Source organism: Streptosporangium sp. NPDC051022, assembly GCF_040683035.1.
Taxonomy (GTDB): Bacteria; Actinomycetota; Actinomycetes; order Streptosporangiales; family Streptosporangiaceae; genus Streptosporangium.
In genome coordinates, this window is the sequence record NZ_JBFBCF010000004.1 from 1 (window position 1) to 114,324 (window position 114,324).

The following is a 114,324-nucleotide window of genomic DNA, read 5'->3' on the forward strand; positions in this document are numbered from 1 at the left end:
ATCTCCGACCACACCGGCACCCACGCCACCCCCCAGCAACTCACCTCCCCCACCTACTGGACCAACCACCTCCGCCACCCCGTCCGCTTCCACGAGGCCATCCACACCGCCACCCAAACCGGCACCACCACCTTCCTCGAACTCGGCCCCGACCCCACCCTCACCACCTTCGCCACCGAAACGACACAGGCGACCCACCCCGACCGCGACATCCAGGCCATCGCCCTCCTACGCCGCGACCGGCCCGAGACCGTCACCGCGCTCACCGCCGCCGCCCGCCTCCACGTCCACGGCACCGACGTCAACTGGCCCGCCACCCTCCCCACCGGCCACCACAAGACCGTCGACCTGCCCACCTACGCCTTCCAACGTGAACGGCTGTGGGCGCGGCCACCGGCGGGTGTGGTGGGTGACGTGTCAGATCTGGGACTCGGCGTGACGCGCCATCCTTTGCTGGGCGCGGCGGTCCCGCTCGCGGACGGCGAGGGCGTCGTCCTGACCGGCCGCCTGTCCCTGGCCACCCACCCCTGGCTCGCCGACCACACCGTCTTCGACACGGTCGTCGTCCCCGGCCCCGCCTTCCTCGAACTGGCCGTCCACGCGGCCGACGTGACCGGCCTCGACACGATCGAGGAGCTCGTCCTGCACACTCCGCTGATCCTCACCTCCCGCGATGCCGCCCATCTGCAGGTCATCGTCACCGGCCCCGGGAACCTCTCGGGGACCCGCACCGTCGAGGTCTACTCCCGTCCCGAGAACGGCTCCGCCGGCTGGACCCGCCACGCCAGTGCGACCCTGGTCGAAGGCGCGACGGAGGTGACGGGCGTCTCGGGGCCGGAAGACGATCTGGCGGTGTGGCCGCCGGTCGGCGCCGACCCGATCGAGGTGGAGACGGTCTATCCGGCCCTGGAGGAGGCGGGCCTGCGGTACGGCCCCGCCTTCCGGGGACTGCGCGCCGCCTGGCAGCGCGGCGAGGAACTCTTCGCCGAGGTCGCCCTGCCGGAGGAGTACGAGGAGGACGCCGCCGGATTCCGGGTGCATCCCGCGCTGCTCGACGCGGCGGTGCATCTGCCCGCACTACGCGGGCCGGCCGATGTTCCCGAGGGGCGGAACCGGTTGCCGTTCGCCTGGAACGGCGTGCGGTTGCACGCCTCGGGCGCCACGACGCTGCGGGTGCGCGCGACGGTCTCCGACTCCGGTTCCCTGACCCTGCACGCGGCCGACACCACCGGCGCGCCGGTCGTCTCGATCGACTCGCTCGTGACCCGGCTCGTCTCGGCCGGTCAGTTGCGGGAGGCGGGGCCGGTCGGGGAGAACGGACTGTTCCACGTGGAGTGGTCCCCGCTCGCCCCCGGGACGGCCGGGCGCGAGGCGTGGGCGGTACTGGGAGAGCGGTCGCTGTACGAAGGGCTTCGTGAGGCCGGGGTGACCACCTCGCTGTTCGCCGACCTCGGCGCCCTCGCCGACGCCGTGGACGCCGGGGAACCCATCCCCGCCCTCGTGGTGCTCCCCGTCACCGGCCGGAGCACCCCGGTGACCGGCGCCCGCCGTAACGTCGAGCACGTACTGGCCGTCCTCCAGCGATGGCTTGGCGACGACCGCTGGCACGACACCCGCCTGCTGGTGCTGACCCGCGACGCCGTCACCACCGGCGACGAGCCCTCCGACCTGACCACCGCCCCCGTCTGGGGCCTCACGCGCTCGGCCCAGACGGAGAACCCCGGCCGCGTCCTGCTGGCCGACCTGGACGGCGCCCCGGGATCGCTGAAGGATTTGCCCTCCGCCGTCGCCTCGGCCCTGGCCGCCGGCGAACCGCAGTTCGCCCTGCGCGAGAGATCGGCGCTCGTCCCCCGCCTGGCTCCCCTTCCCACCTCCGGCGTCCGGGCGGACGAGGGTACCCGGGCGGACGAGGAGACGAACGCCCGGGCAGGCACGGAAGCGGGCACGACATCGGACGGCGGGACCGGCTCCCCGGACGAAGGACGCCGGTGGGACCCCGACGGCACCGTTCTGATCACCGGTGAACTCGGCACCCTGGGCGCGACCCTGGCCCGCCACCTCGTCACCGCCCACGGCGTCCGCAACCTCGTCCTCACCGACGGACTCGGCGCCGAAACACCGGGCGCCGACGACCTGCGCGCCGAACTCACCGCGCTCGGCGCAACCGTCACCGTCACCGCGGCCGACGGCACCGACTCCGCCGCGCTGACCGCGCTGCTGGAGGCCGTTCCCGCCGACCGTCCGCTCACCGCCGTCGTCCATACGTCGGGCGTCACCGACGACGCTCCTCTGGCGTCCCTCACTCCTGAGCGCCTCCACTCCGTCCTGGCTCAGAGAACCGACAGCGCGTGGCTCCTGCACCACCTCACCCGCGACCGCTCCCCCGCTCCCGCCGTCGTCCTGTTCTCCTCCGTGTCCGGACTCCTCGGCGGAGCCGCCCAAGCCGCACACGCCGCCGCCGACACCTACCTCGACGCCCTCGCCACCCGGCACCCCAGGACCGTCTCCCTCGCCTGGGGACCCTGGGAGCAAGCGAGCGGCATCACCGCCCGGCCGGCCTCGGCCGGCCAGGCGCGCATCGCGCACACCGGTCTGCGCCCGCTGTCGACGGAGCGGGCGCTGGCCCTGTTCGACGCCGTGGTTTTCGGGCGGACACCGGGTTCGGTCGTGGTCCCCACCCTCCTGGCGGCCGACGTGGACACGGCGCCCGCGCCACTGCTGCGCGGTCTCGTCAGGGTCTCCCGGCCCGCGGCCCGCGCCGGTGCGGGCAGCGGGGCGGCCTCGCTGACCCGTCGGCTGGCCGGACTCGACCGCGAGGGACGCGCGGAGGTTCTGCTGGAGCTGGTGCGCGGCGAGGTCGGAACGGTGCTCGACCATCCGGCCCCCGACGCCATCGCCGGTGACCGTGCGCTCATCGAACTGGGCCTGGACTCGCTGACCTCCGTCGAACTGCGCAACCGTCTCAGCACCGCCAGCGGCCTGCATCTGCCCACGACCCTCACCTTCGACCACCCGACCCCCCAGGCCATCGCCGCCTTTCTGGACCGGGAGATCGGGGAGACCGCGCGGGAGGCGGGCGGACGGCCTGACCGTACCGGCGCGCAGCAGGCGACGGGCGGACTGGCCGCGATCTACCGGCAGATGCACGACGCGGGCAAGGACGTTGAGGCGGCGGAGCTGCTGCTGGCGGCCTCGCACGTGCGCGGCCGGTTCGACGCGTCCGCGCGCGACCGGCACGCGCCGGCCCCGATCAAGCTGGCCACCGGGCCAGGCCGGGTGTCCCTGGTGTGCTTCCCCGCGCTCAGCGCGATCTCGGGGCCACACGAGTACTCGCGGTTCGGGCAGGCCTTCCGGGACGAGCGGGACGTGTACGTGGTGCCCTCTCCCGGGTTCACCGGCGGGGAGGACCAGGCGCTGCCCGACTCGCTGGAGACGTTCATCCAGATGAACGTGGAAGGCCTGCGGTCCTGTGTCGGCGAGGACGAGCCGTTCGTGATCGTCGGCCGCTCGATGGGCGGCTGCGTCGCGCACGCGGTCGCCGTCGCGCTGGAGGACCAGGGCCTGGTACCCGCCGGGCTCGCGCTGATCGACAGCTATCCGATCGACGCCGCCGATCAGGAGGGCCTGGAGTGGTGGCTGGGCAGCATGATCGGCGGGATGCTGGAGCGGATCGACCGTTTCGACATGACGCTGCACGACGGCAGGCTGACCAGGATGGGCGCGTACAACCGGCTCTTCGTCGGGTGGCAGCCGAAGCCGGTCGAGACACCGACCCTGCTGCTGCGCGCGGCCGAGCCGCTACGCGGCACCGTCGTCGGCCCGGAGGGCCGTCTGGACTGGCGGGCGTACTGGCCGGTCGCGCACGAGTCCGTCGACATCCCCGGTGACCACTTCACCATCCTGGAGGAGCATTCGGACACCACCGCCCGGGCGATCAGTTCGTGGATCGACCGGTCGGCGGTTTGATCAGGCGGTCGATGACCGTGACCGGGCCCGGGATCGGGCGCGCACGGAGCTGTTCACCGGGCGCGGATATGCGGATACGACGTGGTGCCCCCTCCCGCATGGGAGGGGGCCGGGATGCCGGGATACGCCGGGAACGGGTGTCACCGGAACGCGCCCGGCAGGGGGAGCACCCCCAGGCTGGCGTCGAGACCGCCGTCCACGACCAGCGTCGTCCCGGTGATGTAGGAGGCGGCGGGCGAGGTCAGGAACCAGATGGCCTCCGCCTGCTCGCGAGGCTCCGCGAATCGCTGCAGCGGGACGCGCCGCTCGATCTCCGCCGTGAGGACCGGGTCCTGACGTACCTCGGCGTTGATCCGGGTCCGGGTCAGCCCGGGGGCCAGGGCGTTCACCCGGATTCCCTGCGTGGCGTAGTCGATGGCGGCGGCCCGCACCAGGTTGATCAACGCTCCCTTCGAAGCGTTGTAGGCCCAGTTGCCGGGATCTGCGCGCAGCCCGGCGACCGAGGCGGTCACCACGACGGACCCGCCGCCTCCGGCGCGCAGCAGAGGGTTCGCTCGTCGTGGTCGACGGCGACGACGCCCACTCCCCGTTCGGCGAACAGTTCGACGGTGGCTCTGCCGATTCCCGAGGCCGCGCCCGTCACGACGACGCCCCGGGGCACCCAGGTCTCGCCGAGGTACGCGCCGCGCCGACCGGGTTCAGGGATGGTCGAGGTCATGTGGAACCCTTCGAGTCCGTGGCGGAGGTGTTTTCCGAGGCGCGGGCGGAGCTCGGCACGGCGGGGGTCGGCCCGGCGAAGCTCACGTCGATCAGGCCGTAACCGCCGTCGATCGGGTACTCGCCCGCGCGGGTCCCGGTGTCGTCGGCAGGTCGGCCGATCCTGATCCCATGAGCCCGGCCTGTGCCTGTTCCCCTCGCCGGGAGGTCACGCCGCCCCTTGTTCCCCTCCGCCCAGAAGGGCCAGGTCGGGGTGAGCCGCCTGCCGTCCTTCACGCGACAGCCGCCCTTGCCGGTCTGGGTCCGGCCCCTCCCGTCCAGCGGTTTCCTCACCGCCCGGAAGGTCGGCGAGATACGCGCGGGAGTGCGGCACCGCGGAGAAGAAATTGCGCAAGGTGTCGCCCGCGTACGTCGCGACGGCGGGGTTCAGGCCCTGCCTGCTGAGCAGGCGCAGCCCCAGGGTGCCCTGCGGGGGCAGTTGGTGGAGCTCCTTCAGCCCCTGTGGGACGCCGCACGCGGTCGGCAGCAGGGCGATCCCGAGCCTCGCCTTGGTCGCGGTGAGGACGCCGTCCAGGTTGGTCGCCTCCGTGGTGATCCGTACGATCCAGCCGAGCCTCTCCAGGGCGCGCACGGCCTGCTGGCGCAGCCCGCACGGTTCCTGGAAGGCGACCAGCGGCAGCGGTGCGCCCGGGGCGGGCGGGACCCAGCCCGGCGCGGCCAGCCAGCGCAGCGGCAGGGAACCGACCTCCGTCCCTCCCACGTTGGCCACCGCGCCGAGGATCAGCGCCATGTCCAGCGTCCCGCGCAGCGTCGCCTCCGCCAGGACCGTGCTGCGATCCAGCCGGAAGACCACGTCGTGCCCCGGCAGAGCGGCCATCAGCACAGTGAGCAGATCGGGCAGCACCGGGGAGGCGGCGTGCTCGATGGCTCCGACGGTCAGTGTGGGGGGCCGTTCGGCCCCAAGCCTGCACATCGCCTCGTCGTGCGCGGCGAGGAGCCGTCGTGCCTCGGCGAGCAGCGCCTCCCCCGTCGCGGTGAACCTGGTCAGCCGGCCCGCTCTCTCGACCAGAGGCTGCCCGACGACGCGTTCCAGGGACCGCACGTGCTGGCTCACCGTGGGCTGGCTCGTCCGCAGCGCGGACGCCGCCCGGCCGAAGCCGCCACACTCCGCGATGGCAACAAAAGTACGTAGCTGCACGAGATCGAGCAATGCTCCCATGCTCACATGATAGACCGAAAACCCACTTTATCTACCTAGAATGTTGGTTGTTGGAATCCGAGACTCCCGCGAGGCCGGAAAGGCGGCCCCTCCACCCTCGCGAGCAGCACGAACACCCCGCGAGAGGAGAGGCGGGAGGGCGGCCCCGGCCCGCCGACACCGAGCATCGTGTCGACTTGAGCCGTATCGCCGCACCGGTCCCACCACCCCGGCAGGCACCGGCGGCACAGGATGGGCGTTCAGGCTCCCGAGCGCATCCGCGCACCGCACGAGGAGCAGGAAGAGACCCACCCCGCGAAAGGGCACCGCCTCCGCCCTCGCCGAGCTCCGCGATCTCGCCGACGACAGGGCCACCCACAAGCCCCAGGCCCGGATCGGCAGCCTCCCGAGGATCGAAAGAAATGCGTTTACATTCGGTTAACAAAGGGCTCGAAATAACGCCGGGCACTTCTACCACCCGGTCACAGAGTCCCCTCGCCCCACACTCCCGGGTAATTCCATTCGGTTCGAAAACACCCTAAATCGCCGCCATGTGATGTAGATCACACAACCTTTCTTCTCCGCTCAAATCTCGATTAGGATCTGAATTCAGTTGCCGATCCGGCCGATTAATCATGCGAGCTCAGTACGCCACAACGGCGTTACGCCGCGAAACCCACTCCCCGGCATCACGTCGAAAGGGCCTGACATGTCCGAACTGACCGGCAAAGTAGCCTTGATAACCGGTGGGGGCCGGGGAATCGGCGCCGAGATCGCTCGCCGCCTGGCCTCCCGTGGGGCGGACGTCGCGGTGACCTACGTCCAGGACGAGAAGCGCGCGAACAACGTCGCCGAGGAGATCGGCGCCCTGGGGAGGCGTGGCCTGGCCATCCGGGCGGACGCCGCCGACCCCGAGGCCGCGGTGGCGGCCGTGGAACGGACCGCCGCCGAATTCGGCAGGCTCGACATCCTCGTCAACAACGTCGGCATATGGATCGGGGGGCCTTTCCAGGAATTGTCCCTGGAAGACTTCGACCGCATCATCGCGGTGAACGTGCGGGCGGTGTTCGCCACCACCCAGGCGGCGACCCGGCATCTGCGCGAAGGCGGACGGATCATCAATGTGGGCAGCTGTCAGGGCGAACGGGTTTCCATGGTGGGCCAGAGCCTGTACTCGCTGACCAAGTCCGCGCTGACGGGATTCACCAAGGCCGTGGCGTTCGAGCTCGGCCCCCGGGGCGTCACGGTCAACCTGATCGCGCCGGGCCCCGTCGCCACCGAGATGATCCCCGAGAACCCCGAGCTCATCGAGCACCTACGGGGGATCACCGCCGTCGGCCGCTTCGGAACCACCGCGGAGATCGCCGCGTTGGTCGCCTACCTGGCAGGTCCCGAATCCGGATTCACCACGGGCACCACATTCACCATCGACGGCGGCGCCAACATCTGACGACGGGCGCCGCAGCCCCCTCCTGCACATAACGGAGAAAGGCTTGGCCGGGCCGAGTGAACCCGTGAAATCCCACGGTGAGCCTTTTCCGACCTGAAATCTCAGGTCATGGGCGGGGTGCGGCGCGCGGCACCCCGCCCACAGTCCCTCCTTATCCGGCGCTTCCCGACCGGCCCACCTTTTCCTGCCGAGGCGCCGAGAACATGCCGGATCGAAAAGTTCGACGGCGGCATCCCGGGCGGAAAGAAGGACGTCCCCTAAGCGGAGCCGGCACATCGCCCCGGAGCCGGTACCCGGAGGACATGCCCGCCTTCCGGGCGATGCGGGAGGGGCTGGATCGCCCTCGTACGGCGAGCGCCCCCCGAAGCCGCTCCGGGCGGGGCGGCCCCGCGGCTCGACACGACCTTGAAGGCGGGAAATCCGTCAGCTAGGCTGACTATCACTAGAACTGACGGATTGGAATCCCCATGTCCTCGGCCTCCCGCGGTGAGACCGTGGTCCGCGCCGCCTTCACGGTGACGGGTCTGATCACCACGCTCCCCGTTCTCGCCCTGGTCAACGCCTCCATGCTGGCGATGAACTACGGGGTGTCCGATCCCGACCCCATGGTCCTGGCGCTGCTGCAGCACCGCGGCGTACTCCAGTTGCTGCTGGGCGCCGCGCTGATCTGGGCCGCCTTCTCTCCGCCCATCCGGCTGGCCACCGCCCTGGGTGCCATCCTCGCCAAGTCCTTCTTCCTCGGGCTCATCCTCTCCAACGCCACGGCCCGCCCCGACCTTTCGCCGTTGAGCATCGTGTTCGACCTGAGCTGCATCGTCGTGCTCGCGGCCGTCACCGTGCGCGAAGTGGTCACGCGGCGCGCCCGGCCCGTGGCCCACACGGCCGCCTGACTCCCGTCCTTCTCTCCCCCTCTCCCCGCGACCTCACTCGTACGCGGCCCTCCCGGCTCCCCGGTCCTCTCGGTCACGCGGCCCTCTCGGCTTCCCGGTTCTTCCGGTTACGCGATCCAGAACCGCGCTGTTTTTCCCTCGATATGGGCATAGGCTCGCTTTTGAACGCGTTCAGCGCTCCGCGTCGGCTCTGTCCCACACACCGAGGGAAGCCTGATGAAGATAGTGATGCCCGGAGGAACCGGTCAGGTAGGGGCGATCCTGAATCGCGCGCTGACCGCCGCGGGCCATGAAGTCGTGGTCCTGACCAGACGGCCGGTGCGCGACCGTGAAGTCCGCTGGGACGGTGAAACCCTGGGGGCGTGGGCGGAGGAGATCGACGGCAGCGACATCGTGGTCAACCTGGCCGGACGCAGCGTCAACTGCCGCTACACCGTGGCCAACCTGCGGGCCATGATGGATTCGCGCGTGCGCTCCGCCCGCGTCGTGGGTGAGGCGATCGCGGCCGCCGCACGACCTCCCCGCGTCTGGTTGCAGATGAGCACCGCCACCGTCTACGCCCACCGCTTCGACGCGCCCAACGACGAGGCGACCGGCGTGCTCGGCGGTACCGAACCCGGTGTCCCGGGCTACTGGGGCTACAGCGTGAAGATCGCAGAAGCGTGGGAGCGGGCGCAGGAGCGAGCCGAGACCCCGCACACGCGCAAGGTCAGCATGCGCTCCGCCATGGTGATGAGCCCCGATCGCGGCGGCGTCTTCGACGTCCTGCTGCGGCTGACGCGGCTCGGTCTCGGCGGCCCGGTCGCGGGCGGCGCGCAGTACGTGTCCTGGATCCACGACCGCGACTTCGTCCGCGCCGTCGAGTTTCTGGCCGGCCGGGACGATCTCACCGGGCCGGTGAACCTCGCCGCTCCCGTTCCCCTGCCGCAGCGCGCGTTCATGCACACGCTGCGCGCCGCGTGGGGGGTTCCGGTCGGCCTGCCCGCCACGAGGTGGATGGCCGAGCTCGGCGCGTTCGCGCTGCGTTCGGACACCGAACTCCTGCTGAAAAGCCGCCGGGTCGTCCCCGGCCGCCTGCTCGAAACGGGCTTCGCCTTCGAGCACGCCCGGTGGCCGGAGGCCGCCGACGACCTCGTACGGCGCGTGCGTGGCGGCCCCGGCCTCACCGGGTAAGGCGGTCGTCCTGAAGGGCGAGGAGCGGGATCGCCTCTTCGCCCGCGCGGCGGAGGCCGATCCGGGCTGGGCCGCCTACCGGTCCAGGACGCGCCGGATCCTTCCGATGGTCACCCTGACCCCGTCGAACGGAGCCCGGGACGCTCCTGACCGAGGTCGACCGGCTCACGGCCGAGCTCGAAGCCCACCTCGGCCACGAGGAGGAGCAGCTCGTCCTGATCTTGAATACGATGACCCGGTAGATCCCCTCGGAAACCCCGGAGACATGGCAGCGGAAGCCCTTCCGGAAGGCTCCCGCGTCCAGGTGAACCGGTCGGCCCGCGCCGACGTCCTTGTGCGGGAGGCCACAACGGGCTCCCGCACGAGAAGGAGTGGCAATGCGTGGATCGAAGGCCGCCGCCGTACTGGTCGCCGCGAGTGCGCTGATGTTTCCCGCGCAGGCGCAGGCCGAGACCGGTACGGCGGCGCAGCCCGCCGGCGCTGTGCGGGAGGGGGTGCGGAGCGCGGCGGCGCGGCCGTCCGACGTGGCGAACAGGCTGTTCAAGGCGTGGCTGAAGGCCGACCGTGACGCGGCGTCCGCCGTCGCCTCGCCCGCCGCGGTGAACACCCTGTTCGGCTACCCCTACAAGGCGCCCGACCGGTTCGCCGGCTGTACCGGCAACGCGTGCCGGTTCGTCCACACCAGCGTCCGCGTGCCCGGCGGCCTCAACGGGATCCTGATGATCGTGTCGGGGACGAAGGTGGCCAAGGTCTACGAGTCGCGCCACGTGACCTCCGCGGAGGGGGCCGCGAAGTACCTCTTCGGAGCGTGGAAGGCGGGCGACAGGAACCGGGGCCTGGAGATCGCCTCCGCCAAGGCGGTGAACACGCTGTTCCGGGCGAAGTTCGGCGGGGTCGGCTACATCTTCCAGGGATGCGAGTCCGAGCGCGGCGGCAAGAGCTGCGCCTACTCCTACGAGGGCGGCGCCATGTTCATGCACACGCGCAGGCTCTCGCCGGGCGCGGGCTACTGGGTCGAGTCGATCGGTTACATCGCGGACTGATCCGGAGACCGGAGCGGCCGGGCGGGACAACCACCCGGCCGCTCCTACGCGATCCCGGCACAGCACACTCTCAGCACGGCGCGATCTCCGCGTGAGGCGATCCCCGCGTGAGGCGATCCCCGCGTGAGGCGATCTCCGTACGGCGCGATCAGCCCGCCAGTTCTCGCACGCCCTTGAGCAGCCGGTCCACGTCGGACTCGTCGGTGTAGGGCGCGATCCCGGCGCGGATCGCGCCGCCGTCGCCGAGTCCCAGCCTGCGCGAGCACTCCAGCGCGTAGAAGGCGCTCGCGGGCGCGTTGACCCCGCGCTCGGCCAGGAGTCGGTAGGCGTCGGCGGACGCGACGCCGTTGAGGGAGAACAGCGTGGTGGGGGTGCGGCTGCGTCCCGGCGCGCCGTACGAGACCACCCCGGCGATCTCGGCCAGGCCCGCCTCCAGCCGTTCGTGCATGGCCCGCTCGTGCCGTTCCAGCGCGGCCATCGAGACGGTCAGACGCTCACGCCTGCTCCCTTCGCCCGGCACGAGACCGGCGAGGAAGTCGACCGCCGCCGTGGTGCCCGCGAGGAGCTCGTAGGGCAGCGTGCCCAGCTCGAACCGCTCGGGCACCGCGTCGCTCGAGGGCAGCAGCTTGTCCGGGTGGACGGTCTCCAGGAGCGCGGGGTCGGCGGCGAGCACGCCCAGGTGCGGGCCGAGGAACTTGTACGGCGAGCACGCGTAGAAGTCGGCGCCGAAGGATCCGACGTCGACCAGGCCGTGCGGTGTCAGGTGCACCCCGTCGACGTAGACGAGCGCCCCGGCCGCGTGCGCCCGCTCGGCGATCGCCGGGAGGTCGGGGCGGGTGCCCAGCAGGTTCGACGCGGCCGTGACGGCGACGAGCCTGGTGCGTTCGGTGAGCAGGTCCGCGACCGCGTCGACGTCCAGCTCGCCGCGGTCGGGGTCGAAGTCGGCGCGGCGCACGGTGACGCCGCGCGCCTGCGCGGCCTGCACCCACGGCCGGATGTTCGCGTCGTGGTCCAGCGTGGTGACCACGACCTCGTCGCCCGGTCCCCACTCCTTGGCCAGCGCGCGGGCCATGTCGTAGGTCAGCTGCGTCATGCTCCGGCCGAACACGATGCCGGCCGGCGTGCCCGCGAGAAGGTCGGCCATCGCCTGCCGCGCCCCGAGCACGACCTCGTCGGCGCGGCGCTCGGCGGCCGTCATGACGCCCCGGTTGGCGACGGCCGCGCGCAGGGTGCCCGCCACGGCGTCGGCGACCACGTCGGGTACCTGCGAGCCGCCCGGCCCGTCGAAGTGCGCCGCGCCCTCGTCCAGCGCGGGAAAGTGCGCCCGTACGGCCGCCACGTCGTATGCCACGGAACCTCCTGATCGTTTCCCGGGACAACCGGTTCCCCGAACAACCACTTCCCCGGTCCTCCGGCCCCGACTCCTCGTCCCGGCTCCCCGCCGCCCTCTCACTACGGCCCGCACCGTACCGCCTCGCCGCGGACCGGCCCTCACCGCCCCCTCGGCCTCCCTCCGCCCCGGACGGACGACGGGCCCGCTCCCCTCCGCGCGGGTGATAACGGTTTCCACATCATCGGGAAAGAAAGTTTGCTGTGATCAACATGGGCGTGATCGACTACGGTCGTCACCATTGGCGCGCTTACCGCACGAACGGAACACGCCCCATGAACTCCTCCTTCGAGCCCGACCGGCTCCCCGTGGACATCGGTGCCGAGCGGCCGCACTCGGCCCGCATCTGGAACTACTGGCTGGGCGGCAAGGACAACTATCCCGCCGACCGGGACGCCGGGGACATGGTCGAACAGCTCATTCCGGGCATCGTCGACTCCGCCCGCGCCGACCGGGCCTTCCTGGGCCGCTGCGTCCGCCACATGGTCGCCGAGGCCGGGATCCGCCAGTTCCTCGACATCGGCACGGGCCTGCCGACCGTCGACAACACCCACGAGGTCGCGCAGCGGATCGCGCCCGAGTCCCGGATCGTCTACGTCGACAACGATCCGCTGGTGCTGGCGCACGCCCGCGCCCTGCTCGTCGGCACCCCCGAGGGCGCCACCACCTACATCGACGCCGACCTGCGCGACCCCCTCGCCATCCTGCGGACCGCCGCCGAGACGCTCGACTTCACCAGGCCGGTCGCGCTGATGCTGCTGGGCATCATGCACCACATCGTCGACGACGCGGAGGCCGAGCGGATCGTGCGGGACCTGGTCGACGCCGTACCGCCCGGCAGCTACCTGGCGATCGCGCACGCCACCGCCGAGGTCCACGGCGAGGCCATGCGCGAGGCGATGCGGCGGTTCATGGAGCGGGGCGGCACCCCCATCGTGGCCCGCGGCCGCGAGCACATCGCCAGGTTCTTCGACGGCCTGGAGCTGCTGGAGCCCGGCGTGGTCTCCTGCTCGAGGTGGCGTCACGAGAACAGTCCGTGGGGCGAACCCGCCGAGGTCTCCCAGTTCTGCGGGGTCGCCCGCAAGGTGTGACGCGCGGCCGGCGGCGGCCCGGCCCGAGCCCCCTGGCCCCACGGGGGCTCGGGAGATTCACGGGACGGGCACCCCCTCGGGGGGATCCACACGGCGGATCTCGTGGATCCGGTGGATCAGACGGGCCGCCCCGGCCGGGTCACCGGTCGTGTGGCGGCGCCATCTGTGCACGTCGCCGAGCCATCGGAACCACTTCGCGTCCACCCGTACGACCAGTCCCGGGGCGAGGCTGAGCGTCGGATCGCCGGAGCGCATCCAGAACACGTCGTGTTCCTCGGTCTCCGTCCCGAGCGCGTGGAGTTCCCGGCGCAAGTCGGCCAGTGCCCGCTCCGCCGTCGCCGGGACGCCGCCGCCGTGCGCCTGGGAACCGTACGTCCCGGAGAGGATTCCCCCGCTCCAGGCGGCCTGTCCCGTGCGTTCGCCGCGAAAGGGACGCTCTCCCGGTCGGGCCACCCGCCGTACTGCGGCGCCTGCCCCGCCGTCTCCTTCGCTCCCGCCTCCTTCGACGCCGCCCGCCGCGCGGCGAGACGCTCCATGTGCCGGACCGTGCTCTCCAGTTCCTGCGGGGTCTCGGCCTCGACGTACGGTACGACGGACAGGTGGTCGCCCCTGGGGACGGCCCAGAAGCTCCGGGTGCGCTCGCCGTACCAGACCGCCCAGTACGGCAGCCGCCGGGCCAGCTCCCGCGCCACCGTCACGTTGCCCGCCGTTCGCCCGTCCACCGTGCGTGTCCCTTCCGCCGCCGAACCCGTCAACGTCACCGAACCCGTCAACGTCACTGAAAAGGTCGCGCGACCGGGCGCTCCGGGTGGCAGCGGCCACGGGAGGACGAACGGGCCGCCCGCCCCGTCCCGCTCCTGACCAGGCCGTTTCCGCGAACGGACGTCGCGCCTGTCCGCTTCCGGCCACGGAACCCTGCGATGGGAGGCCCGATGCCCGGCGCGGGAGAGCCGTGGGGACGGGGAACGCGCCGGGGGCTCGGGGTCCCCGTGTCAGGCGCGAAGTTCGGGGAACTGGTCGTCGCGCCACTCGGAGAGGGCCGCGCCCTCGGCGGCGGCCTGTTCCTCGCGGCCTCGCAGCTCGACCCGGCGGATCTTGCCGGAGACCGTCTTCGGCAGCCCGGCGAACTCCAGGCGCCGCACCCGCTGGTACGGCGCGAGCCTCTCGCGCGCGTGGCGCAGGATCGCCAGCGCGGTCTCCCGGTCCGCCGCCCAACCGGCCGCCAGCGTGACGTAGGCCTTCGGCACGGCCAGGCGGAGCTCGTCCGGCGAGGGCACCACGGCGGCCTCGGCCACGGCGGGGTGTTCGATGAGCACGCTCTCCAGCTCGAAGGGGGAGATCTTGTAGTCGGAGGCCTTGAACACGTCGTCGGTGCGCCCGACGTAGAAGATGTAGCCGTCGGCGTCGCGGGTGGCCACGTCGCCGGTGTGGTAGTAACCGTCGGTCATCGCCTCGGCGTTGCGCCGTTCGTCGCCCCGGTAGCCGGTCATCAGCGAGACGGGCCGGTCGCTCAGGTCGAGGCAGATCTCCCCCTCGTCGGCCCGCTCTCCGGTGACGGGGTCGACCAGCACGACCGGCACGCCGGGCATGGGCAGGCCCATCGAGCCCGGCTTGACCGGCATACCCGGCACGTTGCCGACCGACAGCGTGGTCTCGGTCTGGCCGAAGCCGTCACGGATCGTCACCCCCCACTGGTCGCGGACCTGCTCGATCACCTCCGGGTTGAGCGGCTCTCCGGCGGAGACCACCTCCCGCAACCGTCCGGGCCCACCCGACAAATCCGCCTTTATCAGCATTCGCCACACTGTGGGCGGCGCACAGAACGTGGTCACCTCCGCCCGGCGGATCTGTTCCAGCAGGGCACCGGGATCGAACCTGCCGTAGTTGTAGACGAAGATCGTCGCCTCGGCGATCCAGGGCGCGAAGAAACAGCTCCAGGCGTGCTTCGCCCAGCCCGGGGAGCTGATGTTCAGGTGCACGTCTCCCGGCCGGACCCCGATCCAGTAGGCCGTCGACAGGTGACCCACCGGGTAGGACACCTGGGTGTGCTCGACCAGCTTGGGCATGCTCGTGGTGCCCGAGGTGAAGTACAGCAGCAGCGGATCGCCGGGCGCGGTCCCCGGGTGCGGCGCGGGGGACGCCTCTGCGGCGTAGGCGTCGCGGTAGGAGACCCAGCCCGCCGGGGCGCCGTCCACGCAGATCCGGGTGTAGTCCCCCGGCACCTCGCCGAACTTCTCGGTGTCTGCGGCGTTGGCGATGACATGCCGGACGCCGCCGCGGTCGACGCGGTCCCGCAGGTCCGCGGGCCCCAGGGCGGTGGTCGCCGGGAGGATCACCGCCCCCAGCTTCATCACCGCCAGCATCGACTCCCACAGCTCGACCTGGTTGTCGAGCATGAGCATCACCCGGTCGCCCCGGGAGACCCCGTGGGCCGCCAGGAACGCGGCGACCCGGTCCGACCGCCGGGCCATCTCGTCGAAGGTGTAGCGGGCCTCGGAACCGTCCTCCTCCACGATCCACAGCGCCGTCCTGTCGTTGCCGCGCGCGACGACGTCGAACCAGTCGGCGGCCCAGTTGAAGGGTCCGTCGAACCGCGGCCAGGCGAACCGCCCGACCGCCTCGGCGTGCTTCCCCCTCAGATCCAGCAGCAGGTCACGCGCCTCGCGGTAGATCTCGGTGTTGTCGCCGGTTCCCATCGCACGACTCCTCTCCACGGTGCCGCGAGTGGACGGCGGCCCCATCGACCCCAGCCTTCCAGGATTTTCTGGACAGGGGTACATCCGGCGACCGTACCGAGCCGGCACCCCGGTGTCCCCTCCCCCACCCCACCACCCCCATCTGCCCACCCTCGTCTCCCTCCAGTCCCGGCCGATCGCGCTCGCCCGGCCCGGCGTGCCCGGCCGGGCGTGATTCCCTCACGGGATCGCCGCATCGGCCGTCCCGGAAACGGCCCGTACCTCAGTACGTTCTAGGGGAGGACGTCACCGTCGAGGCGACCGGCCGTACCCGAGAAAGGCACTGCGCGCATGACCACCGAAGCGATCCACAACCGCGATGATCTTCCCGGCGCCGCTCCGGGGCAGACCGGTCCCGGCGGGGAGAACGATTCGGCCTGGCTGGTGGAGGAGGCGTCCCTGGTCCTGGTCGAGGTGACGCTCAACGCGGTCGCGGAGCTGGGCGACCTGTCGCTCACCCAGCTCCGGGTGCTGCTGGCGGTCGACCGGCACGGCCCGCTCAACCTCAGCACCCTCGCCGCCCACCTCACCATGTCGATCTCGGCCGCGGGCCGCATGGTCGACCGGCTCGAGGGCGCCGGGCTGCTGATCCGCTTCCCGGCCGCCCACAGCCGCCGCGAGATCAGCATCGAGACCACCGCGCAGGGCCGGGAGGCTCTCGGCCGCCTGCGTTCGGCCCGCCGCCGCCGTATCGGCGCGGCGCTGGGGCGGCTGACGCCCGAGACCCGGCAGACGCTGGCACGCGCCCTCCAGGAGTTCACCGCCGCCGCCCAGGCCGACGACGACAGCGATCTCGTCTCCTGACCCCGCACCGGGCACGCCCGGATGCGGTGACGAATCACCATTTTCAGGCCGGCGTTATCTGCCGGCCTGACCATTCCCCCAAATCCACTTTGACGTGGACGAAAACGGCAGAACCACTTCCGCCAGCGCCCCTTTCCGTCATTTCGGCGATCCGTCATTCATGTTTCGGGCACAGAAGAACCGGCGCGCTCGACCAATGGGCCCCTCGCGTACACCTTCGCATGATAGAAACACTTTCCTTGACGCAAGTGTTGCCCAGACGCTGACTCCGGGTTTTTACACACGGCGATGACGCCGCCGAAGCCGCCTCTGATGTGGGCAGCCGCATACAACCATGAATCAGAAGCAGCGCGGGCGTGATGTCGCACGTCCGCCGAGGAGGTCGTCATGGTTCCTCGGGTACCGCGAACCGGAGTCGGGCGGGCCACCGCCGCGGCCGCGGAAATGCTTTTACAGGCGGGCAACATGCTGCGCCGTTCGGAGACCACCCCCGACCTGCGGGCGGTCTTCCGCGGCGACCAGACCGTCAACGACTCCCCCTACCGGGAGCGCTGGGCGCACGACAAGGTGGTGCGTTCCACCCACGGGGTGAACTGCACCGGGTCGTGCTCCTGGAAGGTGTACGTGAAGGACGGCCTGATCACCTGGGAGACCCAGCAGACCGACTACCCCTCGGTCGGCCCCGACCGGCCCGAGTACGAACCCCGCGGCTGCCCGCGCGGAGCCGCCTTCTCCTGGTACACCTACTCGCCGACCAGGGTGCGCTATCCGCACGCCCGCGGCGTGCTCGTGCGGATGTACCGCGAGGCGAAGGCCAGGCTGGGCGACCCGGTCGCGGCCTGGGCGGAGATCACCGCCGATCCGGACAGGCGGCGGCGCTACCAGTCGGCGCGCGGCCAGGGCGGGCTGGTGCGGATCGACTGGGACGAGGCACTGGAGATCGCCGCCGCCGCGCACGTCCACACCATCATGACCTACGGCCCCGACCGGGTGGCCGGGTTCTCCCCCATCCCGGCCATGTCGATGGCCTCGCACGCGGTCGGCGCCCGGTTCATGTCGCTGATCGGGGCGCCGATGCTGTCGTTCTACGACTGGTACGCCGACCTGCCCATCGCCTCGCCCCAGGTGTTCGGGGACCAGACCGACGTGCCGGAGTCGGCGGACTGGTGGGACGCCGCCTACCTGATGCTGTGGGGCTCCAACGTGCCGGTCACCCGCACTCCCGACGCGCACTGGATGGCCGAGGCCCGTTACCGGGGCCAGAAGGTGATCTCGGTCTCGCCCGACTACTCGGACGCGACGAAGTTCGCCGACGAGTGGCTGCACCCGCACCCGGGCACCGACGGCGCGGTGGCCATGGCGATGGGGCACGTGATCCTGAACGAGTTCTTCGTCGAGCGCGAGGTGCCCTACTTCACCGACTACGTCAGGCGCTTCACCGACCTGCCCTTCCTGGTCACCCTGCGCGAACACGGGGTGGACGGGAAGGAGTACGTCCCGGGAAAGTTCGTCACGGCCGCCGACCTGGCGAGCCCGGCCGGAAACGGCGCGGAGAACGGCGCAGGGGACGGTACGGGGGACAGCGCGGGAGACCGTACGGCAGACGGCGCGGCGCGGTGGCGTCCGGTGCTGCTGGACGCGGTCACCGGCGAGGCGGTCGCGCCGAACGGCACCCTGGGCGACCGCTGGAGCCAGGAGGGCGCGGGCCGGTGGAACCTGGACCTGGGCGGGATCGAACCGCTGCTCAGCCTCTACCGTGACACCGGCCTGGAGACGGCCGAGGTCCTGCTGCCCCGCTTCGACGACGGCGGCGCGGGCACCGTGTCACGCGGGGTGCCGGTGACGCGGATCGGCGACCTCCTGGTGACCACCGTCTTCGACCTGCTGCTCGCCCAGTACGGCGTGCACAGGCCCGACCTGCCCGGACGGTGGCCGACCGGCTACGACGACGCCTCCACCCCCTGCACCCCCGCCTGGCAGGAGCAGATCACCTCCGTCCCCGGCGACCAGGTCGCGCGGATCGCCAGGGAGTTCGCCTCGACCGCGGAGAAGACCCGGGGCCGGTCGATGATCGTGATGGGCGCGGGCACCAACCACTGGTTCCACTCCGACACGATCTACCGCTCGTTCCTGTCGCTACTGCTGCTGACCGGCTGCCAGGGCGTCAACGGCGGCGGCTGGGCCCACTACGTCGGCCAGGAGAAGGTACGGCCGCTGGCCGGATGGCAGCAGCTGTCCACGGCGGCGGACTGGACTCGTCCCTCGCGGCAGATGGCGGGCACGCCGTACTGGTACGTCCACACCGGTCAGTGGCGCTACGAGCGCTTCTCAGCCGACACGCTGGCCGGCGCCACCGGCCAGGGGCTGTTCGCCGGAAGGCACACCGCCGACCTGGTCGCGCAGTCGGCCCGGCTGGGCTGGATGCCGTCGTATCCGACCTTCTCCGCCAACCCGCTGGAGCTGGGGGCCCGGGCACGGGCCAGCGGGAAGGATCCGTCGCTGTGGGCGGCGGAGGAGATCACGGCGGGCCGGATCGGCTTCGCGTGCGAGGACCCGGACGCGCCGGAGAACTGGCCGAGGGTGCTGACGGTGTGGCGGGCCAACCTGATCGGCTCCTCCGCCAAGGGCAACGAGTACTTCCTGCGCCACCTGCTCGGCGCGCCGGACAACGCGAGCGCCGAGGAGGCTCCCGCCGAGGACAGGCCGCGGGAGGTGACCTGGCGGGAGGCGCCGCGCGGCAAGCTCGACCTGCTGCTGGCGCTGGACTTCCGGATGACCTCGACCACGCTGTTCGCCGATCTGGTGTTGCCGGCCGCGACGTGGTACGAGAAGCACGACCTGTCCAGCACCGACATGCACCCGTACGTGCACGCCTTCTCCCCCGCGATCAGCCCCCCGTGGCAGACGCGCACCGACTTCGAGATCTTCCACGGCCTGGCACGCAGGTTCTCCGAACTGGCCGCCGGGCGGCTGGACACCGCCTGCGACCTGGTCGCCACCGCGCTGCAGCACGACTCTCCCGGTGAGACCGCCCAGCCGGGCGGCGTCGTCCCCGACTGGCGCACCGGCGGGCACCCGGCCGAGCCCGGCCGCAACCTGCCGGTCCTGTCCCTGGTCGAACGCGACTACACCGCCGTCGCCGCCAAGCTGGCCGCGCTCGGGCCGCTGCCCGAGCGGGCGGGCATGACGGTCAAGGGCGTCACCGTCCACGCCGGACCCGAGACGCGCTGGCTGGCCGCGCGCTGCGGACAGGCCGTGGACGGCCCGGTGACCGGCAGGCCGCTGCTGGACACCGACGTCAAGCTGTGCGAGGCGATCCTGGCCCTGTCGGGCACCACGAACGGGCGGATCGCCGCCGAGGGCTTCACCCGGCTCGGCGAGCGCTGCGGGCCCGGGTCCGGCCTGGCCGAACTGGGCGCCTCGGTCGCCGAGCGAAGGGTGGTCTTCTCCGACACCCAGGTACGGCCCGTGCAGGTCGGCGCGAGCTTCGAGTGGTCGGGCAAGGAGGCTCCCGACCGCCGCTACGCGCCGTTCACCGTCAACACCGAGCACGCCAAACCCTGGCACACCCTCACCGGACGCCAGCACTTCTTCCTCGACCACGACTGGATGGCCGAGCTCGGCGAGCAGCTGCCGGTCTACCGGCCGCCCCTGGACATGGCCGCCCTCGGCGAGGGCGGCCCCGGCCCGCACGGCGACGGCCGCGCGGTGACCGTCCGCTACATCACCCCGCACTCCAAGTGGTCCATCCACTCGGAGTACCAGGAGAACCTGCTGATGCAGACGCTGGCCAGGGGCGGGCCCGTCATCTGGATCAGCGTCCAGGACGCCGAGGCCGCCGGGATCGCCGACAACGACTGGATCGAGGCGGTCAACGCCAACGGCGTCGTCGTCGCGCGCGCCGTGGTCTCGCACCGGATGCCGCAGGGCACGGTGTTCATGTACCACGTGCAGGAACGCCTGGTGAACGTGCCCAGATCGCAGGCCACCGGGCGTCGCGGCGGCGTGCACAACTCCCTCACCAAGCTGCTGATCAAGCCCACCCACCTCGTCGGCGGGTACGGCCAGCTCTCCTTCGCCCCCAACTACTACGGGCCGACCGGCAACCAGCGCGACGCCGTGACCGTCATCCGCCGCCGTTCCCAGGAGGTGCAGTACTGATGCGCGTGATGGCCCAGATCGCCATGGTGATGAACCTGGACAAGTGCATCGGCTGTCACACCTGCTCGGTCACCTGCAAGCAGACCTGGACCAACCGGTCGGGCACCGAGTACGTGTGGTTCAACAACGTGGAGACCCGCCCCGGCCAGGGCTACCCCCGCGGCTATGAGGACCAGGACCGCTGGAAGGGCGGCTGGCGGCTCAAGAACGGCAGGCTGGTTCCGCGTTCCGGCGGCCGGGTGAGGCGGATCGCGCGCCTGTTCGCCAACCCGGAGCTGCCGCTGCTGGACGACTACTACCAGCCGTGGACCTACGACTACGAGAACCTCACCACCGCCCCGCTGGGCGACGACGTGCCCACGGCCGCGCCCCGCTCGCTCGTCGACGGCTCCCCCACCTCCATCACCTGGGGACCCAACTGGGACGACGACCTGGGCGGGGGCCCCGGGCACCTGGCGGGCGACCCCGTGCTGCGCAAGGTGAGCGAGGACGTGCGGCTGGAGTACGAACGGTCCTTCATGTTCTACCTGCCGCGCATCTGCGAACACTGCCTCAACCCCTCCTGCGTCGCGGTCTGTCCCTCCGGGGCGATGTACAAGCGGCTGGAGGACGGCATCGTCCTGGTCGACCAGGACAGGTGCCGCGGCTGGCGGATGTGCGTGACCGGCTGCCCGTACAAGAAGGTGTACTTCAACCACCACAGCGGCAAGGCCGAGAAGTGCACGATGTGCTACCCGCGGATCGAGGCCGGGGAGCCGACGGTCTGCTCGGAGACGTGCGTCGGCAGGCTGCGCTACCTCGGTGTGGTGCTCTACGACGCCGACCGGGTGGGCGAGGCGGCCGCCGTACCCCGGGAGGAGGACCTGTATCCCGCCCAGCTCGGCTGTTTCCTCTCGCCGTACGATCCGGCCGTCGTCGCCGCCGCCGAGGCGTCGGGGATCCCGCACGAGTGGGTGCTGGCGGCCAGGCGCTCCCCCGTGTACGCGCTCATCGCCCGCTACCGCGTCGCCCTGCCGCTCCACCCGGAGTACCGGACGATGCCGATGGTCTGGTACGTCCCGCCGCTGTCCCCCGTCGTGGACGCGCTGGCCGGGACCGGCCACGACGGTGAGGACGCGGGCAACCTGTTCGGCGCGATCGAGGCGCTGCGCATCCCGGTGAGCTATCTGGCCGGGCTGTTCACCGCGGGCGACACCGCGCCGGTCGAGGCGGCCCTGCGCAGGCTCGCGGCGATGCGTTCGCACATGCGCGCGCTCAACCTGGGCGACGAGCCGGATCCGGCGGTCGCGGACGGGGTCGGGATGCGGCCCTCGGAGATCGAGGAGATGTACCGGCTGCTCGCGCTGGCGAAGTACGACGAGCGGTACGTGATCCCCACCGCCTACGCCGTCGGCGCGGGACGGGCGGACGCGACGGGAGGGTGCAGCCTGGACGGGCCCGGCGGGCCCGGCATGACGGAGGACATGTTCGTGGGAATGAGCGCGGGCGCGGGCGTCGGTGCGGGACCGGCGGGCACGGGCGCCGGTCCGGGCGCGGCCGCGGAGGCCTTCCACGCCCCGCCGGTCTCCCGCGACGGCGACGACCGGCTGCGCGGACGGATCAACCTGTTCGGCTGGGACGGCAAGGGCCTGCCCGACGGGCTGTTCCCGCCCCGGCGCGGGGAGGCCTCGTGATCCGGCTCGTCGTCCGTCAGGCGGCCTCACTGCTCCTGACCTACCCCGGCCCCGGCTGGCCGGACCGGCTGGACCTCGTACGGGAGACCCTCGCCCGCGTTCCCGCTCCCGCGACGCGGCCGCTGCTGCGGTTCTGCGCGTACGCGGAGTCCGCCGACCCGCTCGACCTGGCCGACCGGTACGTCGCGACCTTCGACCGCACCGGCCGCCGCACCCTGCACATGACCTACTACACCGACGGCGACACCCGGCGGCGCGGCGTCTCCCTGGCCGCCGTCAAGGCACTCTACAGAAGCTGCGGCTGGCAGTCGGGCGACGCCGAACTGCCCGACTTCCTGCCGCTGATGCTGGAGTTCGCCGCCCGCTGCCCCGAACAGGGCGAGCGGCTCCTGCGCGACCACAGAGCCGGGCTCGACCTGCTGGCCGCCGCCCTGCGGAAGTATCACAGCCCCTACGCCGACGTGCTCGACGCCGTACGCGCGACCCTGCCCGACGCCACCGCGCGGGAGCGGCGGACCGTCCGCGCGATGGCCGAGGCGGGCCCGCCCGCCGAGAGCGTCGGCCTGGATCCCTATCCCACGGTCACTCAGCAACCCAGCCAGGGAGCCCGCCGATGAGACACCTGCAGATCGCCCTGTGGGGCGTCCTTCCCTATCTCGTTCTCGTCCTGTTCGTCGCGGGCAGCGCCTGGCGCTACCACTACGACCGCTTCGGCCTGACCACCCGCTCCAGCCAGCTGCACGAAAGCCGCCTGCTGCGCGTCGCGGGGCCGCTGTTCCACTACGGCCTGCTCTTCGTCATCGCCGGTCACGTCATCGGACTGCTCGTCCCCGAGCGCCTGACCGAGAACATGCACATCACCGAGTCCTTCTACCGGGCCAACGCCCTGATCGTCGGCGGCCTGGCCGGGATCGCCGCCGTCGCCGGGCTCACCGTCCTGCTGTGGCGCAGGCTCCGGGTCAGGGCCGTACGGCTGGCCTCGGTGCGCAGCGACCGTCTCACCTACCCGGTGCTGGCCGTCGCCCTGCTCGCGGGGCTGGCGGCCACCCTGCTCGGATCCACCACCGGCACCTACGACTACCGTCTCGGTGTCTCGGTGTGGTTCCGCAGCCTGTTCGAGCTGGAGCCCGACGTACCCGCCATGGCGGGCGCCCCCCTCCTCTTCCAGGTCCACACCCTGTTCGGCATGGCCCTGTTCGCGCTGTGGCCCTTCAGCAGGCTGGTCCACGCCTTCGCCGTCCCGCTGGGCTACCTCGCGCGTCCCTATGTCGTCTACCGCTCCCGATCCACCTTCGCGGGCCGCGGCGGGACACGCTGAGCCATGTCCGCCTCCCCCCTCACCGCCCCGGCCCCGGCCGTTCCCCTTCAGGGGGAGAGCCGGAGGCGCCGCGCCGCCGGAACTGCGATCCAGGCGGGCGTCTGCGTCGCCGTACCGGCCCTGATCGCCTGGCTGCTCGGCCAGCCGTTCGTCTTCCCCTCGCTGGGCCCCACCGTCTACCTGGCCCTGACCGCCGCCTCGACCCCCGCGGCCAGCCCGCGTAACACCCTGATCGGTCACCTGGTCAGCGCCGTCTCGGGATACGCCGCGCTGGCGGTCACCGGCCTGACCCGCGTCGCGCCCAACCTGTCCCACCCCGACGCGCGCCGGGTCGCCGCGGTCGCCATCGCCATCGCCCTGACCTCGGCCGGGATGCTGCTGACCGACGCCACCCACCCAGCGGGCGGCGCGACCACCCTCATCGTCGCCCTGGGCCTGCTGCGCACCCCCTGGCAACTCCTCGTCCTGATGGCCGCCGTGACCGTCACCGCCGCCATGCTCATCACCGTCAATCACCTGGCCAGACGCCCCTACCCGCTGTGGGCTCCCGCGCCCGCCCCCGCACCGCCACTTCCGCCGGCCGGGACGGTACCGCTCGCCGCCGGAAAGGCGGTCGGAAGAGCCTCCGCAGGAAAGGCCTCACGCCCGGGAAGGGCAGAACGGCGTCAGGTCCGGGAGACCGCGGCGCGCGAGGCCGCCGAGACCTTGGCCGCGACGATGCCCACCCCGCTGTGGCCGATGGCCAGGACGCGGATCGTCCGGTTGCTCGCGCGGGGGGACGCCGCGCGCGAGGCGGAGTTCCGCCGACGTCTGAACGCCTCGCGGACGGCCCTCGTGAGCGCGCCCGCCGCCGACGCGGAGGCCGCCCGCCGCGCGGTCGTCGACCAGTGGAGCCTCACGTTCACCACCGTCCCCCGGGCGGACCGGCACGCCCCCGCCCCGCTGCGCGCCTTCAGCGACACCTTCGCCCACCTGCTCACCACCGACCTCCGGCACCAAGCCCCCGAGCCCTCTCACGACACGACCGGAACGCGGCCTCCGACCGCGACCTTTCATCGTGACCTCGCCGAATGTCCACGGGTCCCCGACGAACTGCCGCCGCTCTTGTGGCCCCGTTCCGACTGACGGATGATCCGGCCATTGGGGCCGATCTCCACTCAAAACACGAAAAAAGAGCACGGAGTGCGGTTCCTCACCTCACCGCGATCAGAGAGGGCCTTTGATGATCCGCCGCGTGCTCCTCACCGCGCTTCTCGCCGTCACCGGCCTCGCCGTCGTCCCGGGCGCCCCCGCCCAAGCCTCGGTGTGCCCGATGAACCGCTACTGCGTCACCACGTACTACTCCGACGGCACCTACACCACAGCGGTCGGCGGCAAGGTCGAGGACTGCGGCGCCGACCCCTACTCCTGGGGCACCTGGGGCCCCTACGAGAAGTACTACGAGGGCGACTGCTGACCCGCGCAGCCCCGGCTCGACCGCGGGCGCGGCACACGCGCCCGCGGTACGGCCGAACGCACCGCGCGACCGATCCTCGGCGAAGGTGAAAGGTCCCCGGTCCCCGTCACCGCCGGCACCGGCAGGGGATAGGTCACCGGCCAGGTCATGACGGCCGCTGGATCGGTGCGGGAACGGGGAGCGGCCCTACTTCTGGGCGCAGAGCGCGGTGTCCAGTGCGGCGTTGACCCGCTCGGCGGCGGCTTGCCCGGTGGGCATCGCGGTCACGGCGATCGTGGCCGTCCGGCCGTCGTCGGTGACGCCGTTACGGACTTCGTAGCCCGGAATGTCGCCGCCGTGACCCCACGCGTAGCCGCCGCAGCTCAGCTCGAACCTCATCAGGCCGAGCCCGTAGGTCTCCCCGGCTGAGGATTCGGACATCTTGACCGTCTGCTTCATCTGTTCCAGCTGGGCCGGCTTGAGGAGCCTGCCGCCCAGCAGCGCGCCCAGGAAGCGGTTGACGTCCCGCGGAGTGCTGACGAGCTGCCCGGCCGCCCACGCCAGGGAGGGGTCCAGCTCCGTGACGTCCACCGGATCGCCACCCGGCCCCCCGGTCGAGGAGTGGTACCCCCTGGGGTGGGTGCCGCGGATGGCCTGCTCGCCGACGCCGGGCCAGTAGGCGTCGCGCAGCTCCAGCGGCGTGATGATCCGGTTGGTGATCTCCTCACCGATCGGCCGGCCCGTGACCTTCTGCACGAGCAGGCCGAGCAGGACGTAGCCGGTGTTGCTGTAGTGCCAGCCCTTACCGGGGGCGGATGTCGGCTCGTGCGCGAGGCCCATGTCGAGCAGTTCGCGGGGCTCGGTGTATCTGTGCCGGATCTCCAAGAACGACGGGAGGTGGTCCGTGTAGCTCGGCAGGCCCGCGGTGTGCTGGAGCAGCTGTCGGGTCGTGATCTCGCGGCCGTCGTTGCCGTTGCCGCGGACCAGCCCGGGAAGGTACCTCTCGACGGGCGCGTCCAGGTCGATCCTGCCCTCCCCTGCCAGCTGCAGTACGACCACGGCGGTGAAGGTCTTGGTGACACTGCCGATGCGCACCCGCCCGTTGGCGGGAACCCTCCCCCTCGTCGTCAGGTTTCCCACGCCGGCGGTGTAGTCGCGGGTACGTCCGTCGCGTCCCCGCACCGCGGCCAGGGCGCCTGGGAAGTCAGCACCGCGGACCAGATCGTTCAGGCTCGTCTGCACGGTGTCGGCGGGACCGGTCCGCCGGACGGCCGCGGCGCCGGCCGGGGCGGCGGTCAGGCCGAGGGTGCCCAGCGCGACGACGGCCGCGGTGGCCAGGGCCAGCCGGCGCCTGGCCGGCCGGGAGCGGACGATGGCGGGGTGCGACGGCGACATCGGGACCTCCTTGCAGGATGGCATGGTTGCGATACCGGCAAGCATGTCGGCGGGAGCACCTCATGATCGATACCGTCCACCGGAATCCGGGGGTGGGGCCGGCACCACCACCGCGCCGGGCCGGATCCCGGCGATGAAGGACGTCCGGCGCTCCACGGTTTTTCCGGGCCGCCGGAACGGTGGCGGATTCCGCGCCACCGAGAACGGATATGACACATATCACGCCTTCGACCACGCACCGCACGTGTTTTCAGTAATCAAGAACAACGTTTCAAAGAAGTCGAAACGGTAGGTCGCGGAGAGTCACAGCGGGCGCGGACCGCGGACCACCGGCACGGAGAATCAACCGCGACGATCGAGGATCGCCACAGGCAATCCACCCGATCCCCCTCTTGATGGAACGCTCTAAAACCAGTTGACAGAAAGAGAAAACTCAATATATCCGCAGCTCAAGCGGCATACCCCAACATCTTCCACCTTACCCAAGGAGCAAGTCCGACCAATTTTCGCTCGATAACGAAACGTCATCGGTGAAACAAAGGTGTTGCGGCGGTCAATCTCGGATGCTTCTCTCGAATACGCACCTGGATAGCTGATTTGTTCGCTACCGGTCCCTCCACGGGGGAGGTCTGAGCATTGCTCGCCATCAGTCGATTTCGTCGTGCCCGAATTCTGATTCCACTACTCGTTCCGACGCTTGTCGCGTCGTTTCTCACCGTGCCGGAGGTGGCTCCGGCGTCCGCGGCGCCACCGCCGGTGCCGCAGGTCAGAGCCGGTGCCGGGCCGGTCAACCGGCCCATGCCCAAGGGAATACGTCCCGACAGGGCCCTCAAACCCGGCGAACGGCCTCCCGTCGTGCCCCTGGGCGCGAAGGCGGAGGGCAAGCCGGTCAAGGTGGCGGAGACGCGGTGGTCGTCGCTCACCGCCAAATCCGCCCGCAAGGCCGCCGAGGACGGATTCACCGACCTGTCGCTGCGGCCGGGTTACGTGCTCGGCGACACCTCTCTGGTGACCTACTTCAACACCGGTCAGGCCGACCCGTCGTGGACGGCGGTGCGGGTGCGGCTGTACGACGCCGAGTCGCAGACCGAGCAGACCTCCACGCTGGTGACCCGCCCGGACCTGCAGCGGTCCTACTGCGGCGGCGCGGGCGACCTCTGCCGCTCCTTCGGCTCGGCCGACGGCTGGACGCTGGAGACGGGCAGGCCGTACTTCGTCACCGTCGCGGCGGTCTACGACGACGGCCACGAGGTCGTCTCGGCGCCGTCGGACCATTCGCAGGCGCGCCAGACCGTCGACCCGCCGCCGATCCCGAACGAGCAGGCGTCCGGCTGCGGCTGCGGCAACGCGCTGGCGCTGACCGCGGCCAACCAGGCCTCCCGGGCACTGGGCGTCAACACCGGCACCGGCGCCTACGTGCGCACCGAGCGAGACCTGGCGATGGCCTCCTACGGCCCGCAGTTCGTCACCGCGCGCACCTACTCGTCGATGAACCGGGGCGCCGGCCCGCTCGGGCCCGGCTGGGCCTGGTCCTACGACATGCGGGTCACCGTGGGCGAGGACGGTGTGGCCGTCGTGCGGGCCGAGGACGGCGCGCAGGCCCGCTACGCCCCGCTCGACGACGGCAAGTACAAGCGTCCGCCCGGGGTTCGCTCCACCCTGCGCAAGACCGACGGCGGCTGGGAGCTGACCACGCCCCGGCAGGTGCGCTACGGCTTCGACGGCCAGGGCCGCCTGGTCTCGATCCACAACGCGCGCGGGGTCGGGGTGAAGCTGGCCTACGAGGGCCTCGGCGTGAACATCACCGACGCCTCGGGCCGGGTGGCCTCGGTGCGGATCGAGGGTGGCCTGATCCGGGAGATCAAGCTGCCCGACGGCCGCAACGTGAACTACTTCTACACCGGCGGCCTGCTGTCGTCGGTGCTCGACGCCCGCGGCTTCACCTGGAAGTACATCTACCACGCCAACACCCTGCTGTCGCAGGTGGTCGACCCGCACCGGGTGACGATCGTCTCCAACGACTACGGCCCCGACGGGCGGGTGATCGCCCAGCGCGACGGCCTGGGCAAGCAGACCACCTTCGCCTGGGACGCCGCCAAGCAGGAGGCCACCACCACCGACCCCGACGGGGTGGTGGTCTGGGACGGCTACCGGGGCAACACGCTGGTGTACTCCCAGCGCGGCACCGGTGACTCCAACAACCACCGCTACGACCGGGAACTCAACCGCGACCTGGTGGTCAACGGCAACCAGCACCAGCACGAGGCGACCTTCGACGCCAACGGCAACCGGATCACGGCCACCGCGCCCAAGCCGCTCGGGTTCTCCGAGAAGACAAAGTTCGACGAGCGCAACAACCCCCTGGAGCACACCGACGCCAACGGCCAGGTGTGGAAGGACACCTACAACGAGTTCAACGAGCTGGTGCGCAGCGTCGACCCCGAGAGCCACGACATCACCCACACCTATGACTCCCGCGGCCTGCGCCTGACGACGACGGACCAGCGGGGCAAGGTGACCCGCTACGAGTACCTGCCCCAGGGCGACCCGAACGCGGGCCTGATCAAGGCCACGGTCTCCCCCGGCGGGCGGCGCAGCGAGGTCGTCTACGACGCCACCGGGCGCATGATCGCCTCGGTGGACCCGCGCGGCACCGTGACGGGCGGCAACCGGGCGGCCTACACCACCCGGTACGCCTACGACGCCCAGGACCGGGTGACCAGCACGCTGGAGCCGGGCAAGAACGGCGCCTGGCGCAGCGGGTTCGACGAGACCGGCCGCCTCATCAGGCGGCAGACCCCGACCGAGGCCACCACCGACTACGAGTACTTCGCCAACGGGTTGCTCAAAACGGTCGACGACTCGCGGCGCACTTCCACCTACACCTACACCGACGCCGGACGGCGGGCCTCGACGCAGGCGCTCCTGCGCACCCGTGCCCCGATCAAGACCACCTACGGCTACGACGGCAAGGGCCTGCTCAAGACGGTCACCTCGCCGCGCGGCAACGAGCCGGGCGCCAACCCCGCCGACTTCACCACCACCTACTTCTACGACGCCGACGACAACCCGATCCGGGTACGGCACCCCTACCCCGGCGGCGGGTTCACCGACCGCGACATCAAGGTCGACGCCCTGGACCGGACCACGAACAAGTCCGACGAGCTGGGCAAGCAGTCGGCGTTCGGTCGCGACAACAACGGCAACGTCACCTCCACCACCGACACGCTCGGCCGTAAGACCACCATGGGCTACGACCGCAGCGGGCGGCAGACCGAGATCAAGGACCCGGCGGGCAAGACCACCCGCACCGAGTACGACGCGGCGGGCAACCGGATCAAGGAGACCAACGCCGAGGGCGGCGTGACCACCTGGAAATACGACGACGACGGTCTGCTGGTCGGCGTCACCGAGCCGCGAGGCAACGTCGAGGGCGCCGACCCGGCGCGCTTCACCACCCGCTACGAGTACGACCAGGCGGGCAACCGCGTCAAGACGGTCGACCCGCTCGGCAACGCCGTCACCGCCGTCTACGACGTGAGCAACCGGATGACCTCGGTCACCGACGCCAAGGGCCGCACCACCCACCAGACCTACCGGGAGGACAACCTTCCGGCCACGATCCACACGCCGGAGACCCCCTACAACCCGAACGATCCCACCGCCCGCTCGACGGTGTACGCCTACAGCGCCGACGGGCTGGTGGAGTCGGTGCGCGACCCGCTGGGCCGCTACACCCGGATGACCTACGACGACGCGGGACGCCTGATCACCAAGGCCGATCCGCTGGCGCGGCGGGTGGAGGTCACCTACGACGCCGAGAGCAACCCGCTGAGCGCGATCACGATCAACGGCCCCGAGTGGGTGAGCCCGGAGCAGCGCGCCAAGCGGACCGTCGTCAACACCTACGACATCCTGAGCCGACGCACCAAGACCGCGCTGGGCTCCGACGGTCCGGCCTACACCTTCGGCTACGACGCCAAGGACCGCACCACCTCCTACGGCGACCCCACCGGGGTGCGGGAGGTCGGCTACGACGACGAGGACCAGATCCTCAAGGTCACCCGCAAGACCGCGGGCCAAGCCGACGAGACGTTCTCCTACGGCTACGACGAGCGCGGCAACATCACCTCCCGCGCCTATCCCGACGGCACCGCGGTCACTTCCGCCTACGACGGCGACGGCAGGCAGACCGAGCAGAAGGTGACCGGCGGCACCGCGGGTGTGGGCGCCGAGTGGCGCTTCGGCTACGACGTGGCCGGGCGGCGCACCAGCACCACCCTGCCCGGCGGTACCGGCCTGACCGAGAAGCGGGCCTACGACGACGCCGGGCGGCTGACCCGCATCGCCACCGCGAACGGCGACGCCAGTCCGGTCTCCGCGTTCGATCTCACCCTGGACCAGGTCGGCAACCCGACCAAGGTCGTCACCACGCGCGGCACCGCGAGCGAGTCGGTGGCCTACGCCTATGACACGGTCGACCGGGTCACCTCCGCCTGCTATTCCGCCACGAGCTGCGCCACCGGCTCGCAGACGGCCGGGCGGATCGACTACGCCTACGACCTGATGGGCAACCGGCTCAGCCAGAAACGCACCGGTACGGCGGGCAACGACACCACCGTCTACACCTACGACGAGGCCGACCAGCTGACCCGGGAGACCGTGACCCGGCCCGGCGGCAGCACCGCCCGCGACTTCGCCTACGACGTCAACGGCAACCAGATCCGCGCGGGCGCCGACCGGTTCGAGTACAACCTCGACAACAAGCTGGCCAAGGCGACCGTCAACGGCAACACCTCCACCTTCGCCTACGACGCCACCGGGCTGCGCCTGTCGGCGACCAGCGCGGGAGCGGGCGGTACCGTCTCGGCGATCCAGCGCTGGAGCTGGGACGTCAACGGCACCCTGCCGCAGATCGCCCTGGACACCACCGTCAACGCGGGCGGCGCCGTCGTCGAGAAGCAGGGCTTCACCTACGGCCCCGACGACGAGCCGCTCGCCCTGCTGACCGGCGGCGCGCACTCCTACACCCACGACTGGCTCGGCGGCGTCGCCAACATGGTCTCGCCGGCCGGACAGGTCGAGGCGGGCTACGACTACGACCCGTTCGGCAACCCCCGCACCGGAACCACCCTGACCGGCGGCGCGGCCGGGCAGAACGGTCCCGCCGAGGCTCCCGCCGGCGGCACCGGCAAGGCGGACCGGCCCGGCGGCGTCGCGGGTGACCTCACCGGGGCGGCCAAGGACGTCAAGGCAACGGTTCCGAACAACCCGTTGAGGTTCACCGGCGCCTACCAGGACGAGAGCACCGGCAGCGGCAACTACTACCTGCGGGCGCGCAACTACAATCCGGGCACGGGACGGTTCACCGGCACGGACCCCGTGTCCACCGGCGGTGCCGCCACCTCCGCCTACACCTACGCCTCCAACAACCCGCTCGTCTACACAGACCCCACCGGGACGATGCCCGACAACGGGCCCACCGGCGGCGGGACCGCGCCCGGCCAGGAGACCGTCTCGGGGCCCAGCGCGGAGGAGGTCGCCAAGGCGCAACAGCTCCAGAACAAGAGCGTGCTGGACGTCATCCTGGAGGCGGGCGGCCAGATCCTCATGGAGATCATGGGGATCAACGACATCATCAGCTGCCTCAACGGCGACATCGGCGCCTGCGTGATGACCGTGATCGGAGCGCTGCCCTGGGGCAAGATCTTCAAGGCCAAGAAGATCGCCGAGGCGATCTGGCGCGCGGGCAAGGCCGTACTCGCCTTCTTCGAGGAGCTCAAGTGGGCCAAGGCCATCCTGCGTGGCGCCGAACGCGCCGCCGAGGCGGCCAAGGCCGCAGCCGCGAAAGCCGCCAGGGCCGCAGCCGAGAAAGCGGCCGCCGCCAAAGCGGCCGCCGAAGCCTACGCCAAGAAGGTAGCCGCCGAGGCCGCGGAAAGAGCCAAGGCGGTCGCGGCCAAGGCAAAGGCCAAGACCAGACCCAACTCCTCACCACGGAGTTGCCCGCTCAAGAACAGCTTCGTCGCCGGCACCCCCGTACTCATGGCCGATGGCACCACCAAGCCCGTCGAGAAGGTCGATCTCGGTGAGCGGGTTGTCGCCACCGATCCGAACACCGGGGAAACCGCCGCCAAACCCGTCGTCGGACTGATCCTCGGCGACGGCGCCAAGACCCTGGTCCGCGTAACCGTCGACACCGACGGGGACAGGGGATCGGCCACCGGTCAGGTGGTGGCGACCGACGGCCACCCCTTCTGGGTCGAGAGCACGCGCACGTGGCTCACCGCCGACAAGCTCCAGCCCGGCATGTGGCTGCGCACCAGCAGCGGCACCCATGTCCAGGTCACCGCGACCAAGAAGTGGACCGCCCACGAACGGGTCCACAACTTCACCATCGCCGACGTCCACACCTACTACGTGCTGGCAGGACCGGCACCGGTTCTCGTCCACAACTGTGGCAACCGGAACGATCCTCAGGATCTACTCGAGCACACGCGCAAGGACGCGGCCGCGAGCGGCACGACGAACCACGCCTCCTCCGTCGCCCGGGACACTTACACCGGCCAGACCGCCTACGGAGAGAGTGGCGGGGTTCCGGGCAACGTGAGCCCGGAGCTCCTGCCAAGGCTGCGCCGCGCGGAGGAACTGGTCGGCACACCGGACGCGCCAGAGGAATGGCTCCCGGGTACCTGCGCGGAGTTCCACTCGTGCAACAACCTGCTCAACGGCCTTCCCGGGACCCGGCTGAGTGACCTCGAATACGCTACGACGGTCAAGGAGACCGGCGCGGTCAAACCGTCCTGCGGATGGTGCAGGATGATCCTTGGAGGTGAAGGTGGCGCACAAGAGCTGATGTCATAGCCCACCTGGTCAGCATGGTCAGTGACGAGCAGTTCGCGACCGTGTCCGGTTCCGCGGGATGGTTCCCGTCCCGCGGAGCCGACACACGCGCGGCGGCCGACATCTGGGCGCAGGTCGGCCACACGAGCTCACGGGCCGCCGAGGAGTTCGTGGCGGAGTTCGACGGCCTGAGCATCGCCTACCCGAGGCACCCCTCCGTGGGCGGGGAGGATCGGTGCGTCCTCGACGCCGTACTCGCCACGAGATCGATCCACCCCGCAACGGTCCGCTCCTACGAGCGACGGGTGTCCGAGACGCTGTGTCCGGTGGGAACCGCCGCCTCCTCCCACCTGACGCTCATGGTCACACCGTCCGGGCGGGTCTACGGCGGCTACGACGCCTTTCTCGCCCTCTACGGCGAGAGCGGCAGAGATGCCATCTGGAACATCTGCCACCGGATCAGAGGGGTTCCGGTGCCTGACTGACGGCCCCTCCGGATCGGCGTGATCGCGCCGTCCGGGCGAGCTCGCGATCGCCACGCACACTCCGCGCCGTTCCTCGTCACACCTCGTCGTTCCTCGTCACACCTCGTCGTGATCCGACTCTTGGCGAGCTGTTCTTGGCTCTCGGAGACGTGTCGGGGCCGGACGGCCCTGTCTCCTGGGGATCCCCGGCGCCCCTGGGAGAGGTTCCCGCTCGGCGGACGCGGCCGGTCGCGGAGGATCGCAACCGGCGACGGCGCAGGACACGACGGGCGCCCCGGCCGTTCGGGAACAACGGCTCGGGAGTGACGGCTCGGGAGTGACAGCCGCGCCCGGAACCGCCTCACGCGAGACCGGCTCCGAAAGACGCGTCGTGTCCGCCTGTCCGCCCCGCCTTCCTCGGGAGACCCGCAGGGCACGATCCCACCCGGGAAAGTCTGGAACCCGGGAAATTCCTTACCGAAATACACCTTTTGTACGAATCACTATGGATATTCTTTTCAATGCCCCAGTGATCGTCGGCGAAATCCATGAGATGCTGGCATTGTGTCTTCCGTACTGTCCGGCACCGGATGGGAATCAGCCACGGAAACAGACATGCGCCCACAAATCGCGCAGGCTTTTCATCGGCGCGCGGATGGTTATTCGCGCAGCGGATGGCACGCGGAGATCGCGGCCGACTTCGTCACCTGGGCCGGACTCGGAGAGGGCGATCGGGTTCTGGACGTCGGCGCGGGCACGGGATTCTCGACCTTCGCCGCCGCGAGATCGGTCGGCCCCGAAGGCGGGGTCCTCGGCCTGGACCTCTCCGAGGCCATGGTCCGCAAGGCCCGCACGTCGGCCTCACCGGAAGAGAAGAAGAACACCGCGTTCGTCATCGCGGACGCGCACGAGATCGGACTGAGAGACCACTCCGAGGTCGACGCGGTCATCTTCTCGATGTCCCTGCACTATTTGCAACCCGTGTCGGCCCTCCGCAGATTCGGCCGGATACTCCGTCCCGGAGGAATGCTCGCCTACGCCGCCCTTCAACCGCTGGAGCCCCGGCCTTTCAGGCTGTTCAAAGAGCTCGCGTACGGCTACGGCATATCGATACCGGACAGGAGTCATGATATCGGCCGAGCCGAATGGGCGGTTTCAACCCTTGAATCACAGGGATTCGGAGATGTCCGAACACACGTGAGCGTCATCGCCATCCCGGACAGAGACCTCGTCAACGCCTGGGACGTCCACGTGACGATGTTCCAGCCGCTCCTGAGAACGTTGGATCCCACGCAGCTCAGTGATTTCAACCGCGAATACGAAACCGAGCTTCTGGCCGCCCGGCAGGCCGCCGGGAAGGCCGGGGAAAGCGGTCTCGGCGCGGGAGTCCTCTACGTGTCCGGGCGGAGGAGACGGTGACGCGAGAGCGGGAGACCGTTCCCACCGGAGTCGGCGGAGCACCGAACCCCGGCCGGGCCGCATCCGGCCCGGCCACACCGAAGGGAGCCCATCCGGCATGACCAGGATCCAGTTCGCCCAGAAAGCGGTGATCACGGACGGCGACAAGGTGTTGCTGGTCCGCAAGTCGAGCGACGATCCGCACAACCCCTGCCGGTGGGAGCTCCCCGGCGGAAGGCTCAAGGACACCGAGGGTCTCGACGACCACGTGAAGCGCGAGGTGCTTGAGGAGACCGGGCTCTTCGTCCGCCCCGGACGGCTGATCCACATGTGGTCGTGGGAGATGTTATGGGACGGCGAGCCCGTCAGGGTGGTCGCCGTTTCGAGATACTGCGACCTGGAGAGCTGGGAAAGCATCGCACCCGCCAGGGAAAAGGACGACTTCATCGACGACCAGATGTGGGTCGCGCGTTCGGACCTGTTGTCCATGGACATCGTTCCCTCACAGATTTCGACCGTGGAGTTCGTCGCCTCCGACACGCTCTGAGCGAATGCCTCCCCCACACGTCGTTCTCGTCTCCGGATTCACCGCCGCGGGGAAAACGACCCACGCCCGCCTGCTGGCCCGGCGCCTGGGGTGGAGCTATCTCGGCATGGCGGAGGTGAGAAGAGCCCAATTGTCCGGCATTCTTCCTGAAAAGGGAGAATGGTCCCCCGAAGTCGACCGCCTTCGAAACGACCACTCGGCGCTCGACCTGGAAGCCGACCAGATCATGCGAGACCGAATTCACCGGCACACCTCCCCCTTGGTGGTGGACGCCTGGTTGCAGCCCTGGCTGTGCGACGTGGAAGACGCGACCAGGGTCTGGCTCAATTCCGACCTTCCTTCCCGGGTGGCGAAAGCCCAGGTCTCCCTGTTGAGGTCTGGACGCGAACCGACGCACGATGTAAAGATGGAGGTCGTTGAAAAAGACGAATTCTCCCTGAAGGTTTTCCGAGATCTGTACAGCATAGATTTCGGACCGGATACCGATTTGTTCGACCTTGTCGTTGACAACTCCGGATTCATCGCCGAGCCCAGCATCCAGGCCAGTGACCGTGGAATAGCCGGGTTCGAACCCGTTTTCCATTCTGCGGTCATGCGACTGGAGAAGATTAGAGCACATGCCAGTTGACGGGTGTTTTCTGTGTCTGACCGCGTCCGGCACCGCGGACATCTCCTGGACGGACAGGCCCCTGTGGCTCGATCCTCGCCGCGGTCTGTTGCTGCCGGGCCTGGGCGGGCTCACGGCGGGATACGTTCTTCTCTCTCCGATCAGTCATGACCCGAGTCTCCGGGCGAGCGTCATGCGCCCCGACGAAGGCCACGACTTCGCGGACTTCGCCGACGAGGTCCTGGAGTTCCTCGGCAAGCGGCTGGGCGACCTCACCTACTGGGAGCACGGCGCCGCAGACGTCCCGACGGGTCGCCAGTCGGCGTGCGTCGACCACGCCCATCTCCACATCGTGGCGGGCCACCTTCCCCTGTCCACTCCGCCGGAGCGTGTGGCCCACTCCGGTCTGAGGCAGGCCCTGACCTGGCTGGCCGACTCCGAGGGGTCGAACCCGTACCTTCTGATGGGCCACACGTCGGGCCCGTGTTTCACCGGCCACGACGTCGGGCTCTCCCAGTACTACCGGCGGGAGTGGGCTAAGATCGTCGGGCGTGACGACGAGTGGGACTATCTCCTCTCGAACACCCCGGACGTCACACGGCGGACCATCGAGTCGATCCTGCTCCAGAGGTGAAGAGTTAGATGCCGGCTGTTCGCCTGCCCGCTGACGTCTACTACGTCTCCGTCGAGCACGCCGTGCTCGGTGCCGCGATGGAGAGGATCGAGGAGCAGTTCCTCGACCTGCTGGAGAACGGCACCCAGGCCCAGGGGCTGCCCAACGGGTGTTACGCCGCGGGCCAGTACATGAACCCCTACAGCATCAACCACCGGGGCCTCCACGGGACCGCGGCCGCCCTCCTCGTGCTGTCGCGCAGCCCACCGAGCCAGGACAGGATCAAGCTCATCGAGGGCCTGATCAAGTACATCGGCGAACGGTCGGAGGTCGAGCACACGCTCACCGACTCCGACTCGGACCGCTCGATGCTGACCGCGCGCCTCGCCACCGAGTGGGACAACACCTTCAAGTGCGCCGACCTGCTCTACGCCCTCTCCGCCGCGCCCCCCGCGGTCTCCGGCAGGGAGAGCCTTCTGCGCGACCTCCTGGCCAGGATCCAGAAGGGCCACAGGCCCGACGGCGGCTGGGCCGTGCGCCTCGATCCGGCCGGGAGGGCCGACCCGCTGGCGACGGCGAGCGTCGTCCGGGCCCTGAACGCGGCTGGCGTCTCCCTCGCCCAGGCCGACGTCGATCTCCTTGAGGAGAGCGTCAACGACGTCCGCGGCGTCTCCGTCCATGTCCGCCTCTTCTGCTTCCTGGTGCTACTGGAGATCCCCGGGCGCGACCCGGAGCCGGACGAGCTCTGGAAGCGGATGGTGGACGAGCTGAGCCCACAGCTTCGGGAGCGCGCGGAGACGAACCACCAGTTCACGATCGGCAACCAGTACCAGTACGTCGGGATCCCGTGGCAGCTCCACCTGCTCTCGTGCACCGCCGTCCGGAGTCCCTTCCGTGCCTTCTTCGGCGGAGACACCCGCAGGGTGCTGCTGGACGCGATCGTCGCCGTCAACTCCCGGGAGGGATACGTGTACGGCTCCCAGGGGCACATGAGGTCGACCCGCACCTACGGCATCCTCATGGACACCCTCTGGAAACTCGACCAGGTCGTCGTCTCCTCCAGATATCTCTCCTCGCTGTCGACACTGGCCAACTGGGGCGTGCGAGTGGTGTACTCACGCGTCACCGCCGGACTGGCGCTGCTGGGCGCGCTCGCCCTCGGCGCCTTCACCCTGTGGTCCTGGATCGTGGACGAGAAGATCCCGATGGCGGCCGTGGGCTCCAACCTCTTCGCGTCGGGCCTGCTGGGGATCATCGCGCTCCTGCTGCGCCACATGAAACGACGGTAGAGCCCGTCGGCGTGGTCGCGGGAGGTGTCCACAGCTGCCGGCCGCCATCGGCGACGGTCAGACCGAACTCCTCGTGTCCCGGCCGCTTCGCTCGATCCACCACCGGTGGGCGGTCTCAAGCTCGTCCCAGTCGTCGACAATGACCGGCCAGGCGATGGCATTCTGGTGCCTGTAGTGCGTCCCCCACGGCATCACGATGACGGATGCCCGGCTTGGCCTGATCGGTCCACACGCGGGGCATCTCCCGCACGGAGGCGGTCACCCGGAGAGACTGGATTCCGGGCAGACCGAGATGGTGTCATAACGGGCTGAAGGTCTCGTGGAGCTGATTTCAGCTGCTCAGACGAAGCCTTCGGCGACGAGCCGCGCTTCGTGCTCGTCCACGACATGCCGCTGGCCCGAGCCTCCGACGACACGGCACCAGCTTTCCACGATCAGTTTCTCCTGCTCCAGCCGGTACTTGAAGCCGCCGTACATGCCGGGGACGGCGAACCAGCAGGAGGGGTTGCGCTGCTCGGTGAGGGGTTCCAACTCGGGAAGGCGTAGCCGCTGCTCGGTGACCAGGTCATGGGCACGTTCGTGGATGAGCAGGTGGAAACGGTGCTGGATCGACTTCAGGACCTCGGCGGGCAACGGGTGGTGGATGACCGGTGTGAGCGGCGCCAGCAGGTGATGGTGGCCCTTGCGGAGGACGATGTCCACGGCGCGCTCTCCCCGCGCCGTGCGCAGTGTGCGCCAGGCGCCCAGCGCGATCAGCCGGTGCACCTCCTCCGCTCGGACGCCGTGCCACGCGGCCTGGTGGAGCGGGGTGTAGGCGCTCCTGCCTCCGAGCCGGCCGCGGTTGACCTGGCCGCGGTCTTTTTCGAGCAGCTCGAAGACCGTGCTCCAGTCGTGGTCGCGCGCCGCGTCGGCCAGCCTGTCGCGCCTGTCGACCACCCAGTCCTTGTAGCTCGTCCGCAGGGTCACGCCGTCCCATGTCGAGGCGTCATCGCGTTCCATGTGCCCCAGCCTGTCCGATCATCCGGGATGTCGTGTCAGTGCGCCAGGACAGGACACGGTTCTCACGGGCGCCGCCCCCCGCTCACCGCGGCGCGGCGTCCGGGGACAGGGGGCGCGACCTGCCCGACCACTCCTCGCTGGTGCGCACGATCCGGCGCTGGGAGTCCGGCGCGACCACGATGCTGAGCGAGCGCTACCGGTTGCTGTACAGCCGGGCGATGGGCATCCCCGAGGCCATCCTGTTCGCACCGGCGGGAACATTGAGCCGCTACGACGGCACGGCGGACAATGATGGCCGAACGTCTGGAGACGAGGGAGAAGGTGATCCCACGAACCGCCGTGACGTGCTGAGGGTGGGGTTGGCCGCCGCCATGGGCCGGGTCCTGGGCGACGCCGCCGACGAGGCCATGGAGTTCACCCGCCGAGCCAGCCAGACCGCCGTCGGCCGCTCCACACTCGAACACCTTGAGGTTGCGATCACCGACATCGCCACGAACGTCAACCGAAGCTCGCCCGCCGACGTGTTCAGCGTGGCCCGCGCCTACCGGCAGCGCGTGGACCAGCTCATCCGCAGCCCGCACACCCTCAAAGAAGGCCGTGAGCTGTTTGTCTACGCCGGTTGGCTCTCACAGGAGCTCGCCTGGTTGGCTCACGAACTGGGCAACCCCTCCGCCGCCCGCGCCTACGCCATCGACGCCTTCGAGCATGCCGACCAGGCCGGGCACGACGAGCTGTACGCGCACGCGACCAACGCCCTGGCCTCCATCGCGATCCAGGACAAGCAGCCGGACCGCGCGCTGTCGGCCGCCCGGAAGGGCCTGGCCAGGGTGCCCAGCCGCCACATCCTCGCCGTACGGTTGAACACCCAGGCGGCCAGGGCGAACGCGCAGCTCAAGCAGCGCGCGGAGTGCGAGTCACTGCTTCACGCGGCCGAGGAGGCATACGAGCGGCTGCCGGGCAGTCTGCCCGGACGGTTCGGAACCGATGCGGGTGCTTCGGCGGCTGCTCAGACGATCCCCAGTTATTCCGCCCTGGCGTGGCTCTCCCTCGGTGACTTCGACCGGTCCCGGAGGCAGTCGGAGATCGCCATCGCGGCCTACGAGGCGAAGCCCGCCGAGAGCCGGGTCCCGAGCAGCGAAGCCCTCACCCGGCTCTACTTGGGCATCGCCCTGGCCCAGCTCGGCTCCCCGGAGGAGGCCATCGCGATGGGCACTCAGGGCCTGGAGTCACCACGCATGACCGCCCCCATCCGCTCCCGTGCGACACACCTCGACGAGATCCTCATGAAGCGCTACCCCGGCATGAGTGAAGCCGAGGACTTCCACCAGCGTCGCCTGACCCTGGCGACCTGAGCACGGGAACATCACGCGAAAAGGACAGCATCGCACCGCCGATCTGAACACAACCGAAACCCGGTGAGACCCGGTTCCGATGGCTGGCAGGCTCAGAAGCCGTCGGTGGACACCATGGGTCCGCCGTCGAGATAGTTCACCAGCGCTGCGCGTGTCGTGGGCACGAATTCCGATGGCACCTGCCCGGTGGGGAACCACGCCACCTGAGAGTGTTTGTGCGGCTCGGCGTTCACCAACTCACCGGTCCAGGTATGCGCCACGAAGACGATGGTCAAGAACCCGTTAGGGGCCTCGACACCCCACGCGCCGTGGATGATGCCTGCGACCATCAGCTCGGCCGGATCCACGACCAGGCCCGTCTCCTCCTTCAGCTCCCGGACGGCGGTCGCGGTGATGACCTCGCTTTTGTCTGCCTTGCCGACTGGCAGGTCCCAGTGCCGCGGAGCGAACTTGGCTTGGGGCCCACGCTGGATCAGCAGTACCCGACCCGCTTCCTTGTCGTGAACGATGACGGCGGCGACGAGCAGCGTGTGGGAGTCGAGTGCCGGGGGCAGGGCGGTGTCGGTCACGGATCGATCCTCTCAGACGGCTGTTTGCCGGATCCGGCGTTCCAGAAGCGCCGCGCCGGGAACACCACGGCGTCGGTAAACGGTAAGGGTATGCCGGATTGACGCCAACGCCGATCTACTTCGCACTGAGGTCACCCCCTCGGCCAGATCCAGTGCCCGGCTCCAGGCCGCTACCGCCTCATCGGCACGCGCCTGTACGGAGAGACAGTCTCCGAGGTCCATATGGGTGAGCAGGTGAACACGCGGAAAGGCGACCGGATCCCAGGAGGTGAAGGCTGCTCGGTGCCGCGTCTCGGTGCCGACGTGGTCTCCTATTTCAGTCAGTGTTCTGGCGGTGTGGGAGTCCACGGTTCCGGCGGCCGGTCCCATCAGCAGCGAATACGTAGGCTGCGGTTCGCAGTCTCGGCCGAGGGCGTCTTCGGCGGCCAGCAGCGCGCGTGCGGCCTGAGATTTCTCGCCAAGAGCCGCGTAGGCCCTGGCGTGCGTGATGTGCAGCAGCGCCTCCGTTGCGCTGTCCACGTAGCCCTTGGCACGCTCAAGCGCCCCCTGTACGAGGTCGAGGCTGTGGCGGGGCTGTTGCAGACTGAGGGCCTGGTGTGCGACGGCACGCATCATCCACGCGGCGTGTGCGTGCGGGTCCGCCTCGACCGCGAGTTGGAAGCCGAGCAGGTAGTACCGCTGAGCTGCGCCCTCCTGACCGAGATCGTGATGCTTCCAACCCAGCAGCCACGACAGTTCCGCGGCGGCGCCGAAGGCATCGCGTCGGGTCTTCTCGTCGGCGAAGCGGCCGGACAGCATGGGGGCGGCGGTATCGGCAAGGTAGGCCGCGGCCGTGGACAAGCCGTGCCCCCCACCGAGCACCTCATCGGCCACGCCGAAGACCTTGGTGATCTGACGGACCACCGCGACCTCCTCCGCTCCGACTCGTGCCTGTCCGGTACGTGCCCGCAGCAGCCTGGCCACCGGCTCATGGTCGTATTCCAGTGGCATCGTCACATCGGAGGCCGTGTACACGGCAGCGGCCAGAAAGCCACGGTGCTCGATGTCAGCCCGGCCGAGAAGAGCCGCCGTCTCGATGGGCTGCGTACCGGCCAGTTCAGGACCTGAGCCGGCGGCAAACCCGAGCTGTGTCGGCGCCACCGGCCGTCCGGCTCGCCTCGACAGCGCCTCAGCCAGGTAGACGGCGGTTCTCTCGCTGGGATCGACGCCCGCGACCCAATGCGCCACGGCTGATTTGTTGGTCCGCAGCGCTTCCCCGTTCTCCGCCGCGACGCGCACCACAGCGTGTGCCACGCCGTCATAGCTCATGCCGCACGCGGCGATCATCTCTCGCAGACGATGGTTGGGAGAGCGCTGATCAGGTGCCCTTGGCATCGGAACCCCACCTGGTTAAACCCATTAAACGCTCCGCAGCATCTCAGACCATGGTCGCCCACGGACCACCCGTCGTTCACTGATACCGAACGTAACCGCAGCACCAGGCTGCCGGTCTGAAATCCATGTCAAGGTTCTTCCGCACAGCATAGGAGCACAAGAGATGAGCACCCCGACCATCGAGCAGCAGACCGCCGTAGCCGGCGCGGACACCGCCGGTGCCGGCGCAGAGTTCGACCCGTTCGACCTCGACATCACCTTCATCGAGAACACCCCGGCGGCCGACACGGTGTTGATGTGCAGCACCGGCGACAACTGCGGGTCCTCCTGCCCGAGCGCCTGCACGACCTCGTAGACCCGGCTCGCGCCGGCCTCGCGGGCCCGGCCCCCGGCCTTCCCTGATGGCGTACAGGAACGGAGTGAGGGTGATGACGCGGACACGGATCAGGCTCTATCGACGCACCGGCGCCGGAATGCTGCGCGCCGCGGTGAACCTCAAGGCTCCCCCTCTTCCGGCATGGCCGAGGCCCGGGTCTCGCATCGAACAGTGGCGATCGTGGCTTGCCCCGGTATGGGCCGATGAGCCCTTCCGGCAGGCGGTCACGAACGCCAGCCCAGACCTCGCCCTCCAGGTAACGGCGATCCTGGACGGGCGGGTGGCTAGCCTCCGCCGAGCCCGCCGAGCCGCCCTCGCCGTTGCCCGGTACGCCCTGCGCTACGCGCACCGGTCCACACCGTTCGGCTTGTTCGCGGGCGTCGGCCTGGTCGAGTTCGGTGAGAGGTACCTCGTGCGCGTCGGGGACGGGCACGAGGTCGTCGCCCGGCCGGACCCTGCGGCGCTGGACGCGGCGATCAGCGCCTACGAGGCGGACGGCGAGCTACCGGCCGACCTCGAGGTGTGCGTCAACAACCTGGCCCGCGTGCGCGACGGCCGTGTCCACGTCCCCGCCGAGGGCGCGGCGCAGCTCTCACTGGCGCTGACTCCCGCGCTGTCGCTGGTGCTGGAGGCGACCAGGTCACCGATCCGGCACACCACCCTGCTCGGCAGGCTCGCCGCCGAATTCCCGCAGGTGGACTCGGAGCGCCGGGCAGCGCTGGCCGCCGAGTTGCTGCGGACAGGTCTGCTGCGGTCGGAGCTGCGGGCCGCCGCCACCGTCACGAACCCGGCCGAAGCACTGCTCCCCGCTGTCCTGGTCTCCGGCGCTCGAGCGGCGGTGGACGTACGGCTGGACGCCGAGGTTCTCCTGCCCGAGACGGTCGCGGTCGAGATGGAGACCGCGGCGACCGTGCTGGCCCGGCTCTCGTCCTGCCCTGCCGGAACCGCGGCGTGGCGGCGCTATGCCGAGCGGTTCGCCGACCGCTTCGGCGAGGGCGCCGAGGTCTCCCTGGAGCAGCTCACCGCCCCTGACACCGGTCTGGGCCTGCCGGACGGGTTCGGTATGCCGTCGGAGCCGCCAAGGCCGATGTCGCGTCGCGATCGGATGCTGCTGGAGTTCGCCGGGACCGCGGCGGTCGAGGGCAGGCGGGCGGTGATCCTGTCCGAGGCGATGGTCGAGGAACTGGAGGCCGTCACGGGCGAACCTGGTGCGATTCCCGCACCCCACTTCGAGCTGTGCGCACAGGTTCAGGCCCGCTCACTGCCTGCGCTCGACACGGGCGACTTTCGCCTGCGCGTCCACACCGTCTCCCGCGCGGCCGGCACCATGTCTGGACGGTTCTGGCACCTGTTGCCGGACCTCGCCGCCGAGTACGGCGCTCTTCCCACCGTCGCGCCCGGCGCGGAGCCGGCGCAGCTGTCGTTCCATCCCACCCGTGTCGAGGCCGATCTGCTCACGCGGGTCCCCAGGGTCCTGCCGAGGCTGGTCAGCGTCGGCGAGTTCAGGGGCAGCGGTGAGAAGGTGCTCCTCCCCTCCGATCTGGTCGTCGGCCTCCGCGACGGCCACCTCTACCTGGCCGTGGCCGCGACGGGGGAGCGCCTGGAGCTGCTGGCCCCCACCGCGATCAACTTCGTCTGGAACAACTTCACCCCGCCGCTGGTCAGGTTCCTGGCCGAGATCAGCCGTGCGGCCACGGCGCAGGTGACCTGGTTCGACTGGGGAGCCGCCTGGACACTGCCTTTCACACCTGCGGTGCACTACCGGCGCAGCATCCTGGTCGCCGCCCGCTGGCGGCTACGGGCCCGCACGTTGCCCGGCCGTACGGCACACCTGGACGAGTGGGCCGAGCAACTGCACGCCTGGCGCGGCCGGGCCGCGGTGCCTGACCGGGTGCTCCTGGCCATGGACGATCAGCACCTGCCGCTGAACCTCACGAGAGAGATGGACGTGGACCTTCTCCGCGCGCACCTGAGCGGCTCGCCGGTCGCGGCGCTGTACGAGGCGCCGCCGCCGGATGCCGATGGCTGGATCGGCGGGAGGGCGCACAGCATCGTCGTGTCACTGGAGTCGAGCCGATGAGCCTGCCCAGGACGCAGGCCCTGGCCGAGGGCACGCTCGGGGTGGCGCTGCTACACATCGAGCGCGGCGACCTCGCCGCCGCGCGCCCCCTGCTGGCCGAGGCGGTCGCCGGTGGGGTCAGCACCGGCGCCAACGCCTGCCTGTTCCACGGCTCTCCGGCGCTGGAGTTCGTCCTCGGTCGTGCCGGGCGCGTCGACCGCGACGTCCAGGCCGCCGTAGACCGGGTCGTGGCCGCGCGCCTGGACGCCGCCCGTCGGCGGCGGGAGTCGGCGCGACTGCCCAGGCTGGCGGAGTTCGACCTGATCCGGGGGCTCACCGGGCTGGGGATGTTACTGCTTGTCCGCCCCGGATCGTCGCCGCTGCTGGCGGAGGTGCTGGCCCATCTGGTGGCGCCGGCCCGCCAGGTCAACGCCTGCGGCCGGGCGCTGCCGGGATGGTGGTCGCCGGACAGCCCCACGCATGAGGAGATGGACGGTGGCCACGGCAACAACGGCGTGGCGCACGGCATCGCGGGCCCGTTGGCGCTGCTGTCCCTCGCCGCACGCCGCGACATCCAGGTGGCCGGCCAGACCGAAGCGATCGAGGTGTTCGCGGACTGGCTGGATCGGTTCGGCGCCTTCTACTGGATCACCCTCGACCACCTGAAGGCCGCCGAGCCGCCACCGGCGCCTCCCCTGCGGCCGTCCTGGTGCTACGGCGACCTCGGGATCGCTCGCGCTTTGCAGCTTGCCGCGCTCGCGCTCGGCGCCCCCGCCCGCAGGAAGGCGGCCGAGGAGACCGCCATGACCGCCCTCGCCGACCCGGCCCGTCTGGTCCAGGTCACCGACGCCTCCCTCTGCCACGGATGGGCGGGCCTGCTAACCGTCATCACCGCCATCGCCGCCGACAGCCCCGCCCCCGACCGGTTCACCGCGAGCATCCGGCAGATACACCGGCACCTGTCCGCAGGCATCGCCGCGCTGTCCAAGCCCGGATTCATGGAAGGCCGGGCGGGGGCGCAACTGGCGCTGGAAGGCTCCAACACCACCGGTTGGACCTGCGCCCTGTTAATCGGCTGACCCGCCGTACAGTCCACTCCCGATCGAACAGGAGCGAACCCCAGGACATGAACTCCAACGACGACAATCCGGCGCCTCCGGCCGAACGGGACTGGTGGCAGGCCACCGTCCGCTTTCCCGGCGATGCGGGGGTAAGCCCGAAGGCCGCAGTCTCGCTGTCGGACGCCCTGCACGGCCGGCGCTTTCACTTCCTGCGCAAGGAGGGAAAGCTCCGGCTGCGTACCGATCGGCCCGTGGCCGACCTGCTCGACCAGCTTGTCGCCGACGAGCTCGCGGCCGGCTGGGTCGGCGGCGTCTACGAGCCGGAGACCGATACCTTCGGCGGCCCGGAGGGCATGGCCATCGCCCATGAGGTGTTCTGCGCCGACAGCCCCGCGGCTTTGGCCCAGACCGGCAGCCCCCTCGCCAGAGAGCGGAGCATTCTGCTGATCTCCGCCATGAACCGCGCCGCCGGGCTTGACCTGTTCGAGATCGGCGACGTATGGGCGAGGGTCGAGAGCCTCCGCCCTGCCGTTGCCCCTCCCGCCGCGGCCCGCCGGGCGGCGGCGATCACCGCCATGCGGCGCCTCGTGAACGCCGACGCCGCTCGACGAGACCCCGCCGAGCCGGGCTGGACCGATCGCGTCGCCGCGTTCGAGGACGCTGGACGCCGCCTGGCCCGGCTCGCGACCGGTGGGGAGCTGAGGCGAGGTCTTCGCGCGGTCCTCGCCCACCACGTGATCTTCGCTTTCAACCGCGCCGCCGTACCCGTGGCCGAGCAGGCCGCGGTGGCCTGGCTGGGCCGGCACGCCGCCTTCGGAGATGACGAACCAGCCGCCGTGTTCACCGGCCGTTCCGCACCGGTGACCCCTACTTTCGAGAGGATGGAGAACACCATCACCGAGACCGTCGATCCCACCGAACTGCGCGAGGCCATGGTGGCCAGGTTCACCGACTCCGGCCACTTGCGCACCCCCGCGATCATCGACGCCTTCCGCGAGATCGAGCGCCACCGGTTCATCCCCGACGCCGACGTCAAGGCCGCATACGTCGACGACGCCGTGCCGGTGAAGCACGCCCCGGACGGCGAGATGATCTCCTGCATCTCCGCGCCGTCCATCGTCGCCATCCAGTTGGAGCAACTGGGCGTACAGCCCGGGCACAAGGTCCTGGAGGCCGGGGCCGCCACCGGCTACAACGCCGCGCTCCTCGGCCGCCTGACCGCTCCCCGCGGCCACGTGTGGACCGTGGACGTCGACTCCGACCTCGTCGACACCGCCAGAGAGCACCTGACGGCGGCCGGTGCCTCGAACGTGACCGTCGCGCTGGCCGACGGCGCGGCCGGGCTCCCCGAGCATGGCCCCTACGACCGGATCCAGTTCACCGTGGGTGCCGGCGACATCCCCCTCACGGTCCTGGACCAGCTCGCCCCTGGCGGGCGGCTGGTCATCCCGATGCGGATCCGCGGCAGCATCTCCCGTTCCTTCGCCTTCGAGCGCGACGGCGAGACCTGGAAGACGGTCTCCTGCGAGATGGCCACCTTCGTCCCGCTGCGCAAGGGCGTCTGCGACGACATCTACACTCGGGCCCCCATGGCCGGGGAGGGCGACGTCCGTCTGGAGACCTTCAGCGAGCAGCTCGTCGACCGCGAGGCGATGCGGACCGTCTTGGACACCCCCGCCCACAGGATCTACACCGGGGTGAGGTTCCGGCGGGGCTCGTCCTGGGAGTGGGTGTATCTGTGGCTGGCGTGCGTCCTTCCGAATGGCCTGGCCCGGATGCCGGGCCGGCGACCGGGGTTCACCCCGCACTTCGGGTGGGGGTCCATGGCGGCGCTCGACGGCGACACCCTGGCTTACCTGACCGTCCGCGAGGGTGAGGACACCGAGGGCAGGTTCTGGGAGGTCGGCGTCATCGGCCACGGCCCGAACGCCGCCGCCCTCGCCGAGCGGGTCGCGACCGCGATCGGAGAGTGGGAGCGCGACTACGGCAACGACGTCCCCGCCCCCGGCTTCCGCATGGCCACCGGCACCGCCCGGGATCTGCTGAAGGCCGCCGACCCGCGCTTCGTCATCGACAAGCCCAACAGCCGACTCGTCGTCGACTGGCCGTGAAAGGAACAGCGTGATGAACCCCGCGATCGTCGCTCGCATCCCGCTGGTCTGTCGGCCCAAACCTCCCGGGACCCCCTTGGCCACGCGCATCGCAGAGCTCACCGCGCTGTCCCTCGAACCGGCTGACGCGGGCCACCGGCAGTCGGTGGCCCGCGTCAGCGGAGCGCTCAACTTCGCCGCGCTCATCGCCTCCGACGTCGGCCTGCCCGACCTGGCCGCAATACGAGCCGAGGCGGACACGGTGAAACCCGCGGGTAAGGAAACCGCCACCCGTGAATCCGTCGGCCTCCTCCCCGTTTCTCTCCTTCCGGAGTGAAACGGTGAAGCCAGTGTGCCGGTGTGCGGGCGTAATGTCGTTGACGATTTACGCAGGATGTGTTGAGCATTTCTGCAGCGCCCGGCAGCCGAGGCGAGGCATGACCGCCTTCCGGTACGCGACCCGCCGTTTCCGTCTCCGCCGCACGAAGGGCCGGCGTCTCGCCGCAGGCCCGGGGATGTTCGCAACAGGCGGCCGCCCGGCGCCTGTGGGTCACCGGCCCCCGGCAGGCGCCGTCAGTACCCGTCCGCAGGCGGAGAGGAGGTCACGGGAGGTGTCCGTGTCCGCTCCCGGATAGTTGGGGCCCCGACCTCGAAAAGATCGAACACGATCGACTCCGGAGAGTGACAATCGGTGTGACGGATGTCCTTACGGGTTCGGAGGTGACGAAGGTGGTGATGTCCCCCAAAGACAGCGCGAAGCCCGGGTGGGCGGTGCGGGTGCGGGCCGAGCGCAAGACGCTGGGGTGGGACGTGCACACGAGGGCGCGACGGCTGCGCGCGGGTTGCCGTGCAGGCGCGTCATCGTGAGGAGGGGAGCGCCGAGGGAGGACCGGGAGGATCCGGCGAACCGGTCTGGTTGCTTTCTCGGGGGTGCCCAGGTCTGACGACGTGACCGGAAAACGATTCCCGAGCATGACTTTTCTCGGCGACCTTCTCAAAAACCGGCAGACTCCCCCAAAGGTGACTATTCACTTGTAAGGCCCGCCGGGATGACAGATGATCCGGTCACCGGAGTCGATCTTCCGTGTGGAGCGCGGCTCCCACGTCACCGCGATCAGGAAGGGCTTTTCATGATCCGTCGCGTGCTTCTCGCCGCGGTCCTCGCCGCCACCGGTCTCGTCGCCGTCACCTCCTCCCCCGCGCAGGCCCACGACGTGTGCTTCATCGACCGCTACTGCTCCACCACCTACTACTCCGACAGCGCCCTCACCGTCGCGGTCGGCGGCAAGCTGGAGGACTGCGGCCGGGGGCCCTTCTACTGGGGTGAGTGGGGCCCCTACGAGAGCTACTTCGAGGCCGGCTGCTGACCGTCGGCGCCCGGGGTGACGGGCGATCCCGGCACCTACGCTCCGGTCGTGCGCTGCCGTACCTGGTCGCCGGCGCCGGCCGGGACGTGGCCGTCGACGGGCAGGAGCCCCGCCTGGCGCAGGTGGTCACGGGCGGCGGCGATGGCCTGCGGAGTGGTGGCCAGGACGCGCCCGGCCTCGTCGAGGCGCGCGATGACGCCGAGCGCCCGCAGAGCCCGGTGGTGACCGTCACGGATGCCGGAGACATAGACGGTGATACCGCGGCGCTCCAACCGGGTGATGGCATCGCCCAGGACGAGCGCGCCGCTGGCGTCGAGGGCGGTGACCCGGGACATGCGCAGGATGACCGCTGAGACGTCGGCCACTTCCGACAGTTCCAGCAGGAAGCGGTGGGCGGCGGCGAAGAACAGAGGACCGTCCAGGCGGTAGGCGACGATGTGCTCGGCGAGCAGGGCGTGCTCCTGCTCGGTGTGGTCACCGGACAGGTCCGGGCGCAGCGGCATCACGTCCAGGCGGACGTTACGGGCGATGGCGCGCAAGGCCAGCGCCCCGGCGACGATCAGTCCGAGGATGACCGCGGCGACCAGGTCGAGGGCCACGGTGGCGACGGCGGTCAGCGCCAGCACGAGCGCGTCGCTGCGGGTGGAAGCGATCATGGCCTTGACCGAGCCGACCTCGACCATGCGCACCGACGTGGCCAGCAGCACACCGGCCAACGCGGCCAGCGGGATGCGGGCGACCAGGTCTGCGCCCAGGTAGACGATCACGGCCAGGATGCCCGCGTGGGCGAGTGCGGCCAGCCGGGAGTGGGCGCCGGAACGGACGTTGACCGCGGTGCGGGCGATGGCGCCGGTGGCCGGGACGCCGCCGAACAGCGGGGTGATGAGGTTGGCCAGGCCTTGGCCGAACAGTTCGCGGTCCGGGTCGTGGCGGTGGTTGACGCTCATGCCGTCGGCCACGGAGGCCGACAGCAGCGACTCCAGCGCCGCCAGGGCGGCGACCGCGACCGCGGGGGCGAGCAGCGAGTTCAGCGCGCTCAGGTCCAGGAAGGCCGGCGACGGGGCGGGCAACCCGGCGGGTAGCCGGCCGATCCGGGCCAGCGGCAGGCCGGCCACTTCGGCGGCCAGGGTGGCCGCCGCCACGGCGAGCAGGGAGAACGGAACGGTGGGCCGCCGGCGCGACCCCGCCAGCATCAGCACGGCCACCGCCAGCGCGACGGCGGGTGCCCACCAACCGGGGCCGGCGGCGAAGTCTTGAACGGCCTGCCAGGCCACGGCGATGACCTTGTCACCGTCGGGGGTCGGCACGCCCAGGGCGGCCGGGACCTGCTGCAGGCCGATCACGCAGGCGATACCGACGGTGAAGCCCTCCACCACCGGCGCCGGCACCAGAGCCATGTACTTGCCCGCCCGGCCCAGCGCCAGAGCGATCAGCATCAGCCCGGCCAGCACCCCGACCGTCAGCACTCCGGACGCGCCGTACTGGTGCATGATCGGCACCAGCACCACCGTCATCGCTCCGGTCGGCCCCGAGACCTGCAGACCCGAGCCGCCGAACAGCGCGGCCAGCGCCCCCGCGACGACCGCGGTGGCCAGACCGGCCTCGGCGCCCATCCCTGAGGAGATGCCGAACCCGAGCGCCAGCGGCAGGGCCACGATCGCCACCGTCAGCCCGGCCAGCAGGTCACGGCGGGGATGCCGGCCCATCGCGGCCAGTTCGCCGCGTTCGGGCAGCACCGACCGCACCCGGGACCACCCCGAGGAGACAAAGAAGTTCACGAGGCGCCGGTCTCCGCCTGCCGCAGTTCGCTCAGCAGCTCATTCTGCTCGGTGAGCATCTGCGTCAACAGGGTGCGGGCCGCGCGCAGCAGTTCGGCCACATTCCCACCGGCCAGAGCGTAGACAACGGTGGAACCCTCGCGATGAGCGTTGACCATCCCCGAACGACGCAAAACGGCCAGATGCTGCGACAGTCCGGTCGCCTCCACCTCGATGGCGGCGAGCAGATCCCGCACCGGCATCGGCCCGTCCTGCAACAGCTCCAGCACCCGGATCCGCACCGGATGGCCCAGCAGCCGAAACAACTCCGCCTTGGCCTCGTACAACGGCACCGACATCACGCGACCGGCCCTTCACCCGGCCCGGCCGAGCCGATCGGGACGCCATGCCTGCGGGCGGTGTGCCACGCCTCCTCCCATTCCGCTTCGGCCAGCATCACCTCCTCGGCATCGCCGCCGAGACGCGCCGCCGCCAATGCGGCGTCCGCCCGCCGAACACGATCTCGCACCGCGGCGGCAAAAGACCCACTCACAGCAAACCCCCACATCATGATCTATCCCGGCGATCCTTCATCAGGATGTACTAAATTGCGAATATTCGCAATTTCGTGATCGCGAACGACGAGCTGGATTCCATGGCGTGTGGAAATCCTCCGCCGACGCAGGCCGCAGCCAGGGCCCGCTCCGTCAGTGGCGGCGACATGCTCGAAGGCCGCGGCACGGGCCCCTACGCCCGGGGCGCGCGGAGCCTCTACGAGACCTCGTTCGAGGGTGACCGCTGATCGGCGGCGTCCGGGGTGCCCCTCGGGGTGGTGAAGATGCGCAGGCGCTGGTCGGAGGCGGGGGTGAGCAGTGTCTCCACGTCGAATTCGAGCGTTCCGGTCGTGGGGTGCCGCATCCTGATCCGGTAGTTGTGGCAGACGCCGACCTCGTGCAGGTCCCACAGCTCGGCGAACTCGTCGCTGCGCGCCCGCAGCCGCCGTACCAGGCGAGCCGAGGCCGTGTCGCCACCGCGCCTGGCGACGGCCGCGCGCAGGTCGGCGACCTGGTGGTGACTGCAGCGTCTCCACTCCTCCAGGGTGTACGGCTCCCGCAGCCGGGGGTTGGTGAACCAGGCCCACACGGTGTTGGGCTCCTCCCCCTCCACCCTGCACACGAGATCGAACAGCTCCTTCGCCTTCGCGTTCTGCGCCAGCAGGTATCCGATGTCGCTGACGACCTGGGCGGGGGTGTCCCGCAGCTGCTCCAGCAGGTAACGCACCCCGGGGGCGATCCTCTCGCCCGCGGTACGGGAGACGGGCGGAGGATGCCCGGAGAGCAGGTAGAGGTGGTCGCGCTCGTCGTCGCTGAGCCGCAGCGCCCGGGCGAGCGCGGCGAGCATCTGGGCCGACGGCTGCGGGCTGCGGGCCTGCTCGATGCGCATGTAGTAGTCGGAGGACATCCCGGACAGCTGCGCGACCTCCTCTCGCCGCAGGCCGGGAGTGCGGCGGCGGGGTCCCTCCGGCAGTCCCACGTCAGCGGGGCGCAGCCGCGCGCGGGAGCGGCGCAGGAAATCGGCGAGGTCGCTCCGGTTCATGTCGTTCATCACCACGCGGAACACCTCGCCCCACGCCGAGATTCCCGGTTTCCATACCGGGATTGGCGGTCCTAGGGAAAAGGCTCCGCTTCTCAGTGATCGCGCGAGATGGCACCGTCGTTCATGGGAGGCCGCGAAGGGCCGTCAAGGACCGTGAGAGGTACGGCCTGCCGCCCGCCCACCCGGTTCCAGAGCACGTCACCACCCCGAACCACCTCCGAGCGAAACCGAGGCGATCAACCATGTCCGACCCGACCGCTCACACCGACGTCCCGGCCGACGCCAGGTCGATCGTGTTCTCCTCCTACGGCGAGCCCGAGGAACTGCGGCTCACCGAAACGCCCGTCCCCCAGCCCGGCCCCGGCCAGGTGCTGCTGCGGGTGCGCGCTGCCGGAGTCAACCCGGTCGACTGGAAGATCCGCGCGGGCCTGCTGAAGGACTTCTTCTCGGTACCCCTGCCGCACGTCCCCGGCCTCGAGGGGGCCGGGGTGGTCGTGGCCCTCGGCGAGGGCGTCACCGCCCGGTCCGTCGGCGACGAGGTGTTCGGCCCGATCACGGGCGCGTACGCCGAGTACGCCCTGGCGGACGCCGACCGGCTCGCGGCCAAGCCCGCCGATCTGACCTGGGAGGCGGCCGCGGGGGTGTACACGTCCGCCGAGACGGCCGCCCGCGCGCTGGACCTCCTCAAGGTCGGCGCCGGGGAGACCCTGCTGGTCCACGGGGCGGCGGGCTCCGTCGGCGGCCTCGTCATCCAGTTCGCGGTCGCGGCGGGCGCCCGCGTGGTCGGTACGGCGAGCGAGGCCAACCACGACTACCTGCGCGAGCTGGGCGCGATCCCCGTCGTCTACGGCGACGGGGTGTTCGACCGGGTCCGCGAGGCCGCGCCCGAGGGTGTGAACGCCGTGCTGGACGCCGTCGGCGGCGCCGTGGCCGGTTCCGTCGAGCTGCTCGGCGGCCCCGAGCGGGTCGTCAGCATCGTCGCCCCCGCCGAGGCCGAGTCCGCCGGAGCGCGCTTCACCGGCGCCGGCGACGGCGAGGACCGCACCGAGCAGGCCCACGCCCAGACTCTCGCCCTGCACGCCGCCGGGACGCTGAACCTGCCGATCCGCGCGACCTTCCCGCTCGCCGAGGCCGCCGAGGCTCACCGGCTCAGCGCACAGGGTCACGGGCGCGGCAAGATCGTCCTGCTCCCCTGAGTTCCGCTCCCGTGGCCTGAGGCCCGAGGTCTTCCCCTCGGTCAGAGGCGTTCGATGATCGTGACGTCGGCCTGGCCGTACCGCCGAGCCCGGCGTTGTCGACCACCGCGTCGACGGGGCCGAGGCGGCCGGGCCGGCCCGCCCGCCGGTCCGGCCGTCTCAGCCGCCGATGGCGCTCATCGTCCGGGACGGCTGGACGAAGGAGGGGTCGTTGACGCCGTGCCCGGCGGGTTTGGCCGCCATCGTGCCGCGCCAGGCCGCGGCGATGTCCTCGTCGCGGGCGCCGCCGCGGAGCAGGGCGCGCAGGTCGTCCTCGGTCCGGGAGAACAGGCAGGAGCGGATCTGCCCGTCGGCGGTGAGGCGGGTGCGGTCGCAGTCACCGCAGAAGGGCCGCGTGACCGAGGCGATGACGCCGACGCGGGCGGGGCCGCCGTCGACGAGGAAGTGCTCGGCGGGAGACGCGCCGCGGCCGGGGAGAGGGGTGAGGGTGAAGCGGGACCGCAGCGAGGCCAGGACCTCCTCCGCGGTGACCATGTCGGCGCGGGACCAGCGGCGGTCGGCGTCGAGGGGCATCTGCTCGATGAACCGCAGCTCGTATCCCCGCTCCAGGCAGTACGACAGCAGGTCGCAGGCCTCGTCGTCGTTGACGCCGCGCATCGGCACGGCGTTGACCTTCACCCGGGTGAGACCGCTCGCGGCGGCGGCCTCAAGGCCGTCGAGCACGTCGGCGAGCCGGTCGCGGCGAGTGAGGGCGCGGAAGCGGTCGGGCCGCAGGGTGTCGAGGGAGACGTTGACGCGGTCCAGGCCGGCGGCGGCGAGCGCGCCGACGCGGCGGGCGAGGGTGAGGCCGTTGGTGGTCACGGCGATGCCGGGTCGGGGGGTCAGGGCGGCGACCCCGGCGACGAGTGCCGTCAGGCCGGGACGGACGAGGGGTTCGCCTCCGGTGAAGCGGACCTCGCGGATGCCGAGCAGTTCGACGCCGACGCGGACCAGCCGCACGATCTCGTCGTCGGTGAGCACCTCGTCCTTCGGCAGCCACGCCAGGCCCTCGGCGGGCATGCAGTAGGTGCAGCGCAGGTTGCACCGGTCGGTGACCGAGACCCGCAGGTCGGTGGCGACCCTGCCGTACCTGTCGACGAGCGCGCCGCCGTACGGCGGGCCCGCGGCGGAGGTGCCCGGCGGACCGACGGGGGTCACCGGTGGATCGACGGAGATCACCGGCGGGTCGACGGGGGTCACCGGTGGATCGCCGTGGTGGTCGTGGACAGGCGGACCCCGGTGCCGCCCCAGGTGAGGGCGATGATCTCGGCGGCGATCGCGACCGCGGTCTCCTCCGGCGTACGGGCGCACAGGTCGAGGCCTATCGGGGACGACAGCCGGGCCAGCTCGGCCTCGGTCACGCCCTCCGCGCGCAGCCTGGCCGTCCGGTCCTCGTGGGTGCGCCTGCTGCCCATCACGCCGATGTAGCGGGCGGGGGTGCGCACCGCGAGCTTGAGCAGGGGCACGTCGAACTTGGGGTCGTGGGTGAGCACGCAGATCACGGTCCGCTCGTCGACCTCGGCCTTCGGCAGGAACCGGTGCGGCCAGTCGACCACGACGTCGTCCGCCTCGGGAAAGCGTTTCCTCGTCGCGAAGACGGGACGGGCGTCGCAGAGGATGACGTGGTAGCCGAGGAACTTGCCGATCCGGGTGACGGCGGCGGCGAAGTCGATCGCCCCGAAGACGAGCATCCGGGGTGGCGGGGTGAAGGACTGGACGAACACGCTCAGGTCGTCCTCGCGCCGCCTGCCCTCCAGCCCGGTGTGGACGACGCCGGTCCGCCCCGAGGCGAGCATGCCGCGGGCCAGCTCGGCGACCGCAGCGTCACGCCGTTCGTGGCCGAGGGTGCCGGTCACCCCCGTGCCGGTGACGACGAGGTGCCCGCCGATCTCCGGCACGCCGCCGGTCACGGTCGCGACCGCGACCGGCTCGCCGCCGAGGACCGCCGTGACGACCTCGGCGAACTCGGGGTATGCCTGGTCGTCGACCGGCACCACGAGCACGTCGAGCATGCCGCCGCAGGTCAGCCCGACCCCGAAGGCGTCGTCGTCGCTGACGCCGTAGTGGGCGAGCCGCGGTCTCCCGCTGGTGAGGACCTCGATGGCGACCTCGTACAGCGCGCCCTCGACGCATCCGCCGGACACGCTGCCGACGACCTCGCCCGTCTCGGCGACCGCCATCGCCGCGCCCGGCTGTCTCGGCGCGGACTTCCAGGTCGCGACCACCGTCGCCAGCGCGAAGCGCACGCCGTCGCGCCGCCAGGCGGCGAGCGTCTCAGCGATCTCCTTCATCTGCGATCACCAGCTCCGGGACTCGGGAATCGGTTCGTGCGGGAATCGGGCCGCCCGCCCGTGCCGGGTACTCGCGCGGGACACGGGCCGCCCGCCCGTGCCGGGTACGGGCGGGCGAACCCGGCGGATCCGGCGAAGGGGCGGGCGAAGGGGCACGATCGCCGCGTTAACGGTTCGCCCACCAGATGACGACCCCGGCGACGACGACGACGCCGACCGCCACCGGGACGAGCCGCTTGACGAGGCTGCCCCGGGCGACGTCGAGCAGGTCGAGCGCCTCCGTCTCCCGCGGGGGCGCGCTCGGCGCCTGGGTCTCGCGCGCCGCGTCCGCCGTACCGGCCGCCGCCGTCACCGAACCGGCCAGCTCGGCCGCCGGGCCGACCGGCGCGGTCACCGGCTGCCGTTCCGACTCGGCGAGGCTCGCCGCGAGGTTAGCGGAGAACTGCCCGAGGACCTTGTTGCCGATCTCCAGCATCATGCCGCGGCCGAACTGCGCCGGCCGGCCGGTGACGTTGAGGTCGGTGACGATGGAGCAGGTCGTGCTCGCCTCTCCCGTGGCGTGCAGGGTGGCCGTGACCCGGGCGCTGGCGCTTCCGTTTCCCTTGGTGTCGGTACCGCGCGCGTCGATGGCCACCCGCCGGTTCTCGGCGTCGCGCTCCTCGAACCGGGCGACGCCGCTGTAGGTCAGCAGCACCGGGCCCAGCTTCACCTTGACCGAGCCGGTGAGGGTGTCGTCCTCGACGGAGGTCAGCGAGGCTCCGGGGAAGCAGGCGGCCACCCGCGTCACGTCGAGCAGCACCTCCCAGGCGCGACCTACCTCGACGGGGATGGTGAATTCCTGTTCGAGCTTCATGCCCACACTCCAGACGCTGTCACCAACTTGGCGGCAGGGCGGCCACCGTAGTCGTCCAACGGATAGCAAATCCACTCCGCGAATACAACAGTTGACCTCAGTGGCGGATCTGCCGTTGACACTGAACGATTCCTAAAGTTACCGTCCTCTGAGTGGATATCATGTCCGCCTAGCGGACACGAGTCAATAGGAGAGCAGTGGCCGGCAACCTGCGAGTCTCAGTGGACACCGGAGGCACATTCACCGACGTGATCGGCATCGACGGGGTGAGCGGTGCCGTCCACGTCGTCAAGACGCCGAGCGATCGAGAGGACCCGAGCCGGGCGCTGCTGACCGGCGTCGAGAAGGTCCTCGCCCTCGCGCAGGCCGACTTCGACAGCGTCGAGATGGTCGTGCACGGAACGACGACGGCGACGAACGCCGTCCTGGAACACGAGTTCGGCGGCATCGGACTGCTCGTGACGCAGGGCTTCCGCCACCTGCTCGAGATCGCGCGGCAGTCGGTTCCCGACGGGTACGGGAACTCGTTCTTCTGGGTGAAGCCGCCGCGGATCGTGCCGCTTCACCTGGTACGGGAGGTGCCCGAACGGCTCACGTTCGACGGCGCGGTCCATCGCGAACTCGACGAGGCCGCCGTGCTCGCCGCGGCGAAGGAGCTGGTGGAGGCCGGGGTGACCCGGCTCGGCGTGTGCCTGCTGCACTCCTACGCCAACCCGGACCACGAGCGGCGGGTCGGCGAACTGCTCGCCGAGGCGTTCCCCGAGCTGTTCGTGTCGCTGTCGAGCACGGTGCTGCCGGAGTACCGCGAGTACGAACGGGCCATGACGACGCTGCTCGACGTCATGGTCAAGCCCTACTGCCGCACCTATCTCGACCGCGCCCACCAGGAGCTGCGCGCCCGCTCCGGCGACCTGCCCTTCCTGATCATGCAGTCCAACGGCGGCGTGGTCAGCGCCAGGGCCGCCGGGGAGAAGCCGGTCACCATGCTGCTGTCCGGGCCCGCGGGCGGCGTGCTCGGCGCCATCGAGTCGGCGCGCGGCGCCGGGATCTCCGACATCATCACCCTGGACGTCGGCGGCACCTCGACCGACGTCGCCCTCATCGAGGACCTGACCATCCGGCTGACCAACGAGACGGTGATCGAGAACTACCCGGTCAAGGTCCCGATGATCGACATCGCCACCGTCGGCACCGGCGGCGGCTCCCTGGCCTGGGTCGGCCCGAACGGCGCGCTCAAGGTGGGCCCGAAGAGCGCGGGCGCGGTCCCCGGCCCGATCTGCTACCGCCGGGGCGGCACGCTGCCGACGGTCACCGACGCCGCGGCGGTCCTCGGCCGGTTCCCGGACTCGCTCGTCGGCGGAGACCTGGCGCTCGACCGCGAGTCCGCGCGGGCCGCGTTCGAGGAGTTCGGCGCCAACTGGGACCTGAGCGCGGAGGAGGCCGCGGCCGGGGTGCTGGAGGTCGCCGTCGCCGGGCAGGTCGCGGGCATCCGCCAGGTGTCCACGCTCAAGGGCCGCGACCCGGGCGCCTACACCCTGGTCGCCTTCGGCGGGGCGGGCCCGCTGCTCGCCGCCGAGGTGGCCGACTTCCTCGGCATGACCTCGGTGCTGGTGCCGCCCAACCCCGGCAACCTCTCGGCGTTCGGCCTCCAGGTGACCGACGTCAAACGCGACTACGTGCGGACCTTCGTCCGGCAGGTGTCCGGCGAGGGCGCCGGCGACGTGGCGGCCGACGTGACGTCGGTCTGGAACGAGCTGGAACGGCTCGGCCGGGAGGAGCTCGCCGAGGAGGGCGTCAACGCCGCACGGGTCGAGCTGGTCCGTGGGGCCGACCTGCGGTACGTGGGCGAGGGCTACGAGGTCACGGTCTCCGTCCCGCCCGGCACCCCCGACGAGGAGTCGATGGCCGCGGTGGCCGCGGCCTTCCACGACGAGCACGAACGCGTCTACGGGTTCTCCTACGCCGGCAAGCAGGACATCGAGATCGTCAACCTCCGGGTCCAGGCCATCGGGCGGCTGCACCGGCCCGGGCTCACCGCGGTCCCCCCGGCAGACACCGCCGAACCGGCCTCGCACCGCCCGGTCTACTGGCGCGGAGCGGGCTGGCTGGACTGCGCGATCTACCGCCGATCCGACCTCGGCGCGGGCGCGTCGATCGACGGCCCGTGCGTCGTCGAGGAGTACGGCGCAACGGTGGTCGTGCCCGAGGACTGGGCCGCGTCCACCGATTCCTTCGGCAACCTGATCATGAGGAGGCGGTCGGCATGACGACCACGCTCGGACCCATCGAACTCGAGGTCATCACCGGCACCATCCGCTCGGCCGAGGTCGAGATCGAGGCCGCCGTCGAGCGTGCGGCGCGCTCCCCCATGATCCGCGACCAGCACGACTACCGCGTGGGCCTGTACGACGCCAAGGGCCGCAAGCTCACCGGCCGCTCGTACGGCTCGCTCATCGAGCCGATCTTCGAGTTCTTCGGCGACGACATCAACCCCGGCGACGTCTTCTTCTGGAACGACCCGTACAACAGCGCGGGCTCGTGCGGCCACGTCCCCGACCTGTGCACCACCGTGCCGATCTTCCACGAGGACCGGCTGCTCGGCTTCGCCCAGGTCTTCGGCCACCACGACGACGTCGGCGGCTGCGTACCCGGCAGCCTGCCGGTCCAGGTCCGCGACCAGTGGGGCGAGGGCCTGGTGGTACCGCCCGCCAAGCTCTACGACAAGGGCGTGCTCAACGAGACCGCCTTCCGCATCATCGAGCGCAACTCGCGGCTCCCGGAGCACCTGCGCGGCGACATCGACTCCGAGATCGGCGCCTGCCAGCTCGGCTCCCGCAGGCTCATCGAGCTCGCCCAGCGGTACGGTGTCGAGACGCTCGAGAGCGCGTTCGACGCGATCATCGAGAACTGCGCGGCGACGATCCGGGCCGAGCTGCTGCCGAAGATCGCCGACGGCGTCTACACGTTCGAGGATTACATCGAGTCCGACGGCTTCACCCGCAAGCTGTACGCGATGCGGCTCACGATGACCAAGACCGCCGAGAAGATCGTCCTCGACTTCACCGGCACCGATCCGGAGGCCGAGGGGCCGATCAACTGGGCCATCGACTACTGCGAGGGGCGTTTCGTCCGCAAGTGGATGGGCCCGGTGCTGCGCTGCCTGGCCGACTCGCCGGAACGCGCCGCCGAGATCGACATCAACGAGGGCGTGCTCGACGTCATCGACGTGGTGTTCCCCGGGAAGGGAACCCTGGTCACACCGCACTTCGGCCGCCCGACGGGGCTGCGGTTCTTCATCCTGATCCGCTCCCTGGGCATCTTCGCGGGCGCGCTGGCCAAGGCCACCGAGGGGAGGATGCCCGCCGACCACGAGACAATCCGGATCTGGGGCCTGCACAGCCGGGACGAGGAGGGCAAACTGAGCCTCTTCCGGGAGGTGCTCGGCGGCGGCGGCCCCGGGCGGCCGTGGGCCGACGGCAGCGACGTGGTGCACATCGTGCCCAACTCCCGCAACCTGCCCGCCGAGTTCTCCGAGCAGCGCTATCCGGTGCTGGTGGAGAGCCTCGCCCTGCGCTCCGACTCGGCCGGAGCCGGCCGGCGGCGCGGCGGGTTCGGCTACGACAAGCGGGTACGGGCGCTGCGGGACTGCCTGCTGCTGTCCAACGCCGACCGTTCCGAGCTGGCCCCGTACGGCGTGAACGGCGGCCTGGCGGGCAGGCCGTACGGGGTGTCCGTAGAGGCGGGCGACGGCAGCGTGCGATCGCTGCCCGGCATGATTGACGACGTGCCGGTGCGGACCGGTGACCTGGTACGGCTGTGGACCTCCGGCGGCGGCGGCTGGGGTGATCCGCTGGAGCGGGAGGTCGAGCTGGTCCGCTACGACGTGCAGTGCGGCCTGGTCACCCGCGAGGCGGCCGAGGCGGAGTACGGCGTGATCTTCGGCGAGGACGAGGGCGAGGGCCCGACGGTGGACGAGGAGGCCACCGAGCGGCTGCGGGCCGAGCGCCGGGGCACGCGTGACGGCCTGCCCATGTTCGACCGCGGCGAGCACTTCAGGAAGGTGCAGAGCGCGGGCGGCCTGGTCTGGCCCGAGGGATGGGCCGATCCCGACGACTGGGCGGCGGTCACCACGTGAGCAAGGGCGGAGAAGATCGTCTGGAGCGATCGTTCTCCGCCCGTCCGGTCTCGCCGGTGCGTACAATCACAAGCGCCCCCGAACCGCGACGTCTCGCGTGGTCGGGCTCGTGCTCTGGGAAGGTGGGGGAAGAGTGGCGCGACGCACGGTGAAGGCGGAGGTTCCGTCCGAGCGTCCCAAGCCGACGCTCCAGGGAGTCTCCCGCGCGCTGCGTGTGCTCGAGCTGCTCGCCCGCCAGCCGATGCGGGCCTCGGAGGCCGCCGAGGCCCTGGGCATGTCCTGGGCGACGCTGCACCGCACGCTGTCGCAGCTGGAGGAGGACCAGTTCCTCGAGCGCGACAGCAACGGGATCTTCCGGATCGGCAGGCGTACCTGGCTGCTCGGCTCCACCTACCTGGTGGGGCACCGGCTGCTCGACCTCGCCATCCCGCTGCTGACCAGGGCATCGCAGGACACCCCGTTCGCGGTGTTCCAGCTGGTCGAGCGGAGCGAGGGCATCGCGGTCGTGCTCTACTCCCACGAGGCGCAGTCCGGCGAGATCATCACCAGGACGACGTACGGTCACCACTTCCCGCTGCACACCGGGTCCAAGGGGCATGTGCTGCTGGCATACGCCCCCCAGGACTTCATCGACCGATATCTGGCCGGTGACCTGGTCGGCCTGACCCCCGGCTCGATCACCGAGCCGGACCGGCTGCGCGAGGTGCTGACGACCGTCCGGCAGCAGGGCTTCGCGCGCACGGTCGGCGACGTGCAGACCTTCACCGGGTCGGTGTCGGCGCCGGTCTTCGACAGCACGGGCGAGGTGGTCGCCGCGATCTGCGCGGTGGTCTCCCGGACCCACCTCGACGGCGGCCAGCACGAGGCCGTCGTGATCGACGCGGTCCAGCGGCTGGGCCAGGCGCTGTCACTGGGCATCGGCTGGCAGCCGATGCGCAACCTCCGCCCCCAGATCTAGTGCCGTAGCCGGGGACGTTCACCGGGCCGGGCGCCGCTCACCGGCGCCGGTCCGCCCTGTGTGACCGCTCGCCGTACCGGCGCCCGTAAGCGGTGTCCAGTCTGGGGAACGGCGGTCGACTCGGGTTTCGGTCTGCCGTTTTTCGGGTCCGGCGTCTCTGGGGCACCGGGCTGCATCCGGCTGCCGAATATGGCTGCCGATGGTCACGCGTGGTGCTTCCGTGACCCCTGATCCTTCTGTTGGCCGGCGTCCCACTTATCACGGTTTGGAAGTTGCCCCTTGACACGGGTGACTTCCCAGCCAAGACTTCACATCACCGTCAGACGAACACCATATCCGCTAGGCGAATATTGAGGGACCATGCACGCCGTACTCGCCACGCTGGAATTGCGCAACGTCCAGAAATCCTTCCCCGGTGTGCGCGCGCTCAAAGACGTGTCACTCGCCGCACACCCCGGCCGCGTCCACGCGCTGCTGGGCGAGAACGGCGCCGGGAAGTCCACCCTCATCAAGGTCGCCTCAGGCGCGCTGCAGCCCGACGACGGTCAGATCCTGCTGAACGGTGAACCGGTCCGGCTCACCCCGCGCTCGGCCAAGGCCGCGGGCCTGCGGGTCCTGCACCAGGAACGCCAGATCGCACTGACCCGGTCGGTGGCCGAGAACGTGCTCCTCGACCTGCCGACGCGCGGCAGGTTCGGCCTGGTCACCGCGCGCGGCATGGCCCGCGAGGCCGCCGAGCGGCTCGCCCGGGTCGGAGCCGACCTCGACCCGTACGCACCCGCCTGGACGCTGACGGTCGCCCAGCTGCAGTTGCTCGAACTGGCCCGCGCGGTGTGCGCCGACGCCAGGTGCATCATCATGGACGAGCCCACGGCGAGCCTGCACCGGGCCGAGATCGAGCAGCTCTTCTCGGTGGTGCGCCAGGTCAGGGACAGCGGAATCGCCGTCGTGTACATCAGCCACCACCTGGACGAGGTGATGGAGCTCGCCGACGACTACACCGTGCTGCGCGACGGGTCGAAGGTCGCCGGCGGGCTCGTCTCGGACGTGACGACGGGACAGCTCGTCAGCCACATGTTCGGCGACGAGGTCTCGCTGCGCCGCGAGGACGTGCACGAGGGCGGCACCGTCGCCGGAGACGTCGCGATCGAGCTGGACCGGGTGAGCTTCGGCGGAGCCGTACGCTCGGTGAGCCTGAAGGCGCGCCGCGGTGAGGTCCTGGCCGTCACCGGGGCCGTCGGCTGCGGCAGCCGGGAGCTCGCCCACCTGATGGCCGGGGCGCTCAAGCCCACCTCCGGCACCGTCCGCATCCTCGGCGCGAGCCGCGCCAACCGCCGCGCCGCGGCCCGCGCGGGGGTGGGCTTCCTGCCCGCCGACCGCAAGCGCGAGGGACTGATGCTCGACCGGTCGATCGTCGACAACGCCCTGCTCGCCGAGAACGGCATCACCCGCGCGCCGCTGTTCGACCCGCTGTCGGCCGCGCGCCGGACGGCCGACGTCTGCGGACGGCTGTCGGTCAAGCTCTCCGACGTGCGCGCCCCGATCCGCGGGCTGAGCGGCGGCAACCAGCAGAAGGTGATCCTGGCCCGCTGGCTGCGGGTCGACAGCCAGGTACTGATCCTCGACGAACCGACGGCGGGCGTCGACATCCCGTCCAAGTCCGAGATCTACCGGCTGCTACGACAACACGCGGCCGAGGGCCGCGCGGTGGTGCTGTTCTCGACCGAGTACCAGGAGATCAGGTGCGTCGCCGACCGCGTCGTGGTCATGCGGGACGGGCGCGTCGCCGGGGAGATCGACGGCGAGGACGCCACCGAGCATCGGATTTTCGAGATGGAGCTGGGGGCCTGACATGCAGACCACCGAGATGACGAAGACGCACCGGCCGCGGCCGGCCGCACCGGGCCGGCGGCTCACCCCCGCCGTCCGCGAGCACCTCTACGTCTACCTGCCGCTGCTGGCCATCCTCGTCGGCCTGTCGGCCGTCGCCGCGGCCAACAACGGCGCGTTCCTGTCGGGCACCAACATCGAACGGATGCTGGTCGCCAGCTCGGTGCTGGGCGTCCTCGCGGTCGGCCAGACCTTCCTGCTGGTCGGCGGGCAGCTCGACCTCTCGGTCGGCAGCCTCGTCTCGCTCGGCAGCGTGATCACCGCCAAGCTGGTCATCGGGAACGTTCCAGACGTCGTCGCGGTGCTCGCCTCGATCGCGGTCGGGGCCGCCGCCGGAATCCTGTGGGGGCTGCTCGTCTCCCTGCTCCGGGTCCCGCCGTTCATCCTGACCCTCGGCGGGCTGGCGGTCTTCGCATCCGTCGCGCTGACCATGGCCAAGAGCACCCCGATCGCGCTGCCGACGGGGCTGGAGTGGCTGCAGAGCGGGAGCCTGCTCGGTCTGCGGACGCCGACCCTGATCTGGCTGCTCTGCCTGATCGCCGGCGGCGTGCTGCTGCACTTCACCCGGTTCGGCCGCAACGTCTACGCGCTCGGCGCCAACGAGGAGGCCGCGTTCCTGTCCGGCGTCGCGACCACCCGCACGAAGATCATGATCTACCTGATCAACGGCGCCCTGTCCGGGCTGGCCGCGGTGATCATCACCGGGCGGGTCAGCGCGGGTGACCCGAGGGCCGGTGTCGGCCTGGAGCTCATGGTGATCGCCGCGATCGTGCTCGGCGGCTCGTCCCTGGCGGGCGGGCGTGGCTCGATGCTCGGCAGCATGCTCGGCGTGCTCGTCCTGGGCGTCGTCACCAGCGCCCTGACCTTCCTGAACGTGCCGGACTCCTACGACCAGTTCGTCTTCGGCGCGATTCTGATCGCCGCGGTCTCGGTGACGGCCGTGGCGGAGGTCCGCCGCCGCCGCCGGGTCCGTCTCCGGACCTGAGCCGGCCCCCGTCCTCTCCCGGCCGGCGCCCCGTGGCTCCCGGCCCGACACCCCCTCCGCCCCTCCCCCGGCGACGCACTCCGATCGCCGTACCTCACCCCCCACACCAGCCGACGGCAACCCATTGGAGTCATCATGATCCAGAAAAACCCCGTACCCGGGGTTCCCGCGGCCATCAACCGCCGCTCACTGCTCACCGGCGCCGCCGCGCTCGGCGGCCTCGGCCTGCTCGTTCCCGTGCTGAGCGCGTGCGGCTCGTCGGAGGAACCGGCGGCCAAGCCCGGCTCCGGCGCCGCTTCCGGCGGCGCCGTCGGCGCGGGCAAGATCATCGGCGTCTCCCTCAACGGTCTCGTCGAGTACACCAAGTACGTCGCCGAGGGCATCGCCAAGGCGGTGGACGGCACCGGATACAGCCTGAAGATCGTGCAGGCCAACTTCGACGTCCAGACCGAGCTGAAGAACCTGGAGAGCCTGATCTCCCAGGGGGTCGCGGGACTGGTCGTGCTGCCCAACACCGTGGACACGGTACTGGCCGGGGTGAAGCAGGCGAAGGCCGCGGGCATACCGACCGGCATCGCGCTGTGGGCCGCGCCGGGCCCGCTGGACGAGCACGTGCAGGGCGTCTCCTTCGTCGACTCCATCGGGGGCGGCGGCATGATCGGCGACTGGCTGAAGAAGAACGGCAAGCCGGGCAAGGTCGTGGTCGTGCAGGGCGTGGTCGGCCAGGGGTTCTCCGAGCGGATCGACCAGGGACTCGACGCCTCCCTCGCCGGCAGCGGTTTCGACGTCGTGGTCAGGGAGCAGGGTTACTTCGACCGGAGCAAGGCCGTCGGGGTCGTCGAACGCGCCCTCCAGGCCCACCCGGACACCACCACCATCGTGTCCTACGCCGCCGCGATGGGCGACGGCATCGCCGCCTACCTGAAGCAGAACAACCTGACCGGCATCACGCACGTCACCAGCGACGCCGACGCCGAGATGCTGCAGTGGCTCGGCACCCCGTACCTGGCCGCCACGCGGTACTACTCGGCCGCCGAGACCGGGACGCTGGCCGCCAACGCGGTGCGCGCGGCGATCGAGGGCGGCACTCCGACCTTCAAGAACACGGTGTTCCAGGACATGATGACCAGCGAGAACAAGGACAAACTACTGGCCAGGGCACCGCTGAACCATCCTCAGTTCGAGAGCGTGCTGACCGGCCTGTGACCACGGTGAGCGACAAGACGGGCGACACGGCCCCGACCACCCGACCCTGCGAGGTGTGACCGGTGAAACCATCCAGTTTTAGATACGCGGTGCCGACGACGCTGCGGGCGGCCATCGACATCCGCGCGGGCGCCGAGGACTCGGTCATCCTCGCCGGCGGCCAGAGCCTCATCCCGACCATGAACTTCCGGCTGGCCAACCCCGAGGTCGTCATCGACCTGCGCAAGCTCGACGAGCTGAACTACCTGCGGGTGAGCGGCGGGATGGTGCGGATCGGCGCGATGACGCGGCAGCGGGTGGTCGAGGAGAACACCGAGGCACTGGCCGCCAACCCGCTGATCCGGGAGACGCTGACCAACGTCGCGCACCCGGCGATCCGCAACCGCGGCACGGTCGGCGGCAGCCTGGCCCACGCCGACCCCTCGGCGGAGCTGCCCACGCTGCTGACCACGATGCGCGGCGTGCTGACCGCGCAGGGCCCGTCCGGCCGCCGGTCGATTCCGGCGTCGGAGTTCTTCGAGTTCATCTTCACCACCTCGCTCGAACCCGACGAACTACTGGTCGAGGCGGCGGTACCGGTGCTGGAGCCGGGCGAGGGATGGGCCTTCACCGAGTTCGCGCGCCGGCACGGCGACTACGCGGTCGCCGGGGTCGCCGCGACGCTGCGGGTCGGGCCGGACGGCCTGATCTCGCACGCGCGGCTGGGGGCGTGCGGCATCTCCACGGTGCCCGCGCTGCTCACCGACTGCGAGGACCTGCTGACCGGGCAGGCGCCGACCGCCGAGCTGTTCGCGGCGGCGGGGCGGCTCGCGCGTGACGCGGTGACCGTCTCCGACGACAGCGCGACGACCAAGGCGTACCGGCAGCACGTGCTCGCCGGTCTGGTGGACCGGACTCTGAAGACGGCGATGACGAGGGTGGGTGTTCCGCGATGAGCGAGGCGACGGTGTTCGAACCGGATGAGCCGGTTGTCATCGAGGTCGAGGTGAACGGGCGGCCGGTCAAGGCCGAGGTGCCGACCCGGATGCTGCTCAGCGACTTCCTGCGGCAGCGGCTGGGGCTCACCGGCACCCACGTGGGCTGCGAGCACGGGGTCTGCGGCGCGTGCACCGTGCACATCGACGGCAGGCCCGCCAGGTCCTGCCTAACCCTGGTGGCCCAGGTCGACGGGCGGGCGGTCCGCACGGTCGAGGGGCTCGCCGACGCCGACGGAACCCTGCACCCGGTACAGCGGGCCTTCAAGGAGTGCCACGCCCTGCAGTGCGGGTTCTGCACGCCGGGCTTCATGATGGCGGTCGCCGGCCTGCTCGACGAGCGCGGCGACCTCCAGTCCGCCGACGACGAGACGATCCGCGAGGAGATCTCCGGAAACGTCTGCCGCTGCACCGGTTACCTCAACATCGTCTCCGCGGTCAAGCGCGCCGCGGAACTCACCAACGAGAAGGGGTGACGGCGGAATGTCCACCCGGCAGTTCGGCGCTCGTGTGCAGCGCAACGAGGACGACAGGCTCATCCGGGGCAAGGGCCGCTACGTCGACGACATCCCGCTGAGCGGCGCCCTGCACGGCGCGTTCGTGCGCAGCAGCGTCGCCCACGCCCGGATCACCGGCGTCGACGTCTCCAGGGCGGCGGCGCTGCCCGGCGTCGTGAAGATCTACACGCACGAGGACCTCGGCCCGCTGGACGTGCCGATGCCGCTGCTCATCCCGCACCCGTGCATCACCCATGGCCGTACCCAGTACCCGCTCGCCCGCGACGAGGTGTTCTACGTCGGCCAGGCGATCGCGTTCGTCGTGGCGGAGGACCGCTACATCGCCGAGGACGCGGCGATGCTCGTCGAGGTCGGCTACGAGACCCTGCCGGTCGAGGTCGACTTCGAGCGGGCCGCCCAGCCGGGCGCCCCGCTGGTCCACCAGGACGTCCCCGGCAACATCGCGGCCCACCTGGTCCAGGAGAGCGGCGACGTCGCCGCGGCCTTCGCGGCGGCCGACCACGTGACGTCGATCAAGGTGCGGGTGGACCGGAGCACGGCCGCCCCCATGGAGTGCCTGGCGACGGCGGCGCGCTGGGACGAGGTGACCGGCGAGCTGATCGTATGGGACGGCACGCAGGCGCCGATCGGCCTGCGCGGCGCGCTGGCGAGCCTGTTCGAGCTTGACGAGCACCGGGTGCGGGTGATCGCGCCGGACGTCGGCGGCGGTTTCGGCCCGAAGATCCACTTCCCGTACGCCAACGAGATCCTGGTGCCGCTGGCGGCCCGCGAGCTCAACCGCCCGGTCAAGTGGATCGAGGATCGCTCGGAGAACTTCGTGCACATGACGCACGAGCGCGGCCAGATCCACGAGATCGAGCTCGCGGCCACCAGCGACGGCACGGTCATCGGGCTGCGCAACACGTTCCTGCACGACACCGGGGCCTTCATCCCGTACGGCATCGCCGTCGCGCAGGTCGCGGCCTGCCAGATCGCCGGGCCGTACCGCATCCCGAACGTCCTGGTCGAGTTCTCCTGCGTCTACACGCCCACGGTCCCGGTCACGCCGTACCGGGGCTGCGGCAGGCCGCAGGCGAACTTCGCGATCGAGCGGGCGATGGACCAGCTCGCCGAGGAGCTCGGGCTCGACCGGTTCGAGGTGCGCAGGCGCAACTTCATCCAGCCGGAGGAGTTCCCCTACACCCGCCCGAACCTGATCTTCGCCGACGGCCTGGCGGTCACCCACGACTCCGGCGAGTACGAGCAGGCGCTCACCGCGCTGATGGACGCGCTGGACCTCGACGCCTTCAAGAAGGAGCAGCGGGCCGCCTGGGAGCAGGGCCGCTACCTGGGACTGGGACTGTCCTTCTACGTCGAGGGCACCGGGCTCGGCCCGTACGAGGGCGGGCACGTCCGGATCCACCCGATCACCGGGAAGATCTTCGTCAACACCGGCCTGACCACCCAGGGGCAGGGCCACGAGACCGTGTTCGCGCAGATCGTGGCCGACCAGCTCGGCGCGGCCGTCGAGGACGTCATCGTCGTCGAGGGCGACACCGGCGTCTACGACTGGGGCGTCGCCACCTTCGCCAGCCGCGCCGCCGTGGTCAGCGGCAGCGCCATCCACAAGGCCGCGGTGCTGGCCCGCAAGCAGGTGGTCAACGCCGCGGCGAACATGCTGGAGGCCAACCCCGACGACATCGAGCTGGCCGGCGGCCGGGCGTTCGTCATCGGCTCGGCGAGCGAGGGGGTGACCCTCGCGGAGATCGCGACCGCCAGCAACCCGCTCCGCTACGCCTTCAACAAGGCCTCCGAGCGGGCGACGCAGTTCGCCCCCGCCGCGCGCAACGACGGACCGGCGCTGGGCGCGGGCGCGCACCCGGGCATCGAGGCCACCGACTACTACGCGCCGCCGCACGCCACCTGGGCCTACGGGGTGCACGGCGCGATCGTCGAGGTCGACCCCGCCACGTACGGCATCAAGGTGCACCGCTACGTCTGCGTGCACGACTGCGGCAACATGATCAATCCGATGATCGTCGAAGGGCAGATCGCCGGAGGCGTCGCCCAGGGCATGGGCGGTGCCTTCTACGAGAAGCTCGACTACGACGAGGAGGGCGCGCTGCGCAACGCCAGCTTCATGGACTTCCTGATCCCGTACGCGACCGAGATCCCGAAGGTCGAGATGATCCACCAGGAGACGCCGTCCCCGCTCAACCCGCTCGGCATCAAGGGCGTGGGCGAGGCGGGGACCATCCCTGTGGCGCAGGTGATCGTGTCGGCCGTCGAGGACGCCCTGCGTCCGCTGGAGGTGCCGCCGTTCCGGATGACCCCGCTCAGCCCGTCACTGATCCACGCCCATGTCGCCGAGTCCATGGACGACCGGTGACCACGGCGTCCCGGCGGCGGACGGGCCCCGCGCTGCCGGATCTGTCCGCCGTCGACCTGGCGGCGCTGCTGCGTCACGGCGAGGTCTCGGCCACCGAGGTGCTGGAGGCGCACCTGGCCCGCGTACACGAGCGGAACCCGGCCGTCAACGCGGTGTGCACGCTCAGCGAGGAGCGCGCCCGCGCCGAGGCGCGCAGGGCCGACGAGCGGCGGGCGCGCGGGGAGTACCTCGGCGCGCTGCACGGCCTGCCCATCCTGCACAAGGACCTGATCGAGACCGCGGGTGTGCGGACCACCTACGGGTCGGCCGCCTATCGTGACCACGTTCCCGACCGGGACGCGCTGGTCGTCGAGCGGGCTGCGAGCGCCGGGGCCGTACTGCTGGGCAAGACCAACACACCGCAGTTCGGCACCGGCGGGCACACCAGCAACCGGCTGTTCGGCACCACGCGCAACCCGTACGATCCGGCACGCACCGCGGGCGGCAGCAGCGGGGGATCGGCCGCGGCGCTCGCCGCCGGGATGGCCCCGCTGGCGACCGGCACCGACATGGCGGGCTCGCTGCGCATCCCCGCGGCGTTCTGCAACGTCGTCGGCATGCGGCCGTCCCCGGGCCGGGTGCCGTGGATTCCGACGCCGATGGCCTGGTTCCCCTACGTCACGGTCGGCCCGATGGCCCGTACGGTCAACGACCTGGCGCTGCTGCTGTCGGCGACCGCCGGGCCCGACGAGCGGGCCGCCATCGCCATCGAGACCGGCGGCGACCGGTTCGCCCCACCGGTCAACGCGGCGGTCTCCAAGCTCCGGGTGGCCTGGGCACCGGGGATCGCCGGGCTGCCGGTGGACGCGGAGGTGCGGGCCGTACTGGACCGTCTCGGCCGGGTCGTCGCCGGGCTCGGCGCCGAGGTGGTCGAGGCCGAACCTGACCTGACCGGCGCGGACGAGGCGTTCCGCACCTGGCGGGCCTGGTACTACGCCACCAACTACGCCACGTTGCTGCGTGAGCGTCCCGATGTCCTCGACGACTTCACCGCCGCGAACACCCGCGAGGGCCTGGCCCTGAGCGGCGCGGACCTCGGCAGGGCCGAACTGCTGCGCACGACCCTGCAACGGCGGACGGCGGAGTTCTTCGCCGCCCACGACATCCTGGTGATGCCCTGCGTGCCGGTCGCGCCGTTCGGCGCGGACTCCTGGCATCCGGAGACGGTCGGCGACTCCCCCATGGGCTCCTACCTGGACTGGATGCGTCACCTGTACTACATCACCGCCACCGGGCTGCCCGCGCTGAGCCTGCCGGCCGGGTTCACCGGCGACGGGCTGCCGGTCGGGGTGCAGATCGTCTCCGGCCCCCGGCGCGACCTGGAGGTGCTGCGGTTCGCGCGCGCCCTTGAGGAGGCGACCCGGTTCACCGACCGGCGCCCGCCCGCGACCGTATCCACCGGCACATCCACCGGCACGTCCACCGACCGGCGTCCGGGCACGACCGTCACGGAAGGAGCCACCCGATGACCGGACCGCTGGACGACGTCGTGGTCCTCGACCTCTCCCGGGCACTGGCCGGGCCGCACGCGGGGATGATGCTGGGCGACCTCGGCGCCCGGGTGATAAAGGTGGAGAACCCGGACGGCGGGGACGACACCCGGAGCTGGGGACCGCCCTTCGTCGGCCCCGACGAGGCGCCGGAGTCGACGTACTTCCTCAGCTGCAACCGGAACAAGGAGTCGATCACCCTCGACCTGAAGTCGGACGAGGGACGCGAGACGCTCACCCGGCTCATCCGGCACTCGGACGTCCTGGTGGAGAACTTCCGCACCGGCGTGCTGGACCGGCTGGGGTTCCCGATGACCCGGCTGCACGAGATCAACCCCCGGCTGGTGATCCTGTCCATCACCGGCTTCGGCCACGACGGCCCGGAGGGCGGCCGCGCCGGATACGACCAGATCGCGCAGGGCGAGGCGGGCCTGATGTCGCTCACCGGGTCCGACGAGCCCACCCGGGTCGGCGTGCCGATCGGCGACCTGCTCGCCGGCATGTACGGCGCGTACGGCGTGGTCGCCGCCCTGCACGAACGCGACCGCACCGGCAGGGGCCGGGTGGTCAGGACCAGCCTGCTGGCCGCGATCGTCGGGGTGCACGCCTTCCAGGGCACCAGGCACACGGTCGCCGGGCAGACACCGGCCCGCACCGGCAACCACCATCCCTCGATCTGCCCGTACGGGCTCTTCCGGTGCGCGGACGGCATGCTGCAGGTGGCCGTCGGCTCGGAGTCGCTGTGGCTGAGGTTCGCCGAGGAGTTCGGCCTGCCGGCGCACGCCGACGGATACGCCACCAACGGCCAGCGGGTGCGCAACCACGAGGCGGTCAACGAGGCGGTCAACGCGGCGTTCGCCGGCCTGAAGCTCGACGACCTGCTCGCCCGGCTCGCCGCGTGCGGCGTGCCCGCGGGCGAGGTGCGCGACCTCGACCGCGTCTACTCCTGGGAGCAGACCAGGTCCCAGGGGCTGCTGCTCGACGTCGAGCATCCGACCCTGGGCGACATCGTGCTGCCCGGTCCCCCGCTCAGGTTCGACGGCGGCGCCCGCGCCGAACACCTCCCGCCGCCCACACTCGGCCAGCACAACGAGTCCGTCCGGGCCTGGCTCGACGAGATGGAGGGCGGCGGCGCGAAGGCGTCCGCCCGGACCGGTGCGGCGGAGGCCGACGAGACGGACACCGCCGAGATGGAGGCCGTCCGGCCGGAAGGAGTGCCATGACCGCCCGCCCGAACTCGGCCGAACTCGTCGAACGGGTCCTGGACCGCGGGAGCTGGATCTCCTGGGACCGCCCCGTCGTCGACCCCCCTTGCACCGACGAGCCCTATCGCGCCGCGCTGGCCCGGGCCAGGCGGGCCAGCGGGCTGGACGAGGCGGTCGTCACCGGGGAGGGGACGATCAGGGGCCGCAGGGTGGCGGCCGTCATCGGGGACTTCCGGTTCATGGCGGGCTCGATCGGGGTCGCGACGGCGGAGCGGATCGTCGAGGCGGTGCGCCGCGCGACCCGGGAGGGCCTGCCGCTGCTGGCCGCGCCGGTCTCCGGCGGCACCCGCATGCAGGAGGGCACCGTCGCCTTCGTGCAGATGATCGCCATAACGGACGCCATCGCGGCGCACCGGGCCGCGCGGCTGCCGTACCTCGTCTACCTGCGACATCCCACGACCGGCGGTGTCCTCGCCTCCTGGGGGTCGCTGGGGCACATCACGGTCGCGGAACCCGGGGCGCTCATCGGATTCCTCGGTCCCCGGGTGTACGAGGCCATCCACGGCGAGGAGTTCCCCTCCGGCGTGCAGACGGCGGAGAACCTCTACGAGCACGGCCTGGTCGACGCCGTCCTGCCGGTCGGCCGGCTCGCCGAGCTGGCCGACCGGGCGCTCGGCGTGCTGTGCGGGCCGGCCGGCGCGCCGCCCGGCGGGACATGGCCGACGACGACCGGCGCCGGCACGCGCGGCGGCCGGGAGGAAAAGGCCGGCGCGGAGACGCGGGACACCCCGGCGTGGGAGTCGGTACGGCGTTCGCGCCGCCCCGACCGGCCCGGTGTCCGGGCGCTGCTGCGGTACGGCGCGACCGACGTCGTCCGCCTCAACGGCACGCAGGAGGGAGAGACCGGCGGCACCCTGCTGCTCGCGCTGGCCCGTTTCGGCGACGCCCCGTGCGTGGTCCTCGGCCAGGACCGCGCCCACGCCCGGCAGGACCGCCCCTTCGACCCCGGCGGTCTGCGCGCGGCGCGCCGCGGCATGCGGCTGGCGCAAGAGCTGGGACTGCCGCTGGTCACGGTCATCGACACCGCGGGCGCGGCGCTGTCCAAGGAGGCGGAGGAGGGCGGCCTGGCCGGTGAGATCGCGCGCAGCCTCTACGATCTCGTCACCCTGGAGTCCCCGACCCTGTGCGTGCTGCTCGGTGAGGGGACGGGGGGCGGGGCGCTGGCGCTGCTGCCCGCCGACCGGATCGTCTCCGCGCAGCACGCCTGGCTGTCACCACTGCCACCCGAGGGAGCAAGCGCCATCCTGTACCGGACGACCGAGCACGCCGCCGAACTGGCGGCGTCCCAAGGCATCCGCTCGCTCGACCTGCGCGAGCACGGCATCGTCGACCGGATCGTCACCGAGTCGCCGGACGACCACGAGGACTTCCTGCGCCGCCTCGGCGACGTGATCACGACGGAGCTCCTCGGCCTGATCCCGATCCCGGCGGCGACCCGGCTGGCCGAGCGCCGTCACCGTTTCCGCGAGCTGGGCCGCCGGGCCCGTCCCGTGGGAAGTCACGGAGGTGGCCGGTGAAGCCGCACGCCCCCGTGACCACCACCGACGGGACCACCGGAACCGCCGAGACCTCCCGGAGCCCCGGGGCCACCGGGCGGACCCTCGCCGCCTCCGAGACCTCCCGGAACTCCGGGGCCACCGGGCGGACGGTCGTCGTCACCGGGGCGGCCGGGGCCACCGGGCGTGCCGTCATCGCCGCCCTGGCCGATCGCGGGGTGTCGGCGACCGCCCTCGTCCACCGGGCCGGGCAGATCCCCTCGGCGCTCGCCGCCGGTGCGGGGCGGGCGGTCGCGGTCGAGCTCACCGACCGGGCGGCGCTGGCGGACGCGATCGGCGGCGCCGGCGCGCTCTACCATGTGCCGCCGAACATGCACCCGGACGAGGACGGAATCACCCGCTCGGTGATCGAGACCGCGCAACGGTGCGGGGTCGGCCGGTTCGTGCTGCACTCGGTGCTGGCACCCCATCTGCCCGCCATGCCGCACCACCTGCGCAAGGCGGAGTCCGAGGCCGTCCTGAGATGCTCGGCCCTGACGTGGACGATCCTGCAGCCCGGCTGGTACGCGCAGAACCTGCTGGCCCACCTGCCGAGCGCCCGGGCCGAGGGCGTCATCCGGGTGCCGTACTCGGCGTCGGCTCCCTTCACCCCGGTCGACCTCGCCGACGTCGCCGAGGCCGCGGCCGCGGTACTGACCGGGACGGGTCACGAGTTCGCCTGCTACGAGCTGAGCGGCCCGGCCACGCTGAGCACGCACGAGATGGCCGAGGTCGTGGCCGGACTGCTCGGCGTCCCGGTCCGCGCGGAACGACAGTCCGTCGCACACTGGCGGCGGAGCACGCCGGGGCCGATCCCCGACGGGTTCGAGCCGATGTTCCGGCACTACGACCGGCACGGGCTCGTCGGAAACCCCTCGGTGCTGGCGATGCTCCTCGGCCGCTCCCCCACCGATCTGCGCGCCGTCCTCACCCGCCGTCTCGGTGTCCCGTGACGGCCTCAACTCGCGGTACGGCCGGCTCGGCGGCGGCCTGACGGGCGCTCCCCGGCGACACGCCGAAAGCACGTTTGAACGCCCTGCAGAACGCCGCCTCGGACTGGTAGCCGAAGCGGCGGGCGACGGCAGAAAGCGGCTCCCGTGTCCGCTGAAGGTGGGTGCGGGCCAGCTGCATGCGCCATTGGGCGAGGTAGCGCATGGCTGGTTCGCCGACCAGATCGGTGAACCGCGCCGAGAAGGCCGAGCGCGACATGCCGGCCTCCCTCGCGAGCGAGGCGACGCTCCACTCCTGTTCGGGCGCACGGTGCATCGCCGTCAGCGCCCGCCCCACCTGTTCGTCGCGCAGGGCGGCCAGCCAGCCCTGGTTCGCCTCGGGCGCCGAGTCGAGCCAGGAACGGATCGCCTGGATGACCAGGATGTCGGCGAGCCGGGTGATGACGGTCTCGCCGCCCGGCCGCAGGGCGAGGGCTTCACGGGAGATGAAGCGGAGTGTGCTGTGGAGCCAGCCGGCGTCGTCGTCCCAGGTGTCGATCTGCAGGACCCTGGGCAGCTGACCGACGAGACGCTGGGCCACCACGTGGTCGAAGCGCACCACGCCGTAGGTGACGTGCGTGAGGTCCCCGCCGCCGCCGTGGCGCATGATCTCGTACCGGTCGCTCACCTGCTCGACCGGTATGTCGAAGAGCGGTTCGGTGCCGGCCTGCGGGCCGCTTCGCAGGCGGTGCGGGGTGCCGTGCGGAATCAGCGTCAGACTGCCCTGCCGGAGCAGGCGTGGCTCGGTCCCGTCGACCTCGAGCAGGCAGTGGCCCGCGGTGACGACCTGGAACGTCATGACCCCCTCGAGCTCCGGCACCTCGACTCCCCAGGGCGCGGTCAGCTCGGCACGGCAGTAGAGGGTGCCCGTGAGCCGGAGCAGGTGCAGGGCCTCGCCGAGAAGGTCGGCGGAGGGCGGGAACGGGCGGGCGGCGCTCGGCATGGACGCCATCGTGTCATCGCCGCTGATCAGACGTCCACAAGGCTGGACGAACGGCAAACAGAACCGGACTTCTTACTATTGTGAGTCCACTCAGGCCGCATCAGGATGATCCCATCGTCAACCCGAGGAGCTCGGAACCATGCGGCAACCCCCCGTTCTCGTCATCGGCTCGACCGGAAAAACCGGCCGGCGGATCGTTCGCAAGCTCACGGAGCTCGGCCACGAGGTCAGGGGGGCCTCGCGGCGCTCCGACCCGCCCTTCGAGTGGGAGAACCCGTCGGCCTGGCCGGACGTCCTCCGCGGCGTCGGATCCGCCTACGTCTCGTTCTTTCCCGACCTCGCCGCGCCCGGCGCACCGGCCGTGATCGAGACGCTCACCTCGTGCGCGGCCGAAGCGGGCGTCAGGCGGCTGGTGTTGCTGTCCGGGCGAGGCGAACTCAACGCTCAACGCTGCGAGAGGATCGTCCGCGAGTCCGGCCTGGACCACACGCTCGTCCGGGCGAGCTGGTTCGCACAGAACTTCGACGAGGGCCACCTCCTCGAGTCGGTGCTCGACGGCGTGATCGCGCTGCCGGCAGGCGACGTCGGCGAACCGTTCGTCGACGTCGACGACATCGCCGACGTCGCGGTCGCCGCGCTCACCGACGACCGCCACTCCGGCCGGCTCTACGAACTCACCGGACCGCGGCCGCTGACGTTCCACGAGGCCGCGGCGGAGATCTCGAAGGCCGCGGGCCGGAAGGTCGAGTACGTCGACATCCCACCGGAGCGGTTCCACGCCGCCCTCACCCAGAGTGCCGGGCCGGACTACGCCGATCTGCTCACGGCTCTCTGCGTCGAGGTGTTCGACGGGCGGAACGCCTCGCCGGCGTACGGCGTGCAGGAGGCCCTCGGCCGTGAGGCCCGCGACTTCGCCGACTACTGCCGTACCGCGGCCGCGTCCGGTGTGTGGAGCCGGTGAGCCCGTCCTCGCACGCGGACGGGAGACGACTTTCTTCCGGCTTCCGGCGGGACCTCCACCGCGCGGAACGACTCACCCATCCAGAGGGAACGGAAAGCATGCGCAACGCGAAACCGCTGAGGTTCATACTGGTCCTGTCCGGCCTGGTCGTGATCGGAATCGGCGCGGCGAGCCTGTTCACGCCCGTGGCCTTTCACGGGGTCAACGGCATCGAACTCGGCGGCGACGCCGGCCTGCTCAGTGAGACACGGGCCGCGGGCGGCGCACTGCTCGCGACCGGTGTGCTGATCACGCTCGGCGCGTTCGTCTCACGACTGGCGTTCACCGCCACGGCCGTCGGTGCCGTGATCTACCTCTCCTACGGCCTGTCCCGCGTCCTGAGCATCGCGCTGGACGGCATGCCGTCGAACGGGCTCGTGCTCGCGACCGTGCTGGAGGTGGTCATCGGGGCGGCGTGCGCCTTCGCCCTCGTGCGGTACCACCGGGGCGGCGCGGAAGCGGGGCGCCCCGAGTGACCTCGCCAGGAAGCCGAGGGGAGGTGGGTGAGGAACCGGCACAACGAGAGCACGGCCAGGCGCCCCTCCGCTCGATCGGCCGGGATTCGCGGAAAACCCCGTCGGCCACCCCTTGATCGGCCAGGTCACCTTCGATTGACTTGACACCGGAAAGGCAAGGTCAGGAAAGACAGGATGTCAACGGACAGAGGGGACCTGTCAGACAATGCACGTGCTTTTCGTACCTGCCCCGGGGATCGGTCATGTGTTTCCGCAAGTGCCGCTCGCATGGGCCCTCCGCCTGGCCGGACACGAGGTCACCTTCGTCGCCGGAGGGGACGGCCTGGCGGCTCGCGACGCCGGGCTGATCACACTGGACGCCGTGCCCGGCCTCACCACGACGCAGATGATCGCCGGCTTCATGCGCGACAGGCCGGAGCTCCTCGAGGCGATGCACGACACGACCGCCGAGGAGATGCGCAAGCGCCTGCCGCTCGCCATCGCGCTGTGGGACCGCTACGTCGACGGACACGTCAGGCTCGCCGAACGGATCCGCCCCGACCTGGTGGTCTACGACCCGATATTCGCCGCCGGACCGGTGGCCGCCGCCAAGCTGGGCGTGCCGTGCGTCGCGCACAGCTTCGGGATGATCCGCTTCGAACCGGAGCTGTTCCGCGAATCGCCCGCCGACGAGGCGTTCCAGCGGCACGAGGTGGCGATCCCCGAGGGGATCGAGACGATCGACGTCGTCCCGCCCAGCCTGCTGGAGGGGCCGCCGTCGAGGTGGGCGACGCGCTATGTGCCCTACAACGGCGGCGGGGTGCTCCCCGAGTGGCTGCTCGACCCGGACGACCGGCCCCGGGTCGCGATCACCCTGGGCACGGTGGTGCCGGAGACGCACGGGGTCGGCGAGTTCAAGCGGATCATCGCGGCGGCCGAGGCGGTGGACGCGCAGTTCGTCGTCACCGTCGGCAACAAGGACACCTCCGAACTGGGCGAGCTTCCGCCGAACGTGCGCGTGACGGGCTGGGTGCCGCTGGGCGCGCTGCTCCGCCACTGCGCCGCGGCCGTCCACCACGGCGGTTCGGGCACCGCGCTGACCTGTTCCGCGATGGGGGTGCCGCAGCTCATCCTGCCGAACGGCGCCGACCGGCACATCAACGCCGACACGCTGAGCGGCCGGGGCAGCGCGCTGAGCGTACGGGCCGAGGAGCTGGACCCCTCGGCGATCGAAACGCTGCTGACCGACCACAGCCTGCGCTCGGCCGCGGAGGAGGTCAGGACCGAGATCGAGGCGCTGCCGACACCGGCCGAGGTGGCGTCCCAGCTGGCGGAGACGTACGGGAGGTGAGTAAGGGGAGACGTCCGGGAAACACGGGGCGCGCGCCGGCCCGGTGACCGGACGTGTCCCCCGGCGCCGGTACGGCGACGGCACTCGACGCGATCGGTGAAAGCGCCGCCCACCGGCGCCGATCCGCTCCGTCCCACTACTCGCCGTACCGGCGCCCGGAACGACCGCGAACCGGGCGAAGACACGCACCCCCGGTCCTGGGGCAGACGGCGCGCCCTCACCGCACCGGGCCGGAGGCGGGCGGCGCGGCTCGCCGCCCCGGGGGCTTTTCTGGAGTGGACGCCGTGCCGGGCAACCCGGTCACCTCCGCCGCCCGGCCGGGCGGGCGGAACCGCGATCGCGGCCCGCCCTCCGACGTTCCGTCCCGTGGACGCGCTCTGGCCGGGCAACGGTGTGTGAGCCGTGCCGGCCGGGCGCGGTCAGTCGACGGCGCAGGTCCTTCCGTTGAGGGCGAAGCTCACCGGGGCGGGCTGGGTGCCGCTGTAGGAGGCGGTGAACCCGACCTGGGTCGTCGAACCGGCGGGGATGACCTTGTTCCACTGCCTGTTCGTGCCGCTGAGCCGCGAGCCGGTCTGGGTCCAGTCCGCGGACCAGCCCGAGGTGAGATGCACGGCCGACGCCGGGTAGTCGACCGTCAGCGTCCAGCCGTCGATCGCGGTCGTGCCGATGTTGCGCACGGTGATCTCCGCGTTCAGCAACGAACTCCACGTCGCCGCACGGTACGACACCGTGCATGTCGGGCTCGGGGTGGGGAGGCCCTCCCTGGCGAGAGCGGACAGCGGGTCGGACGGCAGGCTGAGGTTGTCCGCCGCGTCCTTGGCCACCACGACGTAGTTGTAGCGCTGCCCGATGACCAGGCCGGGTTCGGTGAAGTTCAGGACCCCGGACGCGGAGATCGTACCGACCTTGGCGTAGGCCGTCGCGGTCTCGCGGTAGACGTCGTACGCCGTCACCGCCACGTTGTCGGTCGACGGCTGCCAGCAGAACGTGACGCCCCGGTAGTCCTGCAGGCAGGCGTCGCGCAGGCCGGTCGGCTTGGACGGGGGCACGTGGTCACCCGGCTGGGGGCTCGGCGAGCCGGTCGGGGTCATCCCGGTCAGCGCGGCCACCGTGATCAGGGCGGAGGGCGGGCTGACGTTCCCGGCCGCGTCCTTGGCCACGACGTACATCGTGTACAGGCGCCTCAGCTCGCCCGAGAAGCCGCCGATCGTGCCGGTCGTGGTGTTGGCGAAGACGAAGCCGCCGGCGTCCAGGCGGTACAGGTCGTAGCCGACGACCCCGGTGTCGTCCGACGAGGCGTCCCAGCAGATGGAGGCGTAGCCGTACTCGACGGGGGCGAGCGGCACCGGGCAGGGCCTCAGCCCCGTGGGACGCGTCGGTGGTCTGGTGTCGTCGGCCGCCTTCACCGCGGCGGCCACGTACGCGGTGTCTCTCGACGGGACGGCGGCCAGGGCCGCCTCTCCCGCCGGGCCGATCGCCAGCACGGCGGTCAGTAACGCCAGGGTGATGAATCCGAGGGTGAGGAGAACCGCCCCGGAGGCTCGTCTGCCGAGTTGCATGATGCCCCTATCGAATCGCTACGGCGTGTGTCCCCCCCCCCGCGGCGATTGTGGAGCATTTTTGACTTTCCGTAAAGTCGCGACTTTGCAAGTATGAAAAAACGCAGGTTAGCGGTGGCGGATACGCCGGCGCGGCCGCACGGATACCCGGTGCATCTCGACCGGAATACGAAATCGAAGACGCGCCTCCCGCCATACGGGCACGGCGGCCCCGCGCTCTCACCCCTGTCGGCGACCGCCCGGTCCGGCGCACCGGACGCAGGTCACCGCCACCGGCCGCGCTCGCAGACGCTCGACGGGGATGGGCTCCCCGCAGCGCTCGCAGATGCCGTAGCCGCCCCGCCCCAGCCGTTCCAGGGCGTGCTCCAGACTGCCCAGGTGGCCTCTGGCCTGGTCGAGCAGGGCCTGGACATGGGCACGCTCGAACGCGATGGTGGCGCCCTCCGGGTCGTGTTCGTCATCGGTGGCCACCAGCGCGGAGGACCCGACGATGTCGTCCCAGGCGCGCATCAGCATCTCGATCCGCGTCACCGTGCTCGCTCGCTCCGCGGTGAGAAGCTCCCGCAAGGCCGCCTTCTCCGGAGCGGAGAGGGCATGGACCGGCCGCTCGGCCATCATCCGACCAGGCTACGCCCCGGCCGGACGGACACACCCGCCGGCGTCGGGGCTCCCCGGCCGACCTGCGTGCCGCCGGCCGGGACGGCGAGTTCCCCGCCCGCTACCTGGCGACACGGAGCTGACCCCGCGCCGATCGGTGCCCCGCGGCATCGTCTCCGGGTGATTCGCCACCATGGATCGGCGGACCGAAAACCAAGTATGAGCGGACCGAAAACCGAACACGACTCGCGTCGGCCGCCGTTTACAACGAAAGACACATTGACGGTGAAACTCATAAAGTGAACTATTCACTTCATGAGTCACGGCGAGCAGTCGCTGTCGGAGCGCTTGGCGGACGGCATCGTCGAGATCATCCACAACGAGCGACTGGGACCGGGCGACGCGCTGGCCTCCTCACGAGAACTGGCGCACCGCCTGGAGGTCACCATTCCGACGCTACGTGAGGCGCTGCGCCGGTTGGAGGCCACCCAGGTGGTGGAGTTCCGGCACGGATCGGGCACTTACGTCGGTCCGGGCATCGAGCGCAGGGTCGTGGTCAATCCGCATCTTCCCCACAGCGGCCGCGAGTCGGTGCTGGAGCTCGTCGAGGCACGTCTCGTCCTGGAGCCGGCGATCGCGGCGGCGGCCGCGCGGGCCCGGGTTCCCGACGCCGTCAGGCAGATGGAGACGTCGTCGAACAACGCCCTGTACCCGCCGAAGGAGGCCCTCCGTCGGGCCCTGCACTTCCATGTCGCCCTGGCGGCGGCCAGCGGCAACGCACTGCTGAAGGAGACCATCGAGGCGCTGTTGCACATACGGGCGCGTGAGCAGGTCGAGATCCGGCACCGGTGCAACGACCGCGTCCGGGACCACACCGAGCACGTGCGGATCTTCGAGGCCGTACGTGACGGCGACGCGACGGCGGCCGAGCGGCTCACCCGCGAGCATCTCACCGCGATCCGAGACGTGATCATGGCGGCCGACTTCCCCGGAGAGGAGGGCTGAGCCGCCAAGGAGGCCAGGCCGTCGCCGGAGCGGCGGTCGCCCACGTAGCCGCCTTCGTCAGGCCCTGGCTCGGCGCCTGATCCCTGCTATCCCACCGCTCGCCGGCGTGCCGTCGCACGTACGGCTGTGAGTGCTGCACCGAAATCCGAACGGCCACGCACGGACCACGACCACGACCACGACCACGACCACGACCACGACCACGACAGGAGCCTCCATGAGAGTCACGAGATCTCTTCTGCGCACCCTCACCGCGACGGCGGCCACCGGCCTGCTGGTGCTGGGGAGCACGCTCGCCCCCACGTACGCCACGGCCGCCGCCCGGACCGTCTCCACGTCCCCCGGCTGCGGCACGCCGGCCCCGCAGACGCCCGGCACGAGCGTCCTGCGCTCCCTGACCAGCCAGGAAATCACACGGACCTACCAGCTGCACCTGCCCGCGGGCTACACCTCCCAGCAGTCCTGGCCGGTGGTCCTCGCCTTCCACGGGCGCGGCGGCACCGGCGCGGAAATGGAGGGGTTCTCCAAACTCTCCACGCTTCCCGCCATCGTGGCCTACCCCAACGGCATCATCGGCACCGGTGGCGGCAACCGGCAGGCGTGGCAGGGCGCGCCCTACGCGGCAGCCGGCGTGGACGACGTCACCTTCACCTCCACCCTGCTGAACACCCTGGAGAACAGCCTCTGCGTCGACCAGCGACGGGTGTACGCCACGGGCAAGTCCAACGGCGGCGGGTTCACCGGGCTGCTGGCCTGCCGCCTGGCCGACCGGATCGCGGCGATCGCGCCGGTGGCCGCGGCCTTCTATCCCGGTACCGGCGACAACTGCAGTCCCTCCCGCGCCGTCCCGGTCATCGACTTCCACGGAACGGGCGATAGCACCATCCCCTACGACGGAAACGTCGACCGGGGCCTGCCCGCCATCCAGGACTGGGTCTTCGCGTGGGTGGTGCGTGACGACTGCGCCAGGCGGGCCTCCCACCAGAGCATCGCCCCCGACATCTCGATCTCCCTGTGGGGGAACTGCACCGGGGACGCGGAGGTCGAGCACGTCGCGGTCGCCGGGGGCGGCCACACCTGGCCGGGTGCCGACGTCGACAGCGGCGGCAGCGGCGATACGACCACCCAGACCATCGAGGCGCACGAAGTCCTGTGGGACTTCGTGCTCCGCCACCAGCTGCCCAGCTGACCTCCGGCACCCGGCGCGGTGATCTCCGGCGGCCCGGCCCGCCGGGCCGGGACGGATCAGTAGACCTCGGGGCCGCGGAGAACGGCTTCGGCGCCGCCGTCGAGGTAGATGACCTGGCCGGTCATGTGGGAGTTGGCCGGGGACACCAGCCAGCGCAGCGCCTCGGCGACGACCTCGGCGGTCGCGTACCCGTTCAGCGGCATGGGGACCGCCTTGTCCATGATCGCGCGCATCGCCTCGTTCTCGAACAGCGGTGCCGACATCGGTGTGAGGACGACTCCCGGCGCCACCGCGTTGAGCGGGATCCCGCTGCCCGCCCACTCGGGGGTGACCGCGCTACGGCGCAGCCAGCGGGCCAGCGCGGACTTCGAGGACGGGTAGAGCCTGTTCCCCTCCCCCCGCTCCACGACCTCGTCCGCCAAGGCGAGCGCGGCCGGCTCGTCGTCGTCGAGGCAGGCCGCCACCACGCCCGGGTCCGCCGGTTGCGTACCGGAGATGGAGCCGACCACGACCGCGCGAGGCCGGTCCGCGGCGGCGAGCGCCGGGCGCAGTCCCTCCAGCAGGGCGGTCACCCCGAAGAAGTTCACCTTGACGGTCAGCGGGGTCGGGCCGGAGACTCCCGCGCAGGCGACGATCCCGTCCAGCACGCCGCCGGACGACTCCAGCACCGACCGGACCGCCAGCTCGCGCCCCTCCGGGGTGGCGAGGTCGGCGTTCACCTCCGCGTCCCTGAGATCGATTCCGATCACTTCGTCCCCCTGCGCGCGCAGCAGATGCGCGAGGGCCTGCCCGATGCCCGATGCCGTTCCGCTCACGGCGATGCGACGTTTCACGGCATTGCTCCCGGTCGTCGTTTCAGGTGCGGGATCCGCCGTCGACGCGGGCGCGCCGGCGGTGGGGTGAGGCTACGGTATCCGTACCCCGGCGCGGCGAGGGGAACGGTCCCGGTCAGCGGGAGACACGGGCCACCGTCGGCACCGGAGTGGCACCGGGACGACACCGGACAGGCCGGCGGGAGGCCGGGCCGGGCGTGGAGCGGCGGAGGTCAGCCCTTGCCGACGTTGGAGCGCGGGGCCAGCAGGAGCCTGCAGGCGAGCCGGATGTCGGCCTCCGCGTCCGGCATGGAGAGCCTTCCGTTGAGGCTGGCCTGCAGGCCGCCGTACCAGCACTGCATCAGGAGCCGGGTCAGCGTGATGTCCTGGACGGTCGGGGTCTCGATCCCGAGGGTCTTGAGGATGATCTCGCGGAAGGCGGTGTCGATCCGGCCCGCGTCGGTGATCGTGGCGGCGTTGGCCGAGCTCGACGACTGCATCATCGCGATCGCCAGGGCGGGCCTGCGCAGCAGCTGCCTGGTGGCGTTGACCAGCACCTCGTAGACCGCGTCCTCCGGGCTCGTGCCGGGTTTGGGGCGCGGGGCGGTCTCGTTGAAACGATCTATCTGCTCGGCCATGACCGCGGTGAACAGATGGGTCTTGGAGGGGAAGTAGCGGTACAGCGTGCCGATCGCGACGCCCGCGGCCTTGGCCACCTCGTGCATCTGGACGCGTTCGAGCCCCTTTTCGGCGGCGATATGGGACGCCGCCCGGAGAATGCGCACGTGCCGAGCTCGCTGCTCGGGTGAGCTCGGCTCGGCCGGCGGCCTGGCCTCGGCGATTCTCGGCACGGTCTCTCCTGGAGAGTGTGTTCGATGTCGACAAAACAATACACAGGGGTGAGCACGGACAAGTTGATTACCGATACCGGTGAGTGGGACGCGTGAGCCGCCGCCGTACGGGCTGCGGTTACCTGGGGGTCGGCCGCGACTTCTTTGGAGGATGTCGATCGCCTCGGTCACCCGCTCCGGCGCGCGGACCTGGTCCCGGCGGGTGCGCAGCCTCAGCTCCATCGGGATCTCCTCACGGCGACCGCTTCCCCACCTGCGAGGCGCTGCGGAGATCAATCGGCCTGGCGGCGCTGGACGGCACCATCCCCGTGCCGGACAACCGGCCGGCGGCCCCGGACCAAGGAGAAAGCTCATGATCGACAAGAACGTGTACGGCCCCTGGGCCGTGATCGCGGGCGGGTCGGAGGGGGTCGGCGCATCGTTCGCCGACCTGCTGGCCGATGCCGGGGTCAACTCGGTGCTCATCGCCCGCAAACCGGGCCCGCTCGAGGAGACCGCGAAGCGGATCAGGGCGAAGGGGGTCGAGGTGCGCACCGTCGAACTCGACCTGCTCAGCCCCGACGCGCTCACCACCATCCGCGCGGTGACCGACGGGCTGGAGGTGGGCCTGCTGATCTTCAACGCGGGAGCCAACAGCTACGGCAACGAGTTCGTGACCTCGGACCTGGACCGGGTCCACGGGGTCATCGACCTCAACGTCACCGCCCAGCTCGCGCTGTCGCACCACTTCGGCGCGCTGATGAAGGAGCGAGGCCACGGCGGGATCATGCTGGTCGGCTCGCTGGCCGGCTACATGGGCCAGGCCCACATGAGCATCTACGCCGCCGCCAAGGCGTTCGGCCGGATCTTCGCCGAGGGCCTGTGGCTGGAGCTGAGGGAGTACGGCGTGCACGTGCTCGAACTGGTCCTGGGCATCACCCGCACCCCGGCCATGGAACGGGCGGGCCTGCGCATGGACCTGCCGGGCCTCAACGTCGCCGAGCCCGAGGACGTGGCCCGCGAGGGGCTGGAGCACCTGGCGGACGGCCCGGTGTGGGTCGCGGGCGGCAACCGGGCGACCGCGGAGAAGCGCAGCGGCTTCCCCCGCGCCGAGCTGGTCAGCGGTGCCCACGAGTCGACCAGGCGTCTGCTCGGCCGGAGCTGAGACGGCCCGAGCTGAGACGGCCCGAGCTGAGACGGCCCGTTCGCCGGCGGCCCCGCCAAAGCCCGGTCCTTCTCCCGGCCGGGCTTCGGCGGCACGCGGGGCCGCGCTCCTCCCGTCCGCACGCGCTTGATCTCAAGCCTGGTTGAGGTTGCAGGATGAGGGGCCAGGGCCCCAAGGGCCGCACACGACCGTGAGGGAGCGCGTACGTGAGCACGGACCCCGGTTTCTACTCGATCATCGACTACACCGTCGACGGCGCCGACACCCAGCGTGAGCTGGTGGAGGCCTTCGCCGAGATCCAGGAGCGGTGGGTGCGTTTCTACCCCGGCTACCGGTCGGCGCGCCTGCACGTGAGCACCGACGGCACCCGTGTGTACAACATCGTGCACTGGGCGAGCGAGGCGGACTACCGCAATTTCGTGGAGACCTCCGACACCGAGGGCCGGTGGGCCGCCCTCCAGGAGGCGCTCAACGGCCTGTCCGGCAAGGCCGAGGCGCGCATGAGCGGTCCCCCGACCTACGTCGTCGTCCGCGAGGTCGGCCCCGGGCCACAGCGGGTCGGCCCCTGACACCGGCCGGCACGACACGGGCACGAGCGGCCCGCATCCGGAGGCCGTCTCCCCCCGTCAGGGGTGGAGGCGGCTTCGACGTGCCCACCGCGGGAGGAACCGTCCGGCCGGACCGATCAGGATTCGAGAAGCACAGGTCAGCGGGCCATGGATAACGTGACAGCCATGGACATCACCATTCACACGAGCTTCCTCCCGCATGACGACCCGGACGCCGCCCTGGCCTTCTACCGCGACGCCCTCGGCTTCGAGGTGCGCAGCGACGTCGGGCAGGGCACGATGCGCTGGATCACGGTCGGTCCCGTCGGCCAGCCCGGAACGTCCATCCTCCTGGCGCCTCCGGCCGCCGACCCCGGCGTCACCGAGGACGAGCGCCGCACCATCGTCGAGATGATGGCCAAGGGCACCTACGGCTGGATCCTGCTGGCCACCCGGGACCTCGACGGGACCTTCGAGAAGCTGCGGGCCGGTGGCGCCGAGGTCGTCCAGGAGCCGACGGAGCAGCCGTACGGCATTCGCGACTGCGCCTTCCGCGATCCCGCGGGCAACCTGGTCCGCGTCCAGGAGCTTCGCTGAGCCGTCCGGCGAGCGATTCGGCCGTGATCACCACCGGCTCCCCCTCTCACCGGCGAGCGCCCCGCCATGCGGCCCAGGTGCTCGCGGACATCGACGAAAGGAGTTCTCCCATGTGTCATCCCGCGTGGGGGCGCGCGCTCACCACGGCGCAGCGCCTGAACGATCTCGCGCGGTTGCGCCGCGTCCGCGACCGGATCGACCGGGAGTACGCGCAGCCGCTGAACGTCGAGGCGCTCGCCCGCGGCGTGAACATGTCGGCCGGGCACCTCAGCCGCCGGTTCCGGCTCGCCTACGGCGAGTCGCCCTACAGCTACCTGATGACGCGGCGCATCGAACGCGCGATGGCGCTGCTGCGCCGCGGCGACCTCAGCGTCACCGAGGTCTGCTTCGCGGTCGGCTGCTCGTCGCTGGGCACCTTCAGCACCCGTTTCACCGAGCTGGTCGGCATGCCGCCCAGCGTCTACCAGCGCCGCACGGCGGACGCCGGGGCGGAGATGCCGGCGTGCGTGGCGAAACAGGTGACGAGACCGGTCAGGAATCGAGAAGCGCAGGTCATCGAGCCACAACTAGCGTGATGGTCACGCAAGCCCCGTAAGACCCCGTAGGACCCTGCAAGACCCTGCAAGACCCTGCAAGACCCTGCAAGAGAGGAAACCCGCCATGAAGGGCACCCAGCCGTCCGCCAAGGACACCGTCGCCGCCGACGAGAAGTTCGACGGGTTCACGGACGAGGAGCGGAGCGCGATGAAGGAGCGCGCCCGGGAGCTGAAGGCGTCCGCGCGGCGCGGCTCGCGCGCGGCCAAGGCGGACCCGGAGGTCGAAGTGCTCGCGAAGATCGCCGAGATGGAGGAGGCGGACCGCGTCATCGCCGAGCGGCTCCATGACATCGTCAAAGCCAGCGCGCCGGTCCTCTCGGCGAAGCTCTGGTATGGGATGCCCGCGTACGCCAGGAACGGCAAGATCGTCTGTTTCTTCCAGAGCGCGCAGAAGTTCAAGACGAGGTACGCCACGCTGGGCTTCAGCGACCAGGCGAACCTCGACGAAGGCACCATGTGGCCGTCCGCCTTCGCCCTGACCGAGTTGACCGCCGCCGACGAGGCACGGATCGGCGAGCTCATCAAGAAGGCCGTGAGCTGAGGCGGTTCTTCTCGGAGGACCCGGCTCCGGCCCCCCACCGGCCCGGTCGGCGCCCGCGACTGGTCATCGGCCGTCCACGGCGCTCTCACCGCGTCACCGACGGACCGACCGTCGATTTGGCCGCCTCTCCTTCCCGGAATGACCGGAGCACGGCCGCGCCGACGCCCGGTGATCGATCCCCCGGCACCCTCGTCGAAGACGTGACCGAACCCCCGCGGCGACGGCCGGTCAGGGCGGGGCGGGCCGTCACCGAGCCGGTGCCCTCCTGGCGGTGAGGACCATGTGAAGGCGGTCGGGCCGGGGGTGGATCGCGTTGACCTCGCGGACGTCCTCGCCGCCGCCGGCGTGGCGCGGTCTCCAGCGGGGCAGCAGCACCGCGGCCGCGACCAGGAGCTCCGTCCAGGCGAAGTGTTCGCCGATGCAGCGGTGACGGCCCTCGCCGAAGGGGATGAAGGAGCCGGAGGGCAGGGGTTTGGCCCGCTCGGGCAGCCAGCGGTCGGGGTCCAGGCGGTAGGGCTCGGGATAGACGGCCGGATCGCGGTGCAGCGCGGTGGGACTGTAGCCGAGCTCGACCCCGGCCGGTATCTCCACCCCGCCCAGGGTCAGCGGCCGGACGGTGCGGCGCATCAGCATCAGGAGGGGGTGCAGGCGCAGGATCTCCTGAATCACCCGGCGGGTGTAGTCGAGCCGGCCGATCGCCTGGTCGAGCGGGAGATCACCGCCGCAGACGGTCTCCACCTCGGCCAGGAGGCGTTTCTCGACGCCGGGGTTGCGGGCGAGCTGGTGCAGGAGCCAGGCCAGGGTGGTCGCGGTGGTGGCTATCCCGTTGATGAAGATGCCGACCGCCTCGTCGCGGATCTGCCGGTCGTTCATCGGCTCGCCGGTCTCGGGGTCGCGCGCCGCCAGCAGCATGCCGATCAGGTCGCCCTCCCCCGAGGGGTGCCCGCGCCGGTGCGCGATGGCCTCGTCGACGATCCGGCGGACGTCGCGGGCGGCCGCCTCGAAGCGCCGGTTGACCGGCAGCGGGAAGCGCTCCAGGAACACGGGCATCTGGGTGCGCACCATCAGGTTGTCCAGGATCGCGGGCACCGCGGCGCGTACGGTCCGCGCGGCGGCGGGCGCGACGCTCGTCCCGAACATGGCGTCGGTGGTGTTGGCCATGATCAGATCGGTGGTGACCCGGCCGACGTCGATCGTCTGGCCCTCGTGCCAGGAGTCGGCGAGCGCCTGGGTGTTGCGGCGCATCGTCTCGACGTAGCCGCCGATGCCGCTGGGGCGCAGCACCGGCTGCAGGAGCCTGCGCCGCCGCAGGTGCGCCTGCCCCTCGGCGACGGTGAGCCCGTCGCCGTGCAGCGGGCGGACCCGTTCGAACAGGATGCCGCGCCGGATGTCGCGGGCCATGGTGACCAGGATCTGGTGGACCAGCTCCGGCCGGGTCAGCGTGTACACCGGCAGGGTGCCGATGTCGACGCGCACGATGTCGCCGATGGCGCCCAACGACTGCAGAAAGGTGAACGGGCGGCGTATCAGCGTCACCGAGTGGCCCAGCAGGGGCAGCCGTCCGGGCGCGACGGGAAGGTCGGACAGTTCTCTTGTCACGGCGGTGCCGGCGGCTTCGGCCATGGGTCCTCCCGGTGCGGGCCGTACCACGGGACGGGGGATCTCCCTGAGCGGGGGTTCCGCCCTCATCATGGGCGAGCCCACGGTGGTTGGCCATGCACGGGCGGTGACAGTTCGGAGGTGGCCGGTGCCATTGCCCTCGCCCCGGCGGCAGCCTCCCGCCGCCGCGCGCGATCACGCCGGCACCGGTGTCCCGCCGGGCCCGCGGCATCGGCGGCCGGGACACCGGTGAGGCACCGGCAGGCGTCCTCTAGACGCGGGGGGTCGCCCGTCCGTTGAACAGGTGGGTCGCCACGCCGTCCCGGGTGATGAACGTGACGGCGTCGTACAGCGTGCCCCTGCCCTCGGTCGCGACGAACGTGCGCTCGTCGAGGGCGACGAAACGGGTGGTCGTCACCGGCTGGCCCATCTCCCGGAAGAAGCCCTCGGGGGTCTGCGTGATCTCCAGGCCGCCCTCGGCCGCGACGACGTCGCAGGTGAACATCGGTCCCGCGTACCGCCCGACGTAGGGGGTGACGTCGGCCGGGTACGGCACCGCGGGCGGCACCGGCCGCATCGGAGCCTCCAGGCCGGTCAGCTCACGGGTGATCGGGTAGGCCAGGTCCCGCAGGAGCCCGTAGGAGTCGCCGCCGTTGGAGGTCACCGCCAGCACGACGTCGTGGCCGGGCACGACCCACCAGTTCGTGATCTGGCCGGGCGTGCCGCCGTCGTGCCCGTAGACGCCGCCGCCCCAGCCGAGCAGCACGAAGCCGAGACCCCAGTCCTCGCCGAGCCAGCGGAAGACCGACAGCGGGAACTGCGGGGACGTCATCGCCCGCACCGACGCCTCGGACAGCACCCGGGTGCCGTCCTCGGCCAGGCCGCCGCGCAGCGTCATCCTGCCGAAGCGGACCAGCTCGCGCGGGGCGGCGCAGAGCGTGGCCCCCGCGGGCGCGCCGCCCCGGGTCATGCCCCACGGCCTGACCACGACCTGGCCGGTGGCGCCGGGCGGCCGCATGTGCCCGGCCGAGGCCCGTCCCAGCACGGCCTCCTCGGGGAACAGCGCCACCCGCTCCGCGCCCAGCGGCGCGAACAGGTGCCCGCGCATGGCCTCCTCCCAGGTGCAGCCCCTGAGCCGGGCGACGATCGCGCCGAGCACGACGTAGCCCGAGTTGCAGTAGGAGAACATCGTGCCGGGCGGGTCCACCTGCCGGGCCTCGCGCAGCAGCTCGACGTAGCGGGGAAGGCTGTCGTCGCCGCGGCCGGTGTCGGGGAACAGGTCGCCGTCGAAGCCGCCGGTGTGGGTGAGCAGCTGCCGTACGGTGACCTTCTCGCTCGCGTCCGGGTCGGCGACGGCGAACTCCGGCAGGTAGGCGCGCACCGGTCGGTCCAGGTCGACCAGGCCCTCCTCGACCAGCTGCATGATCAGCGCGGCGGTCCACACCTTCGTGGTCGAGCCGACCTGGAAGAGGCTGTCGGGCGTGACCTCGACCCCGGTCTCCAGGTTGAGCACGCCGGTCGCGGCCTCGTACAGCCGGTCGCCGACGCTCACCGCGATCGCGGCGCCGGGTATCTCGTGCGCGCGCGCCACCTCGTCCAGCCGTGTCTGCAGGTCGCCGAGCATCGCCCGCCCCTCTCTTAGGTTGCTAACGTGTAACACACGTTATGAGGCGCCGGGAGAGGCCGCCATGGCCGATCCGCCAACGGGTCCGGGATTCTTCGTCGAAGGGAACAACCGTGCCGCGAGTACGGCGAGGTACGTTGAGCCGCCGTCTGGTCGTCGAGGCCGCCGTGACGGTGCTCGACACGGGCGAGCCGCTGACGATGACGGCGGTCGCGGACCGGCTCGGCGCCCGGCAGATGTCGATCTACAACTACGTGCGCGGGAAGCGGGATCTGCTCGCCGCGGTCGAGGAGCACCTGCTCGGCACCCTCGACCTGCCCGAGCCGGACGCGGGCGCCGACGGGCTCGCCGAACTGTGCCGGGCCTACTGGCGGCTGCTGCGGGCGCACCCCTGGCTGGTCGGGATCGGCCTGGCGCGCGAGGGTGCCAACCCGGCGCAGCTGCGGATCGTCGAGGCGGCCTACGCCGTCCTGTTCCGGCTCGGCGTCCCGCCGCACGAGTCCGTGCCGCTGGTGACCGCGCTGGTCAACCTCGTCGTCGGCACCGCCCTGCAGCAGGCGGTGCCGTACGACCTGCGTGAGCCGGACATCCGCGCCGCGACGCTGGCGGAGATCGCCGCGCTGCCTCCGGCCGAGTTCCCCGCCCTGCACCGGCTGGGGGCCGAGCTCCCGCGGACGACCCCCGAGGACGCGATCGAGCTGGGTCTCGCCGCGCTGCTGGGGCGCCTGCGCCCGCCGGCGGCCGAAAACGGCCCGTGAACGGCCGTCGAGGTGTCGCGGCGAACGAGGCACGGTGAATGAGGCACGGTGAATGAGGCACGGTGAACGAGGCCGCCCATCCGCGACAACGGCGGGAGAAAACCGGGAAACGGTTTTCCGGCCCTCCCCTCCACCGCCGCCCGGCCCTCCGCACACCCTCGGGAACGGGACGGGAAATCGGGGGGCGCACCGCCCGGATCGCCGTCCAGCTCGCGGTTCCGGAGATCGAATTCACCGCAGATAACACCATTAAAGTGCACATAATAAAATTTCATTGCCGGGCGGGCGGCAATCGTATACCCCTAACTGGACAGAGTCGGGGTACTTGACTGAGATCATTTGCCGATCAAGAATTCTCTCCTATTGCGCGCTCATTCCGGGAACCCCCTGCCCGGCCGGGCGCGCCAACTGGAGGAACCTCACATGAGAAGTTCTCTCAACGGCAGAAGAACGGGCCGCGTCGTGGCCGCGATCGCCCTGCCCGTCGTCCTCGCGCTCGGCACGGCCCCCGTTCTCGCCGCCCCCTCCCCCACAACGGGCGAGGTCGCCCCCGACCGGCAACCGAGCACCGCGCAGAACGGGGTCGCCCTGCTGCGGATCGTCGTGCCCGGCCAGGCCGGTGTCGACCGGCTCAACTCCCTGGGCGTCGACCTCGCGGAGTACCGCAAGCCCGTCGACGGCGGGGTCGAGGTGCACGCCGTACTCAGCCCGCAGGAGGCGCGTGAGCTGCGCGGGCTGGGATTCGACGTCCGCGACGCCATCTCCGACCAGGGCGACTTCGCCGCCAACCAGGCCGAACGGCGGGCCTCGATGGCCTCCTCGGCCGCGGTCACGGCGCAGGCCGACACGCTGACCCCGCTGCGCGCCGAATGGTTCACCAGCATCGACGACCGGCGCTTCCTGTCGGTCGAGGTGAAGTCGAGCGCGACCGACGCGGAGACGGTGCTCACCGCCACCTGGGACGCGGGGCCCGGGACCGCCCCCGGCTCCGGCGGCACGGCGACGATGTCGCGCTTCACCGACGCCGGGAAGTACATGTACCACCGGTTCGACACCCCGCTGCCGCTGACGGCGACCCCCACCAGGGTCACGGTCACGAGCAGCCGCGGCGGTTCGGTCACGGCCACGGTGACCAAGTGGCTGGGGGCCAAGCGCAGGGCCCCGGGCAGGCACTACGTCTCGGACTTCGTCGACCACTACATGGACCCGACCGAGGTCACCGGGCGGATCTCCGCCCTGGCCGCCGAGTTCCCGAGGACCGCGCAGATCATCGATCTGCCCTACAAGACCAACGGCTACCGCAGAGCCGCCCAGGCGCAGTTCGGCACCGTCGCGGCCGGCACGCTCTACGTGACCTCCAAGGCCTACGGCTCCGAGGGCGGCAACGACGTCAGCGTGGCCCTGGTGAAGCCGGACACCGCCTCCGCCCCGCTGGGCGTCACGGTCAACGGCAAGGACGTCGTGGTCAACCTGGCCACGGACGGGTCGGCCGCGATCGCCAGCACCGCCCGCCAGGTGGTGGACGCGCTCAACTCCAACGCCGCCGCGTCCGCGCTGCTGACCGCGGCCACCTACCGGGACGACCCCGGCGCGGGCCTGGTCACCGCGGCCCCTGCGACGAGGCTGACCGACGGACTGAAGGCGCCGGCGGCCGTCCAGCGCGCCCCGTTCCAGATGAAGGCGCTGCGGATCGGCGGGAAGCGGGACGGCTCGAAGGTCGGGGTGTTCCTCTACTGCCAGGAGCACGCTCGCGAGTGGGTGACCCCGCTGGTCTGCGTCGAGACGGCCGAGCGGCTGCTGCGCAACTACGCCCGCGACGAGCGGACCAGGAAGCTGGTCGACAACCTCGACATCTTCATCCTGCCGACGGTCAACCCCGACGGCGCGCTCTTCAGCTTCTACGACTACAACATGCAGCGCAAGAACATGACCAACCACTGCCCGGCCAACGCGGCCGACCCCGCCTCGCGCAACTCCTGGGGCGTGGACCTCAACCGCAACTTCTCCGTCGGATCCCTCTTCGACGGCTACAGCGGCGCCTCGACGTTCTGCACCAGCGCCGTCTTCGCCGGGCCCGCCGAGCTGTCCGAGCCGGAGGCGCGCAACGAGGTCTGGCTGACCCGCAAGTACCCGAACATCAGGTTCGCGATGAACACCCACTCCTACGGCGGCTACTTCATGTGGCCCCCCGGCTCCTACAAGGAGGCCGGACGCGAGGTGCTGCCCAGGGCCGACCTCGGCACGGAGAACTACTACTGGGAGTCCTCCCGCAACATCCTCTCGGCCGTGCAGGAGCGGCGCGGCACCGCGATCTGGCCGGGCCGTACCGGGCCGGTCCCGGACGTGCTGTACTCGGCGGCGGGCAACAGCGCCGACGAGCACTGGTACAACCGCGGCATCATCGGCTGGGACTTCGAGGTCGGCGCCGACCTCTACGACGCGACGGCCAAGCAGTTCCAGCCGGTCGGCTTCCAGCCGCCGTTCGCCGAGGGGCACGAGGAGGCGATGGAGTTCTCCTCGGGTCAGATCGCCATCCTGGAGGTCGCCCAGTCCTTCGCCGCCGACCGCGAGCGCCCCGAGTCGAAGCTGAAGGTGACCGCCAGGAGCGGCACCTCCACCACGTTCACGTTCACACTCGACGAGCCCGCGAACGTCTACTACACGCTGGACGGCAGCCGGCCGACGCTGAACTCCCGCAAGCTCACCTCCTCGGGGATCCGCGAGGGAACCCAGCAGATCACCGTCGACAGGACCACCGAGGTGCACTGGTTCTCCGTCGACATCGCGGGCAACGTGGAGCGGGGCTACCGCCCCGACGGCACGGGCGGGAACTACCGGAGGGAAAGGGTCGAGGTTCGCGGGGACCGGTGAGCGTCCCCGGCGGGTCCCCCGGGTGATCACGCCCGGATGACCGCTCCCGCGCGCTCGCGCCGAGGACACGCGGACGGCCGCCGGTCTCCGGACCGGCGGCCGCACCCGTGACCTCTCCGGCCGGCGCCCGCCCCGGCCCCTTCCAGCCGATGACCGCCCTGCCCCTTTCCAGGGGGCGGCCTGCCCCGGGGCCTCCGCGGGGCGGCGGCCGGCGGCCCGCGGGGCGTGACACCGGTACGGAGACCGTTCCTCACTCTTTACCGCGACGATTACCTGTTGTTAGCATTGTTAACCGTGCGTATCACACCTGGAAGCCGGGGGGCGCCCGGTCCCCTTCCGGATGCACTCCCCTGACAGGCCGGCCGTACGGATCACACTGAGGACGCTGGGAGTCTCGGTGCTGATCCTCGCGGCGCTGGACCAGGTGAACGGGGGGAACGGGATCGCCAGGGCGGTCGCGGCGGTGTGCTCGGTCCCCGAGGTGGTCTCCCACCGGGGATACGGCGCCCCCGGGGCGGAGAACACCGTCAGGGCCTTCCGGGACGCCCTGGAGGCGGGCTCCGAGGAGGTGGAGCTCGACGTCCACTTCACCAAGGACCACCAGCCGGTGCTGATGCACGACGCGACGGTCGACAGGACGACCACCGGCACCGGACCGGTCTCGGGCATGACGCTGTCCCGCTTCCGCGCGCTGCGCACCGTGGACGGCGAACCCCCCGCGACGCTGGCGGAGGCGCTGGAGCTCGTCCGCGACAGCGGCGGCCGGACGCTGGTCGACCTCAAGGAGATCCCCGACGCCCAGGACCTGCGCTCCCTGGCGGGCGAGTACCGCCGCCTGGACGCCTACCGGTGGGCGAGCCTGATGTCGTTCTCCCTGCCGGCCCTGCGCGCGGTGAAGTCCATTCCCGCCCATCAGGGCCTGCTGTCCCGGTCGGCGCCGTCGGTCTCGCTGGCCAGGAGGTTCACCTTCGTCGGCGTCCGCTACGACGTGCTCAGCCGGGCGCTCGCCCGCGAGTACGCCGCCGCCGGCGTGGCCGTCTACGCCTGGACCCCCAACGACTCCGGCACCTGGGAGCGGCTGGCCGGCTACGACGTGCAGCGCGTCATCACCGACGAGACGCCCGCCTACCTGGCATGGGCCGAGGCGAGGTGTGAGCCGTGAGCCGGGCTCCCGGGCGGCGGTGACGCAATCTGGGGAACGTCCGCGTTCCCGCCGCCCGGGAGAGCCCGGGATCAGGCGAAGACGTCCTGCTGGTAGCGGCCCTCGGACTCCATCGCGCGCAGCCACTCCTCGCCGTCGCCCCCCGTCCTGTCGCGGTGGATCGCCGCCAGGGCCCGCCGGACGGCGGGCGCCATGCGCAGCCCGTCACCGCAGACGTAGACGTGGGCCCCCCGCTCCAGCAGCTCCCACAGCCTGTCGGCCTCGGCGGCGACCGCGTCCTGGACGAACCGGAAGGGGTGACCGGGGAGCGCGGAGAACGCCGTGTGCACGCGGGCGACCCCGGCCGCCTCCCAGGCCTCCAGCTCCGCGCGGTACAGCCAGTCGTGCGAGGGGTGGCGGCAGCCGTAGAAGACCTCGGCGGGGCCGGTCGCCCCGGTCAGGGCCCGCTCCTCCAGGAAGCCCCGCAGCGGGGCGAATCCGGTGCCGGGGCCGATGAGGATCACCGGCGTCGCCGGGTCGGCGGGCAGGCGGAAGGGCGGGGTGGGGACCCGCACGTATCCGTAGAGGACGTCACCGGGCTCCAGGCCCGCCAGGTAGGCCGAGCACATGCCCCGGTACTCGCCGCCGCCCGACCAGGAGGGGCCCTCGACCAGGCCGACGGTGATCCGGACCCGGCCCGGGGCGGCCAGCGGCGAGGAGGAGATCGAGTAGTAGCGCGGCCTGATCGGCCCGGCCATCTCCAGGAAGATCGGCAGGGGCAGGGTGACGGCGGGGAAGCGCTCCAGCAGCGTGAGCACCGAGACGCGCTTGACGAGGATCTCGTCGGCGTAGGCGGACTCCAGCTCGGCGAGCTGACCGCGGGTCCACGGGCACTCCGTCCGCTCGGCCAGCGTCGCCAGGTCCGAGCGGGTGGCCACCTCCTGGAGCTCGGCGAACTCGGTCAGCAGCAGCCCGGCCGTCACCGGGGTGTCCACGGGCAGGTGGGTCGTTCCCCGGGCGCGCAGCCGTACGACCTGGTCGCGGGGGACGCGCAGACAGCGCAGCGCCCACTCGACCAGGCCGGGGGCGTTCTTGGCGAAGACCGCCAGGTGGTCGCCCGCCGCGTACGCCGTGCCCTCGGGCAGTTCGGCCACGATCGAGCGCACCCCGGGCCGCGGCGCCTCCAGGGAGAAGTCCCACAGTCCCGCGGGGTCGCCGGTCAGCTCCTCGTTGGAGAGCACGGTCAGCGGGACGGCCTGCGGGGACACGACGGCGGGGCGCACGTCGGCCTCGGTGAGGACGTCCATCTCGTAGCGGGGACCGCTCTCGGCGGCGGAGGTGCCGTACTCCGCCGCCAGCGCGGCCCAGAGCCTGGCGGTCCACGCCGAGACGTCGCCGTCGAAGTCGCCGTCCGCGTCGGCCTCGCCGCGCTCGACGAGCGGTACGGCGCCCGCCCGGGTGAGCTTGTCGAAGACGCGCCGGGGGAAGGCCTGGTAGGTGGGCCACTGGGTGTTGCCGCAGCCGAGCAGCGCGAACCGCACCCCGTCCATGGCGGGCAGGTCCGCCAGGGCGTCGAAGCGCTGGGCGTTGTCGGGGGCCTTGCCGTTGTAGGTCGAGGTGACCACCACGAGCAGGCCGTCGCGGGGCGGGTCGAGCTCGTCCAGGGAGGTCAGCGTGGTCGCGAACCCGGAGCGTCCGGCGGTCTCGGCCAGCCTCTCGGCGACGTCGGCCGCGGTGCCGAGGTTGGAGCCGTAGGCGACGGTGAGGCCGACTCCCGTGACGGCCACCTCGACCGGCTTCTCCCCCGCGATCTCGGCGGTCCCGCCGGTCCCGGTGGTTCCGTCGGTCCCGGCCGCGCCCCGCTCGTACGGCCGCCGCTCCCTGACCCGGATCGTGAAGCCCTCGGGCTTGAGGGTGAGCATCTGCTTGACCCGCATCCGGTAGGCGTCCGGGTCGGAGATCGCGAACCGCTGCAGCACGACGGCGAGGGCCAGCCGCGCCTCGGTCAGCGCGAACTGGCGGCCGATGCAGGCCCGCTCGCCGTTGCCGAACGGCTTGTAGGCGGCGGGGTGGTGGCCGGGCCTGTTCTCGGGGAGCCAGCGGTCGATGTCGAACTCCTCGGGCCGGTCCCAGGCCTTCGGGTGGCGATGCAGCGACGGCAGCAGGACGACGGCCGTCTGGCCCTCGCGCACCGGGTAGCCGCCGATCTCGGTGTCCGCGAACGCCTTGACCGAGAACGCCGGGATGGGGGACCAGATCCGCAGCGTCTCCTCCAGGACCCGCGGGATCACGTCGAGCTTCATGATCGTCTCGTAGGTGGGGGCGGTGTCCCCCGGGTCCCCCGGCAGCAGCCGGTCCACCTCGGCGTAGGCCCGGGCGAGCACGTGCGGGTTGCGCAGGAGGTTGTAGAGCGCGAAGGACAGCAGCCCGCTGGTGGTCTCGTGCCCGGCGATGAGGAAGGTCAGGACCTGGTTGCGGATGTTCTCGTCGGAGAGGCGCTCGCCGCTGCGCGGGTCGGCGGCCTCCAGCATCAGGCCGAGCAGGTCCCGGGCGCCGTTCGCGCCCGCGGCCCTGCGCCGCCTGATGACGTCGTCGACCAGGTTCTGCATGACCAGGATGTCGGCGCGGTAGGCCTCCTCCTGCCGCTTCTTGAGCCTGGTGACCAGGGGGAACTGCCGGTTGCGGAGCATCGCCTCGGTCAGTGTGCGGCCCATGGCCTGCAGGAACGGGTGCAGCTCGGCCGACTCGAAGGACTCGAACCGGTAGTCGAACCCGGTCAGGGAGATCGTGTCGAGGGTGAGCCTGGTCATGTCGTCGGGGACGTTGACCTCGTCGGAGACGGCCCACTTGGCGGCGAGCGCCTGCGCGACCTCCAGCATCTGCGGGAAGTAGGCCTTCATGGAGCGCTGGCTGAAGGCGGGCATCAGGATGCGGTGCGCGTGGCCCCAGACCGGCTCGTCGTGGCGGGCGGTGAACAGCCCGTCGCCGCCGAAGTCGCGGACGATGGACAGCGGCGGGTCGATGCCCTTGTAGAACCGCGTCTCGTCACAGAGTTCGGCGACCAGGTCCGGATCGTAGACGAACAGGACCTTACGGCCGAGCAGGTCGAGCTGGTAGAGGCCCGCGTCGTGCTCCGCGGCGAGCTTCTCGAAGAACGCGTTGGGCGCGTGCGCCGGAATCTGGAGCGTGTTGCCGACCAGGGGTAATCCCTGCGGGGCGGGGATGGTACGGGTCACCGACATGGGAACTCTCCTCCTCCACTGACGTTCTCCCGAGTCCGTCAGCCATACACCGTATGACGGACGCTACCATACGGTGTATGGCAGTGAGTGCGCGCAGGGGTCAGCCCCTGACATCCGAGGAGATCTACGCGGCGGCGTTGCGCCTGCTCGACACCGCCGGGGTGGACGGACTGTCCATGCGGAAACTGGCGGCCGAGCTGGACGTCAACCCGATGTCGCTCTACCACCACGTGGAGAACAAGCAGGCACTGGTCCGCGGAGCCTGCGCCGCCGTCGTCTCCCGGCTACGGCTTCCCCCCGACGACGGCGCCCCCTGGCAGGAGCAACTGCGCACGCTGGCCCACGCCTACCGCTCCCTGGCGCACTCGCACCCGTCGCTGTGGTCCTACGTCGACGGCCATCCGGACCTGGTCGACCAGGAGAGCGGCCTGTGGGCGGTGTTCAACCGGATCCTCGTCGCCGCGGGGATACCCGCCGGAGAGCTGGTCCGGACCCGCACGACGCTGTACGCCTTCGTCTCCGGGTTCCTGTCCGCCGAGACCAGCGGGCTGCTCGCCGAACTCGGGGGCGAGACCGGCGCCGACACCACCTTCGCCGACACCACCTTCGAGTCGGCCGTCGACCTGATCGTGGCGGGCATCGAGACGCGCCACCGCGCGTCAGGGGATCGGTGACGGCGGGCCCCCGGGTGCGGGCCCGCCCGGCCGCCGGTCAGTCTCCGGCGCGGGGGCGCTCCACGGTGGCCATCGGGGGGCGCTCGGCCACGGCCACGTCGCGCACGGTCACCTGGTGGCCGTCCGAACCCCGGCGGAACTGGGCCAGCCGGGGCGAGGGCGTGTGCAGCGAGACCATCTTGCTGTGGCGTTCGAGGCGGGACCAGGAGGTCTGCAGGATCTGGGCGGCCATGCCGCCCAGGGCCTCGGTCGACTGGTGGGAGTGGACCCGGCGGCCCAGGTCGACCTGCGCGAGGGCGTCGAGCCCGGCGAGCTCCAGCAGGTCGATCAGCAGGGCCAGCTCGACGCCGTAACCGGTGACGAACGGGATCCGCTCCAGCACCGACCGGCGACCGGCGTACTCACCGGCGAGGGGCTGCACGAACCCGGCGAGCAGCGGCCAGTGCAGGTTGAGCAGGGGCCGGGCGACGAGCTCGGTGACCCGCCCGCCGCCGCTCTGCACGTTCTGCAGCGGGCGGTCGTAGCAGCCCTTGACGTAGACCACGTCCGGGTCGCCGAGCAGCGGGCCGAGCAGCCCGGTCACGAACGACGTGCGGAACTCGCGCAGGTCGGCGTCGACGAAGACCAGCAGGTCTCCGGAGGTCACCGCCAGGGACTTCCACAGCGCCTCCCCCTTGCCGTCCAGCGGCTTCAGGTCCGGCAGGATCTCGTCCTGGGCGACCACCCTCGCCCCCGCCTGCGCGGCGCGCGCGGCTGTCTCGTCGACGGAGCGGGAGTCGATGACCACGATCTCGTCGACGAGCGGCACCGTCTCCATCAGGTCGTGCCGGATCGCCGCCACGATCTCCCCGACGGTCTCCGCCTCGTCGCGTGCGGGCAGCACGACGCTGACCGTGCTGTCTGCCTTGGCCCGCAACAACCACGGCAGCGGCCAGTCATCCGACGACGAGGTGCGCCTACGCAGCCATGCCTCCACCTCAGGCAGCACAGCCCACCCTTCCCCGCACCTCGGAATTCACGGGTATCACCCTATGTGGCTCCGATTCTCGCCGAGTACGGGCTCCCGCACCCGTCGCATAGTGGGAAGATCTGCTCAGAGTTGAGCGAGGAGGGGCGGGCATGAACCCGGTGGCCGTGATGAGGGCGGCGCGCACCGTCCGAGACGAGCTCGGCCATCTGCCGGGCGAGTCCTCCGGAGAGCTCCGTGACCGGCTCGATCCGCTGCTGGCCGAGGCGGGAAGGCAGGCGCCCGAGCCGCTGGCCGAGGCCGTCATGGCGCTCATCTCCCAGTACGGCCCCGCCTGGGAACGGTTCTGCCTACTGCTCGGGCAGGAGGAGTGGGCGGCGGCCGGGGAGTCCGGCCCGGCGAGCACCGGCCCGCTGGATCCGGACCAGGTGAGCACCGGCCCGCTGGATCCGGACCAGGTGAGCACCGGCCCGCTTCCCCCTGCCGTCGCGCCGCCCGCCGAGCAGGCCGCCGGACGGGGCGCCGGACAGGGCGCCGGACAGAGCACAGAACGCGGCGCCGAGCACGCCGGCGGCCGCACCCCCTCCGTGCTCGGCAGGCTGACCGGTGCCTTCCGCAGGCGGCGCAGGGAGGGCGCGGAGCGCGCGGCGTCCCCCGGCGGCCAGGAAGCACAGGTCTTCCCGCTGGTCGAGGCGCCCGGCGAGGTGGTCGCGGGCTGGGGCGCCGAGATCGAGGTCGGCCTGTCCCCCGGCGAGAACGCCGGAGACGCGGGGAAGGCCGCGGCGCCCGTCCACGAGCCCGTCGACCTGGACATCCAGATCATCGCCGAGGGGTTCGAGGCGCCCGGCGGGTGGCGGGTGCGGCTGCGCGCCGACGAGGCCACGCCGTACCCCAGGGCGAAGGTCGGCCTGGTCGCCCTCGCACAGGAGCAGCCGGTGACCGCCCGGCAGGTCCAGGTGATCCACGCGGTGCGCGGTCAGGTGACCGGCTTCGGCGTGCGCGCGCTCGCGGTCCTCGACTCCCCCGGCCTGCTCGGCCAGGAGAACGCCCCGCACCCGGTCGCGGGCACCCGGGTCCGGCTGGCCGATACCGGGGAGGCTCCGGACGTCACGGCGGTCGTGGTGCACGGCGACCGGCCGGGGCGGCTGTGGTGGACCTACCAGTCCCCGCACTTCGTCACCCCCGACCAGGCGGAGGTCTGTGAGCTGGGCGGGCGGGCCTCGGAGTTCGGGCGCTACCTGGCGGGGCAGGCCCTCCCCCTGGAGGAGGTGGGGCGGCAGGTCGCCGCGCGGATCCCGGCGGGTTTCTGGGAGCTGCTGAACGCGGTGGCCGCCCGGGTGACCCCCCGCCGCCCGAGCGTGCTGATCCTGTCCCAGGAGCCGCACGTCCCCTGGGATCTGGCCACGCTGGAGCATCCGTTCGACCGGTCCGTGCCCGGCTTCCTGAACTGCCAGGCGGTGACCGGGCGCTGGCCGCTGGGCGGGCGCCGTCCCGAGCTGCCGCCCCCGGCGCGGGCGGGCGGCGACGGCATGGCGGTGGTGTACGGCGGCCCGCAGACGCACCCGCTGGTCGCGGCCTTCGGCGCCAGGCAGGTGAGCCCCGCGCTCGGCGACGTCATGGCACTGCTCGGCGACCCGCCCGACGTGGTCCACTTCGCGACGGGCGGCCCGGCGCTGGAGTCCCTGGGCCGGGGCATGGGCGGCGCCTCGTTCGTCTTCCTGGACGAGCCGGGCGACTGCCAGCCGTTCCTGCTCGCGGGCGCGAGCGGGGCCGTGGCGCCGTTCAGGCCCGTCGGCGACGGCCTGGTGGAGGAGTTCCACCGCCGCGCCCTCGGCGGCGAGCCGCTCGCCGAGGTGCTGCGCTCGCTGCGCTGCATGGCTCCCGCCACGGCGCCCGCCTACCAGTTCTTCGGGCATCCGTCGCTCACCCTGTCGCGGGATCACTCCAGGGCGTGACGCTCCAGGAAGGTGTAGACGTCCGCCTCGTCCACGCCGGGGAAGGACCCGGGCGGCAGGGCGGCCAGCACGTGGGAGTTGCCGCGCGCCGAGGGCCAGGCGTAGCCGTCCCAGCGCTGGGCGAGCTCGGCCGGCGGCCGGCGGCAGCAGTCGCCGCTCGGGCAGCCGGACCTGGTCCGGTTGGTGGTCTCCCTGCCGCGGAACCAGCGTGACTCCCGGTACGGCACGCCGAGGGTGATGGCGAAGTCCCTCTCCCGCGACGGGTCGACATGGGCGACGCAGAAGTAGGTGCCCGTCGGCGAGTCGGAGTACTGGTAGAAGACGGAGAACCTGTCCGGGGAGCGGAAGACCTGCCGCCCCGACCACTGCAGGCACATCCGCTGGCCTTCGATCGCGCCCTGCTCGTCGGCGGGGAAGACGATGCCGTCGTTCTCGTACGCCTTGTAGATGATCCCGCCCGCGTCGTTCCGGACGAAGTGGCAGGTCAGATCGAGGAAGTGGGTGGCCAGGTTGGTGAAGCGGTGCGCGGCCATCTCGTAGGAGACGGCGAACACGTCCCTGAGGTCCTCGACGCTGAGCGCCCGGTCCTGCTTCGCCTCCTGGAGGTAGGGCACGGCGGTGGCCTCGGGCACCAGGACGGCGGCGGCGAAGTAGTTGGCCTCGGTCCGCTGGCGGAGGAAGTCGGCGAAGTCGCGGGGCTTGTGGTGGCCGAGGGCGAGGTGGCCGAGGGTCTGCAGCAGGATCGTGCGCGGGGTGTGCATGCCGAGCTGCTCGTGTTTGACGTAGATGCGCCGGTTGCGGAGGTCGGTGATGGAGCGCACCGTACGGGGCAGGTCCTGGACCGTCCGCACCGTGTAGCCGAAGTGGGTGACCAGGGCCTGGACGGTGCTCTGCGACAGCGCGCCGGTGCGGTAGCCGACCGCGGAGAGCGCCTCGGCCGCGGCCTTCTCGATCTCCTCGAAGTAGTTGCCGCGCTCGCGCTGCATGCGGCGCAGCTCGGCGTTGGCGACGCGCGCCTCCTCCGGGGTCGCGGTGCCCTTGGCCTGGCGTGAGCGCAGCTCGCCGTAGAGGCCGAGGATGTGTTCGAGCACGTCGTTGGGGACGCGGGCGGAGACCTTCAGCCTGCCCAGGCCGAGCCCGGCGTACAGCGGGTCGCGCTGGGCCTCCTCGAGCTCCATCTCCAGCTGCGCCCGCCGGTTGGGCGCCTGCCGGCGGAGCAGTTCCTCGACCGGCACGTTGAGCGCGGCGGCCAGGGACTTCAGCAAGGAGAGCTTGGGCTCGCGCTTGCCGTTCTCCAGCAGGGAGAGCTGGCTCGGCGCGCGGCTGACGCGTTCGCCGAGGTCGGAGAGGGTGAGGCCGCGCTGCTTGCGCAGGTGTCTCAGCCGCTGGCCAAAAGCGATGAGATCAAGCTCCTGCGTCAAGGACAGCGGTTCTTCACCAACCAACGATGCCATACCTCGATGCTAAACGAAATTTCGAGCGATGTTTCCTCCACCTTCCGAGGGCTGTGGTCTACACCACCGGAGTGGTCTAGTCCATATGAAAAAGTATGAATTTCTTCTCGATCAAATACCGGCATTCGTTCTCGAATCGAGAAGAAGTTTGATTCTTTCGAAGGGATTGGTGTTGTTCGCCCGTTTCGTCCGGGCACACACTCAAACCAAGGCACCCAGGGGACGACAAGGAGTGACGATGAACGATCGCCTCAAGGGAGCCGCAGACGAGCTGCGGCGGGAGTGGCAGACCAATCCTCGTTGGACGGACACCGAGCGGACCTTCACGGCCGAAGACGTGGTTCGACTCAGGGGATCCGTCCAGGAGGAGCACACTCTCGCCCAGCTCGGCGCCGAGCGGCTGTGGAACCTACTCAACACCGACGACTACGTGCACGCCCTCGGCGCGCTGACCGGCAACCAGGCCGTGCAGCAGGTCAAGGCGGGCCTGAAGGCCATCTACCTGTCCGGCTGGCAGGTCGCGGCCGACGCCAACCTGGGCGGGCAGACCTACCCCGACCAGAGCCTCTACCCCGCCAACTCCGTCCCCGCCGTCGTCCGCCGCATCAACAACGCGCTGCTGCGGGCCGACCAGATCAGCTGGTCGGAGGGCGACACGAACGCGCCCCACTGGCTGGCCCCGATCGTGGCCGACGCCGAGGCCGGCTTCGGCGGCGTGCTCAACGCCTTCGAGCTGATGAAGGGCATGATCGCCGCGGGTGCCGCGGGGGTGCACTGGGAGGACCAGCTCGCCTCCGAGAAGAAGTGCGGCCACCTGGGCGGGAAGGTGCTGATCCCGACCAGCCAGCACATCAAGACCCTGAACGCGGCCCGTCTCGCGGCCGACGTCGCCGGAGTCCCCTCTGTGATCATCGCGCGGACCGACGCCCAGGCCGCGACGCTCCTGACCACCGACGTCGACCCCCGGGACCAGGCCTTCACCACCGGCGACCGCACGGCGGAGGGCTTCTACCGCGTCCGCAACGGCGTCGCCGCCTGCATCGCGCGCGGCCTGGCCTACGCGCCCTACGCCGACCTGCTGTGGATGGAGACCTCCACCCCGGACCTAGACGTGGCCCGCGAGTTCGCCGAGGCCGTCAAGGCCGTCCACCCCGACCAGATGCTGGCCTACAACTGCTCGCCCTCGTTCAACTGGAAGAAGCACCTGGACGACTCGACCATCGCCAAGTTCCAGCGCGAGCTCGGGCACATGGGCTACAAGTTCCAGTTCATCACGCTGGCGGGCTTCCACTCGCTCAACTACTCGATGTTCGACCTCGCCCGGGGCTACGCCGGGGAGGGCATGACCGCCTACGTGGAGCTGCAGGAGGCGGAGTTCGCCGCCGAGTCCCGCGGCTACACCGCCACCCGTCACCAGCGCGAGGTCGGCACCGGATACTTCGACCTGGTCAGCACGGCCGTCGCGCCGGACTCCTCGACCACGGCCCTCAAGGGCTCCACCGAGGAACAGCAGTTCGAACCGGCTCACTGACCCTTCGAACCGGGCCCGCCCGGATGCTTCTCAGGGCAAAAGACGCTCCCCGGGCGGGCTCCACGACCAGGTCGTAGCGGAAGGCCCCGCCGTACGGATCTCCCCCGAGTCCGCGCGGCGGGGCCTTCTCGTCTCCGGCCCCTTTCCCTCCGCCTTCGGCATCCCCGGAGCCGTCCCCGGGACCGGTTTGCGCGCCGCCTCCGCCTCGGCCCTCCCACGGCCGTGCCGCGATCGTTCCGCGGTCGTTCCGCGGTCGTTCCGTGCGGAGGCGGCCCTCAGTTCGTGACCGCCTGGATCAGCCTGCGCCGCTGTTGCGCGCCCAGGCCCCCGAGACGGCGCGCCTCGTCCACCTCGGCCCGCGCCATCAGCTGGGCGGCCTTGACGCTGCCGATCCCGGGCAGGGCGCGCAACGCCTGCGACACCTTGATGCGCTTGGCGACGTCGTCGTCCCGGTCGAGCAACTGCTCAAGGCTTACCGACCCGGCCTTGACCTCGGCCAGGAGCCTGGCCCGGGCGACCCGGATCTCGGCGGCCTTGACGAGGGCCGCCTGACGCTGTTCTGGGGTGAGCTTGGGCAGAGCCATGTTGATTTCTCCCTGATTACTTGGATTATGACGGTCTGTTACCCGCAGCACACCGACTAATCATCGCCAGGGACGGGAAAACCGCGCAGGTTGCGGGGACCATCACGATATGCCCGGCTGGTTACCCCGGCCTTACCCGGCGGTTCGTAGCCTCGACAGCATGGGGATCTGGCGAGGGCCGGACGGCATCGAGGTCGAGGCGATCGTGCTCAACGACCTCCCGTGCCTGCGCGTGACCCGCACGGTCGGGGAACGGCGGGTGCTGCTGGCGTACTGCATGGACGTGCGCGAGGTCGGCGAGCACGTCGACCTCGCCGAACTCGTCGCGACCTAGGACACGGGAGGAACCGAGGCGCGGGTACCCGGCGACGGTGAGTACGGGCACCCGGAGGACGACGGGCGCGGGCCGTACGAGGAGCCGGGCGCGAATCACCGTCCGTCCGATTCGGTATCGATGTGAACTTTCGCGGCTCATGAGACGTCCGAGTAGGCAGGAGGCCCGGATGGAAGTTCTGGAAGGCCTCTTCGACGAAGACCTCCGCCTGGAGCTCATCCTCGTCGAGGCCCTTTATGGGGAAGCGGAACGACTGGCCGCCCAGTCCGACCGCTGAACGGCACGAGATGCCTGCCGTCTCGCGCGAGACGGCAGGCATCACCGTCTCCCCTCCCGCCCGTCCTCCTCCTCCCTGAGAACGGCGGGCTCCCCCTGAGAACGGCGGGACCTTCCGGACGAACGGAAAAAGACGTCCCCGGCGAACAGGGAGACGGACGGGGATCGATGAACCCGCCCACGATGGCGTTAACTGTCCTCATGAACAAGCGCGAGCTGATCGAGAAGGCCGCGGCCGAGGCGGGGCTCAGCCGGCGGCAGACCGCCGCGGCCCTGGAGGCGATCCTGGGGACCATCCAGACGGCCGTCGCGGCCGAGGATAAGGTCGCCATCCCCGGCTTCGGATCCTTCGAGATCGTCCACAAGCCGGCCCGGACCGGACGTAACCCGCAGACCGGCGAACCCCTGGAGATCGCCGAGACCTGGACGGCCAGATTCAAGCCCAGTCCCGGATTCATGGGCCTCATCCGCCAGCGGAAGAAGGACTGAAACCCCCGGAGGGAGCGAAGGATCAGCCCCGCACGGCACGGGCGGACCAGCGCCCGTCATGCCGGTCGATCCGCAGCGGCCTGCCGAAACACTCCGACAGGTGCTCACCCGTCAGGACCTCCGCCACCCCTCCGGCCACCTGGACGCGGGAGTCGCGCATCAGCAGGACGTGCGTGGTGGTCGCCGGGACCTCCTCCAGATGGTGGGTCACAGTGATCGTGGTCAGCACCGGACGGGTCAGGGCGAGATCCTCGACCGCGGCGATCAGATCCTCACGGGCCGGCAGATCGAGCCCGGCGAACGGCTCGTCCAGCAGCAGGATCACCGGATCGGCCATCAGCGCCCTGGCGATCCGGACCCTGGCCCGCTCCCCCTGCGAACAGACCCGGAACGGCCGGTCCGCGAGGTCCTTGCACCCCATGTCGGCCAGCAGCCGGTGGGCGCGCTCGTGCTCGGCCTGGCCGTACCGGTCCCAGAGCGGGGCACTCGTCCCGGTGTAACCGGTCAGGACGACCGTGTGCGCGGTGGCACCCTCCTCCTCCAGCAGCTCCTCGTCGACGAGCCGCCGGCTGGCGGCGACCAGGCCGATGCGGTTGCGGAGCTCCCGAAGATCGACCCGGCCGAGCCGCTGGCCGAGCACGGTGACCACGCCGTCCGTGGGATGCCGTACGGCCGCGGCCAGGGACAGCAGCGTTGTCTTGCCGGCCCCGTTGGGCCCGAGCACCACCCAGTGCTCGCCGTATCCGACCCGCCAGTCGACACCGGCCAGCAGTGTCCTGCCGACCACCCGGACATCGACGCCGTCCAGCTCCACCGCACCCGGCGCGAGCCCGCCCATAGTTCTCTCCCCAACTCGACACGCGCCGATCACCCTAACCGATACGGCGACGCGCCCTCACTCGCCGATCTGCAGCGAGGGACCCGCGCTCGGCGAGGCCGCGGCGGTGGCCGCCGTCGTGGACGGGGCCGCCGACGGGACCGGGCTCTCCCCCTCCCCGGCCTGCGGAATCTGGGTGAAGGAGGGCTTGGAGTCGGGACGGGGATCGGGACGGGGATCGGGACGGGAGTCGGGATCCGCCGCCGATGTCGCTGATGTCGCCGATGTCGCCGGGCAGTCCCCTCCGCTCCTCGCCCCCGCCTCCGCGCAGCCCCGCGGATCCTCCTGAGCGGGCGGCCCCTCCGTTTCCCGCGGACGGTGCGGCCGCTCCTGATGCGGCTCCTCGTCCTCGCCGTTCAGCGGAGACACCGAGACCGTCTGGGTGGCGGTGATCAGGACCGTGGCGGGCTCGACCGACGGCGTCACGGCCGGGCGTGCGGTCCGCGACCCGGTGCCCGGTGGGAGGGCCGCCCGCGAAGCGCGCCCCGCACCGGTCTCGTGGGTCGGCGCCACATCCGGGACCCGCCCCGGAATCTCGGGACCGGCGTCCACCCGGATCCCACCGCGGGTGGCGGCGGCCACCGTGAGGGCCGCCATGGAGACCGTGGCCAGCGCCGCCAGCGCCGCCTGCGCCAGGTTCGCGCGCCCGCGCGACTCCGCCCTGCGGGAGACCCTGACCGGAACGGACGGCCGGTCACCGGCCGGAGCCGGGGTCCCGTCCCTCGTGTTCCCGTAGGACGGCGCGAGCGTTCCGGACCACGGCCGCCCCGCAGCGGGAGGATGCGGCACCGGCGTCCAGATCTCGGCCAGCACGTCGGCCACCGCCTGCCGCGGATCCCAGGGGACGCCCACACCGACGGCGGCGAGCAGCGCGCCGAGCAGTTCGGTGGCCCGGGGGCGCCGCGCGGGATCCTTGACGAGCGAGGCCTCGACCACGGGACGGAGCAGGGCCGGCACCGAGGCGACACGCGGCGGCTCGACCAGGATGCGGCGGGCCAGCATGTCCGCCTCCCCCGCGCCGAAGGGATGGTGACCGGTGGCGGCGTAGGCGACCAGGCACCCCCAGGAGAAGACGTCGGAGGCGGGCAGCGCGGGACCGCCGGTGAGCCGCTCCGGGGCCACCCACCCCGGGCTGCCCATGACCTGCCCGGCCTGCGTGTGCGCGGCGAGGGTGTCCACGTCTCTGGCGATGCCGAAGTCGATCAACCTCGGCCCGGCGTCCGACAGCAGCACGTTGCCCGGCTTGAGGTCGCGGTGGACCAGCCCGGCCTCGTGCACCGCCACCAGCGCGGCCGCCACCCCGAGGGCGACGCCGTAGGCCAGGTCGGGGGGCAGCGGCCCCCGGGACGCCATCACCTGCGACAGCGCCGGCCCGGGGATGTACTCGCAGACCAGGTAGGGCCGGTCCCTGTCCGTGCCGTCCTCCACGACCGCGGCCGTGCAGAAGGGCACCACCCGCCGGGAGAGCCGCACCTCCTCCGCGAACCGGGCGCGGAGGACGGCGTCGTGGAGATGCCCCGGATGGGGCGTCTTGAGGGCCACCACACCCCCCTGGGGGTGCTCGGCCAGGTAGACCACGCCCATCCCGCCGACACCGAGGCGGCCGAGCAGCAGGTAACGGCCGACGATGACCGGATCTCCGACGGTCAGGGGCCGCACCCCCGGCGGCATTCCGTTCACCGGGCCAGTTCCGCCACGTGCCATCCTGGTTGAGCCTCTCGTCCGCGCGCTCCGGCAAGCACACTGTGACGGGATTCCGGAGACCTTCGCCCCCGACCTATCAGAAGGGGTATGGCAGGTAAGGCGAATCATCCCCCGGGGTAAGTTCCGCTGCCGTCCCGGCGGGCGGTGCCGCCGAAAACCCGTTGCCGCGTCCGTGGCCGCCGACAACCATGGGAGGGTTGCCCCGACGTCTCCCGGGAGGCCGCCTTCCTGCTCTACGCGCGCATCGCCGGATACAGCTTCCGCCGCCACTCCGCCTACCGCGCCGCCGCCCTGGCCGGAGCCTTCACCAACACCGTCTTCGGAATCCTCCGCGCCTACGTGCTGATCGCCCTGTGGGAGTCCCGCCCCGGGCTCGCCGGATACGACGTCACGGACGCCGTGACCTTCTGCTTCCTCAGCCAGGCCTTCATCGGCCCGATGCAGGTCTTCGGCGGCGGCCTGGAACTGTCGGGACGCGTACGGACCGGAGACATCGCCATCGACCTCGTCCGGCCGGCGTCACTGCAGCTGTGGAGCCTCGCCACCGACATCGGCAGGGCCTCCTACCTCTTCCTGATGCGCAGCCTGCCTCCGACGGCCGTCGGCGCGGCGCTGTTCGGCATCGTCGTCCCCACCCGCCCGGCGACCTGGCTCGCCTTCACCGCGGGCTTCGCACTCGGGGTGATCGTCAGCTTCGGCTGGCGCTACCTGATCGCGCTGTCCGCCTGCTGGATCACCGACGACCGCGGGACACAGTCGGTGTCGCTGGTGCTGACGTTCTTCCTCAGCGGCATGACCCTGCCGCTGAACCTGTTCCCCGGCGAACTGGGCGAGATCGCCCGGGCACTCCCCTGGTCGGCGATGGTCCAGGTCCCCGCCGACCTCTACCTCGGCAAACGAGACATCCTCGACGCGCTGGGATTCCAGGCGGCGTGGGCGATCGCGCTGCTGGCACTCGGCGCCCTGGTCACCCGCGCCGCCCGCCGCAAGGTCGTGATCCAGGGTGGCTGACGGCCCGGCCGCCCCGGAGTGCCCCGAAACGCCGCGGAGACCGGAGCGCGCGCGAGGATCAGGGACCGGAGAGGCCACGGGAAACGCCGGAGGAACGACCGCGACCGGGAAAGGCGCGTGGCCGACGTGATCAGGACGTATCTCCTGCTGGCCTGGACGTGGACTAAGGCCTCCGCCCAGTACCCGGGACAGCTGGCCATGCTGACGCTCGGCTCGCTCGTCGTCACCACGCTCGACGTCGCGGCGATCTGGGTGATCTTCGAGCACACCCGCTCCCTGGCCGGGTTCGACCGGACCGAGATGATGTTCCTCTACGGCACCTCAAGCCTGTCGTTCGCGCTGAGCGACATGCTCTTCGGCAACGTGGACCGCCTCAGCCAGCACATCAGGGCCGGCACCTTCGACACGATGCTCATCCGGCCCGCCGGCGCGTTCGTCCAGATGGCCGTCGACCAGTTCGGCGTCCACCGCCTCGGCAGGATCCTCCAGGCCACGGCCGTACTCGCCGTCGCCCTGCCCCGGCTCGACCCGCCCTGGAGCAGGGCCTGGATGGTTCCGCTGATGATCCTGTGCGGGGTCGTCATCTTCGCCTCGATCTTCGCCCTCGGCGGCGCGCTGCAGTTCCTGCTGACCGACGCGCCCGAGGTGGCCAACGCCTTCACCTACGGCGGCACCACGCTCACCCAGTATCCGCTGAGCATCTACGCGGGCGAACTCGTCAGGGGGGTCACGTTCGTCGTGCCGCTGGCGTTCGTGAACTGGCAGCCGGCGCTGTTCGTGCTGAACCGGCCGGATCCGCTCGGCCTGCCGTACTGGCTGCGTTTCGCCGGCCCCGCCGCGGCCCTGGCCCTCGCCGCCGTGGCCGCGCTCGCCTGGCGGACGGGCATTCGCCGCTACCGCTCAACGGGGAGTTGAGGAACATGATCGAAGCCGAACGGGTCGGCCGCGTGTTCACCGTGGGCCGCCGTCGCGCGCGCAGGACGGTGCACGCCGTACGGGATCTGTCGTTCACCATCGGGGCCGGGGAGTTCGTCGGCTGTCTCGGCCCGAACGGCGCGGGCAAATCGACCACCATCAAGATGCTCACCGGCATCCTCGCGCCGACCTCGGGCCGCGTCGAGGTGGCCGGGCTCGACCCCGCGCGGCACCGTACGGCTCTCGCCCGCAAGATCGGCGTGGTCTTCGGGCAGCGGACCACCCTGTGGTGGGACCTGCCGCTCAGGGACAGTTTCGAACTGGTCCGACTTCTTTACAAAGTAGATCAAAGTGTTTTCCGCCGGAGGCTGGAGGAGCTGACGGCACTGCTCGACCTGGCCGCGTTCATGGGCACCCCGGTCCGCCAGCTCAGCCTGGGCCAGCGCATGCGCGGCGACGTCACCGCCGCCCTCCTCCACGACCCCGCCGTACTCGTGCTCGACGAGCCCACCATCGGCCTGGACGTGGTCAGCAAGGCCGCCATGCGCGAGTTCCTGCGCCGCCTCAACGCCGAACACGGCACCACGGTCCTGCTCACCACACACGACCTGGGGGACATCGAGAAACTCTGCCACCGCGTGATGCTCATCGACCACGGGCGCCTGACCTTCGACGGCACCCTCGACGACCTGCGCGCGACCGCGCCGGCGGCGGAGTCCATCGAGGACGTGGTCGCCCGTCTCTACACCGGGGAGATCACGCCGCCCCCGGGAGCGGCGGACCCGGCGAGCGGGAGCGGACGCCGCGCATGACGATGACCGGCCCGCTCACGGATCGGGCCGGTCATCGCCTCAAGGTGGCATTCCATGCTCACGGGCACCCGGCTCGCGGGTTCCGGGATCGCGAGGACCCGGCTCGCAGGTACCGGGTGCGCGGGTGCCCAGCCGGAACGCCGGGCTCACGGGCGGCCATCGCGGAGACGCCTGGCTGGCGCGCTCACGACGGCCGGGAGGGGGTGGGACCGGACGCGTGACGCCGGAGGGGAGCCGGCGTCAGGCGACGAGGTTGACGTAGTAGCGGGAGTAACCGTTCAGGTCGACCAGGCGGGCTCCGACCGGCCTGGCCGCGGTGCTCCCGATGTTGAGACAGGAGTCGAAGGCGGTCTGGTAGACGTAGATCGGACCGTAGGGCCCGGTCCAGACGGCGCCGTTCGCGGCCTCCGCGTAGAAGGCGGCGTATCGGTTGTTGGTGTTGATGACATATGCCTCGCCACCGGGGTCGATGGCCCACCAGCCACGGGTGCCCCACTGGCCGTAGTCGCGACAGCCGTCCGGACTGTAGAACATGATCGCGACCCACACCTTGGAGGTGTAGCGGTTACGGAAGTGCAGCTCCATGGTCTACTCCTCCGATTCCGCGAAGCGCTGGGCCAGCGGCCGGGCGTCGAGCGGCTGATCCGCCAGGGGGGGCAGGTGGTCGTCGGCGCTGGCCGCGACGGCGATCCTGTCGGCGGTCCCCGCGCGCGCGTTGGACTCACCGATGTTGGCCCCCGTGGCGTCCGCGAACGCCACCCGGGGATCGGGCTGACGCTCGGTGCCGTTG

At 71.1% G+C, this 114,324-nt stretch carries 96 protein-coding genes (1 of these 96 only partly in view); 63 read left to right on the plus strand and 33 right to left on the minus strand.

Features of this window, described 5'->3' with window-relative positions; translation table 11 throughout:
• Window positions 1-3,966: type I polyketide synthase (locus AB0N02_RS09165; RefSeq protein ID WP_363944241.1), on the plus strand; the 3,966-nt coding region annotated here is incomplete at its 5' end.
• Window positions 3,967-4,106: 140 nt separating this feature from the next.
• Here AB0N02_RS09165 and AB0N02_RS09170 read toward each other — a convergent pair.
• From AB0N02_RS09170 to AB0N02_RS09180, 3 genes are all read right to left on the minus strand, one after another.
• The gene (locus tag AB0N02_RS09170) at window positions 4,107-4,481 is read right to left on the minus strand and encodes an SDR family oxidoreductase (protein WP_363944243.1); all 375 of its coding nucleotides are present in this window, start codon (window positions 4,479-4,481) and stop codon (window positions 4,107-4,109) included.
• Complete coding sequence (locus AB0N02_RS09175) at window positions 4,475-4,684, minus strand: SDR family NAD(P)-dependent oxidoreductase (protein WP_363944245.1); 210 nt, start codon at window positions 4,682-4,684, stop codon at window positions 4,475-4,477. Before AB0N02_RS09175 ends, AB0N02_RS09170 begins: the two co-directional genes overlap by 7 nt.
• Before the next feature lie 207 nt (window positions 4,685-4,891).
• Window positions 4,892-5,902, minus strand: coding sequence for a LysR family transcriptional regulator (locus AB0N02_RS09180; RefSeq protein WP_363944246.1), 1,011 nt, complete (start codon window positions 5,900-5,902; stop codon window positions 4,892-4,894).
• Window positions 5,903-6,590: 688 nt separating this feature from the next.
• Between AB0N02_RS09180 and AB0N02_RS09185 the strand changes: the two genes are divergently transcribed.
• The 4 genes from AB0N02_RS09185 to AB0N02_RS09200 all read left to right on the plus strand — a co-directional run bounded on the left by AB0N02_RS09185 (window position 6,591) and on the right by AB0N02_RS09200 (window position 10,437).
• The gene (locus tag AB0N02_RS09185; RefSeq protein WP_363944247.1) at window positions 6,591-7,331 is read left to right on the plus strand and encodes an SDR family oxidoreductase; all 741 of its coding nucleotides are present in this window, start codon (window positions 6,591-6,593) and stop codon (window positions 7,329-7,331) included.
• Window positions 7,332-7,798: 467 nt separating this feature from the next.
• Window positions 7,799-8,221, plus strand: a complete 423-nt coding sequence (locus tag AB0N02_RS09190; RefSeq protein ID WP_363944249.1) for a hypothetical protein — start codon at window positions 7,799-7,801, stop codon at window positions 8,219-8,221.
• A gap of 216 nt (window positions 8,222-8,437) precedes the next feature.
• Window positions 8,438-9,394, plus strand: a complete 957-nt coding sequence (locus AB0N02_RS09195; protein WP_363944251.1) for a DUF1731 domain-containing protein — start codon at window positions 8,438-8,440, stop codon at window positions 9,392-9,394.
• Window positions 9,395-9,771: 377 nt separating this feature from the next.
• On the plus strand, window positions 9,772-10,437 hold the full coding sequence (locus tag AB0N02_RS09200) for a hypothetical protein (protein WP_363944252.1): 666 nt from the start codon (window positions 9,772-9,774) through the stop codon (window positions 10,435-10,437).
• Between the two features lie 148 nt (window positions 10,438-10,585).
• Here AB0N02_RS09200 and AB0N02_RS09205 read toward each other — a convergent pair whose 3' ends face one another.
• Window positions 10,586-11,788 carry a cysteine desulfurase-like protein gene (locus tag AB0N02_RS09205; RefSeq protein WP_363944253.1) on the minus strand — a complete coding sequence of 401 codons (1,203 nt, stop codon included), beginning with the start codon at window positions 11,786-11,788 and terminating at the stop codon, window positions 10,586-10,588.
• Between the two features lie 314 nt (window positions 11,789-12,102).
• Between AB0N02_RS09205 and AB0N02_RS09210 the strand changes: the two genes are divergently transcribed.
• Window positions 12,103-12,918 (plus strand): SAM-dependent methyltransferase, encoded by an 816-nt coding sequence (locus AB0N02_RS09210; RefSeq protein WP_363944254.1) that lies wholly within the window; start codon window positions 12,103-12,105, stop codon window positions 12,916-12,918.
• Window positions 12,919-12,975: 57 nt separating this feature from the next.
• Here AB0N02_RS09210 and AB0N02_RS09215 read toward each other — a convergent pair whose 3' ends face one another.
• Window positions 12,976-13,371 carry a hypothetical protein gene (locus tag AB0N02_RS09215; RefSeq protein ID WP_363944256.1) on the minus strand — a complete coding sequence of 132 codons (396 nt, stop codon included), beginning with the start codon at window positions 13,369-13,371 and terminating at the stop codon, window positions 12,976-12,978.
• A gap of 93 nt (window positions 13,372-13,464) precedes the next feature.
• On the opposite strand from AB0N02_RS09215, the gene AB0N02_RS09220 reads away from it, so the two are divergent.
• The gene (locus AB0N02_RS09220) at window positions 13,465-13,779 is read left to right on the plus strand and encodes a hypothetical protein (protein WP_363944258.1); all 315 of its coding nucleotides are present in this window, start codon (window positions 13,465-13,467) and stop codon (window positions 13,777-13,779) included.
• Between the two features lie 131 nt (window positions 13,780-13,910).
• On the opposite strand, the gene AB0N02_RS09225 is transcribed toward AB0N02_RS09220, so the two are convergent.
• Window positions 13,911-15,614: an AMP-binding protein gene (locus AB0N02_RS09225; RefSeq protein ID WP_363944260.1), complete on the minus strand. Its 1,704-nt coding sequence runs from the start codon at window positions 15,612-15,614 to the stop codon at window positions 13,911-13,913.
• 330 nt (window positions 15,615-15,944) lie between these two features.
• Here AB0N02_RS09225 and AB0N02_RS09230 point away from each other — a divergent pair, with 330 nt between their 5' ends.
• From AB0N02_RS09230 to AB0N02_RS09260, 7 genes are all read left to right on the plus strand, one after another.
• Entirely contained in the window at window positions 15,945-16,457 is a 513-nt protein-coding gene (locus AB0N02_RS09230; RefSeq protein WP_363944262.1) for a MarR family transcriptional regulator, read from the plus strand.
• Window positions 16,458-16,844: 387 nt separating this feature from the next.
• Window positions 16,845-20,618 carry a nitrate reductase subunit alpha gene (locus AB0N02_RS09235; RefSeq protein WP_363944264.1) on the plus strand — a complete coding sequence of 1,258 codons (3,774 nt, stop codon included), beginning with the start codon at window positions 16,845-16,847 and terminating at the stop codon, window positions 20,616-20,618.
• Complete coding sequence (gene narH / locus AB0N02_RS09240) at window positions 20,618-22,291, plus strand: nitrate reductase subunit beta (protein ID WP_363944265.1); 1,674 nt, start codon at window positions 20,618-20,620, stop codon at window positions 22,289-22,291. Before AB0N02_RS09235 ends, narH begins: the two co-directional genes overlap by 1 nt.
• A complete protein-coding gene (gene narJ / locus AB0N02_RS09245) occupies window positions 22,288-22,908 on the plus strand; it encodes a nitrate reductase molybdenum cofactor assembly chaperone (protein WP_363944267.1) in 621 nt (206 codons plus the stop codon). The genes narH and narJ overlap by 4 nt, the downstream gene beginning before the upstream one ends.
• A complete protein-coding gene (narI, locus tag AB0N02_RS09250) occupies window positions 22,905-23,609 on the plus strand; it encodes a respiratory nitrate reductase subunit gamma (RefSeq protein ID WP_363944269.1) in 705 nt (234 codons plus the stop codon). Before narJ ends, narI begins: the two co-directional genes overlap by 4 nt.
• Before the next feature lie 3 nt (window positions 23,610-23,612).
• Window positions 23,613-24,734, plus strand: a complete 1,122-nt coding sequence (locus AB0N02_RS09255; RefSeq protein ID WP_363944270.1) for an HPP family protein — start codon at window positions 23,613-23,615, stop codon at window positions 24,732-24,734.
• Window positions 24,735-24,831: 97 nt separating this feature from the next.
• Window positions 24,832-25,065 carry a hypothetical protein gene (locus AB0N02_RS09260; protein ID WP_363944271.1) on the plus strand — a complete coding sequence of 78 codons (234 nt, stop codon included), beginning with the start codon at window positions 24,832-24,834 and terminating at the stop codon, window positions 25,063-25,065.
• Between the two features lie 186 nt (window positions 25,066-25,251).
• Here the strand turns inward: AB0N02_RS09260 and AB0N02_RS09265 are convergent, their stop codons facing one another.
• Complete coding sequence (locus AB0N02_RS09265; protein ID WP_363944273.1) at window positions 25,252-26,439, minus strand: serine hydrolase domain-containing protein; 1,188 nt, start codon at window positions 26,437-26,439, stop codon at window positions 25,252-25,254.
• 726 nt (window positions 26,440-27,165) lie between these two features.
• Between AB0N02_RS09265 and AB0N02_RS09270 the strand changes: the two genes are divergently transcribed.
• From AB0N02_RS09270 to AB0N02_RS09300, 7 genes are all read left to right on the plus strand, one after another.
• On the plus strand, window positions 27,166-33,300 hold the full coding sequence (locus AB0N02_RS09270) for an RHS repeat-associated core domain-containing protein (RefSeq protein WP_363944275.1): 6,135 nt from the start codon (window positions 27,166-27,168) through the stop codon (window positions 33,298-33,300).
• 14 nt (window positions 33,301-33,314) lie between these two features.
• Entirely contained in the window at window positions 33,315-33,764 is a 450-nt protein-coding gene (locus AB0N02_RS09275) for an SUKH-3 domain-containing protein (protein WP_363944277.1), read from the plus strand.
• A 594-nt stretch (window positions 33,765-34,358) separates the two neighbouring features.
• Window positions 34,359-35,162 carry a methyltransferase domain-containing protein gene (locus AB0N02_RS09280; RefSeq protein WP_363944279.1) on the plus strand — a complete coding sequence of 268 codons (804 nt, stop codon included), beginning with the start codon at window positions 34,359-34,361 and terminating at the stop codon, window positions 35,160-35,162.
• A 97-nt stretch (window positions 35,163-35,259) separates the two neighbouring features.
• Entirely contained in the window at window positions 35,260-35,688 is a 429-nt protein-coding gene (locus AB0N02_RS09285) for an NUDIX domain-containing protein (protein WP_363944281.1), read from the plus strand.
• Window positions 35,689-35,692: 4 nt separating this feature from the next.
• Window positions 35,693-36,316, plus strand: coding sequence for a hypothetical protein (locus AB0N02_RS09290; protein ID WP_363944283.1), 624 nt, complete (start codon window positions 35,693-35,695; stop codon window positions 36,314-36,316).
• A gap of 172 nt (window positions 36,317-36,488) precedes the next feature.
• Entirely contained in the window at window positions 36,489-36,929 is a 441-nt protein-coding gene (locus AB0N02_RS09295; RefSeq protein ID WP_363944284.1) for a hypothetical protein, read from the plus strand.
• A gap of 8 nt (window positions 36,930-36,937) precedes the next feature.
• Window positions 36,938-38,197, plus strand: a complete 1,260-nt coding sequence (locus tag AB0N02_RS09300; protein WP_363944285.1) for a hypothetical protein — start codon at window positions 36,938-36,940, stop codon at window positions 38,195-38,197.
• A gap of 339 nt (window positions 38,198-38,536) precedes the next feature.
• On the opposite strand, the gene AB0N02_RS09305 is transcribed toward AB0N02_RS09300, so the two are convergent.
• Window positions 38,537-39,196, minus strand: a complete 660-nt coding sequence (locus AB0N02_RS09305) for an ankyrin repeat domain-containing protein (RefSeq protein ID WP_363944286.1) — start codon at window positions 39,194-39,196, stop codon at window positions 38,537-38,539.
• Between the two features lie 32 nt (window positions 39,197-39,228).
• On the opposite strand from AB0N02_RS09305, the gene AB0N02_RS09310 reads away from it, so the two are divergent.
• A complete protein-coding gene (locus AB0N02_RS09310) occupies window positions 39,229-40,548 on the plus strand; it encodes a hypothetical protein (RefSeq protein WP_363944287.1) in 1,320 nt (439 codons plus the stop codon).
• A gap of 92 nt (window positions 40,549-40,640) precedes the next feature.
• On the opposite strand, the gene AB0N02_RS09315 is transcribed toward AB0N02_RS09310, so the two are convergent.
• Window positions 40,641-41,117, minus strand: coding sequence for an NUDIX domain-containing protein (locus AB0N02_RS09315; protein ID WP_363944289.1), 477 nt, complete (start codon window positions 41,115-41,117; stop codon window positions 40,641-40,643).
• A 12-nt stretch (window positions 41,118-41,129) separates the two neighbouring features.
• Window positions 41,130-42,425: a tetratricopeptide repeat protein gene (locus tag AB0N02_RS09320; protein WP_363944291.1), complete on the minus strand. Its 1,296-nt coding sequence runs from the start codon at window positions 42,423-42,425 to the stop codon at window positions 41,130-41,132.
• A gap of 229 nt (window positions 42,426-42,654) precedes the next feature.
• Between AB0N02_RS09320 and AB0N02_RS09325 the strand changes: the two genes are divergently transcribed.
• The 6 genes from AB0N02_RS09325 to AB0N02_RS09350 all read left to right on the plus strand — a co-directional run bounded on the left by AB0N02_RS09325 (window position 42,655) and on the right by AB0N02_RS09350 (window position 49,444).
• A complete protein-coding gene (locus tag AB0N02_RS09325; protein ID WP_363944292.1) occupies window positions 42,655-42,846 on the plus strand; it encodes an FxLD family lanthipeptide in 192 nt (63 codons plus the stop codon).
• 73 nt (window positions 42,847-42,919) lie between these two features.
• Window positions 42,920-44,947 (plus strand): lantibiotic dehydratase family protein, encoded by a 2,028-nt coding sequence (locus AB0N02_RS09330; RefSeq protein WP_363944294.1) that lies wholly within the window; start codon window positions 42,920-42,922, stop codon window positions 44,945-44,947.
• Window positions 44,944-46,005 carry a lanthionine synthetase LanC family protein gene (locus AB0N02_RS09335; protein WP_363944296.1) on the plus strand — a complete coding sequence of 354 codons (1,062 nt, stop codon included), beginning with the start codon at window positions 44,944-44,946 and terminating at the stop codon, window positions 46,003-46,005. The genes AB0N02_RS09330 and AB0N02_RS09335 overlap by 4 nt, the downstream gene beginning before the upstream one ends.
• Before the next feature lie 47 nt (window positions 46,006-46,052).
• A complete protein-coding gene (gene fxlM, locus AB0N02_RS09340; protein ID WP_363944298.1) occupies window positions 46,053-48,098 on the plus strand; it encodes a methyltransferase, FxLD system in 2,046 nt (681 codons plus the stop codon).
• 13 nt (window positions 48,099-48,111) lie between these two features.
• Complete coding sequence (locus tag AB0N02_RS09345) at window positions 48,112-48,414, plus strand: hypothetical protein (protein ID WP_363944300.1); 303 nt, start codon at window positions 48,112-48,114, stop codon at window positions 48,412-48,414.
• A gap of 793 nt (window positions 48,415-49,207) precedes the next feature.
• On the plus strand, window positions 49,208-49,444 hold the full coding sequence (locus tag AB0N02_RS09350) for a DUF6289 family protein (RefSeq protein WP_363944302.1): 237 nt from the start codon (window positions 49,208-49,210) through the stop codon (window positions 49,442-49,444).
• A gap of 35 nt (window positions 49,445-49,479) precedes the next feature.
• Here the strand turns inward: AB0N02_RS09350 and AB0N02_RS09355 are convergent, their stop codons facing one another.
• From AB0N02_RS09355 to AB0N02_RS09370, 4 genes are all read right to left on the minus strand, one after another.
• Entirely contained in the window at window positions 49,480-51,150 is a 1,671-nt protein-coding gene (locus AB0N02_RS09355) for a SulP family inorganic anion transporter (protein ID WP_363944881.1), read from the minus strand.
• A gap of 68 nt (window positions 51,151-51,218) precedes the next feature.
• A complete protein-coding gene (locus AB0N02_RS09360; protein ID WP_363944883.1) occupies window positions 51,219-51,560 on the minus strand; it encodes a metalloregulator ArsR/SmtB family transcription factor in 342 nt (113 codons plus the stop codon).
• Window positions 51,560-51,730, minus strand: coding sequence for a hypothetical protein (locus tag AB0N02_RS09365; RefSeq protein ID WP_363944304.1), 171 nt, complete (start codon window positions 51,728-51,730; stop codon window positions 51,560-51,562). The genes AB0N02_RS09360 and AB0N02_RS09365 overlap by 1 nt, the downstream gene beginning before the upstream one ends.
• A 242-nt stretch (window positions 51,731-51,972) precedes the next feature.
• Window positions 51,973-52,806 carry a helix-turn-helix transcriptional regulator gene (locus tag AB0N02_RS09370; protein ID WP_363944885.1) on the minus strand — a complete coding sequence of 278 codons (834 nt, stop codon included), beginning with the start codon at window positions 52,804-52,806 and terminating at the stop codon, window positions 51,973-51,975.
• 233 nt (window positions 52,807-53,039) lie between these two features.
• On the opposite strand from AB0N02_RS09370, the gene AB0N02_RS09375 reads away from it, so the two are divergent.
• On the plus strand, window positions 53,040-53,993 hold the full coding sequence (locus tag AB0N02_RS09375) for an NADP-dependent oxidoreductase (protein WP_363944306.1): 954 nt from the start codon (window positions 53,040-53,042) through the stop codon (window positions 53,991-53,993).
• A 159-nt stretch (window positions 53,994-54,152) separates the two neighbouring features.
• On the opposite strand, the gene moaA is transcribed toward AB0N02_RS09375, so the two are convergent.
• The 3 genes from moaA to AB0N02_RS09390 form a co-directional block, all read right to left on the minus strand.
• Complete coding sequence (gene moaA / locus AB0N02_RS09380; RefSeq protein WP_363944887.1) at window positions 54,153-55,190, minus strand: GTP 3',8-cyclase MoaA; 1,038 nt, start codon at window positions 55,188-55,190, stop codon at window positions 54,153-54,155.
• Between the two features lie 38 nt (window positions 55,191-55,228).
• Entirely contained in the window at window positions 55,229-56,323 is a 1,095-nt protein-coding gene (locus AB0N02_RS09385; protein WP_363944308.1) for an XdhC/CoxI family protein, read from the minus strand.
• A 166-nt stretch (window positions 56,324-56,489) separates the two neighbouring features.
• Window positions 56,490-57,176 (minus strand): SRPBCC family protein, encoded by a 687-nt coding sequence (locus AB0N02_RS09390; protein WP_363944310.1) that lies wholly within the window; start codon window positions 57,174-57,176, stop codon window positions 56,490-56,492.
• A gap of 221 nt (window positions 57,177-57,397) precedes the next feature.
• Between AB0N02_RS09390 and AB0N02_RS09395 the strand changes: the two genes are divergently transcribed.
• The 13 genes from AB0N02_RS09395 (at window position 57,398) to AB0N02_RS09455 (ending at window position 75,492) form a co-directional block, all read left to right on the plus strand.
• A complete protein-coding gene (locus AB0N02_RS09395) occupies window positions 57,398-59,443 on the plus strand; it encodes a hydantoinase/oxoprolinase family protein (protein ID WP_363944888.1) in 2,046 nt (681 codons plus the stop codon).
• Complete coding sequence (locus tag AB0N02_RS09400; RefSeq protein ID WP_363944312.1) at window positions 59,440-61,311, plus strand: hydantoinase B/oxoprolinase family protein; 1,872 nt, start codon at window positions 59,440-59,442, stop codon at window positions 61,309-61,311. The genes AB0N02_RS09395 and AB0N02_RS09400 overlap by 4 nt, the downstream gene beginning before the upstream one ends.
• Window positions 61,312-61,444: 133 nt before the next feature.
• Entirely contained in the window at window positions 61,445-62,269 is an 825-nt protein-coding gene (locus AB0N02_RS09405; protein WP_363944313.1) for an IclR family transcriptional regulator, read from the plus strand.
• 360 nt (window positions 62,270-62,629) lie between these two features.
• Window positions 62,630-64,120: a sugar ABC transporter ATP-binding protein gene (locus AB0N02_RS09410; protein WP_363944315.1), complete on the plus strand. Its 1,491-nt coding sequence runs from the start codon at window positions 62,630-62,632 to the stop codon at window positions 64,118-64,120.
• 1 nt (window position 64,121) lies between these two features.
• Window positions 64,122-65,144, plus strand: a complete 1,023-nt coding sequence (locus AB0N02_RS09415; RefSeq protein WP_363944317.1) for an ABC transporter permease — start codon at window positions 64,122-64,124, stop codon at window positions 65,142-65,144.
• 135 nt (window positions 65,145-65,279) lie between these two features.
• A complete protein-coding gene (locus tag AB0N02_RS09420) occupies window positions 65,280-66,350 on the plus strand; it encodes a sugar ABC transporter substrate-binding protein (protein WP_363944319.1) in 1,071 nt (356 codons plus the stop codon).
• A gap of 62 nt (window positions 66,351-66,412) precedes the next feature.
• Window positions 66,413-67,285 (plus strand): FAD binding domain-containing protein, encoded by an 873-nt coding sequence (locus AB0N02_RS09425; protein WP_363944321.1) that lies wholly within the window; start codon window positions 66,413-66,415, stop codon window positions 67,283-67,285.
• The gene (locus AB0N02_RS09430; RefSeq protein ID WP_363944322.1) at window positions 67,282-67,800 is read left to right on the plus strand and encodes a (2Fe-2S)-binding protein; all 519 of its coding nucleotides are present in this window, start codon (window positions 67,282-67,284) and stop codon (window positions 67,798-67,800) included. The genes AB0N02_RS09425 and AB0N02_RS09430 overlap by 4 nt, the downstream gene beginning before the upstream one ends.
• A 7-nt stretch (window positions 67,801-67,807) precedes the next feature.
• Window positions 67,808-70,210 (plus strand): aerobic carbon-monoxide dehydrogenase large subunit, encoded by a 2,403-nt coding sequence (gene cutA / locus AB0N02_RS09435; RefSeq protein WP_363944324.1) that lies wholly within the window; start codon window positions 67,808-67,810, stop codon window positions 70,208-70,210.
• The gene (locus tag AB0N02_RS09440; protein ID WP_363944326.1) at window positions 70,207-71,718 is read left to right on the plus strand and encodes an amidase family protein; all 1,512 of its coding nucleotides are present in this window, start codon (window positions 70,207-70,209) and stop codon (window positions 71,716-71,718) included. The genes cutA and AB0N02_RS09440 overlap by 4 nt, the downstream gene beginning before the upstream one ends.
• Window positions 71,715-72,962 carry a CoA transferase gene (locus AB0N02_RS09445; protein WP_363944328.1) on the plus strand — a complete coding sequence of 416 codons (1,248 nt, stop codon included), beginning with the start codon at window positions 71,715-71,717 and terminating at the stop codon, window positions 72,960-72,962. Before AB0N02_RS09440 ends, AB0N02_RS09445 begins: the two co-directional genes overlap by 4 nt.
• Window positions 72,959-74,521: a carboxyl transferase domain-containing protein gene (locus AB0N02_RS09450; protein ID WP_363944330.1), complete on the plus strand. Its 1,563-nt coding sequence runs from the start codon at window positions 72,959-72,961 to the stop codon at window positions 74,519-74,521. The genes AB0N02_RS09445 and AB0N02_RS09450 overlap by 4 nt, the downstream gene beginning before the upstream one ends.
• Window positions 74,518-75,492, plus strand: a complete 975-nt coding sequence (locus AB0N02_RS09455) for an NAD(P)H-binding protein (protein ID WP_363944332.1) — start codon at window positions 74,518-74,520, stop codon at window positions 75,490-75,492. Before AB0N02_RS09450 ends, AB0N02_RS09455 begins: the two co-directional genes overlap by 4 nt.
• On the opposite strand, the gene AB0N02_RS09460 is transcribed toward AB0N02_RS09455, so the two are convergent.
• The gene (locus AB0N02_RS09460; protein WP_363944334.1) at window positions 75,467-76,471 is read right to left on the minus strand and encodes an AraC family transcriptional regulator; all 1,005 of its coding nucleotides are present in this window, start codon (window positions 76,469-76,471) and stop codon (window positions 75,467-75,469) included. The two genes, AB0N02_RS09455 and AB0N02_RS09460, sit on opposite strands and share 26 nt — an antisense overlap.
• Before the next feature lie 139 nt (window positions 76,472-76,610).
• Between AB0N02_RS09460 and AB0N02_RS09465 the strand changes: the two genes are divergently transcribed.
• The 3 genes from AB0N02_RS09465 to AB0N02_RS09475 all read left to right on the plus strand — a co-directional run bounded on the left by AB0N02_RS09465 (window position 76,611) and on the right by AB0N02_RS09475 (window position 79,277).
• Window positions 76,611-77,432: an NmrA family NAD(P)-binding protein gene (locus AB0N02_RS09465; RefSeq protein WP_363944336.1), complete on the plus strand. Its 822-nt coding sequence runs from the start codon at window positions 76,611-76,613 to the stop codon at window positions 77,430-77,432.
• 98 nt (window positions 77,433-77,530) lie between these two features.
• Entirely contained in the window at window positions 77,531-77,947 is a 417-nt protein-coding gene (locus AB0N02_RS09470; protein WP_363944338.1) for a DUF4345 domain-containing protein, read from the plus strand.
• Between the two features lie 256 nt (window positions 77,948-78,203).
• Complete coding sequence (locus tag AB0N02_RS09475; protein WP_363944340.1) at window positions 78,204-79,277, plus strand: nucleotide disphospho-sugar-binding domain-containing protein; 1,074 nt, start codon at window positions 78,204-78,206, stop codon at window positions 79,275-79,277.
• 419 nt (window positions 79,278-79,696) lie between these two features.
• On the opposite strand, the gene AB0N02_RS09480 is transcribed toward AB0N02_RS09475, so the two are convergent.
• Together AB0N02_RS09480 and AB0N02_RS09485 are read right to left on the minus strand one after the other, a co-directional pair.
• Window positions 79,697-80,836: a cellulose binding domain-containing protein gene (locus tag AB0N02_RS09480; protein ID WP_363944341.1), complete on the minus strand. Its 1,140-nt coding sequence runs from the start codon at window positions 80,834-80,836 to the stop codon at window positions 79,697-79,699.
• Between the two features lie 219 nt (window positions 80,837-81,055).
• On the minus strand, window positions 81,056-81,454 hold the full coding sequence (locus AB0N02_RS09485; RefSeq protein ID WP_363944343.1) for a TraR/DksA C4-type zinc finger protein: 399 nt from the start codon (window positions 81,452-81,454) through the stop codon (window positions 81,056-81,058).
• A gap of 294 nt (window positions 81,455-81,748) precedes the next feature.
• Here AB0N02_RS09485 and AB0N02_RS09490 point away from each other — a divergent pair, with 294 nt between their 5' ends.
• A complete protein-coding gene (locus AB0N02_RS09490; RefSeq protein WP_363944345.1) occupies window positions 81,749-82,438 on the plus strand; it encodes a GntR family transcriptional regulator in 690 nt (229 codons plus the stop codon).
• A gap of 57 nt (window positions 82,439-82,495) precedes the next feature.
• On the opposite strand, the gene AB0N02_RS09495 is transcribed toward AB0N02_RS09490, so the two are convergent.
• Window positions 82,496-82,657, minus strand: coding sequence for a hypothetical protein (locus AB0N02_RS09495; protein ID WP_363944347.1), 162 nt, complete (start codon window positions 82,655-82,657; stop codon window positions 82,496-82,498).
• Here AB0N02_RS09495 and AB0N02_RS09500 point away from each other — a divergent pair.
• Complete coding sequence (locus tag AB0N02_RS09500; RefSeq protein WP_363944349.1) at window positions 82,656-83,627, plus strand: poly(3-hydroxybutyrate) depolymerase; 972 nt, start codon at window positions 82,656-82,658, stop codon at window positions 83,625-83,627. The genes AB0N02_RS09495 and AB0N02_RS09500 overlap by 2 nt on opposite strands.
• 56 nt (window positions 83,628-83,683) lie before the next feature.
• Here the strand turns inward: AB0N02_RS09500 and AB0N02_RS09505 are convergent, their stop codons facing one another.
• Together AB0N02_RS09505 and AB0N02_RS09510 are read right to left on the minus strand one after the other, a co-directional pair.
• A complete protein-coding gene (locus AB0N02_RS09505; protein ID WP_363944351.1) occupies window positions 83,684-84,460 on the minus strand; it encodes an SDR family oxidoreductase in 777 nt (258 codons plus the stop codon).
• 212 nt (window positions 84,461-84,672) lie between these two features.
• Window positions 84,673-85,290, minus strand: a complete 618-nt coding sequence (locus tag AB0N02_RS09510) for a TetR family transcriptional regulator (protein ID WP_363944353.1) — start codon at window positions 85,288-85,290, stop codon at window positions 84,673-84,675.
• A gap of 352 nt (window positions 85,291-85,642) precedes the next feature.
• On the opposite strand from AB0N02_RS09510, the gene AB0N02_RS09515 reads away from it, so the two are divergent.
• The 5 genes from AB0N02_RS09515 (at window position 85,643) to AB0N02_RS09535 (ending at window position 88,716) form a co-directional block, all read left to right on the plus strand.
• Window positions 85,643-86,434, plus strand: a complete 792-nt coding sequence (locus AB0N02_RS09515) for an SDR family NAD(P)-dependent oxidoreductase (protein ID WP_363944355.1) — start codon at window positions 85,643-85,645, stop codon at window positions 86,432-86,434.
• A 206-nt stretch (window positions 86,435-86,640) separates the two neighbouring features.
• Entirely contained in the window at window positions 86,641-87,003 is a 363-nt protein-coding gene (locus AB0N02_RS09520) for an antibiotic biosynthesis monooxygenase (RefSeq protein ID WP_363944357.1), read from the plus strand.
• A gap of 165 nt (window positions 87,004-87,168) precedes the next feature.
• Window positions 87,169-87,579, plus strand: a complete 411-nt coding sequence (locus tag AB0N02_RS09525) for a VOC family protein (protein ID WP_363944358.1) — start codon at window positions 87,169-87,171, stop codon at window positions 87,577-87,579.
• 110 nt (window positions 87,580-87,689) lie between these two features.
• Window positions 87,690-88,154, plus strand: a complete 465-nt coding sequence (locus AB0N02_RS09530; RefSeq protein WP_363944360.1) for a helix-turn-helix transcriptional regulator — start codon at window positions 87,690-87,692, stop codon at window positions 88,152-88,154.
• A gap of 85 nt (window positions 88,155-88,239) precedes the next feature.
• Window positions 88,240-88,716, plus strand: coding sequence for a DUF1801 domain-containing protein (locus AB0N02_RS09535; RefSeq protein WP_363944362.1), 477 nt, complete (start codon window positions 88,240-88,242; stop codon window positions 88,714-88,716).
• A 246-nt stretch (window positions 88,717-88,962) separates the two neighbouring features.
• Here AB0N02_RS09535 and AB0N02_RS09540 read toward each other — a convergent pair whose 3' ends face one another.
• Entirely contained in the window at window positions 88,963-90,339 is a 1,377-nt protein-coding gene (locus AB0N02_RS09540) for a cytochrome P450 (protein ID WP_363944364.1), read from the minus strand.
• Window positions 90,340-90,586: 247 nt separating this feature from the next.
• Window positions 90,587-91,939: a serine hydrolase domain-containing protein gene (locus tag AB0N02_RS09545; RefSeq protein ID WP_363944366.1), complete on the minus strand. Its 1,353-nt coding sequence runs from the start codon at window positions 91,937-91,939 to the stop codon at window positions 90,587-90,589.
• Between the two features lie 137 nt (window positions 91,940-92,076).
• Between AB0N02_RS09545 and AB0N02_RS09550 the strand changes: the two genes are divergently transcribed.
• The 3 genes from AB0N02_RS09550 to AB0N02_RS09560 all read left to right on the plus strand — a co-directional run bounded on the left by AB0N02_RS09550 (window position 92,077) and on the right by AB0N02_RS09560 (window position 96,730).
• Window positions 92,077-92,697 (plus strand): TetR/AcrR family transcriptional regulator C-terminal domain-containing protein, encoded by a 621-nt coding sequence (locus AB0N02_RS09550; RefSeq protein WP_363944368.1) that lies wholly within the window; start codon window positions 92,077-92,079, stop codon window positions 92,695-92,697.
• Between the two features lie 423 nt (window positions 92,698-93,120).
• Window positions 93,121-95,568 carry a M14 family metallopeptidase gene (locus AB0N02_RS09555; RefSeq protein ID WP_363944370.1) on the plus strand — a complete coding sequence of 816 codons (2,448 nt, stop codon included), beginning with the start codon at window positions 93,121-93,123 and terminating at the stop codon, window positions 95,566-95,568.
• Window positions 95,569-95,965: 397 nt separating this feature from the next.
• Window positions 95,966-96,730, plus strand: coding sequence for a glycerophosphodiester phosphodiesterase family protein (locus AB0N02_RS09560; protein ID WP_363944371.1), 765 nt, complete (start codon window positions 95,966-95,968; stop codon window positions 96,728-96,730).
• A 71-nt stretch (window positions 96,731-96,801) separates the two neighbouring features.
• On the opposite strand, the gene AB0N02_RS09565 is transcribed toward AB0N02_RS09560, so the two are convergent.
• A complete protein-coding gene (locus AB0N02_RS09565; RefSeq protein WP_363944373.1) occupies window positions 96,802-99,951 on the minus strand; it encodes a cytochrome P450 in 3,150 nt (1,049 codons plus the stop codon).
• 77 nt (window positions 99,952-100,028) lie between these two features.
• On the opposite strand from AB0N02_RS09565, the gene AB0N02_RS09570 reads away from it, so the two are divergent.
• The gene (locus tag AB0N02_RS09570; RefSeq protein WP_363944375.1) at window positions 100,029-100,625 is read left to right on the plus strand and encodes a TetR/AcrR family transcriptional regulator C-terminal domain-containing protein; all 597 of its coding nucleotides are present in this window, start codon (window positions 100,029-100,031) and stop codon (window positions 100,623-100,625) included.
• 37 nt (window positions 100,626-100,662) lie between these two features.
• Here the strand turns inward: AB0N02_RS09570 and AB0N02_RS09575 are convergent, their stop codons facing one another.
• Window positions 100,663-101,613, minus strand: coding sequence for a glucosyl-3-phosphoglycerate synthase (locus AB0N02_RS09575; protein WP_363944377.1), 951 nt, complete (start codon window positions 101,611-101,613; stop codon window positions 100,663-100,665).
• A gap of 131 nt (window positions 101,614-101,744) precedes the next feature.
• Between AB0N02_RS09575 and AB0N02_RS09580 the strand changes: the two genes are divergently transcribed.
• Entirely contained in the window at window positions 101,745-103,547 is a 1,803-nt protein-coding gene (locus AB0N02_RS09580; RefSeq protein WP_363944379.1) for a hypothetical protein, read from the plus strand.
• Here the strand turns inward: AB0N02_RS09580 and AB0N02_RS09585 are convergent.
• Window positions 103,532-104,968 (minus strand): helix-turn-helix domain-containing protein, encoded by a 1,437-nt coding sequence (locus AB0N02_RS09585; RefSeq protein ID WP_363944890.1) that lies wholly within the window; start codon window positions 104,966-104,968, stop codon window positions 103,532-103,534. The two genes, AB0N02_RS09580 and AB0N02_RS09585, sit on opposite strands and share 16 nt — an antisense overlap.
• A 265-nt stretch (window positions 104,969-105,233) precedes the next feature.
• On the opposite strand from AB0N02_RS09585, the gene aceA reads away from it, so the two are divergent.
• A complete protein-coding gene (gene aceA / locus AB0N02_RS09590; protein ID WP_363944381.1) occupies window positions 105,234-106,532 on the plus strand; it encodes an isocitrate lyase in 1,299 nt (432 codons plus the stop codon).
• 275 nt (window positions 106,533-106,807) lie between these two features.
• Here aceA and mihF read toward each other — a convergent pair whose 3' ends face one another.
• Window positions 106,808-107,116 (minus strand): integration host factor, actinobacterial type, encoded by a 309-nt coding sequence (mihF, locus tag AB0N02_RS09595; RefSeq protein ID WP_363944383.1) that lies wholly within the window; start codon window positions 107,114-107,116, stop codon window positions 106,808-106,810.
• Window positions 107,117-107,276: 160 nt separating this feature from the next.
• On the opposite strand from mihF, the gene AB0N02_RS09600 reads away from it, so the two are divergent.
• Together AB0N02_RS09600 and AB0N02_RS09605 are read left to right on the plus strand one after the other, a co-directional pair.
• Window positions 107,277-107,450, plus strand: a complete 174-nt coding sequence (locus tag AB0N02_RS09600) for a hypothetical protein (protein ID WP_363944385.1) — start codon at window positions 107,277-107,279, stop codon at window positions 107,448-107,450.
• Window positions 107,451-107,927: 477 nt separating this feature from the next.
• Window positions 107,928-108,215 carry an HU family DNA-binding protein gene (locus AB0N02_RS09605; RefSeq protein ID WP_271217174.1) on the plus strand — a complete coding sequence of 96 codons (288 nt, stop codon included), beginning with the start codon at window positions 107,928-107,930 and terminating at the stop codon, window positions 108,213-108,215.
• Between the two features lie 22 nt (window positions 108,216-108,237).
• On the opposite strand, the gene AB0N02_RS09610 is transcribed toward AB0N02_RS09605, so the two are convergent.
• Together AB0N02_RS09610 and AB0N02_RS09615 are read right to left on the minus strand one after the other, a co-directional pair.
• The gene (locus tag AB0N02_RS09610) at window positions 108,238-109,053 is read right to left on the minus strand and encodes an ATP-binding cassette domain-containing protein (RefSeq protein ID WP_363944387.1); all 816 of its coding nucleotides are present in this window, start codon (window positions 109,051-109,053) and stop codon (window positions 108,238-108,240) included.
• 57 nt (window positions 109,054-109,110) lie between these two features.
• The gene (locus AB0N02_RS09615; protein WP_363944892.1) at window positions 109,111-110,763 is read right to left on the minus strand and encodes a protein kinase; all 1,653 of its coding nucleotides are present in this window, start codon (window positions 110,761-110,763) and stop codon (window positions 109,111-109,113) included.
• A gap of 177 nt (window positions 110,764-110,940) precedes the next feature.
• On the opposite strand from AB0N02_RS09615, the gene AB0N02_RS09620 reads away from it, so the two are divergent.
• The 3 genes from AB0N02_RS09620 (at window position 110,941) to AB0N02_RS09630 (ending at window position 113,534) form a co-directional block, all read left to right on the plus strand.
• Window positions 110,941-111,807, plus strand: coding sequence for an ABC-2 family transporter protein (locus AB0N02_RS09620; protein ID WP_363944389.1), 867 nt, complete (start codon window positions 110,941-110,943; stop codon window positions 111,805-111,807).
• 117 nt (window positions 111,808-111,924) lie between these two features.
• A complete protein-coding gene (locus AB0N02_RS09625) occupies window positions 111,925-112,722 on the plus strand; it encodes an ABC-2 family transporter protein (protein WP_363944391.1) in 798 nt (265 codons plus the stop codon).
• Window positions 112,723-112,727: 5 nt separating this feature from the next.
• Window positions 112,728-113,534: an ATP-binding cassette domain-containing protein gene (locus AB0N02_RS09630; RefSeq protein WP_363944392.1), complete on the plus strand. Its 807-nt coding sequence runs from the start codon at window positions 112,728-112,730 to the stop codon at window positions 113,532-113,534.
• A gap of 240 nt (window positions 113,535-113,774) precedes the next feature.
• Here AB0N02_RS09630 and AB0N02_RS09635 read toward each other — a convergent pair whose 3' ends face one another.
• The gene (locus AB0N02_RS09635) at window positions 113,775-114,119 is read right to left on the minus strand and encodes a DUF1036 domain-containing protein (RefSeq protein ID WP_363944394.1); all 345 of its coding nucleotides are present in this window, start codon (window positions 114,117-114,119) and stop codon (window positions 113,775-113,777) included.
• A 3-nt stretch (window positions 114,120-114,122) separates the two neighbouring features.
• A protein-coding gene (locus tag AB0N02_RS09640) for a hypothetical protein (RefSeq protein ID WP_363944396.1) crosses the window boundary here: on the minus strand, window positions 114,123-114,324 show its 3' portion. The gene runs 8 nt beyond the window's last position; the window shows 202 of its 210 coding nt (coding positions 9-210); its start codon lies beyond the right edge, outside the window — the gene reads right to left on this strand; the stop codon is at window positions 114,123-114,125.

What these genes read in the sequence shown, in the direction of transcription:
- AB0N02_RS09175 (WP_363944245.1), bottom strand. Translation starts at nt 4,684, where the DNA reads ATGACCTCGACCATCCCTGAACCCGGTCGGCGCGGCGCGTACCTCGGC.
- AB0N02_RS09180 (WP_363944246.1), bottom strand. Translation starts at nt 5,902, where the DNA reads ATGGGAGCATTGCTCGATCTCGTGCAGCTACGTACTTTTGTTGCCATC.
- AB0N02_RS09185 (WP_363944247.1), top strand. Translation starts at nt 6,591, where the DNA reads ATGTCCGAACTGACCGGCAAAGTAGCCTTGATAACCGGTGGGGGCCGG.
- AB0N02_RS09190 (WP_363944249.1), top strand. Translation starts at nt 7,799, where the DNA reads ATGTCCTCGGCCTCCCGCGGTGAGACCGTGGTCCGCGCCGCCTTCACG.
- AB0N02_RS09195 (WP_363944251.1), top strand. Translation starts at nt 8,438, where the DNA reads ATGAAGATAGTGATGCCCGGAGGAACCGGTCAGGTAGGGGCGATCCTG.
- AB0N02_RS09200 (WP_363944252.1), top strand. Translation starts at nt 9,772, where the DNA reads ATGCGTGGATCGAAGGCCGCCGCCGTACTGGTCGCCGCGAGTGCGCTG.
- AB0N02_RS09210 (WP_363944254.1), top strand. Translation starts at nt 12,103, where the DNA reads ATGAACTCCTCCTTCGAGCCCGACCGGCTCCCCGTGGACATCGGTGCC.
- AB0N02_RS09225 (WP_363944260.1), bottom strand. Translation starts at nt 15,614, where the DNA reads ATGGGAACCGGCGACAACACCGAGATCTACCGCGAGGCGCGTGACCTG.
- AB0N02_RS09230 (WP_363944262.1), top strand. Translation starts at nt 15,945, where the DNA reads ATGACCACCGAAGCGATCCACAACCGCGATGATCTTCCCGGCGCCGCT.
- AB0N02_RS09235 (WP_363944264.1), top strand. Translation starts at nt 16,845, where the DNA reads ATGGTTCCTCGGGTACCGCGAACCGGAGTCGGGCGGGCCACCGCCGCG.
- narH (WP_363944265.1), top strand. Translation starts at nt 20,618, where the DNA reads ATGCGCGTGATGGCCCAGATCGCCATGGTGATGAACCTGGACAAGTGC.
- narI (WP_363944269.1), top strand. Translation starts at nt 22,905, where the DNA reads ATGAGACACCTGCAGATCGCCCTGTGGGGCGTCCTTCCCTATCTCGTT.
- AB0N02_RS09255 (WP_363944270.1), top strand. Translation starts at nt 23,613, where the DNA reads ATGTCCGCCTCCCCCCTCACCGCCCCGGCCCCGGCCGTTCCCCTTCAG.
- AB0N02_RS09260 (WP_363944271.1), top strand. Translation starts at nt 24,832, where the DNA reads ATGATCCGCCGCGTGCTCCTCACCGCGCTTCTCGCCGTCACCGGCCTC.
- AB0N02_RS09265 (WP_363944273.1), bottom strand. Translation starts at nt 26,439, where the DNA reads ATGTCGCCGTCGCACCCCGCCATCGTCCGCTCCCGGCCGGCCAGGCGC.
- AB0N02_RS09275 (WP_363944277.1), top strand. Translation starts at nt 33,315, where the DNA reads ATGGTCAGTGACGAGCAGTTCGCGACCGTGTCCGGTTCCGCGGGATGG.
- AB0N02_RS09280 (WP_363944279.1), top strand. Translation starts at nt 34,359, where the DNA reads ATGCGCCCACAAATCGCGCAGGCTTTTCATCGGCGCGCGGATGGTTAT.
- AB0N02_RS09285 (WP_363944281.1), top strand. Translation starts at nt 35,260, where the DNA reads ATGACCAGGATCCAGTTCGCCCAGAAAGCGGTGATCACGGACGGCGAC.
- AB0N02_RS09290 (WP_363944283.1), top strand. Translation starts at nt 35,693, where the DNA reads ATGCCTCCCCCACACGTCGTTCTCGTCTCCGGATTCACCGCCGCGGGG.
- AB0N02_RS09295 (WP_363944284.1), top strand. Translation starts at nt 36,489, where the DNA reads ATGCGCCCCGACGAAGGCCACGACTTCGCGGACTTCGCCGACGAGGTC.
- AB0N02_RS09300 (WP_363944285.1), top strand. Translation starts at nt 36,938, where the DNA reads ATGCCGGCTGTTCGCCTGCCCGCTGACGTCTACTACGTCTCCGTCGAG.
- AB0N02_RS09305 (WP_363944286.1), bottom strand. Translation starts at nt 39,196, where the DNA reads ATGGAACGCGATGACGCCTCGACATGGGACGGCGTGACCCTGCGGACG.
- AB0N02_RS09320 (WP_363944291.1), bottom strand. Translation starts at nt 42,425, where the DNA reads ATGAGCTATGACGGCGTGGCACACGCTGTGGTGCGCGTCGCGGCGGAG.
- AB0N02_RS09325 (WP_363944292.1), top strand. Translation starts at nt 42,655, where the DNA reads ATGAGCACCCCGACCATCGAGCAGCAGACCGCCGTAGCCGGCGCGGAC.
- AB0N02_RS09330 (WP_363944294.1), top strand. Translation starts at nt 42,920, where the DNA reads ATGACGCGGACACGGATCAGGCTCTATCGACGCACCGGCGCCGGAATG.
- AB0N02_RS09335 (WP_363944296.1), top strand. Translation starts at nt 44,944, where the DNA reads ATGAGCCTGCCCAGGACGCAGGCCCTGGCCGAGGGCACGCTCGGGGTG.
- fxlM (WP_363944298.1), top strand. Translation starts at nt 46,053, where the DNA reads ATGAACTCCAACGACGACAATCCGGCGCCTCCGGCCGAACGGGACTGG.
- AB0N02_RS09345 (WP_363944300.1), top strand. Translation starts at nt 48,112, where the DNA reads ATGAACCCCGCGATCGTCGCTCGCATCCCGCTGGTCTGTCGGCCCAAA.
- AB0N02_RS09350 (WP_363944302.1), top strand. Translation starts at nt 49,208, where the DNA reads ATGATCCGTCGCGTGCTTCTCGCCGCGGTCCTCGCCGCCACCGGTCTC.
- AB0N02_RS09355 (WP_363944881.1), bottom strand. Translation starts at nt 51,150, where the DNA reads ATGGGCCGGCATCCCCGCCGTGACCTGCTGGCCGGGCTGACGGTGGCG.
- AB0N02_RS09360 (WP_363944883.1), bottom strand. Translation starts at nt 51,560, where the DNA reads ATGTCGGTGCCGTTGTACGAGGCCAAGGCGGAGTTGTTTCGGCTGCTG.
- AB0N02_RS09370 (WP_363944885.1), bottom strand. Translation starts at nt 52,806, where the DNA reads ATGAACGACATGAACCGGAGCGACCTCGCCGATTTCCTGCGCCGCTCC.
- AB0N02_RS09375 (WP_363944306.1), top strand. Translation starts at nt 53,040, where the DNA reads ATGTCCGACCCGACCGCTCACACCGACGTCCCGGCCGACGCCAGGTCG.
- AB0N02_RS09385 (WP_363944308.1), bottom strand. Translation starts at nt 56,323, where the DNA reads ATGAAGGAGATCGCTGAGACGCTCGCCGCCTGGCGGCGCGACGGCGTG.
- AB0N02_RS09390 (WP_363944310.1), bottom strand. Translation starts at nt 57,176, where the DNA reads ATGAAGCTCGAACAGGAATTCACCATCCCCGTCGAGGTAGGTCGCGCC.
- AB0N02_RS09400 (WP_363944312.1), top strand. Translation starts at nt 59,440, where the DNA reads ATGACGACCACGCTCGGACCCATCGAACTCGAGGTCATCACCGGCACC.
- AB0N02_RS09410 (WP_363944315.1), top strand. Translation starts at nt 62,630, where the DNA reads ATGCACGCCGTACTCGCCACGCTGGAATTGCGCAACGTCCAGAAATCC.
- AB0N02_RS09415 (WP_363944317.1), top strand. Translation starts at nt 64,122, where the DNA reads ATGCAGACCACCGAGATGACGAAGACGCACCGGCCGCGGCCGGCCGCA.
- AB0N02_RS09420 (WP_363944319.1), top strand. Translation starts at nt 65,280, where the DNA reads ATGATCCAGAAAAACCCCGTACCCGGGGTTCCCGCGGCCATCAACCGC.
- AB0N02_RS09430 (WP_363944322.1), top strand. Translation starts at nt 67,282, where the DNA reads ATGAGCGAGGCGACGGTGTTCGAACCGGATGAGCCGGTTGTCATCGAG.
- cutA (WP_363944324.1), top strand. Translation starts at nt 67,808, where the DNA reads ATGTCCACCCGGCAGTTCGGCGCTCGTGTGCAGCGCAACGAGGACGAC.
- AB0N02_RS09445 (WP_363944328.1), top strand. Translation starts at nt 71,715, where the DNA reads ATGACCGGACCGCTGGACGACGTCGTGGTCCTCGACCTCTCCCGGGCA.
- AB0N02_RS09450 (WP_363944330.1), top strand. Translation starts at nt 72,959, where the DNA reads ATGACCGCCCGCCCGAACTCGGCCGAACTCGTCGAACGGGTCCTGGAC.
- AB0N02_RS09460 (WP_363944334.1), bottom strand. Translation starts at nt 76,471, where the DNA reads ATGCCGAGCGCCGCCCGCCCGTTCCCGCCCTCCGCCGACCTTCTCGGC.
- AB0N02_RS09465 (WP_363944336.1), top strand. Translation starts at nt 76,611, where the DNA reads ATGCGGCAACCCCCCGTTCTCGTCATCGGCTCGACCGGAAAAACCGGC.
- AB0N02_RS09470 (WP_363944338.1), top strand. Translation starts at nt 77,531, where the DNA reads ATGCGCAACGCGAAACCGCTGAGGTTCATACTGGTCCTGTCCGGCCTG.
- AB0N02_RS09480 (WP_363944341.1), bottom strand. Translation starts at nt 80,836, where the DNA reads ATGCAACTCGGCAGACGAGCCTCCGGGGCGGTTCTCCTCACCCTCGGA.
- AB0N02_RS09485 (WP_363944343.1), bottom strand. Translation starts at nt 81,454, where the DNA reads ATGATGGCCGAGCGGCCGGTCCATGCCCTCTCCGCTCCGGAGAAGGCG.
- AB0N02_RS09490 (WP_363944345.1), top strand. Translation starts at nt 81,749, where the DNA reads ATGAGTCACGGCGAGCAGTCGCTGTCGGAGCGCTTGGCGGACGGCATC.
- AB0N02_RS09500 (WP_363944349.1), top strand. Translation starts at nt 82,656, where the DNA reads ATGAGAGTCACGAGATCTCTTCTGCGCACCCTCACCGCGACGGCGGCC.
- AB0N02_RS09495 (WP_363944347.1), bottom strand. Translation starts at nt 82,657, where the DNA reads ATGGAGGCTCCTGTCGTGGTCGTGGTCGTGGTCGTGGTCGTGGTCGTG.
- AB0N02_RS09515 (WP_363944355.1), top strand. Translation starts at nt 85,643, where the DNA reads ATGATCGACAAGAACGTGTACGGCCCCTGGGCCGTGATCGCGGGCGGG.
- AB0N02_RS09525 (WP_363944358.1), top strand. Translation starts at nt 87,169, where the DNA reads ATGGACATCACCATTCACACGAGCTTCCTCCCGCATGACGACCCGGAC.
- AB0N02_RS09530 (WP_363944360.1), top strand. Translation starts at nt 87,690, where the DNA reads ATGTGTCATCCCGCGTGGGGGCGCGCGCTCACCACGGCGCAGCGCCTG.
- AB0N02_RS09535 (WP_363944362.1), top strand. Translation starts at nt 88,240, where the DNA reads ATGAAGGGCACCCAGCCGTCCGCCAAGGACACCGTCGCCGCCGACGAG.
- AB0N02_RS09540 (WP_363944364.1), bottom strand. Translation starts at nt 90,339, where the DNA reads ATGGCCGAAGCCGCCGGCACCGCCGTGACAAGAGAACTGTCCGACCTT.
- AB0N02_RS09545 (WP_363944366.1), bottom strand. Translation starts at nt 91,939, where the DNA reads ATGCTCGGCGACCTGCAGACACGGCTGGACGAGGTGGCGCGCGCGCAC.
- AB0N02_RS09555 (WP_363944370.1), top strand. Translation starts at nt 93,121, where the DNA reads ATGAGAAGTTCTCTCAACGGCAGAAGAACGGGCCGCGTCGTGGCCGCG.
- AB0N02_RS09565 (WP_363944373.1), bottom strand. Translation starts at nt 99,951, where the DNA reads ATGTCGGTGACCCGTACCATCCCCGCCCCGCAGGGATTACCCCTGGTC.
- AB0N02_RS09570 (WP_363944375.1), top strand. Translation starts at nt 100,029, where the DNA reads ATGGCAGTGAGTGCGCGCAGGGGTCAGCCCCTGACATCCGAGGAGATC.
- AB0N02_RS09580 (WP_363944379.1), top strand. Translation starts at nt 101,745, where the DNA reads ATGAACCCGGTGGCCGTGATGAGGGCGGCGCGCACCGTCCGAGACGAG.
- mihF (WP_363944383.1), bottom strand. Translation starts at nt 107,116, where the DNA reads ATGGCTCTGCCCAAGCTCACCCCAGAACAGCGTCAGGCGGCCCTCGTC.
- AB0N02_RS09600 (WP_363944385.1), top strand. Translation starts at nt 107,277, where the DNA reads ATGGGGATCTGGCGAGGGCCGGACGGCATCGAGGTCGAGGCGATCGTG.
- AB0N02_RS09605 (WP_271217174.1), top strand. Translation starts at nt 107,928, where the DNA reads ATGAACAAGCGCGAGCTGATCGAGAAGGCCGCGGCCGAGGCGGGGCTC.
- AB0N02_RS09610 (WP_363944387.1), bottom strand. Translation starts at nt 109,053, where the DNA reads ATGGGCGGGCTCGCGCCGGGTGCGGTGGAGCTGGACGGCGTCGATGTC.
- AB0N02_RS09615 (WP_363944892.1), bottom strand. Translation starts at nt 110,763, where the DNA reads ATGCCGCCGGGGGTGCGGCCCCTGACCGTCGGAGATCCGGTCATCGTC.
- AB0N02_RS09630 (WP_363944392.1), top strand. Translation starts at nt 112,728, where the DNA reads ATGATCGAAGCCGAACGGGTCGGCCGCGTGTTCACCGTGGGCCGCCGT.
- AB0N02_RS09635 (WP_363944394.1), bottom strand. Translation starts at nt 114,119, where the DNA reads ATGGAGCTGCACTTCCGTAACCGCTACACCTCCAAGGTGTGGGTCGCG.